Origin of the sequence: Enterobacter sp. J49 (assembly GCF_002148625.1) — a bacterium.
Classification (GTDB): Bacteria; Pseudomonadota; Gammaproteobacteria; order Enterobacterales; family Enterobacteriaceae; genus Enterobacter; species Enterobacter ludwigii.
Genome location: NZ_MWPY01000033.1, coordinates 227,226 through 339,051, shown reverse-complemented (window position 1 = coordinate 339,051; position 111,826 = coordinate 227,226). Strand labels below are relative to the sequence as shown.

117 protein-coding genes, 2 tRNA genes, 1 other RNA gene, 1 pseudogene and 1 other annotated feature (2 of these 122 only partly in view) are annotated in these 111,826 nt (G+C 54.4%); of the genes and pseudogenes, 57 read left to right on the top strand and 64 right to left on the bottom strand.

All coding sequences use genetic code 11. The annotated features are described in order from the left end of the window. A protein-coding gene (locus tag BJP35_RS14505; RefSeq protein ID WP_047744552.1) for an FUSC family protein crosses the window boundary here: on the top strand, positions 1-537 show its final stretch. The gene continues 1,497 nt to the left of window position 1, outside the view; only the last 537 of its 2,034 coding nucleotides appear in the window; its start codon lies off the left edge, out of view; the stop codon is at positions 535-537. On the opposite strand, the gene sodC is transcribed toward BJP35_RS14505, so the two are convergent. From sodC to BJP35_RS14490, 3 genes are all read right to left on the bottom strand, one after another. Then, positions 516-1,034 carry a superoxide dismutase [Cu-Zn] SodC gene (gene sodC, locus BJP35_RS14500; RefSeq protein ID WP_020884336.1) on the bottom strand — a complete coding sequence of 173 codons (519 nt, stop codon included), beginning with the start codon at positions 1,032-1,034 and terminating at the stop codon, positions 516-518. The genes BJP35_RS14505 and sodC overlap by 22 nt on opposite strands. Before the next feature lie 79 nt (positions 1,035-1,113). Beyond that, the gene (locus tag BJP35_RS14495; RefSeq protein ID WP_014169781.1) at positions 1,114-2,010 is read right to left on the bottom strand and encodes an aldo/keto reductase family oxidoreductase; all 897 of its coding nucleotides are present in this window, start codon (positions 2,008-2,010) and stop codon (positions 1,114-1,116) included. A gap of 48 nt (positions 2,011-2,058) precedes the next feature. Next, positions 2,059-2,298: a DUF1289 domain-containing protein gene (locus BJP35_RS14490; RefSeq protein ID WP_020884337.1), complete on the bottom strand. Its 240-nt coding sequence runs from the start codon at positions 2,296-2,298 to the stop codon at positions 2,059-2,061. A 149-nt stretch (positions 2,299-2,447) separates the two neighbouring features. Here BJP35_RS14490 and eptA point away from each other — a divergent pair, with 149 nt between their 5' ends. From eptA to rnt, 5 genes are all read left to right on the top strand, one after another. Continuing rightward, positions 2,448-4,073, top strand: coding sequence for a phosphoethanolamine transferase EptA (eptA, locus tag BJP35_RS14485; protein ID WP_047744551.1), 1,626 nt, complete (start codon positions 2,448-2,450; stop codon positions 4,071-4,073). Positions 4,074-4,114: 41 nt separating this feature from the next. Next, positions 4,115-4,714 carry a TetR/AcrR family transcriptional regulator gene (locus tag BJP35_RS14480; RefSeq protein WP_014169778.1) on the top strand — a complete coding sequence of 200 codons (600 nt, stop codon included), beginning with the start codon at positions 4,115-4,117 and terminating at the stop codon, positions 4,712-4,714. A gap of 53 nt (positions 4,715-4,767) precedes the next feature. Beyond that, the gene (locus BJP35_RS14475; RefSeq protein ID WP_020884339.1) at positions 4,768-5,865 is read left to right on the top strand and encodes an alkene reductase; all 1,098 of its coding nucleotides are present in this window, start codon (positions 4,768-4,770) and stop codon (positions 5,863-5,865) included. A gap of 100 nt (positions 5,866-5,965) precedes the next feature. Continuing rightward, positions 5,966-6,373, top strand: coding sequence for a lactoylglutathione lyase (gene gloA / locus BJP35_RS14470; RefSeq protein ID WP_020884340.1), 408 nt, complete (start codon positions 5,966-5,968; stop codon positions 6,371-6,373). A gap of 96 nt (positions 6,374-6,469) precedes the next feature. Next, positions 6,470-7,120 carry a ribonuclease T gene (gene rnt / locus BJP35_RS14465; protein WP_047744550.1) on the top strand — a complete coding sequence of 217 codons (651 nt, stop codon included), beginning with the start codon at positions 6,470-6,472 and terminating at the stop codon, positions 7,118-7,120. A 45-nt stretch (positions 7,121-7,165) separates the two neighbouring features. On the opposite strand, the gene grxD is transcribed toward rnt, so the two are convergent. Further along, positions 7,166-7,513 carry a monothiol glutaredoxin 4 gene (gene grxD / locus BJP35_RS14460; RefSeq protein WP_003832760.1) on the bottom strand — a complete coding sequence of 116 codons (348 nt, stop codon included), beginning with the start codon at positions 7,511-7,513 and terminating at the stop codon, positions 7,166-7,168. Positions 7,514-7,852: 339 nt separating this feature from the next. Here grxD and BJP35_RS14455 point away from each other — a divergent pair, with 339 nt between their 5' ends. Next, a complete protein-coding gene (locus tag BJP35_RS14455) occupies positions 7,853-8,626 on the top strand; it encodes a C40 family peptidase (RefSeq protein WP_014169773.1) in 774 nt (257 codons plus the stop codon). Positions 8,627-8,748: 122 nt separating this feature from the next. Further along, complete coding sequence (sodB, locus tag BJP35_RS14450) at positions 8,749-9,330, top strand: superoxide dismutase [Fe] (RefSeq protein WP_086463349.1); 582 nt, start codon at positions 8,749-8,751, stop codon at positions 9,328-9,330. Positions 9,331-9,368: 38 nt separating this feature from the next. Here sodB and BJP35_RS14445 read toward each other — a convergent pair whose 3' ends face one another. Continuing rightward, positions 9,369-10,535 carry an MFS transporter gene (locus BJP35_RS14445; protein WP_014169771.1) on the bottom strand — a complete coding sequence of 389 codons (1,167 nt, stop codon included), beginning with the start codon at positions 10,533-10,535 and terminating at the stop codon, positions 9,369-9,371. Between the two features lie 163 nt (positions 10,536-10,698). Beyond that, a complete protein-coding gene (locus tag BJP35_RS14440) occupies positions 10,699-10,788 on the bottom strand; it encodes a YnhF family membrane protein (protein WP_032670423.1) in 90 nt (29 codons plus the stop codon). 297 nt (positions 10,789-11,085) lie between these two features. Between BJP35_RS14440 and purR the strand changes: the two genes are divergently transcribed. Continuing rightward, a complete protein-coding gene (purR, locus tag BJP35_RS14430) occupies positions 11,086-12,111 on the top strand; it encodes an HTH-type transcriptional repressor PurR (RefSeq protein WP_014169769.1) in 1,026 nt (341 codons plus the stop codon). A gap of 16 nt (positions 12,112-12,127) precedes the next feature. On the opposite strand, the gene punR is transcribed toward purR, so the two are convergent. Continuing rightward, a complete protein-coding gene (gene punR / locus BJP35_RS14425; protein ID WP_025204357.1) occupies positions 12,128-13,039 on the bottom strand; it encodes a DNA-binding transcriptional activator PunR in 912 nt (303 codons plus the stop codon). A 115-nt stretch (positions 13,040-13,154) separates the two neighbouring features. Between punR and punC the strand changes: the two genes are divergently transcribed. Further along, positions 13,155-14,354: a purine nucleoside transporter PunC gene (gene punC, locus BJP35_RS14420; RefSeq protein ID WP_047744548.1), complete on the top strand. Its 1,200-nt coding sequence runs from the start codon at positions 13,155-13,157 to the stop codon at positions 14,352-14,354. A 299-nt stretch (positions 14,355-14,653) separates the two neighbouring features. Further along, positions 14,654-15,802, top strand: a complete 1,149-nt coding sequence (gene cfa / locus BJP35_RS14415) for a cyclopropane fatty acyl phospholipid synthase (RefSeq protein ID WP_014169766.1) — start codon at positions 14,654-14,656, stop codon at positions 15,800-15,802. Between the two features lie 28 nt (positions 15,803-15,830). On the opposite strand, the gene BJP35_RS14410 is transcribed toward cfa, so the two are convergent. Beyond that, positions 15,831-16,472, bottom strand: coding sequence for a riboflavin synthase (locus BJP35_RS14410; protein WP_020884345.1), 642 nt, complete (start codon positions 16,470-16,472; stop codon positions 15,831-15,833). A 225-nt stretch (positions 16,473-16,697) separates the two neighbouring features. Between BJP35_RS14410 and mdtK the strand changes: the two genes are divergently transcribed. The 4 genes from mdtK to BJP35_RS14390 all read left to right on the top strand — a co-directional run bounded on the left by mdtK (position 16,698) and on the right by BJP35_RS14390 (position 20,096). Next, positions 16,698-18,071, top strand: coding sequence for an MdtK family multidrug efflux MATE transporter (gene mdtK / locus BJP35_RS14405; protein ID WP_014169764.1), 1,374 nt, complete (start codon positions 16,698-16,700; stop codon positions 18,069-18,071). Between the two features lie 153 nt (positions 18,072-18,224). Continuing rightward, positions 18,225-18,301: transfer RNA gene (locus BJP35_RS14400), tRNA-Val, on the top strand. Between the two features lie 4 nt (positions 18,302-18,305). Then, a tRNA-Val gene (locus tag BJP35_RS14395) sits at positions 18,306-18,382 on the top strand. Positions 18,383-18,500: 118 nt separating this feature from the next. Then, positions 18,501-20,096, top strand: a complete 1,596-nt coding sequence (locus BJP35_RS14390; protein ID WP_063156073.1) for an FAD-NAD(P)-binding protein — start codon at positions 18,501-18,503, stop codon at positions 20,094-20,096. Between the two features lie 28 nt (positions 20,097-20,124). Here the strand turns inward: BJP35_RS14390 and BJP35_RS14385 are convergent, their stop codons facing one another. Both BJP35_RS14385 and BJP35_RS14380 read right to left on the bottom strand, forming a co-directional pair. Next, positions 20,125-20,760, bottom strand: a complete 636-nt coding sequence (locus BJP35_RS14385; protein WP_014169762.1) for a carbonic anhydrase — start codon at positions 20,758-20,760, stop codon at positions 20,125-20,127. Between the two features lie 72 nt (positions 20,761-20,832). Further along, a complete protein-coding gene (locus BJP35_RS14380; RefSeq protein WP_086463348.1) occupies positions 20,833-21,615 on the bottom strand; it encodes an MBL fold metallo-hydrolase in 783 nt (260 codons plus the stop codon). 125 nt (positions 21,616-21,740) lie between these two features. On the opposite strand from BJP35_RS14380, the gene BJP35_RS14375 reads away from it, so the two are divergent. Then, on the top strand, positions 21,741-21,881 hold the full coding sequence (locus BJP35_RS14375) for a hypothetical protein (RefSeq protein ID WP_020884349.1): 141 nt from the start codon (positions 21,741-21,743) through the stop codon (positions 21,879-21,881). A 35-nt stretch (positions 21,882-21,916) separates the two neighbouring features. On the opposite strand, the gene BJP35_RS14370 is transcribed toward BJP35_RS14375, so the two are convergent. From BJP35_RS14370 to BJP35_RS24450, 4 genes are all read right to left on the bottom strand, one after another. Next, positions 21,917-22,396 carry a heme-binding protein gene (locus BJP35_RS14370; RefSeq protein ID WP_020884350.1) on the bottom strand — a complete coding sequence of 160 codons (480 nt, stop codon included), beginning with the start codon at positions 22,394-22,396 and terminating at the stop codon, positions 21,917-21,919. A gap of 89 nt (positions 22,397-22,485) precedes the next feature. Then, entirely contained in the window at positions 22,486-23,097 is a 612-nt protein-coding gene (locus BJP35_RS14365; protein WP_086463347.1) for a response regulator transcription factor, read from the bottom strand. Beyond that, complete coding sequence (locus tag BJP35_RS14360; RefSeq protein WP_063925048.1) at positions 23,090-24,415, bottom strand: sensor histidine kinase; 1,326 nt, start codon at positions 24,413-24,415, stop codon at positions 23,090-23,092. The genes BJP35_RS14365 and BJP35_RS14360 overlap by 8 nt, the downstream gene beginning before the upstream one ends. A 107-nt stretch (positions 24,416-24,522) precedes the next feature. Beyond that, positions 24,523-24,690: a hypothetical protein gene (locus BJP35_RS24450; protein ID WP_014169756.1), complete on the bottom strand. Its 168-nt coding sequence runs from the start codon at positions 24,688-24,690 to the stop codon at positions 24,523-24,525. A 244-nt stretch (positions 24,691-24,934) separates the two neighbouring features. Here BJP35_RS24450 and BJP35_RS14355 point away from each other — a divergent pair, with 244 nt between their 5' ends. Genes BJP35_RS14355 through BJP35_RS14340 form a run of 4 tightly spaced genes read left to right on the top strand, consistent with a single transcriptional unit; the run spans position 24,935 to position 27,998 of the window. Beyond that, positions 24,935-25,765: an ABC transporter substrate-binding protein gene (locus BJP35_RS14355; RefSeq protein WP_047744544.1), complete on the top strand. Its 831-nt coding sequence runs from the start codon at positions 24,935-24,937 to the stop codon at positions 25,763-25,765. Between the two features lies 1 nt (position 25,766). Further along, positions 25,767-26,582: an amino acid ABC transporter ATP-binding protein gene (locus BJP35_RS14350; protein WP_047744542.1), complete on the top strand. Its 816-nt coding sequence runs from the start codon at positions 25,767-25,769 to the stop codon at positions 26,580-26,582. Beyond that, complete coding sequence (locus tag BJP35_RS14345; RefSeq protein ID WP_032681174.1) at positions 26,582-27,328, top strand: amino acid ABC transporter permease; 747 nt, start codon at positions 26,582-26,584, stop codon at positions 27,326-27,328. The genes BJP35_RS14350 and BJP35_RS14345 overlap by 1 nt, the downstream gene beginning before the upstream one ends. Next, on the top strand, positions 27,312-27,998 hold the full coding sequence (locus BJP35_RS14340; protein WP_047744540.1) for an amino acid ABC transporter permease: 687 nt from the start codon (positions 27,312-27,314) through the stop codon (positions 27,996-27,998). Before BJP35_RS14345 ends, BJP35_RS14340 begins: the two co-directional genes overlap by 17 nt. On the opposite strand, the gene fumD is transcribed toward BJP35_RS14340, so the two are convergent. From fumD to BJP35_RS14320, 4 genes are all read right to left on the bottom strand, one after another. Continuing rightward, the gene (fumD, locus tag BJP35_RS14335; RefSeq protein ID WP_014831602.1) at positions 27,979-28,188 is read right to left on the bottom strand and encodes a fumarate hydratase FumD; all 210 of its coding nucleotides are present in this window, start codon (positions 28,186-28,188) and stop codon (positions 27,979-27,981) included. The two genes, BJP35_RS14340 and fumD, sit on opposite strands and share 20 nt — an antisense overlap. A 108-nt stretch (positions 28,189-28,296) precedes the next feature. After that, a complete protein-coding gene (locus tag BJP35_RS14330; protein ID WP_014169750.1) occupies positions 28,297-29,109 on the bottom strand; it encodes a MetQ/NlpA family ABC transporter substrate-binding protein in 813 nt (270 codons plus the stop codon). A gap of 28 nt (positions 29,110-29,137) precedes the next feature. Further along, positions 29,138-29,806, bottom strand: coding sequence for a methionine ABC transporter permease (locus BJP35_RS14325; protein ID WP_025204366.1), 669 nt, complete (start codon positions 29,804-29,806; stop codon positions 29,138-29,140). Next, positions 29,799-30,821, bottom strand: coding sequence for a methionine ABC transporter ATP-binding protein (locus BJP35_RS14320; protein ID WP_047744538.1), 1,023 nt, complete (start codon positions 30,819-30,821; stop codon positions 29,799-29,801). The genes BJP35_RS14325 and BJP35_RS14320 overlap by 8 nt, the downstream gene beginning before the upstream one ends. A 399-nt stretch (positions 30,822-31,220) precedes the next feature. On the opposite strand from BJP35_RS14320, the gene BJP35_RS14315 reads away from it, so the two are divergent. From BJP35_RS14315 to lpp, 4 genes are all read left to right on the top strand, one after another. Beyond that, positions 31,221-32,591, top strand: coding sequence for a cystathionine beta-synthase (locus BJP35_RS14315; RefSeq protein WP_047744536.1), 1,371 nt, complete (start codon positions 31,221-31,223; stop codon positions 32,589-32,591). An 11-nt stretch (positions 32,592-32,602) separates the two neighbouring features. After that, entirely contained in the window at positions 32,603-33,748 is a 1,146-nt protein-coding gene (locus BJP35_RS14310; protein WP_041162559.1) for a PLP-dependent aspartate aminotransferase family protein, read from the top strand. A gap of 377 nt (positions 33,749-34,125) precedes the next feature. Next, complete coding sequence (gene pykF / locus BJP35_RS14300; protein ID WP_014169744.1) at positions 34,126-35,538, top strand: pyruvate kinase PykF; 1,413 nt, start codon at positions 34,126-34,128, stop codon at positions 35,536-35,538. Between the two features lie 310 nt (positions 35,539-35,848). After that, complete coding sequence (gene lpp, locus BJP35_RS14295; protein WP_001082307.1) at positions 35,849-36,085, top strand: murein lipoprotein Lpp; 237 nt, start codon at positions 35,849-35,851, stop codon at positions 36,083-36,085. Between the two features lie 60 nt (positions 36,086-36,145). Here lpp and BJP35_RS14290 read toward each other — a convergent pair whose 3' ends face one another. From BJP35_RS14290 to BJP35_RS24640, 9 genes are all read right to left on the bottom strand, one after another. Continuing rightward, the gene (locus BJP35_RS14290; protein ID WP_014169743.1) at positions 36,146-37,159 is read right to left on the bottom strand and encodes a L,D-transpeptidase family protein; all 1,014 of its coding nucleotides are present in this window, start codon (positions 37,157-37,159) and stop codon (positions 36,146-36,148) included. 97 nt (positions 37,160-37,256) lie between these two features. Then, the gene (gene sufE, locus BJP35_RS14285; RefSeq protein WP_032681178.1) at positions 37,257-37,673 is read right to left on the bottom strand and encodes a cysteine desulfuration protein SufE; all 417 of its coding nucleotides are present in this window, start codon (positions 37,671-37,673) and stop codon (positions 37,257-37,259) included. Positions 37,674-37,687: 14 nt separating this feature from the next. Continuing rightward, positions 37,688-38,908 carry a cysteine desulfurase SufS gene (gene sufS, locus BJP35_RS14280; RefSeq protein ID WP_032681180.1) on the bottom strand — a complete coding sequence of 407 codons (1,221 nt, stop codon included), beginning with the start codon at positions 38,906-38,908 and terminating at the stop codon, positions 37,688-37,690. Beyond that, positions 38,905-40,176 carry a Fe-S cluster assembly protein SufD gene (gene sufD, locus BJP35_RS14275; RefSeq protein WP_040017285.1) on the bottom strand — a complete coding sequence of 424 codons (1,272 nt, stop codon included), beginning with the start codon at positions 40,174-40,176 and terminating at the stop codon, positions 38,905-38,907. Before sufD ends, sufS begins: the two co-directional genes overlap by 4 nt. After that, positions 40,151-40,897 carry a Fe-S cluster assembly ATPase SufC gene (gene sufC / locus BJP35_RS14270; protein ID WP_020884365.1) on the bottom strand — a complete coding sequence of 249 codons (747 nt, stop codon included), beginning with the start codon at positions 40,895-40,897 and terminating at the stop codon, positions 40,151-40,153. The genes sufD and sufC overlap by 26 nt, the downstream gene beginning before the upstream one ends. Before the next feature lie 9 nt (positions 40,898-40,906). Beyond that, positions 40,907-42,397, bottom strand: coding sequence for a Fe-S cluster assembly protein SufB (gene sufB, locus BJP35_RS14265; RefSeq protein WP_032681183.1), 1,491 nt, complete (start codon positions 42,395-42,397; stop codon positions 40,907-40,909). Positions 42,398-42,405: 8 nt separating this feature from the next. Beyond that, positions 42,406-42,774: a Fe-S cluster assembly scaffold SufA gene (sufA, locus tag BJP35_RS14260; RefSeq protein ID WP_008500631.1), complete on the bottom strand. Its 369-nt coding sequence runs from the start codon at positions 42,772-42,774 to the stop codon at positions 42,406-42,408. Between the two features lie 525 nt (positions 42,775-43,299). Continuing rightward, positions 43,300-43,713 (bottom strand): hypothetical protein, encoded by a 414-nt coding sequence (locus BJP35_RS14255; protein ID WP_086463346.1) that lies wholly within the window; start codon positions 43,711-43,713, stop codon positions 43,300-43,302. A gap of 42 nt (positions 43,714-43,755) precedes the next feature. After that, on the bottom strand, positions 43,756-43,884 hold the full coding sequence (locus BJP35_RS24640) for a hypothetical protein (protein WP_256971776.1): 129 nt from the start codon (positions 43,882-43,884) through the stop codon (positions 43,756-43,758). An 83-nt stretch (positions 43,885-43,967) separates the two neighbouring features. Here BJP35_RS24640 and BJP35_RS14250 point away from each other — a divergent pair, with 83 nt between their 5' ends. Beyond that, positions 43,968-44,279 carry a hypothetical protein gene (locus tag BJP35_RS14250; RefSeq protein ID WP_143349637.1) on the top strand — a complete coding sequence of 104 codons (312 nt, stop codon included), beginning with the start codon at positions 43,968-43,970 and terminating at the stop codon, positions 44,277-44,279. A 355-nt stretch (positions 44,280-44,634) separates the two neighbouring features. On the opposite strand, the gene BJP35_RS14245 is transcribed toward BJP35_RS14250, so the two are convergent. Together BJP35_RS14245 and BJP35_RS14240 are read right to left on the bottom strand one after the other, a co-directional pair. Beyond that, positions 44,635-45,141: a YbjP/YqhG family protein gene (locus BJP35_RS14245; protein WP_052686773.1), complete on the bottom strand. Its 507-nt coding sequence runs from the start codon at positions 45,139-45,141 to the stop codon at positions 44,635-44,637. Beyond that, positions 45,141-45,509, bottom strand: a complete 369-nt coding sequence (locus BJP35_RS14240) for a hypothetical protein (RefSeq protein WP_086463344.1) — start codon at positions 45,507-45,509, stop codon at positions 45,141-45,143. Before BJP35_RS14240 ends, BJP35_RS14245 begins: the two co-directional genes overlap by 1 nt. A gap of 182 nt (positions 45,510-45,691) precedes the next feature. Here BJP35_RS14240 and BJP35_RS24635 point away from each other — a divergent pair. Further along, positions 45,692-45,865 (top strand): annotated as a pseudogene (locus tag BJP35_RS24635) (site-specific integrase); the annotation flags it as partial. A gap of 102 nt (positions 45,866-45,967) precedes the next feature. Here the strand turns inward: BJP35_RS24635 and BJP35_RS14230 are convergent. Then, on the bottom strand, positions 45,968-46,696 hold the full coding sequence (locus tag BJP35_RS14230; RefSeq protein WP_020884367.1) for a MerR family transcriptional regulator: 729 nt from the start codon (positions 46,694-46,696) through the stop codon (positions 45,968-45,970). Positions 46,697-46,884: 188 nt separating this feature from the next. Further along, complete coding sequence (locus BJP35_RS14225; protein ID WP_014169734.1) at positions 46,885-48,105, bottom strand: diguanylate phosphodiesterase; 1,221 nt, start codon at positions 48,103-48,105, stop codon at positions 46,885-46,887. A 341-nt stretch (positions 48,106-48,446) separates the two neighbouring features. On the opposite strand from BJP35_RS14225, the gene ycgZ reads away from it, so the two are divergent. From ycgZ to fdhF, 4 genes are all read left to right on the top strand, one after another. Continuing rightward, complete coding sequence (gene ycgZ / locus BJP35_RS14220) at positions 48,447-48,686, top strand: regulatory protein YcgZ (protein ID WP_020884368.1); 240 nt, start codon at positions 48,447-48,449, stop codon at positions 48,684-48,686. A 4-nt stretch (positions 48,687-48,690) separates the two neighbouring features. Further along, complete coding sequence (locus BJP35_RS14215) at positions 48,691-49,011, top strand: hypothetical protein (RefSeq protein WP_020884369.1); 321 nt, start codon at positions 48,691-48,693, stop codon at positions 49,009-49,011. 29 nt (positions 49,012-49,040) lie between these two features. Beyond that, positions 49,041-49,319, top strand: coding sequence for a biofilm development regulator YmgB/AriR family protein (locus BJP35_RS14210; protein WP_014169732.1), 279 nt, complete (start codon positions 49,041-49,043; stop codon positions 49,317-49,319). A 192-nt stretch (positions 49,320-49,511) separates the two neighbouring features. Continuing rightward, positions 49,512-51,662 carry a formate dehydrogenase subunit alpha gene (gene fdhF, locus BJP35_RS14205; RefSeq protein ID WP_020884370.1) on the top strand — a complete coding sequence of 717 codons (2,151 nt, stop codon included), beginning with the start codon at positions 49,512-49,514 and terminating at the stop codon, positions 51,660-51,662. Between the two features lie 37 nt (positions 51,663-51,699). On the opposite strand, the gene fliB is transcribed toward fdhF, so the two are convergent. The 7 genes from fliB to BJP35_RS14170 all read right to left on the bottom strand — a co-directional run bounded on the left by fliB (position 51,700) and on the right by BJP35_RS14170 (position 59,045). Further along, positions 51,700-52,917 (bottom strand): flagellin lysine-N-methylase, encoded by a 1,218-nt coding sequence (fliB, locus tag BJP35_RS14200; protein ID WP_047357325.1) that lies wholly within the window; start codon positions 52,915-52,917, stop codon positions 51,700-51,702. 110 nt (positions 52,918-53,027) lie between these two features. Further along, positions 53,028-53,690 (bottom strand): LuxR C-terminal-related transcriptional regulator, encoded by a 663-nt coding sequence (locus BJP35_RS14195; RefSeq protein ID WP_086463342.1) that lies wholly within the window; start codon positions 53,688-53,690, stop codon positions 53,028-53,030. 47 nt (positions 53,691-53,737) lie between these two features. Then, complete coding sequence (locus BJP35_RS14190; protein ID WP_080472759.1) at positions 53,738-54,253, bottom strand: fimbrial protein; 516 nt, start codon at positions 54,251-54,253, stop codon at positions 53,738-53,740. A gap of 8 nt (positions 54,254-54,261) precedes the next feature. Then, complete coding sequence (locus BJP35_RS14185) at positions 54,262-55,209, bottom strand: fimbrial protein (protein WP_063925057.1); 948 nt, start codon at positions 55,207-55,209, stop codon at positions 54,262-54,264. 2 nt (positions 55,210-55,211) lie between these two features. Beyond that, positions 55,212-57,737 (bottom strand): fimbria/pilus outer membrane usher protein, encoded by a 2,526-nt coding sequence (locus BJP35_RS14180; RefSeq protein WP_086463341.1) that lies wholly within the window; start codon positions 57,735-57,737, stop codon positions 55,212-55,214. A gap of 44 nt (positions 57,738-57,781) precedes the next feature. Next, complete coding sequence (locus tag BJP35_RS14175; protein ID WP_063925059.1) at positions 57,782-58,459, bottom strand: molecular chaperone; 678 nt, start codon at positions 58,457-58,459, stop codon at positions 57,782-57,784. A gap of 55 nt (positions 58,460-58,514) precedes the next feature. Continuing rightward, the gene (locus BJP35_RS14170; protein WP_020884377.1) at positions 58,515-59,045 is read right to left on the bottom strand and encodes a fimbrial protein; all 531 of its coding nucleotides are present in this window, start codon (positions 59,043-59,045) and stop codon (positions 58,515-58,517) included. A 451-nt stretch (positions 59,046-59,496) separates the two neighbouring features. Between BJP35_RS14170 and BJP35_RS14165 the strand changes: the two genes are divergently transcribed. Together BJP35_RS14165 and BJP35_RS14160 are read left to right on the top strand one after the other, a co-directional pair. After that, complete coding sequence (locus BJP35_RS14165; protein WP_025204381.1) at positions 59,497-60,156, top strand: winged helix-turn-helix transcriptional regulator; 660 nt, start codon at positions 59,497-59,499, stop codon at positions 60,154-60,156. A 67-nt stretch (positions 60,157-60,223) separates the two neighbouring features. Beyond that, entirely contained in the window at positions 60,224-60,853 is a 630-nt protein-coding gene (locus tag BJP35_RS14160) for a winged helix-turn-helix transcriptional regulator (RefSeq protein WP_014169722.1), read from the top strand. A gap of 51 nt (positions 60,854-60,904) precedes the next feature. Here the strand turns inward: BJP35_RS14160 and BJP35_RS14155 are convergent, their stop codons facing one another. The 3 genes from BJP35_RS14155 to BJP35_RS14145 all read right to left on the bottom strand — a co-directional run bounded on the left by BJP35_RS14155 (position 60,905) and on the right by BJP35_RS14145 (position 64,648). Further along, positions 60,905-61,099 carry a YdiH family protein gene (locus BJP35_RS14155; RefSeq protein WP_003857766.1) on the bottom strand — a complete coding sequence of 65 codons (195 nt, stop codon included), beginning with the start codon at positions 61,097-61,099 and terminating at the stop codon, positions 60,905-60,907. A gap of 85 nt (positions 61,100-61,184) precedes the next feature. After that, on the bottom strand, positions 61,185-61,595 hold the full coding sequence (gene menI, locus BJP35_RS14150) for a 1,4-dihydroxy-2-naphthoyl-CoA hydrolase (RefSeq protein WP_020884381.1): 411 nt from the start codon (positions 61,593-61,595) through the stop codon (positions 61,185-61,187). Continuing rightward, positions 61,592-64,648 carry an FAD-binding and (Fe-S)-binding domain-containing protein gene (locus tag BJP35_RS14145; RefSeq protein ID WP_086463340.1) on the bottom strand — a complete coding sequence of 1,019 codons (3,057 nt, stop codon included), beginning with the start codon at positions 64,646-64,648 and terminating at the stop codon, positions 61,592-61,594. Before BJP35_RS14145 ends, menI begins: the two co-directional genes overlap by 4 nt. 197 nt (positions 64,649-64,845) lie before the next feature. Here BJP35_RS14145 and ydiK point away from each other — a divergent pair, with 197 nt between their 5' ends. Both ydiK and rprA read left to right on the top strand, forming a co-directional pair. Next, positions 64,846-65,961: an AI-2E family transporter YdiK gene (ydiK, locus tag BJP35_RS14140; RefSeq protein ID WP_020884383.1), complete on the top strand. Its 1,116-nt coding sequence runs from the start codon at positions 64,846-64,848 to the stop codon at positions 65,959-65,961. Positions 65,962-66,169: 208 nt separating this feature from the next. Continuing rightward, an RNA gene (rprA, locus tag BJP35_RS14135) (antisense sRNA RprA) lies at positions 66,170-66,277 on the top strand. Between the two features lie 5 nt (positions 66,278-66,282). On the opposite strand, the gene BJP35_RS14130 is transcribed toward rprA, so the two are convergent. The 3 genes from BJP35_RS14130 to ppsA form a co-directional block, all read right to left on the bottom strand. Next, on the bottom strand, positions 66,283-68,658 hold the full coding sequence (locus tag BJP35_RS14130; protein ID WP_086463339.1) for a glycoside hydrolase family 3 N-terminal domain-containing protein: 2,376 nt from the start codon (positions 68,656-68,658) through the stop codon (positions 66,283-66,285). Positions 68,659-68,661: 3 nt separating this feature from the next. Next, positions 68,662-70,062, bottom strand: a complete 1,401-nt coding sequence (locus BJP35_RS14125; protein WP_086463338.1) for an MFS transporter — start codon at positions 70,060-70,062, stop codon at positions 68,662-68,664. 232 nt (positions 70,063-70,294) lie between these two features. Beyond that, a complete protein-coding gene (ppsA, locus tag BJP35_RS14120; protein ID WP_020884386.1) occupies positions 70,295-72,673 on the bottom strand; it encodes a phosphoenolpyruvate synthase in 2,379 nt (792 codons plus the stop codon). Positions 72,674-73,008: 335 nt separating this feature from the next. On the opposite strand from ppsA, the gene ppsR reads away from it, so the two are divergent. From ppsR to BJP35_RS14080, 8 genes are all read left to right on the top strand, one after another. Further along, on the top strand, positions 73,009-73,842 hold the full coding sequence (gene ppsR, locus BJP35_RS14115) for a posphoenolpyruvate synthetase regulatory kinase/phosphorylase PpsR (protein WP_020884387.1): 834 nt from the start codon (positions 73,009-73,011) through the stop codon (positions 73,840-73,842). A 152-nt stretch (positions 73,843-73,994) separates the two neighbouring features. Beyond that, entirely contained in the window at positions 73,995-75,041 is a 1,047-nt protein-coding gene (gene aroH / locus BJP35_RS14110; RefSeq protein WP_025204385.1) for a 3-deoxy-7-phosphoheptulonate synthase AroH, read from the top strand. Positions 75,042-75,207: 166 nt separating this feature from the next. Continuing rightward, the gene (hemP, locus tag BJP35_RS14105; RefSeq protein ID WP_020884389.1) at positions 75,208-75,396 is read left to right on the top strand and encodes a hemin uptake protein HemP; all 189 of its coding nucleotides are present in this window, start codon (positions 75,208-75,210) and stop codon (positions 75,394-75,396) included. 76 nt (positions 75,397-75,472) lie between these two features. Continuing rightward, entirely contained in the window at positions 75,473-77,458 is a 1,986-nt protein-coding gene (locus BJP35_RS14100) for a TonB-dependent hemoglobin/transferrin/lactoferrin family receptor (protein WP_047744514.1), read from the top strand. 47 nt (positions 77,459-77,505) lie between these two features. Continuing rightward, the gene (locus BJP35_RS14095) at positions 77,506-78,534 is read left to right on the top strand and encodes a hemin-degrading factor (RefSeq protein WP_044867859.1); all 1,029 of its coding nucleotides are present in this window, start codon (positions 77,506-77,508) and stop codon (positions 78,532-78,534) included. Then, on the top strand, positions 78,531-79,352 hold the full coding sequence (locus BJP35_RS14090) for a hemin ABC transporter substrate-binding protein (RefSeq protein ID WP_047744511.1): 822 nt from the start codon (positions 78,531-78,533) through the stop codon (positions 79,350-79,352). Before BJP35_RS14095 ends, BJP35_RS14090 begins: the two co-directional genes overlap by 4 nt. Next, on the top strand, positions 79,352-80,344 hold the full coding sequence (locus BJP35_RS14085) for an iron ABC transporter permease (RefSeq protein WP_047744509.1): 993 nt from the start codon (positions 79,352-79,354) through the stop codon (positions 80,342-80,344). Before BJP35_RS14090 ends, BJP35_RS14085 begins: the two co-directional genes overlap by 1 nt. After that, positions 80,337-81,116, top strand: a complete 780-nt coding sequence (locus tag BJP35_RS14080) for a heme ABC transporter ATP-binding protein (RefSeq protein ID WP_047744507.1) — start codon at positions 80,337-80,339, stop codon at positions 81,114-81,116. The genes BJP35_RS14085 and BJP35_RS14080 overlap by 8 nt, the downstream gene beginning before the upstream one ends. Here BJP35_RS14080 and BJP35_RS14075 read toward each other — a convergent pair. After that, entirely contained in the window at positions 81,083-82,006 is a 924-nt protein-coding gene (locus BJP35_RS14075; RefSeq protein ID WP_020884395.1) for a LysR family transcriptional regulator, read from the bottom strand. The genes BJP35_RS14080 and BJP35_RS14075 overlap by 34 nt on opposite strands. 140 nt (positions 82,007-82,146) lie before the next feature. Between BJP35_RS14075 and BJP35_RS14070 the strand changes: the two genes are divergently transcribed. From BJP35_RS14070 to BJP35_RS14050, 5 genes are read left to right on the top strand one after another with little or no spacing between them, the layout of a single operon-like run. After that, a complete protein-coding gene (locus tag BJP35_RS14070; protein WP_032677981.1) occupies positions 82,147-82,854 on the top strand; it encodes a CoA transferase subunit A in 708 nt (235 codons plus the stop codon). Positions 82,855-82,856: 2 nt separating this feature from the next. Further along, positions 82,857-83,513, top strand: a complete 657-nt coding sequence (locus BJP35_RS14065; protein ID WP_014169704.1) for a CoA transferase subunit B — start codon at positions 82,857-82,859, stop codon at positions 83,511-83,513. A 9-nt stretch (positions 83,514-83,522) separates the two neighbouring features. Beyond that, positions 83,523-84,704, top strand: a complete 1,182-nt coding sequence (locus BJP35_RS14060; RefSeq protein ID WP_047744505.1) for an acetyl-CoA C-acetyltransferase — start codon at positions 83,523-83,525, stop codon at positions 84,702-84,704. A 53-nt stretch (positions 84,705-84,757) separates the two neighbouring features. Further along, a complete protein-coding gene (locus tag BJP35_RS14055; protein ID WP_202815532.1) occupies positions 84,758-86,152 on the top strand; it encodes a GntP family permease in 1,395 nt (464 codons plus the stop codon). A 10-nt stretch (positions 86,153-86,162) separates the two neighbouring features. Continuing rightward, positions 86,163-86,933, top strand: a complete 771-nt coding sequence (locus BJP35_RS14050; protein WP_047744503.1) for a 3-hydroxybutyrate dehydrogenase — start codon at positions 86,163-86,165, stop codon at positions 86,931-86,933. A gap of 59 nt (positions 86,934-86,992) precedes the next feature. On the opposite strand, the gene selO is transcribed toward BJP35_RS14050, so the two are convergent. The 14 genes from selO to thrS all read right to left on the bottom strand — a co-directional run bounded on the left by selO (position 86,993) and on the right by thrS (position 99,640). Further along, a complete protein-coding gene (gene selO / locus BJP35_RS14045) occupies positions 86,993-88,435 on the bottom strand; it encodes a protein adenylyltransferase SelO (RefSeq protein WP_047744502.1) in 1,443 nt (480 codons plus the stop codon). Positions 88,436-88,499: 64 nt separating this feature from the next. Then, positions 88,500-89,210 (bottom strand): EAL domain-containing protein, encoded by a 711-nt coding sequence (locus BJP35_RS14040; RefSeq protein WP_020884402.1) that lies wholly within the window; start codon positions 89,208-89,210, stop codon positions 88,500-88,502. 294 nt (positions 89,211-89,504) lie between these two features. Then, complete coding sequence (locus BJP35_RS14035) at positions 89,505-89,969, bottom strand: NlpC/P60 family protein (RefSeq protein WP_008500650.1); 465 nt, start codon at positions 89,967-89,969, stop codon at positions 89,505-89,507. Between the two features lie 74 nt (positions 89,970-90,043). Next, on the bottom strand, positions 90,044-90,799 hold the full coding sequence (gene btuD, locus BJP35_RS14030; RefSeq protein ID WP_086463337.1) for a vitamin B12 ABC transporter ATP-binding protein BtuD: 756 nt from the start codon (positions 90,797-90,799) through the stop codon (positions 90,044-90,046). Continuing rightward, positions 90,799-91,350 (bottom strand): glutathione peroxidase, encoded by a 552-nt coding sequence (locus tag BJP35_RS14025; RefSeq protein WP_014169696.1) that lies wholly within the window; start codon positions 91,348-91,350, stop codon positions 90,799-90,801. Before BJP35_RS14025 ends, btuD begins: the two co-directional genes overlap by 1 nt. Before the next feature lie 33 nt (positions 91,351-91,383). Continuing rightward, on the bottom strand, positions 91,384-92,364 hold the full coding sequence (gene btuC / locus BJP35_RS14020; protein WP_047744498.1) for a vitamin B12 ABC transporter permease BtuC: 981 nt from the start codon (positions 92,362-92,364) through the stop codon (positions 91,384-91,386). A gap of 103 nt (positions 92,365-92,467) precedes the next feature. Continuing rightward, positions 92,468-92,767 carry an integration host factor subunit alpha gene (ihfA, locus tag BJP35_RS14015; protein WP_003857805.1) on the bottom strand — a complete coding sequence of 100 codons (300 nt, stop codon included), beginning with the start codon at positions 92,765-92,767 and terminating at the stop codon, positions 92,468-92,470. A gap of 4 nt (positions 92,768-92,771) precedes the next feature. Further along, on the bottom strand, positions 92,772-95,159 hold the full coding sequence (pheT, locus tag BJP35_RS14010) for a phenylalanine--tRNA ligase subunit beta (protein WP_047744496.1): 2,388 nt from the start codon (positions 95,157-95,159) through the stop codon (positions 92,772-92,774). A gap of 15 nt (positions 95,160-95,174) precedes the next feature. Further along, a complete protein-coding gene (gene pheS / locus BJP35_RS14005; protein WP_020884406.1) occupies positions 95,175-96,158 on the bottom strand; it encodes a phenylalanine--tRNA ligase subunit alpha in 984 nt (327 codons plus the stop codon). Between the two features lie 62 nt (positions 96,159-96,220). Continuing rightward, positions 96,221-96,345 (bottom strand) — a sequence feature (Phe leader region). After that, positions 96,296-96,340, bottom strand: a complete 45-nt coding sequence (pheM, locus tag BJP35_RS24290) for a pheST operon leader peptide PheM (protein ID WP_001386830.1) — start codon at positions 96,338-96,340, stop codon at positions 96,296-96,298. Its footprint overlaps the feature before it by 45 nt. 118 nt (positions 96,346-96,463) lie before the next feature. Then, entirely contained in the window at positions 96,464-96,820 is a 357-nt protein-coding gene (gene rplT / locus BJP35_RS14000) for a 50S ribosomal protein L20 (protein ID WP_000124850.1), read from the bottom strand. Between the two features lie 50 nt (positions 96,821-96,870). Then, entirely contained in the window at positions 96,871-97,068 is a 198-nt protein-coding gene (gene rpmI / locus BJP35_RS13995; protein WP_003030583.1) for a 50S ribosomal protein L35, read from the bottom strand. A gap of 97 nt (positions 97,069-97,165) precedes the next feature. Next, positions 97,166-97,708, bottom strand: a complete 543-nt coding sequence (gene infC, locus BJP35_RS13990; protein ID WP_023616141.1) for a translation initiation factor IF-3 — start codon at positions 97,706-97,708, stop codon at positions 97,166-97,168. A gap of 3 nt (positions 97,709-97,711) precedes the next feature. After that, the gene (gene thrS / locus BJP35_RS13985) at positions 97,712-99,640 is read right to left on the bottom strand and encodes a threonine--tRNA ligase (protein ID WP_014169692.1); all 1,929 of its coding nucleotides are present in this window, start codon (positions 99,638-99,640) and stop codon (positions 97,712-97,714) included. A gap of 143 nt (positions 99,641-99,783) precedes the next feature. Between thrS and yncL the strand changes: the two genes are divergently transcribed. After that, positions 99,784-100,056 (top strand): stress response membrane protein YncL, encoded by a 273-nt coding sequence (yncL, locus tag BJP35_RS24785; RefSeq protein WP_081146660.1) that lies wholly within the window; start codon positions 99,784-99,786, stop codon positions 100,054-100,056. Positions 100,057-100,155: 99 nt separating this feature from the next. Next, positions 100,156-100,263, top strand: coding sequence for a small membrane protein YniD (yniD, locus tag BJP35_RS13975; protein WP_008500658.1), 108 nt, complete (start codon positions 100,156-100,158; stop codon positions 100,261-100,263). A gap of 213 nt (positions 100,264-100,476) precedes the next feature. Here yniD and BJP35_RS13970 read toward each other — a convergent pair whose 3' ends face one another. Both BJP35_RS13970 and BJP35_RS13965 read right to left on the bottom strand, forming a co-directional pair. Further along, positions 100,477-100,710 carry a hypothetical protein gene (locus tag BJP35_RS13970; protein WP_020884407.1) on the bottom strand — a complete coding sequence of 78 codons (234 nt, stop codon included), beginning with the start codon at positions 100,708-100,710 and terminating at the stop codon, positions 100,477-100,479. Positions 100,711-100,982: 272 nt separating this feature from the next. Then, positions 100,983-101,741, bottom strand: a complete 759-nt coding sequence (locus tag BJP35_RS13965; protein ID WP_025204400.1) for a YdiY family protein — start codon at positions 101,739-101,741, stop codon at positions 100,983-100,985. Between the two features lie 295 nt (positions 101,742-102,036). Between BJP35_RS13965 and pfkB the strand changes: the two genes are divergently transcribed. The 3 genes from pfkB (at position 102,037) to BJP35_RS13950 (ending at position 104,331) form a co-directional block, all read left to right on the top strand. Continuing rightward, entirely contained in the window at positions 102,037-102,969 is a 933-nt protein-coding gene (pfkB, locus tag BJP35_RS13960) for a 6-phosphofructokinase II (protein ID WP_047744493.1), read from the top strand. 105 nt (positions 102,970-103,074) lie between these two features. After that, positions 103,075-103,365 (top strand): type V toxin-antitoxin system endoribonuclease antitoxin GhoS, encoded by a 291-nt coding sequence (gene ghoS / locus BJP35_RS13955; RefSeq protein WP_032681208.1) that lies wholly within the window; start codon positions 103,075-103,077, stop codon positions 103,363-103,365. Between the two features lie 105 nt (positions 103,366-103,470). Continuing rightward, positions 103,471-104,331 carry a fructosamine kinase family protein gene (locus BJP35_RS13950; RefSeq protein WP_014169687.1) on the top strand — a complete coding sequence of 287 codons (861 nt, stop codon included), beginning with the start codon at positions 103,471-103,473 and terminating at the stop codon, positions 104,329-104,331. A gap of 36 nt (positions 104,332-104,367) precedes the next feature. Here the strand turns inward: BJP35_RS13950 and BJP35_RS13945 are convergent, their stop codons facing one another. Further along, entirely contained in the window at positions 104,368-104,904 is a 537-nt protein-coding gene (locus tag BJP35_RS13945) for a YniB family protein (protein ID WP_014169686.1), read from the bottom strand. A 148-nt stretch (positions 104,905-105,052) separates the two neighbouring features. Between BJP35_RS13945 and hxpB the strand changes: the two genes are divergently transcribed. The 4 genes from hxpB (at position 105,053) to BJP35_RS13925 (ending at position 108,818) form a co-directional block, all read left to right on the top strand. Then, complete coding sequence (gene hxpB, locus BJP35_RS13940; protein WP_025204401.1) at positions 105,053-105,724, top strand: hexitol phosphatase HxpB; 672 nt, start codon at positions 105,053-105,055, stop codon at positions 105,722-105,724. A gap of 129 nt (positions 105,725-105,853) precedes the next feature. Beyond that, positions 105,854-106,615 (top strand): 2-dehydro-3-deoxy-D-gluconate 5-dehydrogenase KduD, encoded by a 762-nt coding sequence (gene kduD, locus BJP35_RS13935; protein WP_014169683.1) that lies wholly within the window; start codon positions 105,854-105,856, stop codon positions 106,613-106,615. Positions 106,616-106,708: 93 nt separating this feature from the next. Beyond that, a complete protein-coding gene (locus BJP35_RS13930; protein WP_032681210.1) occupies positions 106,709-107,299 on the top strand; it encodes a metal-dependent hydrolase in 591 nt (196 codons plus the stop codon). A 127-nt stretch (positions 107,300-107,426) separates the two neighbouring features. Beyond that, a complete protein-coding gene (locus tag BJP35_RS13925) occupies positions 107,427-108,818 on the top strand; it encodes an L-cystine transporter (protein ID WP_014169681.1) in 1,392 nt (463 codons plus the stop codon). Positions 108,819-108,869: 51 nt separating this feature from the next. Here the strand turns inward: BJP35_RS13925 and cedA are convergent, their stop codons facing one another. Beyond that, complete coding sequence (gene cedA, locus BJP35_RS13920; protein WP_071605472.1) at positions 108,870-109,124, bottom strand: cell division activator CedA; 255 nt, start codon at positions 109,122-109,124, stop codon at positions 108,870-108,872. 187 nt (positions 109,125-109,311) lie between these two features. Between cedA and katE the strand changes: the two genes are divergently transcribed. Next, positions 109,312-111,561 (top strand): catalase HPII, encoded by a 2,250-nt coding sequence (katE, locus tag BJP35_RS13915; protein ID WP_014169679.1) that lies wholly within the window; start codon positions 109,312-109,314, stop codon positions 111,559-111,561. Between the two features lie 85 nt (positions 111,562-111,646). Here the strand turns inward: katE and chbG are convergent, their stop codons facing one another. Further along, positions 111,647-111,826: the final stretch of a chitin disaccharide deacetylase gene (chbG, locus tag BJP35_RS13910; protein ID WP_032677967.1), read on the bottom strand. 579 nt of this gene lie beyond the right edge of the window; the window shows 180 of its 759 coding nt (coding positions 580-759); the start codon falls outside the window, past its right edge; it ends in the stop codon at positions 111,647-111,649.

Below are 111,826 nucleotides of genomic sequence, written 5' to 3'. Positions count from 1 at the left end.
GGCGTTGGGCTGGCGTGGCTGGCATTTGCGGTGTTACGTCCGGGTTCAGATGCGCGCAAGAGTCGCCGGCATATCCGCGAGTTACGCAGAGGTTTTGTCGACCAGTTGAGTCGAAAACCGCATTTACGTGAAAGTGAGTATGAATCGCTGGTCTATCATTATGTCAGCCAGCTCAATAACAGCCAGGACTCCCTTTCGCGCCGCTGGCTGTTGCGCTGGGGCGTGGTGCTGTTGAACTGCTCTCACGTGGTCTGGCAACTTAGGGCATGGGAAACACGGTCCGACCCGCTGTCGCAGGTTCGTGATGTCTGCATCACCCTGCTACGCGATGTCATGAGCGAACGCGGTGTCCAGCAGCGTCCACTGGAAACCACGCTTGCCGAACTTCAGCGAATTTGCGATACCCTTGCGCACCACCACTCGCCTGCAGCACGAGAATTAGCCTCGATAATCTGGCGCCTGCACTGCTCGCTGTCGCAGCTGGAACAGGCACCGGCTCCGGGTACAATTGGGGATCACATCACCCCGCAGGCATAGCGAGCCCCGCCACCGCCAAGCGGTTTTGGCTGATCGGACATATTGTCGCCGCCGACATGGATCATCAGCGCCTTGCCTTTCACTTCATCCAGCTTTTTCAGCCGCGGCGCGACGACGGGATCCGTGGCTTTGCCGTCGTTATTCACCACCAGCACCGGCAAATCGCCCAGATGTCCCATACCGTCAGGACCTTCATGTTTACCGGTATGTTGTGGGTCGAGGTGGCCGCCTGCCGCCTCCGCAGCCGAGGCTTTACCCTCTTTTAATGCGGGCTGACAGCTACCGTTGGCATGGACATGGAAACCATGTTCGCCAGGAGGAAGGGCTTTGAGATTGGGCGCGAATTCCAGTCCCTTGTCGGTTTCAGTGATTTTCACCGTGCCGATGGACTGACCTACACCCTGAGAGGTGACGAGATTCATTTCCACTTCATCACTGGCCGCCTGCGCACCTGCACAGACCACCAGCGTGACGAGAGCCAGAGTAAAACGCTTCATATGACCTCCACGGGTTGTTTTTTGCCCCTTAAGTTTATACCAGGGGCAAAGATTTCACCGGAAAGTCACGTTTTACCGGTTACGGGACGTCGTAACCCAGCGCCGCTTTGCGGATGCGGAACCACTGCTGACGGGTCATCTGCAACTCTTCCGCGGCAATGGCGGCGCGTACGCGTTCAATTTTGCCCGAGCCAATGATTGGCAGTGGTTTTGACGGCAGACGCAGGATCCACGCGTACACCACCTGTTCGATGCTTCCGGCATTCAGTTCGCGGGCAATGGTCTCAAGCTCAGTGCGCAGCGGCTGGAATTCATCATCATTAAACAGACGTCCGCCGCCCAGACACGACCACGCCATCGGTCGGATACGCAATTGCTGAAGCTGATCGAGCGTGCCATCCAGCAGCAGCGGCTGATGAACCGGAGAAATTTCAACCTGGTTGGTGGCCAGGGTAAACGGCAGACGAGACTGCAGCAGCGCAAACTGTGCAGGGGTAAAGTTTGATACGCCGAAATGACGCACTTTGCCGCTTTGATGCAGATTCAGAAACGCTTCGGCCACCTCATCGGCATCCATCAACGGATCGGGGCGGTGGATCAGCAACAGATCGATATGATCGGTCGCCAGGTTAACCAGCGACTGTTCGGCGCTCTTAATGATATGCGCGCTGTCGGTAATGTAATGGCCGAGGGCATGCTCCGGTTTTGCCGTCGTGGCAATCCCGCATTTGGTGACGATCTCCATGCGTTCGCGTAACGCAGGAACCAGTTTGAGTGCCTCGCCGAACGCGGCTTCACACTGATAGCCACCGTAAATATCAGCGTGATCGACCGTGGTGATCCCTAAGTCGAGATGCTCTTCAATAAAGCTTGCCAGCTGGAGGGGGGACATATTCCAGTCCATCAGGCGCCAGTAGCCCATCACAAAGCGGGAGAATTCTGGCCCCTGGGGGGCAAGGGTAATTCGCTGAACCATAACATTTTCCTCAAGGACGTGATGTCATGAGTATACGCAATTACCGTGTTAAAACAGTGAAGGTTGCTGGGGTTCTTCGGTGTCACCGGCTTTGTTTGCGCGTATTTTGCGCAGAAGTCGCTGTCGACAGAGACGGAGCACCTCCTGTTTCTGCGTGTCGCTGAAGTGTTGCCAGTTAAAACGCTCATCGCGCGTGCGCATGCAGCCACGGCAATATCCGCGTTCATCCACCTGACAAATACCCCGGCACGGGCTCTGGATGGGGAAAAACTCCAGTTGCTCTGCCACACTCACCTCCCGATAACGACTATCACCTACAGTGAAGACGCTAAACGTCCCGCGTGCAAGGGCTTTACCACAGTTTTGTGGCATTAAGGTTTCACTAATCTTCGTTCTCTATACTCGCCCCATCATTAAAATTGCAGGTTTTCTGATCGATGTGGCCAATCAAAAAGTTACAATGTAACGATATAAAATTTACTCTGGGCTGTGCACTTTTCTTTACCGTATTAAACGCGCTGTTTATTCAGCGTAGCTGGGCAATTATCGCGCCCGCGCATATCCATGACGTCCTCTTTGCCGCGTCCGTTCCACTGGTGCTGTTTTGCGGCTGGGTCATTGTTTTTAGTCTGCTTAATATCCCGTTTATCCGTAAGCCGCTGCTGATTGTCTTGACCGTCGGATGCGCCGCCGCGACCTACTTTATGTATACCTACGGCGCGGTTATCGATCAGAACATGATTGTTAACGTGTTCGAAACCAACTCTCAGGAAGCCACCGCCCTGGTGACGCCGCAGATGATCCTGTGGATTGTCGTTGCCGGTCTTGTTCCGTCCGTGGTGCTGGCCATGATCCGCATTCGCACCGGGAAATGGTGGTACGCCCTGCTGACCCGTTTTGCCGCAATGCTCGGCGCCCTGCTGGTTATCATCCTCATCGCCGCCCTGTTTTATAAAGACTACGCGTCGCTGTTTCGCAATAACAAAAGCATCGTCAAAATGGTGACCCCCGCTAACTATGTCAGCGCAATGGTCAAATACAGCAAAATGCGCTGGTTTGCAGGCGATCAAACGCTGGTCCGGATCGGTGAAGATGCCCATAAAGGGCCGCTGATTGCAGGCCAACAAAAGAAAACCGTTCTGGTGCTGGTCATCGGCGAAGCGTCACGCGCCGCGAACTACTCGTTGAATGGCTACGGGCGTGAAACAAACCCCGAGCTGAAAAAGCAGGATGTGATTAACTTCCCGCAGGCCTCCTCCTGCGGCACCGAAACAGCCGTTTCCGTGCCCTGCATGTTCTCCGGTATGACGCGCAGTAAATACGATGCCGACCTGGCCCATCACCAGGAAGGGTTGCTGGACGTGCTCGCCCATGCGGGGATCAATATGCTGTGGCGTGACAATGATGGCGGTTGTAAAGGCGCCTGCGATCGCGTTCCCCATACCGACATGACCCAGTGGAAACTCGATCAGTTCTGCAAAGACAACTCCTGCATTGACGATGTGAACTTCACCCGTCTGGACAATGTCCTGGATGGCCTGAAGCAGGACTCCGTACTGGTCATCCACCTGATGGGCAGCCACGGCCCGGCATACTATCGCCGTTATCCGGATAATTTCCGCAAATTTACGCCAACCTGCGATACCAATGAAATTCAGGATTGCGATCACCAGGCGCTGATGAATACCTATGACAATACCATCCTGTATACCGACAGCATGGTCAGCAAAACCATCGATGCCCTGAAAGCGCGTCAGGCGAGCATGAATACCGCCCTGATTTACCTTTCGGATCACGGGGAGTCGCTGGGCGAAAGCGGGATTTATCTGCACGGCACGCCGTATCTGCTGGCACCAGAGCAACAAACGCACATACCGTTTATGTTCTGGTTATCACCAGACTATGCGAAAAATTTCGGCGTCAACGCGCAGTGTTTACGTGACCATGCAGCAAAAAATGCGGTTTCGCAGGACAATTTGTTCTCTACCGTATTGGGTATGATGGACATTAAATCAAAGGTTTATCAACAACAGCTGGATATTCTGAACGCATGTCGCCACTGAACACGCTTGCAATAGACCGAACGGTCTATTAGAGTGCGGCCATGAGCAGAAATACAGAACACGATACCCGAGAACATTTACTGGCGACCGGCGAGCGACTTTGCATGCATCGCGGGTTCACCGGTATGGGGTTGAGCGAGTTATTAAAAACCGCTGAGGTACCGAAGGGGTCGTTTTATCACTACTTCCGGTCCAAAGAGGCGTTTGGCGTGGCAATGCTGGAGCGGCACTATGCCAGCTACCATCAGCGCCTGGCAGCGCACTTTGCCACGGGCGAAGGTAATTATCGCGATCGTGTTCTGCACTTCTATCAGGAAACGCTGAACCAGTTCTGTCAGCAGGGCATCATCAGCGGTTGCCTGACGGTAAAACTTTCTGCCGAAGTGTGCGATCTTTCAGAAGATATGCGCACAGCAATGGATAAAGGGGCCCGCGGGGTTATCGCCCTCATGGCACAGGCGCTGGAGAAAGGCCGCGATGAAAAAACGCTGACTTTTCCCGGCGAACCTTTAACCCAGGCGCAGGTTTTATACGCCCTCTGGTTAGGCGCGAACCTGCAGGCCAAGATTTCACGCAGTGCGGTGCCGCTTGAAAGCGCACTGGCACATGTAAAAAGCAGCATTACTACGCCTCGCGTATAGCAGGCGTTTTTATTTACGCAATTACTAGACGACTGGTCTACTCAGGAGCCTTTATGTCCGCTGAAAAATTATTTACCCCCTTGAAAGTGGGTGCCGTTACCGCGCCAAACCGTGTGTTCATGGCCCCGCTTACCCGTCTGCGCAGCATTGAGCCGGGTGATATCCCTACCCCGTTGATGGGTGAATATTACCGTCAGCGCGCAAGCTCTGGCCTGATCATCACCGAGGCCACTCAGATTTCTGCTCAGGCTAAGGGTTACGCTGGCGCACCAGGTCTGCACAGCCCGGAACAGATTGCCGCGTGGAAAAAAATCACGGCTGGCGTTCACGCTGAAGAGGGTCGTATTGCCGTCCAGCTGTGGCATACCGGTCGTATCTCTCACAGCAGCATCCAGCCTGGCGGTCAGGCACCGGTTTCCGCCTCTGCCCTGAGCGCGAACACCCGCACCTCGCTGCGTGATGAAAACGGCAATGCGATCCGCGTTGATACGTCTATGCCGCGCGCTCTTGAACTGGACGAGATCCCGGGAATTGTTAACGATTTCCGCCAGGCCGTGGCGAATGCGCGTGAAGCCGGGTTCGACCTGGTTGAACTGCACTCCGCGCATGGCTATCTGCTGCACCAGTTCCTGTCACCGTCCTCTAACCATCGTACCGACCAGTACGGCGGCAGCGTCGAAAACCGTGCGCGCCTGGTGCTGGAAGTGGTGGATGCCGTATGTCAGGAGTGGAGCCCGGACCGCATTGGTATCCGCGTTTCCCCGATTGGTTCTTTCCAGAACGTTGATAACGGCCCGGACGAAGAAGCGGATGCCCTTTATCTGATTGAAGAGCTGGCAAAACGGGGTATCGCGTATCTGCATATGTCCGAGCCAGACTGGGCCGGTGGTCAGCCTTACACTGAAGCCTTCCGTCAGAAAGTACGCGAACGCTTCCACGGTGTGATCATCGGTGCAGGTGCATATACCCCTGAGAAAGCTGAAGATCTGATTAGCAAAGGTTTGATCGACGCCGTTGCATTTGGTCGCGATTTTATCGCTAACCCTGATCTGGTCGCCCGTCTGCAGCAGAAAGCCGCGCTGAACCCTCAGCGTCCGGAAAGCTTCTACGGCGGCGGCGCTGAAGGTTATACCGACTACCCTACCCTGTAATCTCTTCATTGCTCATTGATAGCGGCGACCTTTCGCCGCTATACTAAAACATCGTTTCTGTTCAAATAGATATTCTATTCCATTGGTTAATGAGGAAATTATGCGCCTACTTCACACCATGCTGCGCGTTGGCGATCTGCAACGTTCTGTCGATTTCTACACTAACGTACTGGGTATGAAACTGCTGCGCACCAGCGAAAACCCGGAATATAAATACTCGCTGGCGTTTGTGGGTTACGGCCCGGAAACGGACGAAGCGGTCATCGAACTGACCTACAACTGGGGCGTGGACAGCTATGAGCTGGGCACCGCTTATGGTCATATCGCGCTGGAAGTGGACAACGCAGCCGAAGCCTGTGAACGTATTCGCAGCAACGGCGGTAACGTGACGCGTGAAGCTGGCCCGGTCAAAGGCGGCACCACGGTGATCGCGTTTGTTGAAGATCCGGACGGCTACAAAATCGAGCTGATTGAAGCCAAAGACGCTGGTCGCGGTCTGGGCAACTGATCCCGCAGGGCGCAACATGCGCCCGTACTTTTACTGCATCCCCATCCAAAATTTGCCATAATGCGCACTGCTTTTTTCCCCATGTAAGAGACCCTGATGTCCGATAACGCTCAATTTAGCGGTCTGTGCGACCGTTTTCGTGGTTTTTATCCTGTTGTGATCGATGTTGAAACAGCCGGATTTAACGCTAAAACCGATGCGCTGCTTGAAATTGCCGCCATCACGCTGAAGATGGATGAACAGGGATGGCTTACACCGGACACCACGCTGCATTTCCACGTTGAACCGTTTGAAGGGGCCAACTTACAGCCCGAGGCGCTGGCCTTTAACGGCATCGATCCGCATAACCCGCTGCGTGGTGCGGTAAGTGAATATGACGCGCTGCACGCCATTTTTAAAATGGTGCGTAAAGGTATGAAAGAGAGCAACTGCAGCCGCGCCATTATGGTGGCGCATAACGCCACGTTCGATCACACCTTTACCATGGCCGCTGCCGAGCGCGCGTCGCTCAAGCGTAACCCTTTCCACCCGTTTGTGACCTTCGATACCGCGGCACTGAGCGGTCTGGCGTTGGGACAAACGGTATTATCAAAGGCCTGTATTACGGCAGGCATTGAGTTTGACGGTACGCAGGCGCATTCCGCGCTTTATGACACCGAGCGGACGGCGGAGCTGTTTTGCGAAATTGTGAACCGCTGGAAGCGTCTGGGCGGCTGGCCACTGCTGATGGGTGACAGTGAAGAATAAAAAAAAGCGACCTCATGAGGTCGCTTTTTTGTCTTCGCAGATAACTTACTCCGCGTCTGGCTCTTCCGTTTTGTACTTCGCAGCCGTTTCTTTGATCAGCTGCTGCAGTTCACCGCGCTGATACATTTCGATCAGGATATCGCAACCGCCGACCAGCTCACCGTCTACCCACAGCTGTGGGAACGTCGGCCAGTTAGCGTATTTAGGCAGCTCAGCGCGGATGTCCGGGTTCTGCAGGATATCAACGTAAGCAAAACGCTCACCACAGGCAGACAGCGCCTGAACCGCTTGCGCGGAGAAGCCACAGCTTGGCAGCTTCGGAGAACCTTTCATATACAGCAGAATCGGGTTTTCAGCGATCTGGCGCTGGATTTTTTCAATAGTGGTGCTCATGTCTTGCTTCCTTTAACTTCTGTTACGGCATTCGTCTGTCATTGTAGCGGTTCAGACTGCCATCGGAAAATAACATTTTTGTCACGTCTTTCTTATTTTACCGCGAGTGATGAAAAGTTGCATTGCAAATGGTGTTTAACCCTGCGGCACTCAGGGTTTTGTTTAGGGAGTGAACAATAGTGCGACAGATTGATGAATTTTTTTGCACTTGCTAACGAAACAGGATTGTAGATTGAAAAATGCTATTAACTTATCGGGTTTTTATAGATTAGAATCGACGGGCTTTGTAAATCATTCGCAGGTATTATTGATGACCTGCATTTATCAGGGGACTGCCCAGTGGCGCGGATAAATAAAATCTCGATCACGCTCTGTGCTTTACTGTTTACAACACTCACTTTCACGCCAGTGGCGAACGCCTCTCAACAGGCGCGGCACTCTGCTGTACAAAAAACGCATCTGGCCAAAACCACAGACCGTAAGAAAAAAACCACCAGCAAGAACGACAAGAAAAAGACCACCACCCAGACTAAAAAGACCGCCTCCAGCAAGACGAAAACAAAACCTTCCCGCACTGCCCACGCAACCAAAAGCAAAGCCTCGCAAACTGCAGCTAATCTCGTGACGGAAAAATGCATCCCCCGCAAAGGTCATAAAGCGAAATGCACGAAGGTCACGAAAATAGCGGAAGTGCATAAGGTTCGCGTGCAGAAAGCGCAAAAAACGGCGTTGAATAAACTGATGGGGCAGATCGGCAAACCCTATCGCTGGGGCGGCAGCTCACCGCGTACCGGTTTCGACTGCAGCGGCCTCGTCTATTACGCCTACAAAGATCTGGTGAAGTTCCGAATTCCACGTACCGCCAATGAGATGTATCACCTGCGCGACGCGTCACCGGTCAACCGCGGTGAACTGGAGAATGGCGATCTCGTCTTCTTCCGCACTCAGGGGCGCGGCACGGCTGACCACGTTGGCGTATATGTAGGCAACGGGAAATTTATCCAGTCCCCACGTAGCGGCCAGGACATCCAGATAACCTCTCTCAGTGAAGACTACTGGGTACGTCACTATGTCGGCGCACGCCGCGTGATGACGCCAAAAACCATTCGCTAACCCCTGCCCTGCCACCGCCGTGGCAGGGTAAGTTCCTCTTTTGCATACCCTTTCAATTTGCTATTCTGTCCCTGTTGTCTGTGTGGTTATTGGCAACATAAAAAACAATAAGGAGAGAAGCAATGTCGTTCGAATTACCTGCACTACCATATGCAAAAGACGCCCTGGTCCCGCACATTTCTGCGGAAACCCTGGAGTATCACTACGGCAAACATCACCAGACGTACGTCACCAATCTGAACAACCTGATCAAGGGCACCGATTTTGAAGGCAAAACGCTGGAAGAGATCGTCCGCAGTTCAGAGGGCGGTGTCTTTAACAATGCCGCTCAGGTGTGGAACCACACCTTCTACTGGCACTGCCTGGCACCGAATGCAGGCGGCGAACCTACGGGTGAACTGGCTGGCGCGATTAACGCGGCATTTGGCAGCTTTGCTGATTTTAAAGCGAAGTTTACGGATGCTGCAGTCAAGAACTTCGGTTCTGGCTGGACGTGGCTGGTGAAAGATGCGGATGGCAAACTGGCTATCGTTTCCACCTCGAACGCGGGTACGCCACTGACCACCAGCGCAACGCCGCTGATGACCGTGGACGTCTGGGAACACGCTTATTACATTGATTACCGTAACGCGCGTCCGAACTACCTGGAGCACTTCTGGGCACTGGTTAACTGGGCGTTTGTGGCGAAGAACTTCGCCGCGTAAGAGACACGCAGAAGGGGTTGCCCTTCTGCGTTTTTTAATTATTCAGCAGCGCACGCTGCTTCCGGCTGTTTACGGCCAGACATCATCACTAACAGCAGGCCGAGTGCGGCAATTATCGCCCCCATCACCGGCACAAAGCTGTATCCCAGGCCGCCAGAAATGACGGCACCACCGGCAGCGGCACCGAGCGCATTGCCAAGGTTAAACGCGCCAATATTGACCGACGACGAGAGACCCGGTGCCTCATGGGCAACGCGCATCACGCGCATCTGCAGCGGCGGAACCACGGCAAAGGTCGCAGCCCCCCAGACAACCATCGCCATCGCCGCCCCGACTTCATTACGCGCCAGCCACGGAATGGCGATCATGATGACAATCAGCAGCGTTAAAAAGCCTTTCAGCGTCCCGCTCACGGAACGATCGGCGAATTTCCCGCCGAGATAGTTGCCTATAGAGAACCCGACACCAATCAGCACCAGCATCGCGGTCACAAAGAGAGGCGTCGCGTGGGTGATATCGTGCAACACCGGTGAAATATAGGTGTACAGGGTAAACATGGCGCCCGCCCCCAGTACGGTGGTCAACAGCGCGGAGAGCACCTGCGGGCGCATCAGTACCGACAGCTCTTTGCGGACGTCAGGACGTTCACCAGCGCTGCCTTTCGGCAAGGAGAAGTACAACGCCACCATGGCGATAACACCCAGCACGGCCGTCGCCAGGAACGACATGCGCCAGCCGATCGCCTCACCCAGCCAGGTTGCGGCAGGTACACCGCCAATGTTGGCAATCGTCAGACCCATAAACATGGTTGCCACGGCACTCGCCTGCTTGTGTTTTGGTACCACGCTTGCGGCCACAACCGATCCCAGCCCAAAGAACGCGCCGTGGTTAAGGCTGGTCAGAATGCGGGACAACATCAGGGTGGTGTAATCCGGAGCAATGGCGGAGAGCACGTTGCCCAGCGTAAATATCGCCATCAGGAAAATCAGCGCATTGCGGCGCGCGCGGTGTGAAAGCAGAAGCGTCATGAGCGGTGCCCCCACCATCACGCCAATGGCGTAGGCGCTGATGAGCATCCCGGCCGCCGGGATAGAAACATCCACGCCCCGGGCGATAACAGGCAGTAACCCCATCGGGGAGAATTCAGTGGTGCCAATCCCAAAAGCGCCAATCGCCAGGGCAAGCAGGGGAAAATTGATTTTCATGCGTCAACTCCGGATGCCGTGTCATGTCGTGACACAGAACAAAGAAGCCGAAAGCATGACATCAATCACAAAAAATGAGAAGTTAACAAATTGGCAAAAGATTTTTGCCGCAGGCGTAACAATCAGGAAAACTGAGAGGGAGAGAGCTCTCCCTCCGTGTAAATCAGTGCAATGCAGCCGTCAGACCCGCCGCAACAATCAGAGCCAGTACAATAACGGTGGTCACCAGCGAAAACTTCAGATCGTAGCTCATCAATTTTTCTCCTTTTAATCTCCCCACGAAAAGTGAGCCTGCTCATTTTTACACAGTTTAGTTCAAAAATCTTCCTGGATTTAAACTGATAACCACTTTAGCTCTTCCCCTTTTCATCAAGATAGGACAAAATTCCACGCTAAATTTATTAGCGTACCGGCCATTGACCCCCTCCTGACGTCCTGTGTCGTTTTCCCGGCGTGCCGCAATTCAAGATTGCGTGATAAGGGTGAGAGAAGGCAAACGTTTACCTTCAAGTTTTTCAGGAGTTTAGGATATGGTCTGGAGTGACATTTAATGGCAACAATTAAAGACGTAGCAAAACGCGCAAACGTTTCCACTACAACCGTATCACATGTAATTAACAAAACCCGCTTTGTGGCGGAAGAGACGCGCAACGCCGTCTGGGCGGCAATCAAAGAATTACACTATTCACCGAGTGCGGTGGCGCGCAGCCTCAAAGTTAATCACACCAAATCCATTGGTTTGCTGGCAACCAGCAGTGAAGCGGCCTATTTTGCCGAGATCATTGAAGCAGTCGAGAAAAACTGCTTCCAGAAAGGCTATACCCTGATTCTGGGCAACGCGTGGAACAGCATTGAAAAACAGCGCGCTTATCTCTCCATGATGGCGCAAAAGCGTGTGGATGGCCTGCTGGTGATGTGTTCAGAGTATCCGGAGTCTGTGCTTTCCATGCTGGAAGAGTACCGCCATATTCCTATGGTGGTCATGGACTGGGGCGAAGCACGTGCAGACTTCACCGACTCCGTCATCGATAACGCGTTTGAAGGCGGCTATATGGCAGGCCGTTATCTGATTGAACGCGGTCACCGCGAGATTGGTGTGATCCCGGGTCCACTGGAGCGCAACACCGGTGCCGGACGTCTGGCCGGGTTTATGAAAGCAATGGAAGAGGCGCTGATTACCGTGCCGGAAAACTGGATCGTGCAGGGTGACTTTGAACCTGAATCCGGTTATCGCGCAATGCAGCAGATTGTCTCCCAGTCGCATCGCCCGACAGCCGTTTTCTGTGGCGGTGACATTATGGCGATGGGTGCTCTCTGTGCCGCCGATGAACTGGGTTTGCGCGTGCCGCAGGACATTTCCGTGATCGGGTATGACAACGTGCGCAACGCGCGCTTCTTTACCCCGGCGCTGACCACCATCCACCAGCCAAAAGACTCGCTGGGTGAAACGGCCTTCAATATGCTGATGGACAGGATCGTCAACAAGCGTGAAGAGTCTCAGTCCATTGAAGTTCACCCGCGTCTTATCGAACGCCGTTCCGTTGCGGATGGTCCGTTCCGCGACTATCGTCGTTAATCTTTTACGGGGCCAGTTATACTGGCTCCCGTAGCCATTCCCGGTTAAGCGTCTCACTGTCTCCCAGGTAATCCAGCAGCCAGGCCATTGCGGGCGACACATCATTTTGTTGCCAGGTGAGGCAACAGGCCGCATCCGGAAAAGGATTTTCCAGCGTCAGTTCAACCCATTCACCGGTATCGATTCGGGGCCGTGCAAAATGGCCAGGGACCATGGCAACGCACAGCCCTGCGCTGAGGCATGTTGCTGAGGATTCCCAGTCCGGCGCAACCACCCGTCGCTGGTTATCCAGCAGCCAGGTAATGCGTTTGGGCAACGAACGCGAGGTATCTTCCAGCACCAGCGAGGGCCAGTTACGGAGCGTTTCGTCGCTGAGCGGCCCGTCCAGGTCAGCCAGCGGATGATCGCTTGCCACCACACATTTCCAGCTGAGCATGCCCATGTCGCGAAAGGCAAAGCGTCCCCCAACCGGGATCGCCTGCGTGGCACCGATCGCCATCTCTGCCCTGCCATCCGCCAGCGCATCCCAGACGCCGTTAAACACTTCCTGGGATACCCGCAATTCGACATCCGAGAAATGGCGATAGAAATCGACAATCATTTGCCGGGTACGTTCCGGTTTTACGATGTTATCCACGGCAATGGAAAGATGTCCTCGCCAGCCGTTAGCGATCTGCTGACACTGTTCGCGGGTGATCTGCATTTTTTTGATAACAGAACGCCCTTCTTTCAAAAACCATGCCCCGGCGGGCGTTAATTCCACATCACGGTGACGCCGTTCAAACAGCGGAACGGCCAGCCATTCCTCAAGCTGACGCACCGTATAGCTGATTGCTGAGGGGACGCGGTGCAACTCCTGCGCTGCACCGCTAAAGCTTCCGTTGCGCGCAACAGCATCGACCACTTCAAGAGAATAATCTGACCACATTTTCTGCCTGCAAAAATTTTGAATGCACTCGCCAAATATTAGCGTTTCACAAGCTGCTTTGCACTCCCTACACTCTGCGCAAACATAGACCTGCCTCCCTCAGGAGAAAAAAACAATGCAACCCAGGAAAGGATTTTTAGTCTGGCTCGGTGGTTTAAGCGTGCTGGGCTTTTTAGCCACTGATATGTACCTGCCCGCCTTCGCCGCAATGCAGGAAGATTTACAGACCCCGGCGGCAGCCATCAGCGCCAGCTTGAGCGTATTCCTCGCGGGCTTTGCCTTCGCGCAGCTGCTCTGGGGGCCGCTCTCTGACCGCTTTGGCCGTAAACCGGTGCTGTTGCTGGGGCTGGCTATCTTTGCCGTCGGCTGTCTGGGAATGTTATGGGTACGCGATGCAACCTGGCTGCTGGTGCTACGCTTCGTGCAGGCCGTTGGCGTCTGTGCTGCCGCGGTGACCTGGCAGGCGCTGGTCACCGACTACTATCCGGCCAACCGTACAAACCGCATTTTCGCCACCATTATGCCGCTGGTAGGGCTTTCGCCTGCCCTCGCCCCGCTGCTCGGGAGCTGGATCCTGGCGCATTTCGACTGGCAGGCCATTTTCGCTACGCTGTTTGCCATCACGCTGGTCCTGATGATCCCGGCATTCACACTCAAGGCGGCACATAAGAAAGAGACGCCTGCTGACACAACACCGGTGACCTTCACCTCTCTGCTGAGCACCAAAGCGTACCGCGGTAATGTCCTGATTTATGCCGCCTGCTCGGCGAGTTTCTTCGCGTGGCTGACCGGTTCGCCGTTCATTCTTCACGATATGGGTTACAGCCCGGCCGCCATCGGTCTGAGCTATGTCCCGCAGACCATCGCGTTTCTGGTCGGGGGCTATGGCTGTCGCGCGGCGCTGCAAAAATGGGAAGGTCAGCAGATGCTGCCCTGGCTGCTGGTGCTCTACGCGCTGAGCGTGATCGCCACCTGGGCTGTGGGCTTTATCCCGGGCGCAGGTCTGGCAGAAATTCTGATTCCATTCTGCGTGATGGCCGTGGCGAACGGTGCGATTTACCCTATCGTGGTAGCCCAGGCGTTACGTCCGTTCCCACAGGCAACAGGTCGTGCGGCCGCGCTTCAGAATACCCTGCAGCTGGGTCTGTGCTTCCTGGCAAGCCTGGTGGTCTCTACGCTGATTGCCACGCCGCTCCTGACCACCACCAGCGTCATGCTGGTTACGGTTGCGCTGGCCCTTCTGGGATACCGTATGCAGTCTGCGGCACAACGTGAGCAGGATGACCGCGCAGAGGTGAAAACCTCGCATGCATAATCGCGCCAGAAATTATGTTAAATATCAGTGATTAGGTTGCTAAGAATTTTCTATTGAATCACCAAATTTTGAGGCCTATACTAAATTTGGTTCGATTAAATACGATAAATATTAAGTGTTAACGGGAGCCGGAGCGCTCCCGTTTTACCATGGAAGGCATTTCGGCAAGGGTTATCTCCCTTCCTCTGTTCTACGTCGGATACTAGCCTCACGGGGAAATACCGTGAGATTTCTCACAAACCATAAAAAGCGTCTACGCTGTTTGAAGGTTCTGATCACAGTAAGGTGATGGAGAAGCTATGAGTTCATCGTGTATAGAAGAAGTCAGCGTTCCGGACGATAACTGGTCCCGGATCGTCAGTGAACTGTTAGGTCGTGCAGGCATCACTATTAATGGATCTTCGCCATCCGATCCACAGGTTAAGCATCCCGACTTTTTTAAACGCGTATTGCGGGAGGGATCGTTAGGCCTGGGGGAAAGTTATATGGACGGCTGGTGGGAGTGTGAACGGCTGGATATGTTTTTCTCCAGCGTGTTACGCGCCGGTCTGGAAAACCAGCTCCCCCGCAATCTGAAAGATACGTTACGTGTCGCCTCCGCCCGGCTGTTTAATCTGCAAAGCAAAAAACGGGCGTGGATCGTCGGCAAGGAGCATTACGACCTCGGTAATGACCTGTTCAGCCGCATGCTCGATCCTTTCATGCAATATTCCTGCGCCTACTGGAAAGAGGCCTCAACCCTTGAAGAAGCACAGCAGGCTAAGCTGCGTCTGATTTGTGAAAAACTGCAGCTACAGCCGGGCATGCGTGTGCTGGATATCGGTTGTGGATGGGGTGGTCTGGCCTATTTTATGGCGAAGCATTATGGTGCCAGCGTGGTCGGTGTGACCATTTCAGCTGAACAGCAAAAAATGGCACGGGAGCGCTGCCAGGGCCTTGATGTGGATATTCGCCTTCAGGATTATCGCGACCTGAACGAGCAGTTTGATCGCATAGTCTCCGTCGGCATGTTCGAACACGTGGGGCCGAAAAACTATGACACCTACTTCAGCGTGGTGGACCGTAACTTGAAACCTGACGGCATCTTCCTGCTGCACACCATTGGTTCTAAGCGCACCGACAATAACGTCGATCCGTGGATCAACAAATACATCTTTCCGAATGGCTGTTTGCCGTCCGTTCGCCAGATTGCTAACGCCAGTGAACCTCATTTCATTATGGAAGACTGGCATAACTTTGGCGCGGATTATGACACCACGTTGATGGCATGGCATTCACGTTTCCAGGAAGCCTGGCCAGAAATTGCGGACAACTATTCTGAACGGTTTAAACGGATGTTCAGCTATTATCTCAATGCCTGCGCAGGCGCCTTTCGCGCGCGTGATATTCAACTTTGGCAGGTTGTTTTCAGCCGAGGGATAGAACACGGTTTGCGGGTCGCACGCTAAAAAAAACCCCGGATATCCGGGGTTCATTTTATTCTTCTTCTGCGGTCTTTATTATTGCGGCTTCTTTTGCCGCCAACAGCCGCTCAACGGTATCCACAACCGCCTGAGTCTGCGGATCGATTTCGATATTAACCCGATGCCCCAGTTTTTTCGCCCCCAGGGTTGTACGCTGGAGAGTTTCAGGAATTAAATGCACGCAGAAACGGGTCGGCGTCACTTCCCCAACCGTCAGGCTAATCCCATCAATACCAATAAATCCTTTATACAGGATGTATTTCATTAATGAAGGATCCTGCACTTTAAACCAGATTTGACGGTTATTTTCCGAGGTGACAATCTTCGCCACTTCCGCGGTGGTCATAATATGGCCTGACATCAGATGGCCGCCAATCTCATCGCTGAACCTGGCCGCACGCTCTACGTTTACGGTATCCCCTACCACCAGCTCGCCCAGGTTGGTGATGCGCAGCGTCTCTTTCATTAAATCAAAGCTAATCTGGTTCCCGTTAATTTCGGTTACCGTCAGGCAACAGCCGTTATGTGCAATCGAGGCGCCAGTTTCAATGCCATCAAGCATATATTCCGGAAGCTCAACCACATGAGTTCGGAAATTAGGTTTTTCATCAATGGACACCACTTTGGCGGTGCCCTGCACAATACCAGTAAACATGCTTACAACTCCTGTTTTTTCCGGACGGTGGTGACACCGTTTAATCCCACCACAATAACAGTTGGAAAAACAGGTTGCCAGCGGAGCGCATTTTGTGGCGATTTTTTCACTAGATAAATAGCTAAACCCCGCTACAATAGCTGGCACCCCCCTGCATTTTCTTCTTGCTGCCAGTTACGGCGGCCTTTTTAGTCTCTCAAATAACTAGAATATAAAGGTGTTCACGTGCAGAAGTACATGAATGAAGCGCGCCAGTTATTGGCACTGGCTATACCAGTGATCATCGCGCAAGTGGCCCAGACCGCAATGGGATTTGTGGATACGGTAATGGCGGGTGGCTACAGCGCCACCGATATGGCCGCCGTGGCAATAGGCACCTCGATCTGGCTTCCGGCCATCCTGTTTGGCCACGGCCTGCTGCTCGCCCTCACCCCAGTTATCGCTCAGCTTAATGGCTCAGGGCGACGTGAACGTATTGCCCATCAGGTTCGACAGGGGTTCTGGCTGGCAGGGTTTGTCTCCGTGCTGATAATGGTTGTGCTGTGGAATGCCGGTCATATCATCCGCGCCATGCATAATATTGACCCGGCTCTGGCTGACAAAGCCGTCGGCTATCTGCGAGCCCTGCTGTGGGGTGCGCCTGGCTATCTGTTCTTCCAGGTCGCGCGTAACCAGTGTGAAGGCCTGGCGAAAACCAAGCCCGGAATGGTAATGGGCTTTATCGGCTTGCTGGTGAATATTCCGGTGAACTACATCTTCATCTATGGTCACTTCGGTATGCCGGAGCTCGGCGGCGTCGGCTGCGGCGTGGCGACGGCTGCCGTCTATTGGGTGATGTTCTTCAGTATGATCTCCTATGTGAAACGTGCCCGTTCAATGCGCGATATCCGCAATGAACGTTCGTTCAGCACGCCAGACTGGAACATCATGACGCGTCTGGTGCAGTTAGGCCTGCCGATTGCACTGGCGCTGTTCTTTGAAGTGACGCTGTTTGCCGTGGTCGCCCTGCTGGTTTCTCCGCTCGGCATTGTGAACGTAGCCGGTCACCAGATTGCGCTGAACTTCAGTTCCCTGATGTTCGTATTGCCGATGTCGCTGGCCGCAGCGGTGACCATTCGCGTGGGCTTTCGTCTGGGGCAAGGTTCGACGCTGGATGCGCAAACGGCGGCCCGCACGGGGCTTGGCGTCGGTGTCTGTATGGCCATCTGTACGGCACTGTTTACCATCACGCTGCGTGAGCAAATTGCCCTGCTTTACAACGACAACCCGGAAGTGGTGGCCCTGGCCTCCCACCTGATGCTGCTTGCCGCGGTGTACCAGATCTCCGACTCCATACAGGTGATTGGCAGCGGCGTACTGCGTGGGTATAAAGATACGCGTTCGATCTTCTTTATCACCTTCATCGCTTACTGGGTGCTGGGTCTGCCGTGTGGTTATATCCTGGCGCTTACCGACCTGGTGGTTGACCGCATGGGGCCGGCAGGATTCTGGATGGGCTTTATCATCGGCTTAACCTCTGCGGCAATTATGATGATGCTGCGCATGCGCTTCCTGCAACGCCAGTCATCCTCGGTAATATTGCAACGCGCTGCACGTTAAATACGCAGTAGCCGCCAGCTGGCGGCTACTTTCTCTTCACTTTGCGCGGTAATAAAGCAATCGCGTGAAATCAGAGAGAAAAATGCATTTTCCCTCTTGCCTCAACGATGCTGTGCCGCTAATATTCGTCCCCGTTGTCACCGACAACACGTTGCGTTCATAGCTCAGTTGGTTAGAGCACCACCTTGACATGGTGGGGGTCGTTGGTTCGAGTCCAATTGAACGCACCATTCTGCGTCCGTAGCTCAGTTGGTTAGAGCACCACCTTGACATGGTGGGGGTCGGTGGTTCGAGTCCACTCGGACGCACCATTTCAGTCCTGAAATGGTGCAAATCCTCTTCTTAATGCCTGATTTTTCTTAATACCCCCATTTCATCATTATTCTCCTGCTACGCTTTTCTTATGGAAAAAAAACAGGAAGACTGTCGATGAAGAAAATCGCCATTATCGGCTCCGGCCCTACAGGGATTTACACCTTTTATTCTCTTCTTAAGAACGCGTCGCCGCTCTCTGTCTCCGTTTTTGAACAGGCAGACGAAGCTGGCGTGGGAATGCCCTACAACGACGACGATAACTCTCGCCTGATGCTGGCCAACATTGCCAGCATTGAAATCCCGCCCCTTTTTATGACCTACCTCGACTGGCTTAAGCGCCAGAGTGAAGCCCATCTGGCGCGCTTTAAGGTTGATAAAGCCACCTTGCATGACAGACAGTTTTTGCCCCGTATTCTGCTGGGCGAGTATTTTCGCGACAGTTTCCTGACGATAGTCCAGGAAGCTAAGAGGCGGGGATTTCAGGTTGAGATCCACACGTCTGCCACCGTCACCGATGTTGCCCCGTCTTCCTCCGGCGTGACGCTTTCGGTCAATGACACGCCGTTTCCGGAACAATTCGATCTCGCCGTGATCGCCACCGGGCATGTCTGGCCAGAAGAAGAGGAAGCCACGCGCGCGTATTTCCCAAGCCCGTGGTCAGGGTTGATGGATGCCCGCATCCGCCCCTGCCGCGTCGGTATTATGGGAACATCCTTAAGCGGGCTGGACGCGGCGATGGCCGTGGTCATGCAGCACGGTGAGTTTCGCGACGGCACGTTCCTCCTCGATAAAGGAAGTGAAGCGTTAAAAATTGTACTCATGTCCAGGACCGGGATTCTGCCAGAGGCCGATTTTTACTGCCCTATTCCGTACGAACCGCTGTCGGTATTAACCGAATCGGTACTCGAAGCCGAAATCGCCAAAGGATCAGACGGTCTGCTTGACCGCATTTTCGCCCTGATGGTGAAAGAGCTTGAACTCGCCGACCCGGCCTGGTGTGAGAAAATATCGCTGCGCATGCAGACGGCGGACAGCCTTCGCGAAGCGTGGTTTGAGGATCGAAAACAGCACGGTCCGTTTACCTGGGCTGAAGAGAACCTGATTGAAGTCGAGCGGAACAAACGTGACCGGCGCACGGTGGCCTGGCGCTACACCGTGCTTCGGCTGCATGAAGTGGTTCAGGAGATGGTTCCTCATCTTACCGAGGAGGACGCTGAACGCTTTAAAAACGGGCTGGCGCGCGTCTTTATCGACAACTATGCCGCCATTCCCCCGCAGTCGATTCGCAGGCTTCTCGCGCTTCGTGAGGCCGGCATCATTAGCGTTGTGGCGCTGGGTGATGATTACACGCTGGATATTGGCAGCGCGCAGACGGTCATCACCACAAAAGAAACAACCTACCGTTTCGACGTCTTTATTGATGCCCGCGGGCAAAAGCCGCTTAAAACAAAAGATCTGCCCTTCCCGACGCTGCGCAAACAGCTACAGGCGACGGGCGATGAGATCCCGGATATTGGCGAGGATTACACGTTAAAAGCGCCGGAAACGCTTCGCGGACGCATTGCATTTGGCGCAATCCCGTGGCTGATGCACGATCACCCTTTTGTTCAGGGACTGGCGGAATGTGCAGAGATAGCAGAGGCGATGGCAAAAGCCGCAGAGAAAACCGCATCGGGTTCAAGAAGGAAATTACCGTACAGTGATGACTGACAGGGCATCCGTGCCCTGCAACGCGGGATTACTCGAAGTAAACCTGCGGGTTATCGGATAAAGAGACGAAGGTTTTCGTCTCTTTATCCAGTGCAAGAATTTTGCCGCTTTCAATGTCATACACCCAGCCGTGAAGACGGATGGCGTTGTTGCGCAGGCCCACCGCCACTGACGGGTGAGTCTTAATGTTGCTCAGCTGCGCAAACACGTTTTCCTGCACCATCGCATTCACTTTATCGATTGGCTTATCCCAGGTTTTCTTCTCAACCACCGCTTTTGCCGCATCGGAATAGCGTAACCAGTGAGAAACCGCCGGCATAGGTTCGAGGTCCGCATTGTCGGCAATGGCTTTCATCGCCCCACAGTTGGAGTGGCCGCAGATAACAATATCGGTCACGCCCAGCGCGACAACCGCGTATTCAATCGTTGCGGAGACACCGCCTGGCTCAGGGCCGAACGGTGGCACGATGTTGCCAGCATTACGAATGACAAAGAGTTGTCCTGGCTCTTGCTGAGTGACCAGTTCTGGGACCAGACGGCTGTCAGAGCATGAGATGAACAGCGCTTTGGGATTCTGGCTGGACGCTAAACTGCGGAAGAGCTCTTTACGTTGCGGGAAAATCTCTTTTTGAAAGCTGAGAAAACCTTCAATGATATGTTGCATAGCAATTTCTCTTTTATCTGTTTTAGTTTAGGTATGATCGGGATCACACAAGTAAAGTTTACCCACCGGACTTTACTTCAGACAAGCAATATATTTCTGGCCCGACCGCTGCACAATCTCATCCGCATTCGCCAGGATATTTTGCCCTTCAAAAGCGCCGTACAGGCGAGCGAATTTTTTCCCCACCAGCCGCCTGGTCACGTCTTCGACGCTGCGGGCGGGCAACGGCAGCATATTCGGATAGCTCCACATAAACGAGACGGCATCTTTGCCCGGCGTGACCTGTAGAATATCGCCTGCCAGCAAGACACCATCACCCTCCTGCCAGTGCAGCACCGTTCCGCCAGCGAAATGTCCTCCGAGACGTAATAACGTTACCGCGGGGAAAATGTCCAGCGTATCGCCCTGCCAGAAGTGGAGCATCGGACTGTCGCGCATAACCCACTCGCGATCGTTCGCGTGCAGGTAAACCGGCGCATCGAAAGCCCCGGCCCACTCCTGCATCGTGGTGTAGTAGTGAGGATGTGAAATCGCGATCGCGCTGATGCCGCCGAGCGCCGTGATGATGGTTCTGGTTGCCGGGTCGAGATTCGCAATGCAATCCCAAAGGATATTGCCGTGGGGGGTACGCAGAAGCAGCGCGCGCTGGTTGATGGCAAAAGCGGGCACCGTTTTGATACTGAGCAGCTGCGGCTCAAGCTGCTGCCATTTATTGCTGTGTGTGGCCGTCACCGTCGCAAAATCACTCCACGCCTGGCCGCTGGCCGGAACATACTGGCGTTCATCCTCGCACACAGGGCATCGCGCCGGCGTTGCGTCATAAGAGGTACCGCAGGTTTTACACAGTGTAATCATGAGCTCTCCTCAGCGATAAAGCACTGAGTATGGCAGGGATTATCGTTATGTGCTGCGCGGTACATTGCCGGCTCTTTTTGCCCTATACTGTGCCAGTATCAAAAACCGAACAAAGCAGGTGCCATATGGAAATTGATCTCGAAAACTTGGTCTTTAACGGGCTGGATGAAGCTGAAGAGCGTAACGCGGAACGTCTCGACGACGCTGATAAAAAAGCGCAGTCGATTATCGCCGATGACGACTGCGGTGATGCCTGCAAGATCTGATGATAAAGCACCGGAAAACCCGGTGCTTTTTTATATTATTTCTTCAGCCCGTCAATCGCCGCCTGCGCGCACGCTTCATCCAGATGACCACCCGGCGCACCGCCGATCCCTATTGCGCCGATCACCTCATCCCCCTCTTTCACCGGCAGACCACCGGCCAGCAGCAGGAAGCCCGGAATATCACGCATGTTTTGTGCGCCGGCATTGCTCTGCGCGGCTTCCATAACCTTGCCTGACGCATTTTTTGCACTCAGCGCGGTATAGGCTTTCATTTCGCTGGCTTTTACCGTGTGTGGCCCGGCATTGTCGGTACGCTGCACCGCTTTGACCACACCGGCGCGGTCCACCACGGTTACCGTCACCTGGTAGTTTTTCGCTACGCAGGCCTGAATGGCGGAGGTCGCCAGCGCGTTGGCCTGCGCCAGGGAGAGATTTTTCTGGTTCAATGCGTCGGCCTGTGCCGTCAGGCTTACGCTACCGGCGACAAGCGCGGCTGCCATCATTACTTTTTTCATCGCACGTCCTCGAATGATTGAATACCGTTCGATCGTACTCAGACGCGCGATGAAGCGTAATTCGGTTGATTACGCAATTATCCTGGTAGTTATACGGATTGTAATTTGTCGTAATCGCGGATTGCCTGCACCAGGCTGGTCACGCCAAGCTTGGCGAACGCCGCGGCCCGGTGCGCTTCAACCGTTCTGGGCGAGAGGTTCAGCTGCAGGGCCACCTCTTTATTGCTGCATCCTTCCATCAGCACCGCCAGCACCTCGTGCTCACGCGCCGTCAGTTGTTCGAAACGCGCTTTAATCCGCGACGTTTCTTGCCAGCGGGTCAGTCGTCTCTGGCTCTCTTCGAAGGCGAGCCCTACCGTTTCAATGAGCTTATCGGCATCCAGCGGCTTGGTGAAAAACTCAAAGACGCCATTGCGAAAGGCGCGGCGGCAGGCATCAACGGTGCCGTGTCCGGTCATGACGATAACCGGCAGCAGCGGCCAGGGCCATTTGCCCTCCTCCAGCCAGGTCAGCCCGCCTTTTCCCGGCATGCGCATATCCAGCAGCAGACAGCCGACGAGCGCCGCGCGCCCACCGTGCGCTGACGTAAACGCGTCAATGCTTTCAAACCCATTGACCTGCCAGCCCATTCCCGAGAGTAAGAAGGCCAGCGACTCACGGATGGATTCATCGTCATCAATCAGCCAGACTGTGTTATCCACGCGTATTTACCTCTCCACTCGCCAGTTGTAACCGGACCTGCGCCCCGCCCTGGGGCGCATTGCCCAGCGTGATTGTTCCATTCATGCGCGTCATCAACGACTCCGTTAACGTCATTCCCAGCCCTATTCCTTCCGTCCGTCCGCTGTAAAACGGCATAAAGGCGTTCTGCAAGGCCTCCGGGCTAAAGCCAGGTCCGCCATCAGTTATGGTGATATAAATCCAGTTTTCCCGTTTCTCGCTGGTTATTTTCACCCACCCTTGCGCGCACTCTTGCTGGGCCTGAATGGCATTACTGAGCAGATTATGCAGCACCTGTTCAAGCCAGAGTCGGTCTGCCAGAACCCGCGTGGCACCTGCCGCGAACGCATGGCTCACCGCGATATGCTCAGAGCGGCGTTCATGTTCCAGGAGATCGACCACCTGCTGCCAGCACGGTTTCAGGTCGATGTCGCGCAAGGTGACTTTTTCCTGAACCACATGTTCGCGAAAGCGGGTTAAGAGCGCGCTGATACGCTGGGTTTGTACCAGCGCGGCAGCCAGCGCCTGCGATACGGCCTGCGGATTCGCCTGCTGTTGCTGGCGCTGAGCACCCTGAATCCAGGTCTGAACAGCAGTCAGCGGCTGGTTAATCTCATGCACGATCCCAGCGGTGATCTCTCCCAGGGTGTTGAGCCTTGCATGCTGGTAATAGTGTGCGCGCTGTTCGGCGTGCTGGCGCTGCCGCCGTTGCCAGAGCAGCAGGCTGGCCGCGGCGATAAGCACTGCCCAGCCGAAGAACAGGAACGGATATACCCACCAGGAGACGGCCAGCCAGTGCGGCTTTGCCGTGGCCATAAGGGTAAAAGGTTGTGTGGGTTGCGTGAAGGTCCGCTGCCAGTGCCAGAAAGCCCCGGCAGGGGGCGCGTTATTTGCGTCATTGAAGCGAATGGCAAGTGCATCAAAGGTATGTTGGGTGCTGAGCAGCGGCGCAAGATCGATAAGTACGCGGATCTGACGCCAGGGATTATACAGCCAGTACTGACAATCGCGGGTCGATTCCACACGGGCGGCGTTCAGCGCACGGCCTGAGGTTTTCTCAAGGGCGAGGATGTGCGGGAATTTTTTGCGCAGGGCCGCGAGGTCTTCCTCGCCGTTGAGTAACGGCAAAACAGATTCATTTTGTGTCAGCACGGCGCTAAGGGTGGAATAGCGTGTCGAAAACTCACGATCGCGTTCCCAGAACTGGCGGCGGATCTGTTCGGCATAAAGCAAAACGCCGCTGATGAGGCACGCCAGCAGCCAGACAATAACCGTGCGCCTGAAAAGAGTGTTATTCATTCCGTTAACGGGTCAGGAGATTCATCCTGCCGACATTAGCAGTTAACCGTTGTCAGAACAAAATTTCGCACAGCTCATTCCAGTACATTTCGCGCGTGCGGCGCAGTTCAGCGTGACGTTTTATCATGGAACCACTCCGGATCAATGTTGGCAACGTCCACGCCATACAGGCTGGCGACAGGCAGTACGGACTCAAGAACACGTTGCGCGCTGTTCTCCGCATTCGCTGGTCGGGTCGCAAAAAACCGCCGTAACGTGTTTATCCACTTTTTCATCGTCTTTCCCCCTTTCGCTTCACTGGACCTAAGTTAAACACCCAACACCCGCACAGGGGAAATACCAAAATCCACTGTCGTTGTGCAGGATTTGCAAATAGCCCTCCATTCTTTTACTCGCCATTAACACCTTGTTCACTAATGCTTTTTTGCTTATAGCAAAGAACGATTTCTTATTTGGCGAGAGCTTTCGCTTATGGGAGCGTAACGGGGTAAAACAAAAACAACGGGATGAACAATCACTATGGCAGCAAACACGAAAGGGTTTAAAAAAAGGACACTGGTGCTGGGCTTACTGGCGGCAGGCGGTCTGTTCTCAATGCAGGTGCAGGCCGATCAACTGGCGGATATTAAAGCCGCAGGCGTGGTCAAAGTTGCCACCTTTGATGCCAATCCGCCGTTTGGCTCCATCGATGCAAAGACCCATGAGATTGTCGGCTACGACGTCGTTTTCGCCAGAGCGCTTGCCAGTGCACTTGGCGTGAAGCTTGAACTGGTTGCCACCAACCCGGCTAACCGCATTCCCCTCCTGCAGTCCGGTAAGGCGGATTTGATTGTGGCAGATATCACCATTACCCCGGAACGGGCGCAGGTGGTTGATTTCTCCCTTCCCTATTTCGTGACCGGCCAGCAGTTCCTGGTACCGGTAAAAGCTGCCGATACGCTTGAGGCCTATAGCCGGGCGCGCATTGGCGCGGTAAAAGGCACAACGGGTGAACAGGCGCTGCACCAGCGTTTCCCGCACGCCCGCGTGCTCTCTTATGACGATATTCCGCTGGCGCTGACGGCCCTGCGCAACGGTAACGTGCAGGCTATCACTCAGGACAGTACGATTCTGGCCGGTCTGCTGGCGCAGGCGCCGGACAAGGCGAACTTTAAAATCCTGCCCGATCTGCTCAGCAAAGAAGAGATTGGCGTGGGGGTAAAAAAAGGCGAAACCGCTCTGCTGAAAGCCGTCAACGACGAGCTTGTTAACCTTGAGAAGAACGGTCAGGCGGCAAAAATCTATGACGTCTGGTTCGGTCCGGATACCCCCTCCCCACAGCCTCGTGCCTTTAAAATAGAAGCTCAGTAATATGCTCTCAGCGCTTTTTTCACACTCCGCGGCCGGTGCCGCGGATTTTTCACATCTGGAACACGCCAGCGTCGAGTTTCGCGATGTGCAGAAACATTACGGTAACCATCAGGTCTTAAAGGGCATTAACCTCACCATCACGCCAGGTGAAGTGGTGGCCATTCTCGGGCCTTCGGGTTCCGGTAAATCCACCCTGATCCGGCTTATCAATCAGCTTGAAACCCTGAGCGGTGGCGAGATCCTGATCGATAACAAACCCACCAGACGGCTCTCCGGTACCGCGCTGCGTCAGTTGCGCAGCCGCGTCGGGTTTGTGTTTCAGCAGTTCAATCTTTACGCCCACCTCACCGCCAGTCAAAACATCACGCTGGCGCTGGAGCATGTTCACGGCTGGAAGGCCCAGCCAGCTCAGGCGCGGGCGCTGGCACTGCTGGAAAAGGTGGGGATGCTGGAAAAAGCACACCATTTCCCTGCCGAACTTTCCGGCGGTCAGCAACAGCGCGTGGCGATTGCCCGCGCGCTGGCCTCTTCACCGCAAATCATTCTGTTCGATGAGCCAACCTCCGCGCTTGACCCGGAGATGATTGGCGAAGTGCTGTTCGTGATGAAGGCGCTTGCGCACAGCGGGATCACCATGATTGTGGTGACGCATGAGATGCAATTTGCCCGGGAAATTGCCGACCGGATTGTGTTTATCGACGCCGGGCACGTTCTTGAAACCGCGCCACCGGAGCAATTTTTCAGGCAACCGTCGCACCCACGCGCTCAGCGATTCCTGCAAAAAGTCCTGAACCCGCTGCATCAGGAGCATCTCTAATGCCCACACTTGACTGGCAGGGCGTGCTGACCGGACAGCCCCTGCAGTGGATCGTATCCGGATTTCTCACCACCCTGTGGGTGACGCTCGCGGGGATGCTGCTGGCAACCCTGCTCGCGCTGCTTTTTCTGCTTCTTCGCCTGACGGGTGGACGTGTCGGGAACGCGGTCGTCAGTAGCTGGGTGTCGCTGTTTCGCAATACGCCGCTGCTGGTGCAACTGCTGTTCTGGTATTTCGCCGCCTGGAACGGGTTACCGCAGGCGTTCCGGGATGCCGTGAATGCGGATCACCGCTGGTCCGTTTTGCCCGGTGACGTCTGGTGGTTTACCCCCGAGTTTTTATGCTCTGCATGGGGGTTAGGCGTATTCACCTCGGCTTTCTTGATTGAGGAAGTGGCATCGGGACTACGTTCAGTCCCTGCCGGGCAACGGGAAGCGGCGCTCGCACAGGGATTTTCCGCGTGGCGCTTGTTTCGTTACATCCTTCTGCCGCAAGGGCTGGCCAACGCCTGGCAACCCGTTGTCGGGCAGTATCTCAATCTGATGAAACTCTCATCGCTCGCCAGCGGCATTGGCTTTGCCGAATTGACCTATCAGGTGAGACAGATTGAAAGCTACAACGCCCATGCGCTGGAGGCGTTTACCGTCGGCACCGTCCTGTACCTGCTTACCGGTATGCTGATGGGGGCGGTGCTGGTGCGCCTCGGCCCAATCTCAGGGAGGGGAAACCATGCTTGCCGGACTTAATGTCATTACCGATAACCTGGATTACCTGCTCTGGGGACGTGCGGCAGTTGGGGAGCCTGGCGGGGTCTTGCTCTCATTGCTGATGGCGCTGGGCGCGGCGGCTCTCGCCCTGCCCGGTGGAATTGCTCTCGCGTGCCTGGCCTGGCGTTTTACGGGGCTTGTGCGCAAGGCGCTCTTTGTATGGGCGGAATTAATTCGCGGGATCCCGCTAATCTTTGTGATTTTCTGGATGTGGTATCTGCTGCCGCTCATCACCGGCGGCGATCTCCCGGGGGCGCTCACCGTCACGCTGGCCCTGGCCTGGTTTACCGCGGCCTCGGTTATGCATTCAGTACTGGCCGGACTCAGCGCCTTACCGTCAGGGCAGTACGAGGCCGCCCTGTCTCAGGGTTTCAGTACCCGGCAAACGCTGTCGCGCGTGCTGCTGCCGCAGGCGATGCGCAATATTCTGCCGTCACTGGTGGGGATTTTTATCAGCCTGCTGAAGGATACGTCGCTGGCGTTTATTGTGAATGTCCCTGAGCTCACCACGGTGGCCGGCCAGGTGAACAACCGGGTGCAAATTTACCCGGCAGCCATTTTTATCTTTACGGGTGTGGTCTATTACCTGCTCTGCTGCTCCCTTGAGCAGCTTGCGAAACGCTGGCGCTTCAACCGGCCAGCGCTTTGACCACGGTTTCCATTGCCTGGGTGGTTAACTCGCTACGTTTTACGCGCTGGTTCGCCAGCGCCGTACGCAGCACCCCCGCAATGACAATATGCTTCGGCTCCTGCCCCAAATCACGCATCTCCAGAACGACCTTCCCGACCACCCGACACATCTCCTGATACAGCGCTTCGTCTTTGGTCACATTACCCATCGTCATCACTCCATTGCCCTAAACTCTCAGCTTAAATGATTCATCGCCCGGATACAAAAAAGAAGCCCGGCGAGAGTCCCGCCGGGCTTCATTCGTAAAATCAATAAATTAGTTGTTTACCGGGATCACTGCGCCTTTGTATTTGGTGCGGATCCAGTCCTGGATCGCTTTGGAGTGCAGAACGTTCACCAGCGCGACGATATCTTTCTTCTTCTCGTCACCACGATGAACGGTAATGATGTTGGCATATGGGTTATTTTCACCACTCTCTACCGCAATCGGGTCATGTACAGGATCAAGGCCCGCATCAATCGCGTAGTTGGCGTTAATCACGACCGCGTCACCTTCGTCGTTGTTGTACATCTGTGGCAGCAGAGAGGCTTCCACGTTAGGCGTAAACTGCAGTTTTTTCGGGTTTTCCACGATATCGCTGATACGCGCGGTCACTTTGTCGATGCCCGGCTTCAGTTTGATCACCCCCTCTTTTTCGAAGATAGAGAGAATACGGCCCTCTTCAGATACAGCATCACGCATGATGATTTTGCCGCCCTGCGGCAGATCTTTCAGGGATTTGTATTTTTTGGAGTAGATCCCGATTGGCTCGATGTGGATCGCGCCCGCGCTGACAAAATCATAATCCTTATCACCGGCGTGATCTTTCAGCACGCTGTTCAGGTAAGGAATATGCTGGAAATAGTTAGCGTCAATATCATGACCCGCCAGCGCGGTGTTGGGCAGAATGTAGTCCTGGAAAGGTTTGATCTCCAGATCGATACCCTGCTTCGCCAGGATAGGCTTCGCCTGCTCCAGAATTTCGGCGTGCGGCGTGTTGGATGCCCCCACGGTCAGGGTATCAGCCCAGGTGGCAAAGCTCAGGGCGCTCAGGGTTGCTGCGGCGATCAGTGTCAGTGTTTTTTTCATGATGATGGTTCCTGTGTGTTATTAGAGATTATCGTTTATCTAACAGTGAGGTCAGGACGTCGCCGCAGAACTGGATAATGAAAACGATGATCAGAATGGTCACCGTCGCCACCAGCGTGACGTCGCCATGGTTGCGCTGGAATCCTTCCAGATAAGCCAGATTTCCCAAACCGCCTGCGCCAATCACCCCCGCCATGGCGCTGTAACTCACCAGCGCAATCAGCGTTACCGTAATACCTGATACCAGTGCAGGTGATGACTCCGGCAGTAAAACCCGAAACACCAGGGTGCTCAGTCGTGCGCCCATTGAGCGCGTGGCCTCAATAACCCCCTTGTCCACTTCACGCAGGGCAATTTCGACCAGGCGTGCGTAGAACGGTGCCGCACCGACAATCAGAGCCGGCAGCGCCGCGTTGGCGCCAAGAATGGTGCCGACAAGGGTTTTCGTGAACGGGATCAACAGCACAATCAGAATGATGAACGGGATAGAACGAAACACGTTCACCACAATTGAAATCACGCTGTAGACCGCGCGGTTGTGGAACAACCCGCCGCGCGCGGTTAGAAACAACGCCAGGCCAAGGACGATCCCAAGAACAAAGGTTGCCACGCCGGAAAGCGCAGTCATGTACAGCGTTTCCAGCGTCGCCGCCCAGAGTTGCTCCCACTTCAGATGAGGAAAAAGCGTCTCAGCCATGTTTAATTACCTCGCCTTCAATATCGCTGTGCTTCAGGTCGGCGAGGATATTGCTCAGTTGTTCATCCGATGCCACGACGTGTACCCAGAGTTGCCCAAATACGCCGTGGGCCGTTTGGGTCATTTTTCCGTGCAGAATGTTAAACGGCAGGCCGTAGCGCAGAGTCAGCTCGCCCACGATCGGCTTATGGGTGCTGTGGCCCGTAAAGGTCAACCTGATGACGCTACCTTCAAGATCAGCTGCCAGCTCCGTATTAAACGTCTCTTCCTCGGCATACTGGCTCACCTGGCGGACGAACTGCTGAGTGATAGGCTGCTGCGGACGGGTAAAGACGCTCAGCACCTCCCCCTCTTCCACCACTTTGCCGTTCTCCATCACCGCCACGCGGTCGCAAATTTTGCGCACCACGTGCATCTCGTGCGTGATCAGCACAATGGTCAGCCTGAAGCGGCGGTTAATGTCCAGCAGCAGATCGAGGATCTGATCGGTGGTCTGCGGGTCGAGGGCTGACGTGGCTTCATCGCAAAGCAATACGTCGGGGTTATTGGCCAATGCACGCGCAATCCCCACACGCTGTTTTTGCCCGCCACTCAGCTGCGAGGGATAGGCGTTCTCGCGTCCCTTCAGCCCAACGAGATCGACCAGTTCGGCCACGCGGGCCTTAATGTCGGCTTTTGGCACACCGGCGATTTGCATTGAGAACGCAATATTCTCACTCACCGTGCGCGACCAAAGCAGATTGAAGTGCTGGAAGACCATGCTGATCTTCAGACGTGCCTGGCGCAGTGCTTCGCCCTTTGCGGCAGAAATGTCCTGTCCGTTGATGGTCACACTGCCGCGAGTGGGTTTTTCCAGTCCATTCAGCAAACGAATAAGAGTACTTTTACCCGCGCCGCTGTAACCGATAATGCCGTATATCTGCCCCTGCTCTATCGTCAAATTGACGTTATCAACGGCTGTGAGTGCAACCTTCCCGTTGTCAAAAACCTTCGAAATATTGCTGAGTACAATCATTCTTATGTGTAATCCGTCCCGCGCATGGCGGTTTAGCAGTATGGATGTCCAAATGATAGTAAACAGGCGTTATCACCTTTTAAATGAACAAAAAGGAATTTGTTATAACTTGCAGGAATAAATAGCGGTTTTCGCGCCGGCAGGCATTTAGACCAATTTCAGAAATGATTATCTGGTATGTGCATATCAGCGGGTCATCACCTGATGAAAACGGTTAATTTTGCAGCATTTTTGACTGATATAGCCATCCTCACATCCAGAGCACTTTACGTCTTACTATCCCTCCATCCAAAAACGGCATTTATATTCTTTTCTGTTCTAAAACGGAGTGAAGGATTCTTTAAGGGGTTAATTTCCCCGCCCTATCATCCTGTCATGACCTCCTGAAAGGAAAACACCATGACGATTTACCACTCCGTCACCGAACTGATTGGCCACACCCCGCTTATCCAGCTGCATAAGCTTGATACCGGTCTCTGCTCGTTGTTTTTGAAGCTGGAAAACCAGAACCCGGGCGGTTCGATTAAAGACCGCGTTGCACTGTCGATGATTAACGAAGCGGAGCGCAACGGCCAGCTCCAGCCAGGCGGTACCATCATTGAGGCGACGGCGGGAAATACCGGTCTTGGCCTGGCCTTGATCGCCGCGCAGAAAGGCTATTCGCTGATCCTGGTGGTGCCAGACAAAATGAGCCGCGAGAAGATTTTCCACCTGCGGGCACTGGGGGCTCAGGTGGTACTGACCCGCTCCGATGTCAATAAGGGCCACCCTGCCTACTATCAGGATTACGCGCAACGTCTGGCGAATGAACTGCCGGGGGCGTATTACATCGATCAGTTTAATAACGAAGCCAATCCGCTGGCGCACCGCACCACCACCGCGCCTGAACTGTATGAACAGCTTGACGGTAAGATTGACGCCATCGTCGTCGGCGTGGGGTCTGGCGGGACGCTGGGTGGGCTACAGGCGTGGTTCGCTGAGCACTCACCGCAGACTGAATTTGTGCTGGCCGACCCGGCCGGTTCGGTCCTGGCCGATCAGGTAGAAACGGGACGCTATCAGGATGCGGGCTCGTGGCTGGTTGAGGGGATTGGTGAAGACTTTATTCCTCCGCTGGCACACATCGAAGGGGTGAATCGAGCCTGGCGCATCACCGATCGCGAGGCTTTCACCACCGCCCGCGAGCTGCTGAAAACGGAAGGCATCCTGGCAGGCTCCTCCAGCGGCACCCTGCTGGCGGCTGCGCTGAAATATTGCCAGGCACAGACCACCCCGAAACGGGTTGTGACCTTCGCCTGTGACAGTGGCAACAAATATCTCTCAAAGATGTTCAACGATGACTGGATGCGCCAGCAGGGTTTGATCTCCCGGCCGCCGGCTGGCGATCTCTCCGACTACATTGCCCTGCGCCACGATGAAGGCGCAACCGTCATCGCCGCGCCGGATGACACCCTCTCCACCGTACTGGCGCGGATGCGTTTGTATGACATCTCCCAGCTGCCGGTCCTGGAGAACGGTCAGGTCGTGGGCATCATCGACGAGTGGGATCTTCTGCGCCATATCGGTGGCGATGGCGACCGCTTCTCGCTTCCCGTGACCGCGGCAATGACCCGTCAGGTGGAGTTCCTCGATAAAAATGCCCCGGAAAGCGCCCTGAACGCCATTTTCGATCGCGGTCTGGTGGCGGTCATTAATGACAATGACCGCTTCCTGGGCCTGATTACGCGCAGCGATGTTCTTACCGCCTGGCGCAACCGTCTTCAGCAATAAAGGAATACATGATGAAAAATCTGGCAACCCTGAGCGTACACAGCGGTGAGTTTAACGATCGGCATGGCGCGGTCATGCCCCCAATTTACGCCACCTCCACGTTTGCGCAACCGTCACCCGGCGAGCACACCGGCTATGAATATTCGCGCAGCGGCAATCCGACCCGCCATGCGCTGGAAACCGCCATCGCCGAACTGGAAGGCGGGACCCGCGGCTATGCCTTCGCTTCCGGCCTCGCCGCCATCTCTACCGTGCTTGAACTGCTGGATAAAGACAGCCATATCGTCGCCATTGACGATGTCTACGGCGGGACCTGGCGCCTGATTGAAAATGTGCGTAAACGTAGCACCGGCCTGCAGGTGAGCTGGGTCAAGCCGGACGATTTGGCCGGTCTTGAAGCCGCCATCCGGCCGGATACGCGAATGGTATGGGTTGAAACGCCAACCAATCCGTTGCTTAAACTGGCGGATCTGGCGGCTATCGCCGACATCGCCCGTCGTCATCACGTCATCAGCGTGGCCGATAATACCTTCGCGTCGCCCGTCATCCATCGCCCGCTGGAAACGGGTTTCGACATCGTCGTGCACTCTGCCACCAAATACCTGAATGGTCACTCGGACGTGGTCGCCGGACTGGCGGTTGTGGGAAATAACGCCGCGCTGGCGGACAAGCTTGCCTACCTGCAGAACGCGGTCGGCGGTGTACTGGATCCGTTTAGCAGCTTCCTGACGCTGCGCGGTATTCGTACGCTGTCGCTGCGGGTAGAAAAGCACAGCACCAACGCGCTGGCCATTGCGCAATGGCTGGAGCAACAGCCGCAGGTCGAAAAGGTATTTTATCCGGGGCTGGAATCACACCCGCAATATTCGCTTGCCCGCACGCAGATGGCGCTGCCGGGCGGCATGATTTCTCTGGTGGTGAAAGGCGATGCGCAACGGGCCACAGAGGTGATCCGCTCACTGAAATTATTCACCCTCGCCGAAAGCCTGGGTGGCGTGGAAAGTCTGGTCAGCCAGCCTTACAGCATGACTCACGCTTCGATTCCGCTTGAGCAGCGGCTGGCCAACGGCATCGTACCGCAGCTGATTCGCCTGTCCGTGGGCATTGAAGATGCCAAAGACCTGATTGCCGACCTCAGCCAGGCGCTGAAAAACTAAGCAAAATGCGGCAGGTCACGCACCTGCCGCGATAAGATGTCATCTAACCTTAACGCCTTGATAACAATCTCATGTGGATCTGCACAGATTATTTTTGAAACGCTGTTTTCATTTTCCTTTTATCTTAAAATCAGCGTATAATGCGCGCCTAATCCCTGGTGAATGGTTTCAGCGCTTGGAATACAAAAAACAACGTACAACTACTCCTCTCCTTCGTTGGGCTGTCACTCAGGCACACTTTCTTCTGCACGCTCATTTGATGTCTCCTATCCTTAGTGCGTGTCATATACTCTTTTGCAACACAGGTTTGACTCCGCGGCGGTGCGCCCCCGGAGCGAGATTTCCATATCCTTCCCAACTTAAAGACTAAGACTGTCATGAAAAAGACGAAAATTGTTTGTACTATCGGCCCGAAAACCGAATCTGAAGAGATGCTGAGCAAAATGCTGGACGCCGGCATGAACGTTATGCGTCTGAACTTCTCCCACGGTGACTATGCTGAACACGGTCAGCGTATCCAGAACTTGCGCAACGTGATGAGCAAGACCGGTAAAAAAGCAGCCATCCTGCTGGATACCAAAGGTCCAGAAATCCGCACCATCAAACTGGAAGGCGGTAACGACGTCTCTCTGAAAGCGGGCCAGACCTTCACCTTCACCACTGACAAGACTGTTGTCGGTAACAACGAAATCGTTGCGGTCACCTATGAAGGTTTCACCAGCGACCTGTCCGTTGGCAACACCGTGCTGGTAGACGATGGCCTGATCGGCATGGAAGTGACCGCCATCGAAGGTAACAAGGTTATCTGTAAAGTGCTGAACAACGGCGACCTGGGTGAAAACAAAGGCGTTAACCTGCCAGGCGTTTCCATTGCGCTGCCAGCCCTGGCTGAAAAAGACAAACAAGACCTGATCTTCGGTTGCGAGCAAGGCGTCGACTTCGTTGCGGCATCCTTCATCCGTAAACGTTCCGACGTGGTTGAAATCCGTGAGCACCTGAAAGCGCACGGCGGCGAGAAGATCCAGATCATCTCCAAAATCGAAAACCAGGAAGGCCTGAACAACTTCGACGAAATCCTCGAAGCATCAGACGGCATCATGGTTGCACGTGGTGACCTGGGTGTTGAAATCCCGGTTGAAGAAGTTATCTTCGCGCAGAAGATGATGATCGAGAAGTGTGTTCGCGCGCGTAAAGTGGTTATCACCGCAACGCAGATGCTGGACTCCATGATAAAAAACCCACGCCCAACCCGCGCAGAAGCTGGCGACGTGGCTAACGCCATCCTCGACGGTACCGATGCAGTCATGCTGTCCGGCGAATCCGCGAAAGGTAAATACCCGCTGGAAGCCGTTGGCATCATGGCGACCATTTGCGAACGTACTGACCGCGTGATGACCAGCCGTCTGGACTTCAACAATGACAGCCGCAAACTGCGTATTACCGAAGCAGTCTGCCGCGGTGCGGTAGAAACCGCTGAGAAACTGGAAGCGCCTCTGATTGTGGTTGCCACCCAGGGCGGTAAATCTGCTCGCGCAGTCCGTAAATACTTCCCGGACGCGACGATCCTGGCGCTGACCACCAACGAAACCACTGCCCGTCAGCTGGTGCTGAGCAAAGGCGTGGTTGCGCATCTGGTGAAAGAAATCGCGTCTACCGACGATTTCTACATTCAGGGTAAAGCGCTGGCGCTGGAAAGCGGCCTGGCACAGAAAGGCGACGTTGTGGTCATGGTTTCTGGTGCGCTGGTACCAAGCGGAACCACCAACACAGCATCTGTTCACGTGCTGTAATAATTCCCGAACGAATTAATTTTCATAAAAAGCGTCCTCCGGGACGCTTTTTTTATTTCATGCATTAGCCAAAGTCATTCAAAAAGCAAATCGGGTTTCTCTATTTAATTGCGAATTATCTAAGATGAATCCGATGAAAAATGCCTTTTTTTACAGAGCTTTTTGCCAAAAAAGGGCCGATTCGATGCTTCTTTGAGCGAACGATCAAAAATAGGCGTATTCCCATCAAAAAAATATTCTCAACCTAAAAAACTTTGTGTAATACTTGTAACGCTACATGGAGATTAACTCAATCTAGAGGGTATTAATAATGAATCGTACTAAACTGGTACTGGGCGCGGTAATCCTGGGTTCTACTCTGCTGGCTGGTTGCTCCAGCAACGCTAAAATCGATCAGCTGTCTTCTGACGTTCAGACTCTGAACGCTAAAGTTGACCAGCTGAGCAACGACGTGAACGCAATGCGTTCCGACGTTCAGGCTGCTAAAGACGACGCAGCTCGCGCTAACCAGCGTCTGGACAACCAGGCTACTAAATACCGTAAGTAATAGTACCTGTTAATAAAATGGCGCACATTGTGCGCCATTTTTTTTGTCTGCGTCAAACCCCTACTGCGTCACCTTCTCACCGTCATTTTCCGCGACTACAGCGGATGTCCGACTGTTCTGTACTGACAACACGTTCTGACGCGCTGACGCGCCGTTATCGGCCGACACGGCTACCGGGATCCCCGCGCGGCGTGACAAGGCTTTATCGATAAGCGCTTTATCACTTCCTGACTGCGAGACAAACGTCGCAAAGTCTGCGGAATGCGAAATGGGTGTCATCTGGGGGTTTTCACCCTCAACCTGCGCCAGCGGACGATGCACTTCAATATAGCGTTTACCGTCAGGCTCAACGGAGAACTTCACCGGCTCATTAATGATTTGCACCCGCGTGCCGACCCGCACCTGCTCAAACAGCGCTTTGATATCCGGCGCGTTCATGCGCATACAGCCAGAGCTGACCCGCAGGCCGACGCTGTCCGGCGCACTGGTGCCGTGGATCAGGTATTCCCCGTGACCCACGCCTAAACGCAATGCAAAGCGTCCTAGCGGGTTATTTGGCCCGGCCGGGACCACGGGCGGCAATTTGATGCCCTGCTCCAGAGAGCGCGCTCTGATGCCCGGTGTTGGGGTCCAGGTAGGATTAGGGATCTTCTGGCTGACCCGGGTGGTGGTGACCGGCGTTTCAAGTCCCAGTTGCCCAATGCCGAGCGGGAAAACCTGAACGATGTTTTCGCCCGGCGGGAAGTAGTAAAGCCGCAGCTCCGCCAGATTCACGACAATCCCCTCACGGGGCGTGTCGGGCAACAGCATCTGCGAAGGGATCGTGATCACCGTCCCCGGCGCAGGGTTTACCGGCGCAATAGTATTATTGGCTTCAAGGATAAGCTGTGCTGCAGTATTAAACCGGCGAGCGATGGTCTGAAGTTTATTATCCCCTTCCTGTATCGTGTAGGTTTGATTTTGCCCAATCAGACGGCTGCCTGCGGGCGGCAACGGGTAATCCATCGCGCGGGCCGAATTAAGAGCACCGAGCGAACCCAGGAGTAATAGAGTTATTAGAGACGCGCGCTTCATGCTGAGATTCCTTATTCACTGGCCGGATGCCAGAAAGCTGAAAAACCAGCGAGGCGGGAACCACCTCGCGAAACAGAATGAATGCTGTTCTGTAAGTCTAGCTAAGGATTGCAGCTTTGGCGCGGATGGCGCGAATCATCGCTTCCAGCCCCTGGGAACGGGACGGGGTGAGGTGTTGGGTCAGGGCCATTTTTTCAAACCACGGGCGGACATCAAAAGCGACAATATCCTGCGCTGACATCTGGTGATAGAGAATAAATACCACCGCAATAAGCCCTTTCACAATAGCGGCATCGCTGTCGCCCTGTAATTCGATCACGCCGTCGCGCGTCTGATCCATCACAATCCAGACCTGGCTCTGACAGCCCTGAATAATATTTTCCGGGTTGTGTGCCTCTTCGCTGAGCGGTGGTAAACGCTGGCCCAGTTCAATGATATAGAGGTACTTCTCTTCCCAGTTTGCGCAACGCCCGAAGTTACGCAGTAATTTTTCTTTATCCGGCAAATCTGCCATCTTTCGCCTCTCCGTTAGCCCAGCAACTGGTGAATACGTTTAAGCCCCGCCACCAGTCTGTCGACCTCTTCCGTTGTGTTGTACATCACCAGCGATGCGCGGCACATCGCCGGCACCTGGTAAAACGCCATCAACGGCATAGCACAGTGGTGTCCGGTACGCACGGCCACGCCGTAGTTATCGAGGAAACTGCCCACATCGTATGCATGGTGTTTACCCAGATTGAACGCAATCACCCCCTGGCGGTCCGCCGGGCCATACAGGGTCAGCGCCGGTACGCTGGCAAGCTCCTGCAGCGCGTAGTGCATCAGCAGTTGTTCGTACTCCTGAATCGCGTCAAGGCCAACAGACGTGACATAGGCGATGGCCGCCCCCAGCCCGATAATCCCGCCGGTATTCGGCGTGCCAGCTTCAAAGCGCCACGGTGCGCGTGCATAGGTGGTCCCCTCTGAGAGACTGACGGTCGCGATCATCGAGCCGCCCCCTTCCCACGGTGGCATCGCCTGCAAAATATCTTCTTTCACGTACAGCACGCCAATCCCGGTCGGCCCATAGAGCTTGTGCCCGGAGAAGACGTAGAAATCGCAGTCCAGCGCCTGGACGTCGACCGCGTGGTGCATGACCGCCTGCGCACCATCAATCAGCACCTTCGCGCCAGCCTGGTGGGCTTTCTCAATAATCGCTGCCACCGGGTTCTCGGTTCCCAGCACGTTAGAAACCTGGGTCACGGCCACCAGCCGCGTACGCGCATCCAGCAACGCGTCAAGTTGCTCAAGCTGCAGGGTGCCATCAACGTTCAATGGGATCACCCTCAGTTGCGCACCGACACGCTCACAGAGCATCTGCCACGGCACGATATTGGCATGGTGCTCCATCTGGGTGATGATGATGTTATCCCCCGCGTGGACCTGCGCGTTGCCCCAGCTGTTGGCAACAAGGTTGATCCCCTCGGTGGTACCACGCACAAACACCAGTTCCTCTGGCGAGCGTGCATTGAGGAAAGCGGCGATTTGGGTACGCACATTTTCCATACGCTGGGTCGCCTCCGCACTCAGGGTGTGGATCCCCCGGTGCACGGCAGCATAACCGTGGCGGTAGAATTCCGCTTCCGCTTCGATCACCTGATTCGGTTTCTGCGCGCTGGCCGCACTGTCCAGATACGCCAGGGGCAGACCGTTCACTTCACGGGTCAGAACCGGAAAATCTGCCCGTACTTTCTCTACGGGAAAACTCATGCTTCGCCTCCAGGCAGACGCTGCCCGATACGGGCCAACACCTGCTGTTTTAACAGGCCATCGTGCAGCGCTTCCGTCAGTTCAGCGGCAAACGCATAGATAATCATTTGCTGCGCCGCCTGCTGGTCGATACCGCGGGAGCGTAAATAGAACATCTGTTCGTCATCAATTCGCCCGACCGTCGCGCCATGGCTGCACTTCACGTCATCAGCATAGATTTCAAGCTGTGGTTTGGTGTCCACTTCCGCCAGGCGTCCTAACAGCAGGTTGTTGTTGGTCATCTGCCCGTCGGTTTTAATCGCGTGCTGCGCCACGTTAATCAGGCCGTTAAACACCGCCCGCCCTTTGTCGCTGACAATGGTTTTGTGCAGCTGGCGACTGTTACAGTAGCCTTTGTTATGCTCAAGCCAGGTGCGTGTATCGCACACTTGCGTTTTAACCGGCATCGCCAGGCTGTTGATGCGAAGCGTTGTATTCTCGCCGTTAAGCTGCGTGCTGGTGTTGTGGCGCAGTACTGCGCCGCCCAGCAAAAAGCTGTGGCTGTATGCCGCGGCATCTTGTCCAAGCAGCATGTCGTTATGCGCAAAGTGGTGGCTCTGCGGGTTTTCAAACGCCAGTTTGATATGGTGAAGCTGGGCATTGGCGGCAACATGCATTGTCAAACGCGCCCCGGTAAAGTGCCGGGCCTCGTTGAGGCTGACGTAATGCTCAATCACCGTGGCCTCCGCCCCTTCCGCCAGCTCAAGGTGGTGGCGATAGTGAGCAGTGTTGATCTCGTCGCCGTCTGCTCCCTGAGTGATGTGCATCAGCAGCAGCGGTTTTACCGGACGCTGGTTACGCTTAACGCGAATATGCGTCACGCTCCGCGCCAGGCTCTCGGTGAGGTGCAGGAAGACCTCGGGCTGTACCGGGGTGCTCAGGCTCTGACGGTCATCGTTAATGGCAATCTCAAACCCGCTGTCCTGGGTGCTGTCACTCAGCTCAGGGCGGAACTGACCATCGACGAAGACCAGACGCACGGCATCCACGGTCAATGCCAGGGCATCGCGCTGCGCCGGGCTGATGTCTGCCAGGCGGGTGACAAACTCCCCGTTCAGCAGGCCATCAAGCGGCGTGTATTTCCAGTTCTCCTGCTTGCGTGACGGCAAACCGAGACGCAGCATCTGCTGCAGGTGCTGTTGCGCCTGTTCCGAGCGCGTATTGCCCTGCGCTTCAAACAGACGGTGCCACTGCTGGAGCGCATTACTGCTGTTCGGTAAGCCAGCCATAACCCTGCTCCTCCAGTTGTTTAACCAGCGTGAAATCACCGGATTTCACAATACGCCCCTGGTAAAGCACATGGACGTAATCCGGCTTGATGTAATCCAGAATACGCTGGTAGTGAGTGACGATGATGAACGCGCGTTTGCCGTCGCGCAGGGAGTTCACCCCATCGGCCACAATCTTCAGGGCATCAATATCCAGACCGGAGTCGGTCTCATCCAGAATACACAGTTCAGGCTCAAGGACCGCCATCTGCAGAATGTCGTTACGCTTTTTTTCACCGCCTGAAAAACCGACGTTGACCGAGCGGGTCAGCAGGTCTTCCGGCATTTTCAGCAACTTAATCTTCTCTTCCATCAGGTCCTGGAAATCAAAGCGGTCCAGCGCCTCCAGTCCGCGATATTTACGTACCGCGTTCAGCGCCGTTTGCAGAAAGAACTGGTTACTCACCCCCGGGATCTCCACCGGATACTGGAAGGCCATAAAGATACCTTCACCGGCCCGCTCTTCCACCGACATCTCCAGCAAATCTTTGCCGTTAAACTCGACCGACCCGTGGGTCACTTCGTAATCTTCGCGTCCTGCCAGCGTTGCGGAGAGCGTACTTTTCCCGGAGCCATTGGGCCCCATAATGGCGTGGACTTCACCCGGTTTGACATCAAAATTGAGACCACGCAGGATCTCTTTGTCTTCCACGCTAACCTGTAAATCTTTAATACTTAACATGTGCTTTCCTTAACCGACGCTGTGTTCAAGACTAATGGCGAGGAGTTTCTGGGCTTCAACGGCAAATTCCAGCGGCAGTTCAGAGAACACATCCTTACAGAAGCCGTTCACAATCATTGAGATGGCATCCTCCTCACTGATCCCGCGCTGCAGGCAGTAGAAGAGCTGATCTTCCCCAATACGTGACGTCGTCGCCTCGTGCTCAAGCTGGGCGGTATTGTTACGGCATTCAACGTACGGGAAGGTGTGTGCCCCGCAGTCTGCGCCAATTAACATTGAGTCACACTGGGTAAAGTTTCGGGCATTGGTGGCCGTCGGCATGATTTTGACCAGCCCACGATAGCTGTTCTGACTGTGCCCGGCGGAGATGCCTTTGGAAATAATGGTCGACCGGGTGTTTTTACCGATGTGGATCATCTTGGTACCCGTATCTGCCTGCTGATGGCCGCTGGTCAGCGCCACGGAGTAGAACTCACCGATCGAGTTATCCCCACGCAGAATACAGCTCGGGTATTTCCAGGTGATCGCAGAGCCGGTTTCCGACTGGGTCCAGGACATTTTGCTGTTTTCGCCTTCGCACAGCGCACGCTTGGTCACGAAGTTCAGAATACCGCCGGTGTTGCCATCGCCCGGGAACCAGTTCTGCACCGTGGAGTATTTTACCTCGGCATCTTTATGGATGATGACTTCAACCACCGCGGCGTGAAGCTGGTAGCTGTCACGGACCGGTGCGGAGCAGCCTTCAATGTAACTGACGTAGCTGCCTTCATCGGCCACCAGAATGGTGCGTTCGAACTGACCGGTTTTTTCCGCGTTGATGCGGAAATAGGTCGACAACTCCATCGGGCAGCGAACGCCTTTTGGCACATAGATAAAGGTGCCATCAGACGCTACCGCCGCGTTTAGCGCGGCAAAAAAGTTATCGTTACTCGGCACCACGGTGCCGATGTACTTTTTCACCAGCTCAGGGTGCTCGTGAATCGCTTCGCCGAAGGAGCAGAAAATAATCCCCTGCTCTGCCAGTTTTTCACGGTAGGTTGTCGCCACTGAGACGGAGTCAAAAATGGCGTCCACCGCCACCTCTTTCCCTTCGCGAACGGGCACACCCAGCTGGTTAAACGCCTCTTCCACTTCTTTGCTCAGGAAGCTGTTGTCCGCACCGGTTTGCTGCACCGCGCCAGGCTGTGAGGCGCAGGTGTCGTCGCAACTCCCGCAGGATGGCGCAGAGTAGTAGCTGTAATCCTGATAGTTCAGCTTGTCATAATGCGCTTTCAGCCAGTGAGGTTCTTCCATTTCCAGCCAGGCCCGGAAGGCGCTCAGACGAAACGCCAGCATCCACTCAGGTTCATTACGCTTGGCCGAGATCGCCCGGACGACATCTTCATTGATGCCTTTCGCCAGTTCATCGGTCTGCAGCTGGGTAAAGAACCCCTCTTTATAATTGAGGTGGCCGCCACTCCAGGTGTTAACATCACTCGTTGCTTCAGTATTACGAGACATAGTACCGCCTATACCCCAAAGCTTTCGCCGCACCCACATTCGTTCTGGGCTTTCGGGTTATGAAATTTGAATAACTGGTTTAAACCTTCACGTACGTAGTCCACTTCCGTGCCGTCAATAAACGGCATGGCCTGCAGGGCGACATACAATTTTGCGCCGTCAGTTTCGAATACCAGATCATCCTTCTCGGGTTCTGTGACGGTATCGAGCACGTAACCGAATCCTGCGCAGCCGGTCTGTTTCACCCCCAGGCGCACGCCGAGGATCTCTGGCTTTTTCGCCACCAGTTCGTGAATATGTGCCGCCGCCGCTGGCGTGAGCGTTAAGCCACGCCAGGCGAAGTCGGCAGGATTGAAGGTTTCTGAATGCAGTTCCATAGGTCCACCTCATCTAATAAGCCCCAGGGCATAACACCATGTTAGTGATAACGATTATCACTTCAACCCTCTGTCAGCAGGGGCATTGGGCTAAATCGCCCTTTTTGCATACTTTTATTAAGCATAGACCCTGTCAGCGGATGCGGGCGGGATGGATTTAATTGTTCAATACTTTGAAAAATAATGGGTTATCGAATCAGAAAAGCGGAGTAAAGGGGAAAAGTAAAATATGCATCGGAAATGCCTATTTTTAAGATAGATTTTTTATATTCAGCCAAAACAGGTGATTACATAAAAATCAGCAAGTTACTTTTTTGATGCATTAGACAATATCAGCCCTTAATGAACATTTAATCGCCCCTTAATGCGCCCCAAATCCATTCCCTCCCAAAAATTGCCCCCAAATTCAACCTGTTTTGCCTTCCATGGCATGTATTCCCGTTCATCATTTTCATCAGGCGGCTGAGCCGGTTTCGGTGGCCGCGTCTGCACCAGTACCACTGCTATTTCCTCCCAAAAATTTTTTTATTCCGTTCGTTGTCTGCTGCACAACTTTTTTCCCTCAGCGGTTCGTAACCAGTCCGGCACCTGAGCAAAATTTGCCGCTATCAGCGCCATATTTGCAGTGCATACTGACTCAGAGATCGCCATTGTCACCAGCTGCATAGGGTTTTGCTGCTGCTCCTGCGTGGCAGCTAACGCCGCCTCTTGTTGCTGTACCTGCTGGCGCGGCGGGTAGCCGTTCGGCGTCATATAGTTTTCTACGCGTGCGTCAATTGCCGCATAAGGATTTTGTTGCTGTAGTGGTGGTGCGTATTGCTGCATCAGCTGCGCTTTCACTGATTCAAGGTACTGATTGAGGCCATTATTGAATGCTCCAGCATCGAAGCCGCATGACGGATTGCCGCTGAAATTAAAGCCACCATAAAAACCATTCATTTTCGCAACCTGTTAAAAAAGCGGCCCCGCAGGGGCCGGCTATTAGTTAACTTTGTTGTTTGTATTGGTGTTGGTCGGGTTCGCAGTAAACGTGCCCGCACCAATATTGATCGCCTGGTTTGTCGCTCGGATGTTCTGATCGCGGCTGCGCCAGAGATCGAACAAGGGCATATTGCGCTTGCTGCTCCTGCTGTGTGTATTTCCACGCGCTTCTCCGCCTGCAGTTGTTCTTCTATGTCGCTCCACTGGTATTTATGGCTTTCGCCCCAGCAATATCTGCAGTTGACGCGCCGGTACTGACTCAGGGCGTTAGGATCGGCGTTAATGATTGCGGTGAGCTGCGTTATCAGATCGTCCAGTTCGACGGCGTAGCGTTTTTGCCACTAGTTTCGCAGCGCGTGAAGGTAGCGTGTCACCCTGTCATTTCTAAGCATGCGGGAGGCGTTCGAGTACGCGGAATTTCAGGTGCCGGTGTAGCCGGCCAGGTGGTACGCATCGACGCGGGATTTTCCCTGCGCGACATGATCCGCAAAAATCGCCTGCTGTTCTGTCAGCCCGTAAAATAGAAAATATTTTTCTTCATACTCGCCTCCTGATTTAACGACAGGCCTGATAAGGGATTAGAAAAGATGGTCTTTGCTGAAAGAATCGTGGGGATGTGGTGCCGGGTGCCACTCGGTGAGCCTTTGGACAGCCTCCACGACCTGTGGCTTGTTTGCGTATTCTGCTGCATCGCCTCACCGCTTAGGGGGGATTCACCACGAAAGCGATTACACAAATTAAAGTGTTTATGACAATTTACAATGATGGCCTGCGCGTAAACATTGTTCGTCCGGCGCCTTATGAATAGTGGATTTAAGAAAACCAGTTTGGTAGATCTTCTTCAAAAAACCCCGGCAGGTGCCAGGGCTTGTACTATTATTATAGGCCGCCTTCTGCTGCGTTCTTCGCTCGGATGAGCGCTCCGGTGTTAAATATCGGATGTTCGAAGTTATTGGTTACATCACGAACGCGGTAAATTTTCCATGAATCACCTTCACGACGAAGGAATACCTCCAGATGAATGCTCTTTCCGTTATCCACCCCCTCCATGACCTGGACCACTTCACCACTTAAAAACGGCCTAGCGTTTTCTACTCGTAACGCAGATAACCATTCACGAGAGTAATCTTGCGTATACGTGAAATAGTCAGACTCAATTAATTCCTGCTCTGGAATATCCTCAATGCTATTAATGCGAGAAAGAGTATCATCGGAAACGTATTTACGTAGTTCCTCAAGAGGGTAAGGCTTGGCTTCATCGCTACCGAATGCAAAAAGATAGGATTTATAGAATGATTCGGTAAGGTCTTGCGCCCGCCGCTCTTGATTGGTAGCCGAACTACATCCAACCAGCAAAATGACGACTGATAAAAAAATCTGTTTCATTAATGCATCCTGTAAATTTTGAATGATGGCTGCATCTTGCGATACCCAGGCCCCGGATACATGCTCTTTTGAACGAAGTCAGAAATCCATTGTGTGCCGTCATACATAGTCATATGGCCTATGCAATTTCCACCTTGATAAGGTTGTATCACGGCGACATCACCAGAAATTAAAGTAGAACCGGGTGGCACTTCACTGAATCCCGCCCGCAATAATTCTGCCCCATAATCCTTTGCATAAACTGTGTTCGGAACCTTAACGCCTCCAGCCAAAATAGCCAGACGGGTAAACTTAGCGCATTCACTATGAGAACGCCCCAGTGCATGTGTGCGTAAATACGATACTGCAGCTTCTTTATTCCAACTCATTCTTAGTTCCTTTAAGCAAATAAGAACGGAATTATTACTATAACCACTCGTAAAATGTGGGATTAAAGATGCTGATTTTTAGATAAAAAACCGATGTTCTGACAGGGGTACTGGTGCTAAGCACCCTCGCGAATACCCCTGTCGGATCGGGGGAAAGCAAAAACCCCGCATTGGCGGGGTTCTCGTTTATTGCAAGCCAAATGGGGCATGAAGATGCACGCATGGCTTATGAGGTATATTCGAAATGGATCGGAGAAATGAACCAGAATCAGGTTGGAATGCTAAACAACAATATGCCAACTGCTAAGCCCCCATCACACCCCCAGGGAAAGAAAAGGCTGAGAAAAGTTCTTTAAAAATAAATAGCCTGCGCTCACATAAATAACGCCAATTTTTAAGATAGATTTTATCCAGGGAAACGACGAGCAAAAAAAAAAGGCCTTCAAGGCCTGCGGAAATTAATGATGAAAGGAGACAACAAAACCCTGTTCACGCCAGTGGTCAAGCAGTTCCTGCTGACGCGGCGTCGGCGCTTTACCGGTCCAGACGAAAATTCTTTGCCCAGGAAAAAGCTCCGGACGAGGGGAATCAATCGGGTCGGCCAGCACGTCAATATGCCACCCCTTTTGTGCCAGACGCGCAGCCTCAAGCCACAGGTGGGTCCGGTCATCGCACTCCCAGCCAATAAGCAGAGCATCTTTACCGGCTTTCTTACGTGACTCCGCCAGGCTTGCGACAGCAAACTCTATCAGCACACCGTCAAGCAGGCTCGCCATATGTCGCACCGTATTTTGATCCTGATTCATTCGCTGACGAACGGGAGAAATAATATTATCGATAAGCGCATCCATCGCGTGATCGCGGCGGAATTCGCCTATTTTGGCGCGCAGCTTTGCCGGGCTGGCATAACGCAAAACCGTCATCATCTCTTCCTGGATTGATGCCCAGTTACCCTGAGTCATCACTTCTTTGTTTTCCAGCAAGCCTTTGACTTTGCCGACCGAAACGCCGCTTTTCATCAGGCGTTTGATCTCTTCAATACGCAGGATATCTTCATCGTCAAACTGACGATGGCCCCCTTCGCTTCGCTGCGGCTTCAACAATCCATAACGGCGCTGCCAGGCACGCAGCGTAACGGGGTTGATACCGCATCGTTCGGCCACTTCGCCGATACTGTAATAGGCCATTAACTCCCTCACGCTTAGAACTTCCATACCCAACCAGACCAACCTTATCAGATTGTACAAACCATTTGTATAACTAAGGCCTCTTTTTGAGCGGGTGAAGGGTATACAAGTTCCTTCACCCGTTAATGTATTGTTGTACAAATTTTGCCGCGCGTACAGTCAAGCTTGCAGGTTTATGTACAGCTTTCTCAAAATTCAAACTTCTTCTCTGGCCACGCGATCGCCGGAATTCCCCCGTGACGCGGGCTGGCAAACAGATGCCCCTGGAACTGGGAAATGCCTGCAGACTCCAGCCACATCCACTCTTCAGGCTTCTCAACGCCGACGGCACAGAACTGGATCTCCAGCGAGGAACAGCAGGTGATAATCGCCTGAATGATGGCCTGCCGCGGGCCGCTTTTGTGCACATTCGCGACCAGATCGCGGTTAATCTTAATTCTGTCAGGCTGGAATTGCGCCAGTAACTGCAGACCGGCAAAACCGGCACCAAAGTGATCGATGGTTACGCTGATACCGGCACTTTTTAGCTGCCTGACCGAATGGGTAAACTCTTCAAAACGGGAAATCGCTTCGCTCTCGGTGAATTCCACCACAATCTGCTCCGGCACAAAGCCATTCGCGTCAATGGCCGTCAGCAGGAAATCCACGGCGCCAGGCACGTTGACCAGCGTCATGGGCAGCAGGTTAATGGATAATGTCTGATCCTGTAATCCCAGAGCGCTCGCCATGGAGAGCGCAACCTGCTTGCTTTTCAAATCAGAGGCGTACACCTCTTCACGAGGAATTTGGGCAAAATAGGTTCCGGGCGATTCACCGGTGGGCGTGCGGATCAAGGCCTCCCAGGAGACGACCTGCTGCATAAACGGATCCACGATAGGCTGGAACGCAAAGCTGCAATCCGCGCCTTTAGCCACCACCTCCGGTTGCGCCGATAAAGGCGTCTCTTCCGGGATAAAATCCCAGGCATCTGCAGGGGGCAGTTCAAAGTAGTTGGCTTTTTCCGTGGCCTCCACGAAAGTGCGGAAAAACTGCAGGGCGCGATCGCTATATGTCAGCTGATACCTGCTGGTGCCTTTGTCGAGAACCTGCTGAAGCACCTCTTCCCTGTCGAACTGACGCAAGTCAAAAAGCTCCATGCCAACCTTGCCGAAGCGTCGGGAGGGGCCGTGATCGCGCATCAGCTCCACCACGTTATGGTGGCGCGTGTCCTGGCAAATCTGCTCGTAAATGGATGAAACGTTTTCCGCAGGGCCTTCGAGCAACTGAAAAAAATGCGTGCCGTTAAACAGCAAGATCCCCGTGACATTGGATTGCCGGTTTTTACTATTTGCAGCAGCTACCATGTTTTCCAGCGCTTTCACTGGAACGTCCTCGCAGATATGACTGCGGTATATGATGGTTGTAAGCATGCTTATCCTGAAGGGGGTTAGGGGTTGGCCACAAAAACACGTCGGTAAACATCTGTTATAGCATATTAATTACGTGACAAATAATTTACATCTCAATCATTTACGGCACCTAATGCATCCGTTTCCTGCGTTGTACAACTTATCCATCACCGTGCGTATTGTACAATATATTCTGTAACGGAAATGCTTCATTTTTATGACCCAACCGCCTGATAAACATAGAATTTATAAAATATATCACAATTATTTTAAAAAATTGTACATTTTCTATGTACAGATTTGGAAATTGTGTATACCTTAAATGTAACGTTAGTGATTACATTTTTTTACAGGAGCGAAACATGCAGCAGAAGGACTATGTCGCAGATTCAGCAGCAGCGATCGCGCACTACTTCGAGAAGGCCGCGCTTCCTACCCAACAGGAGACGCTTGGTCAGGTCGTGGTTGAGATTCTTAGCGACGGGCGAAATCTGAATCGCAAATCGCTCTGTACCAAACTCTTAAGCCGCCTCGAAAAGGCCGATGGGCCTGAAGAGGAACAGCATTACCACATGCTGCTTGGTCTGCTTTTCGAACGGTAATGTTATGAACAGCAGTGATGCAGACCGACTGATTGACCAGCTTATCGGTGAAGCCGTTCTTTCTCTTTTGAAAGAGCGAGGCCCCGTCACAACCGAAGCTCTGGTCCAGCGTCTGCGTGATATGAAAGCGCATGAAAAGGATCCCCAGCGGCGGGAGACACTTGCGATGGTGATTGCCGACATCGGTTCAAACAACATCGCCCTGAAACGTCGCAGAACCGCGCAAGGACGAACCGATAGAGAGGGATCTCTCAACGTTAAAAGAGACAATGTAGTGCCGTTATTTGGAAATGGAAAACCGTCCGATCCCAGGAAAATACATTGACTGCAATTTTACAGCTACGGTGAGAACAAATGAGACAAAATATTCAGCTTCAACCCGAATACCATTCCGCTTTTTTAGAAAGCGCGCTGTCGGAATATTTCCGTCACGCAGGCGATCGTTTTGCTGAAGAGTCCGCTGTTTTTTCTACTGCAGTACGCTGTGTTCTGGCTTCTGAAGGACACCTGTCCAATAAAGCGATCATTCTGTGGCTGATCCAGACGCTGGAATCCACAAACGACGTTGTGCAGGCAGATGTCATTCGTAAAACCCTGGAAATCGTTGTGGGTCACACCATGGACGATCTCTAAAAACCCTCCCCTCTGTGAAGGCTAACGTGTCATCGTCAAAACTGACGATCGGGCTGACGATGACACGTTCCCTCCTCGTATAACACCCTGTAAAACCTACAAAGTAAATGTGGCATGGTTCCTGCTTACTCCCGTTTACGGGACTGGGCTATCCAGTCAACTTTGCTTCATTTCTTAACAGGTCTGTTATTGATGAAAAAAATCGCCAGCGTCTGCCCCTACTGTGGTGCAGGCTGCAAATTAAACCTTGTCGTCGAAAATAACCGTATCCTCCGTGCCGAAGCGGCCGAAGGCGTAACAAACCAGGGCACCCTGTGCCTGAAAGGCTTTTATGGCTGGGACTTCCTGAACGATACGCGTCTGCTTACCCCCCGTCTGACTCAGCCCATGATCCGCTACCACAAGGGAGAGGCTTTTACCCCCGTCACCTGGGAAGAGGCTATCCGCTATACCGCCCATAAACTCAGGAGCATAAAAGAGCAGTATGGCCCACGGTCCATCATGACCACCGGTTCCTCCCGGGGAACAGGGAATGAAACGAACTATGTGATGCAAAAATTTGCCCGTGCGGTGCTGAATACCAACAACGTGGACTGCTGCGCGCGCGTCTGTCACGGCCCTTCTGTTGCCGGGTTACAGGAAACTCTCGGCAACGGTGCAATGAGCAATTCCATTAACGATATTGAAAACTCAAAATGCCTGCTGGTGTTTGGCTATAACTGCGCCGATTCGCACCCCATCGTCGCCCGTCGGGTCTTAAAAGCCCGCGAAAATGGCGCGAAAATCATCGTCTGCGATCCCCGTCGCATTGAAACCGCACGCATTGCCGACCAGCACCTGCAGCTGAAAAACGGCAGCAACATGGCGCTGGTCAATGCGTTTGGCTATGTCCTTCTGGAAGAGGAGCTGTACGACAAAAACTACGTCGCGCGCTTCACCGAAGGGCTTGACGCTTATCGGGAAACGGTCAAAGACTACGCGCCCGAAAACGTCGAACATCTCACCGGCATTCCAGCCCGGGATGTGCGTCAGGCGATGCGGACGTTCGCGGCTGCGCCTTCCGCCACCGTCATGTGGGGCATGGGCGTAACGCAGTTTGGTCAGGCTGTAGACGTGGTCAAAGGTCTCTCCAGCCTGGCACTGCTGACCGGAAATCTTGGTCGACCTGCTGTCGGCGTTGGGCCAGTACGTGGTCAAAACAACGTTCAGGGCGCGTGTGATATGGGCGTTCTGCCCAATATGTTCCCGGGGTATCAGGACGTTACGAACCCGGCGGTCCGGCAGAAATTCGCCGCTGCCTGGGGAATCGATGTCGGGATTATGGACAAAGAGGTTGGAACGCGTATCACCGAAGTCCCTCACCTTGCGCTGGAAGGCAAGGTAAAAGCCTATTACATCATGGGCGAGGATCCGCTGCAGACTGAAGCCGATCTGGGGCTGGTGCGCCGCGGTTTTGAAGCACTCGATTTCGTGGTGGTTCAGGACATCTTTATGACGAAAACGGCGGAAGTGGCGGATGTTCTGTTACCTGCCACATCGTGGGGAGAACACGGTGGCGTCTTTACCTGTGCCGACCGTGGTTTCCAGCGTTTCGGTAAAGCCATTGAGGCCAGCGGCAACGTGAAACGTGACTGGGAGATCATCAGCCTGCTTGCTACCGAAATGGGCTATCCGATGCATTACGCATCCAACCAGCAGATCTGGGACGAGATGCGCGAGCTCTGTCCGCTGTTCTATGGCGTGACATACGAAAAAATGGGTGAAATGGGCCATGTGCAATGGCCGTGTCCAACGCTCGATCACCCGGGGACGCCGTATCTCTATAAAGATAACCAGTTCGATACGCCGAGCGGCAAAGGCCAGCTTTTTGCGGCAGCCTGGCGCGCGCCTGCCGAGATCCCGGACGAAACGTATCCGCTGGTGCTCTGCACCGTGCGTGAGGTCGGCCACTACTCCTGCCGTTCAATGACCGGCAATTGCGCCGCGCTGCAAAGCCTTGCCGACGAACCAGGCCGTGTACAAATGAACCCCCTTGATGCGGACAACCTGGGCATTAAAGACGGACAGCTGGTGTGGGTGCATTCCCGTCGGGGCAAAGTCATTACCCGTGCCAGCATCAGCGAGCGCATCAACGCCGGTGCGGTTTATATGACCTACCAGTGGTGGATTGGTGCCTGTAACGAACTGACGCAGGATAACCTTGACCCGGTCTCCAAAACCCCAGAAACCAAGTATTGTGCGGTTAAGCTTGAGGCGATTGAAGACCAACGCTGGGCGGAAGACTTTGCGGCGTCGTCTTATCAGACCATGAAGACGCGGTTAATCACGGCAGTAAACGTCTGAGGAAAAAGAGGCTCGCCACGGCGAGCCTCGTTATACGTTAGCCAATGAGCAGCAGGCACGAGAGGTCGTCCCCACCGTTAATCTTATCGATAGCAAAATCCATACGGGCATCAATGGTCTGATTGTGCAGGGTCTTTTCTGAGAAGCTGGCGATGGTTTTCATGACCATCTGCTGGTCCAGTTGTTCATCCATTGATTTGACGCTCAGGAAAACTTTCAGGTAGAAAAAGTCCAGAACGATGCGATAAAACTGACGCATAATGGTGGCGGTATTCTTACCCGGGAAATAGCCGCTGTAGAGTTTGTACAACAGATAGTTGCGTAATACGTACGGCTCTGACAGACAGGATTCCTGGCAAAGTTTCCCCCACTGCTGGTTAATCGCGTCGAATTTCTGCGCCAGCCTGGCGGGATCGCTGTCATGGCTGAAATTCAAAAAGTCAGCAATTTGCCGATGCCCTTCGTTGATATACCCATCCCGTGCAGAATCTCGCGCCACGTTCGTGCCGAGGATCGACAACGCCAGATATTTCATCGCATTTGATCGCCCGACATTGCTTTCAGAGAGCAGCGATTTACCGCTCTGCAACGCTTCCAGCAAGGCTTCGTAAAAGCGTTCAACCTGCTCATACTGATTGTGCAAATCGAAGTTCACATGCTGTAAGGTCAGGATCAACTGAGCCAGCGCCATCAAATTTTCTTCAACATTCCTCGCTGGCGACTGGATTATTTTCCACGCAAGGAGATGAATGACCTGGCTGCTTTGAGGCATAGACTGGCGCTGACCAATCAGATTGGTTTTATAAACGGCCAGCAGTTCATCCTGCTCCTGCAATAACATCGCGTCGGGGTCGAAGAGAACCCGCCTGACCACTTCCGGACATGAAAGGGTCATGCTGTGGCGAGTTTCATCCAGATAGCGGGTTGAGCTTCGGGGATAAGTACTGCAGGTGTGCGATAAGGCACTTTCACCTAAATCACGGTGTACCATACAAAGCTTATTTTCATCGATAAACGGACACTCCCCTTTTTCATCCAGTTTAATACGGGAATAATTTACTTTGCCTTTACGCTGCAGAATCAGATTGTCTTTGGCTATTGCAGCGATACCAGGATGCGTTGATGAAAGATATTTTTGATGTGTTTTTTTATCAATGGAAATTGTCCAGCCGCGGCAGCAGGAAATTAAACATTCCGGGCCCACACACTTGAACCTGGTCACAAAAATCGGTTTCAGGGTTTTATGAATTTGCATCGCTAATTAATCGTTATATAAAACGTAAAAATAACATGCTGCAGATGCAACTCTAAAGTTTCATAACCGAACACTTGTTTCCGTTATTCCTGTCATCAATAAAAGTGCCTTTACGCCTCCAGACAGGGGCGGTCCTGTAAACCCTGTCTCACAGAATCACGAAAAATATTGGGGGTGCCGTTTTTCTTCACCATCCTGTTGAGCAGCGCGATAAGCTCATAATCACTTCGCAGGTTAAATTTTTGCATGATCATGTACTTGTGTGCAAAAACGGTCTTATAGCTGATCTGTAACGCGTCTGCCGTCTGCATAACGGATAAGCCTTTATACAGGTTCATGACGATGCGTATTTGCTGCGGTGATAATATTTTATGCTCGCAATCGAAACAGGACGTTTTCTGCAGCACATGCCCCTTCAACTGCGTTTTACGCCACGCGCACCATACCGTCTCGCCAATCATGTCAAGAGAGGCCCTGCGGGAGATGAAAATAATATCCTGATAACAGGATTGCGACGCCGTAGACCGTTGCTCATCGTCAACCCAGCCGATCACAATGCCTTTTTGCCGTGACTGTAATTCCGGAAAACAGGTCAGGGTTTCCCCCTGGCATAAAGAGAGGACAATAATATCCGCCGTGCTGACGTTATGCGGCGTCATTTCATAATCAAAGTGAATACAGTCATTAAAATTACGCCAAAAGAAATCCATAAAAAAATACTGCAGACCAGACTGAAATAACGAATCCGTCTCGCTAATTAAAATATTCAACATAGGCTACACCGACGGGAAGCAAAAATGCGCGTGAAATCCCGCGCGACTTAATTGTATTGCAGCGTAATGACCACCACTGCGCTGAGGGTGCCGGGCGCCGCCCTGCCTCCGGTGGATATAACCGCAGCCTGCATCGCCATCTTCGCCGTCCGGTCTGAGGCAACATATTCCGTCATGCTGGAGCCGTTCCCTTTCAGTATGCCACTTCCGGCCTCGCGCATTGCTATCGCCACGTGGGTGGCCGTACCGCGGTTAATGTAATAGTCGGCGCCGGCAACAGGGTCGGGTGTACCCGTAAAGGTAGCGGTGACGCTACGCGTCCCCACCGGACATTGGGTAAATAACAGATCAAACGTAACCGGGTCTGATGATGATCCTGGCGTCACCATATTACTCGCCTGGATATTGCCCAGATTAATATCGAGATTCGTATTGCCGTTATTAAACAGGCAGGGTGAGGCCACGATATTTCCGGAGACCCCGATATTTACGCTGTCTGCACATAGCGCTTTGCCGCACAGTAAACCCGACACAAGCAACGCCGTGGGAATTATTTTCATCATCTCACCGGTTATTGATAGGTTATCGTAAGCGTGGCTGACGCATTTGCCGAGCCTGATTCCACGGTGGTTAACGTCTGGTAATAGCGCGCGGTTAACGGGAGCGTCTCCTGTCCTCCCGCAGACTGTTTTAATAACAGTCGACCGTTCATCACCAAAGGAGAACCGTTATAAAGTAGCTGAACCCCTACCCCTTTTGCCGTACCGGCATTCCCCTGACCGGTTAATGCCATGACGCTGGTATTGGCGCTGTCCGGATTTTGCATACCGCTGAGTGACACACTGATATTGGTGCCGGCACTGCAGGTTAACCCCAGATTTTGCGTATTTTGGGCGCCGGATGGCGTGGTTCCAATAACGGAGCCAAACGATGAGGCCGGAATATCGCCTATCGGGAACGTCAACTGCGCCGTCGTTATCGTGCATGCCAGCGCATTAATTGTGCCGTCAGTTAACTGGACCGTCAGACCGTCACGATAAACACCGTCACTTCCCTGAAGCGCCACGGTTCCGATAACGCCCGGCGTTAAAGCGCCCGACGTTACCGGGCCGGTCACCACCAGCTCAACTTTTCCACCAAACCAATCCACATACGACGTCACCGCGTTATACGAAAACGTGTAAGCCGGGTTTTCAAAATAATTCCCCGAGGAAAAGCGAATACCAATACCGCTGACATTGGTGGCATAAACATGGTTACCGTAGCTGCTCAGGTTCCCAATGTTATATCGCATACTGAATCCCAGCATCAGCGGGTTAGAACATCCCGTTAAATAGGTTCCCGTTGATGAGGCGGCGCGAGAAAAAATAATGGTGCCCACGGGGGCATCACGCTGCACGTTAATCGTGCCCACAGATATCGTCGATATTTGCGGCGTGATGGTTGTACAGGTGCCGGCACGGGCGCTATTCCACCCGCTCAGTAAACAGAGCAGGATCAGAGATAAAGCAAATTTCATTTTTAACCTTCCTGGCGGCAAAGCGCGTTAACGTCGGTTATTCCGCCGTAGGTGGGATGTGCAGGCAGGCTAAACTGCGCGCGGCACTGCTGACCGGGTTGATTTCCCCAGGTTGCCACGATTTCTCCCTGTCCGGGCAGTCCCGTTAAATAGACCTGACCACGGTCGCCCACAATAAAGCTGCTGTTGCTGTCGCCTTTGAGCGTGACGACCGCACCAAACGGAACGGCATACTGTCCGTCGGACAGGGTCATTAGCACCCGGCGCCCGATTTTAGACTTATAATCGGCTTCCACTATCGCCCCGCGGGTCGGTGTTACGGTGCGCGTATTAATCTCAAGTTCCAGGTCATCCGGCATAGTTTCCGGCTCAAGAGTGATGTCGTTTTTTCGGTATACCGACAGATTGTTAACCACTGTATACCCGCGGAAATCCGTACGAACCCCGGGTTGATTGCGAATATCGACACCGTTTGCACCCGGCGCTTTCACCAGGATATTGGTTTCACCGAGCGGCTGCGAAAGCGTGATGCCGTCACGGTGAGCAATGACGCCCCCCTGCAACCCGTAATTCAGGCGCTCGTTGTGTTTGTCGTAGCTGTAGCCCGCGACAATTTCGCCATAGGTGCCTTTATAGTCGCCGTTCAGGTTGCCGGTATTTCCCGTGCCCTGTGTGCCATGACCTTGCTGCACGTTCCAGTTCAGGGCGCTGTTTTCCAGAGACACGCCGTTCAGCCCGACCACGTGCGTCGTGCCGTTGTGCTTACTGGCGTTCATGCCATAGTTAGCCCAGGTACGCGGCAAGAATTTGTCCAACGGTACGCTGACGTTAAAGGCCAGCAACCGATCGTGGTCCGCGTTTTGCGCGCTCCCGCGTCCATTCTTGCTGTAGGTCCAGGTCAAACCGTAACTGACGTTGTTCCAGTCATTGTTGTAGCCCACGCTCCAGGAGGCCATCGCCTGACCAGAATTCCAGTAATCCTCGCGTGCGGCGCTGAGCGTCAGTGAACCCAGTGCGCCGCCCAGCGTCTGGCTCATGGTCAGTTCAGCACGGTTACGCCGCCGGTCCTGCAGGGCACTGCTGTCGCCGTAGGAATCCAGCACGTCCTGCATCCCGTAATAGCCACGGGTTGAATATCGGTATCCCGCAATTGAAAAGTTTGTCCCGGTCTTCGCCATATTTTTGCTGTAACGCGCGCGCAAGGACTGACCGGATGTTTTGTCGGTGTTATTCGGCGTTGACCAGGCCTGGGTCACGTCGGCAGAGATCGCGCCGATATCCCCCATGTTTTTACCGATGCCAAACGCCACTGAACGGTATTTATCAGACCCCTGCATCCCACCGTAAAGGGTGATGCCGTGCTGAATCCCATAAATACCGGTGATTTGACCAAAGGACGTTTTCTCCACGCGGCTGTTGTAGGCGCGATACTGCCCGGCCGTCACCGCATACTTCAGTCGTCCTTCCCGCTGCAGGACCGGCAGCGAGGCATAAGGCAGCGTGAAATGCTGCTCACTTCCGTCAGCCTCTTTGATGGTCACATCCAGATCGCCTGCGCCGCCGGTGGGATACATGTCCGAGATTTCAAACGCGCCTGGCGCCACGTAGCTCTGATAAATTTGATAACCATTCTGGCGGACCACCACCTGCGCATTGGTTCGCGCGATGCCGCGGACCACGGGCGCATAGCCTTTAAGAGAGTCCGGCAGCATGTCATCATCCGAGGCCAGCTGACCGCCGCGAAATGGCATACTGTCGAAAACATCCGCCGGTGCGGTACTGTCCCCGATAATCAGCTGTGCTTTCAGCGGAATGACGGCGCGCTGCGCATAGGTATACACGTTGTCCCACCGATCCTCACCGGTGGAATCCCGTGACCAGGTGGTGTAATTACGTAAGCGCCACGGCCCGATATTGACCCCGGGGCGCAGGTTGGCGTACTGGCTATCATTCTGGCTGCCGCGAGTGTTCTTCGCCCACGCGTTTGCGCCGCTCAGACTGTAATTAAGCATGGCGGCATTAATCCCCTCATCCCACATCTCTGGCGGAACCGCGTCCCTGGCTGGCAGGTCGATGGCGGCCTGAGGAATGCTGATCACCAGCCGCTGTGCGCCAAACTGAAAATCGCTGCTGGCCTGCGGGATCGCCTGAAGGTTTGCGCATTCACCGTTGTTCGCCGCCAGCTGCGGGAAAAGCGTGGTTCTTACGCCCCACTGTTTTAACTGGTCAAGACTCAGGCACGGTCGGAGGACGTCATTGCCCTTTTCGTCTTTTACTGCAGTAAAGGTGATATCGCGGGTCGCCATTAGCTGGTCATCAAGAACAATATCGACGTGATAGGTGCCGGGTGCCTGCGATCCGGATTCAAATGCCGATAAATCCGTTCTCCCCCTTCCTGGATTATCAAGTTCAACCAGTTCGGCATTAAATGTCTCACCGGCAAAAAGCGCCTGCGATGAACCTGCAAGTATTAATCCGATCACTGTCGCCAGGGGTGCAGGTCGAGCCCGAAAATAATGTATTGCCATCGCTTTGAACTCATTTATGACAGGCAATGCCCGCATTTCACCGGTTATAAGGTTGCCTGATGCGCGCCCCCAGGGCTGCCGAAGTCATTAATCACTTTAAACGTCAGTACGCTGCTGCTGGCCCCTTGCGGTAACGTGAAACGGACTGAGCCACCGGGTAAGACATACGACACGTCATCGATTTTTTTACCCCCAAGGGTGATTTCATTAAAATTGATGACATACGCGGTCGGGTTATTAACCTGAAGTTCATTCCCGGTTCTGCGCCAGCGTAATTGACTGGCCTGTTCGTCAGGCGTGGACGCGTGCAGCTCAGCGGGCCGATAAATCAGTTTGATGCGCGTTTTAACCGCAATTTGTAATGCGTTCATCTGCGTTGAGGCAGACGGAATCGCTTTAATATTCAGCCAGAATAAACTTTCCCGATCCTGAGGCAGTGCCCCCGTCATCACGATGCGCTCAACGTTTTTTTGCCCGCCATCAAGACGATACAAAGGCGGCGTAATAATAAAAGGCACCTTGCCTGACGCCCCTTCCGGCACGTCGATCCATGACTGAATTAAATACGGCGTACCATCAGGGTTATTCACACTGAGTGACGTTTCCTTTTTAGCGCCATCAAAAATAATGCGCGTACCACCAATAATGACGCCGGCATGAGCCGTTGACAGCATCAGAGATAACAACGCTGTTGCCAGTAAAGGGGTTCTGAAAAAATACATTCTGTTCCTCATAAAATTGGGGGCCGGGGCGACCCCCGACGTTCAGGCAAAAGAGCTAGTTATAAACCACCGAGAAGTTGGCGACAGAATTCGCCGGGCCTGCCGTGACGCTGGCCGTGGTCGAAATATACTGGGCATAGAAATTGAGCGTATTGTCTGCGGAGCTGCTGAGCATGTAGGTGTAACCATTGCTGCCATGCAGAGGCAGGTCGGCTTTATCCGCGGTCATCAGGTTGATCGCCACGCCCGTTGCGGCACCCGCCACGGAGGTGTCAATCGCCAGAAGATTACTATTAGACGCATCCGGAGTACCGTCAAAGCGCACTTTGGCGTTCGTGACCGAGACCGGACAATTTTTCAAAATAATATCGAATTTCGTTGCCGCGGTTCTCGCCCCCGTCGCGGTAAACTCTGTTTTATAATAATCCCCAAGTACAACCACCTGGTTCTGCGATGCCACATCAACATCACAGGCAGAATCCAGAATATTTCCGTTAAAATTAACGGTACCTGCAGCGGCAAACGCATTGGCCATTGTCAGTACGGAACCTGCTGCGATCGTTGCCAGAAGAAGTGTTTTTTTCATCATGCTATATCCTGTATTACTTTATTTATTATTAACATTCAGACAAAAAGACGCGTCGGTTTTTTCACCCGCTTAATGTTTTGCCTTTTACAGACAGCAGCGAAAAAAATGAAATAACTTTATTTCATTAAACGTCTGAAGACGCATATGACTTGCTGTCGATGAAATAAAATTTATACAACTCCGTTGACGTCGACAATCATTTTCGGAGTCTTTCCGTAGACCCGTAATTAACAAAAATAAAACATTGTAAATAAGGAATGCCTTATGCATATAACAGGCAGTCTATTAATAGACCGGAGTGTTAAGATCATTAAATTCAAAATGTTAGTCAGGATAATATTGAAAGTCTACTTTTAGACCTGTGCTGCATATTCCCGTAGTCGCTGTTTTTTAAGATAATTCTCTACGCCGGTCACCCATGATCGCAATGAAAGCAGTGGAGCACCTTATGAACACGCGAATGACAGCGGTCCTCACCGATGTAAAATCTACCGTACTGGATTTAAAGCCGTATGCCCATATTGATAAGTTAATCAGTACTGTGCTGCCTTTTACGGAAAGGCATATTCTCGCGAAAGGCGAAATTATCCAGTATCACAATAATGATGTTCGCCTCTGTTTTTTGCTGTTACACGGCAGCGTTGCGCTGCATCGTCGTGGCGATGGTATTGTTTTAAACTCAGAATCCTCACCTTTTATTCTGGGTGTCAGCAGCCAGTTCTCCTCTGAACATCTGTACGTCAGAGCGCTTGAAACCTCAGAAATAGCGCATGTCTCTCTGGATAATTTTAATAAGATCGTGGCGGAAAAAAACTTATGGGAACATTTTTCAAAGTTACTCATCTATACCGCCTCCCGGGTATACGAGCACTGCGCACAAATATCGCAGATGTCAGCCTATGACATTATCCGGTTTCAGCTGGTCGAACTGATGCAGGAGCCAGATGCCGTACGGAAAAACATCACGGCGGCAGCGTATATCAAGAGTCGAACCTACCTTTCACGCAGTGGGATTATGCGTATTCTCGCGGAACTGCGTACCGGAAAGTACATCACGATGGAGCGTGGCGTGCTGCTGGAAATCCGTCATTTACCACGTAAATACTGATTGGCCTCGTGTTTACGATAAGGAGTAACGCTATAATCAGGGGGGTTATCGCTACGGGTTATAGGTTATGTCCTCTACTGAAAAAACGCATCGTGGTTCTCCTTACGCGCGAGAACTGATTTCATTCCTGCAACCCTACTGTACCACGCGCAATGTCGCTCCCGGCGAACAGCTGGATCTCCAGGTTAATGGCCAGAGCGTGTGCTATTTGATCCTCGAAGGCACCGTTGCTATCTACCGCAGAAGCGACAACATGATGCTCACTACCGCACGTAGCCCGGCGCTTTTTGGCCTCGCCAATCTGACAGACATCTACTTCAATGATTATCTGAAAACCGTGACCCCCTGCCTGACGGGTATGCTTACCACCGCTCAGGTGGAAGCCGTTATCAAAGAGAATGGGTTATGGGGGTTGTTGTCTAAGCACCTGATGTTTGTTTATAACCGGCTATACAATAATGTGATGCCTCAGGGCGCGCCCACGGCCTATGAGATGATTCGCCAGCAATTGATAAAGCTGATGGATGAAGATGAGAGTTATCGCAACGCCATCACCGCAGAGCGGTATATTCGCGAAAAAACCCAGCTGTCGCGCAGTGGGGTAATGCGTATTCTGGCGGATTTGAAAACAGGCGGGTTCATTGAGATAGAAGATGGCAGGCTCGTTAAAATCAATAAACTGCCTGCCCGGTACTGAACGTCAGATACAAAAAAGACCGCTGACGCGGCCTTTTTTTTACTGTCACGATCAATGGACGTGAACGCCCAACCGCCAGGCAAAGTAGATCTCTTCTTTAAGCTCATTTGAAGAGAGCGCCAGCAAATCTGTGAACTCCAGTTCAAGCTGTTTCAGCTTTTTCAGGTACTGCGCCGGAGACAGGTTGCTTTTATCACGACGTAAATATTCAATTGCCAGCTGTGTTGGGGTTATTTCAGTATCCATGATGTCCTCGCTTATGTACAAAACCTGACCAGTATATCACAAGAGGCTGGCTAGTTTTTGACCAAAGGCAAAACATCTGAAAACTTTACACGACCGCCGTCGTCAGTCGCGACGAGCAGCAGAGCCGATCCTGCTCGTCAAGAATGTCAATCTGCCACACCTGATGGCGGCTACCGGCGTGTAGCGCGCGACAAACGCCGCGCACCCGTCCACTTCGCACCGAGCGAATATGGTTCGCGTTCACCTCAAGCCCGACGACCTTTTGCTCCCCTTCGGTGCAAAGATAACCCGCCACGGACCCCAGGGTTTCGGCCAGCACGACGGATGCGCCGCCGTGCAATAAACCAAACGGCTGATGCGTGCGATGATCGACAGGCATCGTGGCCTCCAGTTCATCCTCGCCAATACGCGTGAACTGAATGTCCAGCAGCCCTACCATATTCCCCTCGCCCATGGCATTCAGCGCCTGCAGTGTCACGGCTCGTTTCCAGATCATCCAATTATCTCCAGTAAGGCCTGTAATGGGTGACGCACCCCGTTCCCTTCAACCCGTTTCACCTGGCTTCGGCAGGAGTAGCCCGTGGCCAGACAGCGGTTCCTCGGCAAACGCTGCATCGCCTGATGCCACGACAACTCATAGATACCGAGCGAGTTCTCGTGGTTTTTCACTTCGTGCCCGTAGGTACCTGCCATGCCGCAGCAGCCCACGTTGACGCTCTCAAGCTTCGCCCCGAAGCGGGCAAAGATAGAAGCCCACTGCGCCGGGGCGCCCGGCAGTGCCGTCACTTCCGTGCAGTGGCCGAACAGATACCACGATTCACCGCTCACATCCTTCACGGTCGCCTGTTGCAGCGCCGCCGGCAGCCACTCGTGCACCAGCATGACGTGGAAATCACCACGTTGCTCCCCCAGCGTCTGCTTATACTCATCGCGGTAGCAGAGCACCAGCGCCGGATCGACACCGACCATCGGCATCCCTAGCTGCGCCACCCGGTTGAGGAAGTCAGCGGTTTTCCGCGCCGTTTTCGCAAAACGGGTAAGGAAACCTTTAATGTGCTGCGCTTTGCCGTTTGGTGAGAACGGCAGTACCACCGGCTGATAGCCCAGTTTTTCTACCAAACGGATAAAATCGGCCACCACCTGGGCATCGTAGTAGCTGGTAAACGGATCCTGCACCACCAGCACCACATTGGCTTTCTGCTCAGGGGTCAGCGCCTCAAGCTGCTCCAGCGTCATGTTCGCCGAGCGGTGCCCCACGAGCTGACGCTGTAGCGAAGGGACTGACAGCAGCGGCAGGTCCACCATCCCGATATGTTTTTCGGAAAGCTTTCGCACCAGCGGCTGATTGATGAAGAAGTTAAAGGTCTTCGGCGCACGCGCCATCAGCGGGGCATAGCTCTCCACCGTCGCCACCAGATGGTCACGCATTGGACGCAGATAGCGGGTATGGTAAAGCTGCAGGAACCGTGAGCGAAACTCCGGCACATCAATCTTGATCGGACACTGGGTTGAGCAGGCTTTACAGGCCAGGCAGCCGGACATGGCCTCCTTCACCTCGTGGGAGAAATCATACTCGCCTTTGTTCGCATGCCAGCTGTTGCGGGTACGTTCAATCAGCGAGCGCAGACTGGCGCGTTTTTCCGGTAATTCCTGTTCCAGCTTCAGCGGATCAACCCCGCGGTCGGCCAGCAGACGCAGCCATTCGCGGACCAGCGTCGCGCGGCCTTTGGGCGAGTGAATGCGGTTACTGGTAATTTTCATCGACGGACACATTGGGCTTTTCACGTCGAAGTTGAAACAAAGACCGTTACCGTTACACTCCATTGCACCACGCCAGGAGGCGCGCACCGCAATCGGGATTTGTCTGTCATAGGTGCCGCGCTTGACGGCATCCACCTGCAGCATTGGGGCATCGACGCCCTCTGGCGGGCAAATTTTACCCGGGTTGAGACGGTTATCCGGATCGAATGCCGCTTTGACCTTACGCAGTTCAGCGTAGAGCGTTTCACCGAAGAACGCCGGGCTGTACTCCGCGCGGAACCCTTTCCCGTGTTCTCCCCAGAGCAGGCCGCCATATTTCGCGGTCAACGCCACCACATCGTCGGAGATCTGTTTCATCAGGATCTCCTGCTGCGGATCGCACATGTCCAGCGCCGGACGCACGTGCAGCACCCCGGCATCCACGTGGCCGAACATGCCATAGCTCAGACCGTGGCTGTCCAGCAGGGCGCGGAATTCAACGATGTAATCCGCCAGATGCTCAGGCGGGACGCAGGTGTCTTCAGCAAAGGGAATCGGTTTGGCAGCCCCCTTCGCGTTGCCCAGCAGCCCCACCGCTTTTTTACGCATCGCGTAAATACGCTCAATGCCGGAGAGTTCGCTGCAAAGCTGCCAGCCAATCACCCCACCTTCGCCTGCTGCAATCAGTTCGTCCAGCCGCTGACAGAGCGTGGTGACCTGGCTTTCAATCAGCGCTTCGTCATCGCCGGCAAATTCAACGATGTTGAGACCCAACATCTCTTTATCAGGTACATCGGTGATAAGCTCACTCACCGAGTGCCAGACGATGTCTTCCCGAGCCAGATTAAGCACTTTAGAGTCGACGGTTTCCACCGACAGCGCCCGCGCGTCAACCATAAAGGGTGCATTTCGCAGGGCAGAATCGAAGGAGTTGTATTTGACGTTCACCAGCCGACGCACTTTCGGCAGCGGCGTAATGTCCAGCCGCGCCTCGGTAATAAATGCCAGCGTCCCTTCGGAGCCGGTCAGCACGCGGGTTAAATCAAACTGCGTCAGGTCATCGTTAAAGACATGACGCAGATCGTAGCCGGTTAAGAAGCGGTTCAGTTTAGGGAATTTGTCGAGGATCAGCTGGCGGTTATCGCGACAGCGCTCAAGCACGGTGCGGTAAATCCGCCCGTTGGCCGTGTTGTCTTTACCCAGCGTTTCCGCCAGTTCTACCGGCATCGGCTGGGTATCCAGGATATCGCCGCCCAGCAGCACCGCACGCACGCCAAGAACGTGATCGGAGGTTTTACCGTAGACCAGCGACCCCTGCCCGGAGGCATCGGTGTTAATCATCCCACCGATTGTCGCACGGTTGCTGGTAGAGAGCTCGGGGGCAAAGAAGTAACCATAAGGCTTGAGGTACTGGTTAAGCTGATCTTTGATGACGCCCGCTTCGACACGCACCCATCCTTCTTCGGGATTGATCTCAATGATGCGGTTCATATAGCGCGACATATCAATGATGATGCCCTGGTTCAGCGCCTGACCATTGGTGCCGGTGCCGCCGCCGCGTGGCGTGAACACCAGCGAGGTAAATCGCTCCTGCGTTGCCAGTCGCGCAATAAGCGCCACATCGGCCGTTGAACGGGGAAACACGACTGCATCGGGAAGAAGCTGGTAGATACTGTTGTCGGTCGCCATTGTCAGCCTGTCGGCATAATGTGTGGCGGTATCCCCTGTAAAACCCTGTTGCTCCAGTGCCTGCAAAAAATTAAGCACCAGCTGAACGACGCCAGGTGCCTGAGAAATCTGTGGGATCATTACTGTCGACCCTAATTAGAGGTGTGAAATCGTTTGCGTGTATCGTAAAAGTTTTATCACATTTTTTTCTTATACGCTCTGCAGAATTACAGGCAGAATTCGCCTGTCAAAAATCGCTGAAATCATTAATGATTAGAGAATCGCGGTTTTCCGTTCCCGCCAGCCACGCTGGTGTTCAATTAAGGAAAGTTTCATTTATGGTCAATCTTCGCCAGCCCAGGGATGTTGCGCAAATTTTGCTGTCGGTGCTGTTCCTGGCCCTCATGATTATTGCGTGTTTGTGGATCGTTCAACCCTTCATTCTCGGCTTCGCCTGGGCTGCAACCGTTGTGGTTGCCACCTGGCCTTTACTGTTACGGTTGCAGAAACTGCTCTTCGGACGTCGTGGGCTGGCGGTCCTGGTGATGACGTTGCTGTTGTTCCTGCTGTTCATTATTCCCGTTGCGCTGCTGGTCAACAGCCTTGTCGACTCCAGCGGCCCGGTGATTCGCGCCGTGACCAGTGGCGATCTGACGCCGCCGGATCTCGCCTGGCTTAACAGCATTCCGGTTGTTGGCGCAAAACTTTACAGCGGCTGGCATGGCCTGCTGGAGATGGGTGGCAGCGCGCTGATGGCGAAAGTGCGCCCGTATATTGGCACCACCACCACCTGGTTTGTGGGTCAGGCGGCGCACATTGGCCGCTTTATGATGCACTGTACGCTGATGCTGGTCTTTAGCGCCCTGCTGTACTGGCGCGGTGAGCAGGTGGCTTTGGGCGTTCGTCATTTTGCCACTCGCCTGGCGGGCAAACGGGGTGATGCCGCGGTTCTGCTGGCGGCGCAGGCCGTGCGCGCGGTTGCGCTTGGCGTCGTGGTAACGGCGCTGGTTCAGGCGGTGCTGGGCGGTATTGGTCTTGCGATTTCTGGCGTGCCATACGCCACCGTCTTCACCGTGGTCATGCTGATGACCTGCCTTGCGCAACTGGGTCCGTTGCTGGTGCTGGTACCCAGCATTATCTGGCTGTACTGGACCGGTGATACCACGTGGGGCACCGTTCTGCTGGTCTGGAGCTGCGTGGTCGGCACCATGGATAACGTTATTCGTCCCATCCTTATTCGCATGGGCGCAGACCTGCCGCTGATCCTTATTCTCTCAGGCGTAATTGGTGGATTGATTGCTTTTGGGATGATTGGTCTGTTTATTGGTCCGGTGCTTCTGGCCGTGACCTGGCGTCTGTTCTCCGCCTGGGTGCACGAAATCCCGCCTCCGGGAACGGACCCGGACGTGATTTTGAGCGAACTGGAAGAGCTGGAAGATAAGAACAAGCAGTAATGGACAGGCCGGGTAACGCAGTCGCGTACCCGGCCTACATATTCCCCTTTAATACTTAAACGTTGCTAAAGTATTTATTCGTTGCGCACTGGTCAGACCCGCTATTACGGCTCTAAGTCCCCTATTAACCTCAAGAAATCTTTACGTCTCTTTAACTATTGAGACGAATCTGATCGACGCTAAAAGCTGACATGCCTACTATTAGGACACGGTTATAAATCAACACCTTGATTTATAAGCATGGAAATCCCCTGAGTGAAACAACGAATTGCTGTGTGTAGTCTTTGCCCATCTCCCACGATGGGCTTTTTTTTATCCTGATTACGCGCGGCTGACGTCACAGGTGCTGAGCATCCGCCATTCCGTTGACAATACACGGGTTTCCCCGGTCACATTGACCGTCACCACCTCGCGAATATCCGCCGACGATGCACCAATCTGCAGCTCAAATTCACCCGGCTCGACGATCCGTTTGCCGTCACGACGGGTAAAGTTGAACATCTCAACGGGCAACGTAAAGGTGAGCGTGGCGGTTTCACCCGGTGAGAGCGTGACGCGCTGGAACGCCTTCAACTCCTGCAGGGGCCGCACCTGCGTGGCGACGTTATCCCGGACATAGACCTGTACCACCTCGCTGCCGCTGCGCTCACCGCTATTGGTGATATCCAGGCTTACGACCACCTCGCCATCGATCGGAACGCGGGGTTCAGCCACGCGCGCCGCTCCCCAGCTAAACTGCGTCCAGCCGAGACCGAAGCCAAAGGTATAGCGGGAGCCAAAATGGAAAGCGAACGGTGTGCCGCCACTTTTGAGCTTGTGGTTGTAGTAATAGGGCATTGCTCCCGCGCTTTTCGGCACGCTGACCACCAGACGTCCCTGCGGTTCAGCACGGCCCGTTAATACATCCGCAATCGCCCAGCCGCCCTCCTGCCCTGGTGCCCAGGCCATCATCAGCGCGGCGACGTTATCTTCCAGCCCCTGAAGGTTGTAAGGCCTCCCGCCGGTCATGACCACGATAACCGGCTTGCCGGTTGCCACCAGCGCAGCCAGCAATTGTTGCTGTACGCCCGGCAGATTCAGAGAGTCGGTATCAGAGCCCTCCCCGACGGTTCCGCTCTGGAACAGCCCGGCGAGATCGCCAACGCAGGCCACCACCACGTCACTCTCCTGTGCGGCTTTTACGGCTTCAGGGATCAGGTCGGTACGCTGCGAGACCGGAGATTGCTGCATGGGTTTACCGCCGCTGTCACCCGGAAACACCGGCGCACCCGCCATCCGTTTTTCGATAATGTGACAGCCTTTGGCATAACGTACCTGCGAGGCCCCCAGATACTGCTCAAGCGCCGCGCGCGGTGTCGTGACCTGCGAGGTCTCTTCCACCATGTCGCTAATAATTAGGTGCACCGGAAAACTGTAACCGCTGAGGAGCGCCAGCGGATCGTCTGCCGTTGGCCCGACGACCGCCACGCGAGGGTTGCCGCCGAGGGGCAAAATGCCGTTATTCTCAAGCAGCGTCAGCGAACGGGTCGCCACTTCCCTTGCAACCTGACGCGTTGCCTCATTTTGCAAATCGATGCCCTCTTCATCGGCATACGGTTTTTCAAACAAGCCAAGACGGAATTTTTCGGTCAGGACGCGTGCCACTATTTCATCGACTTTCGCCATGGAAATCAGTCCGCGCTCAACGGCTTGTGCCAGATGACGCGCGCAGTCATCTTTTGGTAGTTCGACATCCAGCCCGGCATTGAAGGCCAGCGCTGCAGATTCGGCGGCATCGTGCGAGATGCCATGATGCTGGTGCAGCAGGCTCACGCCGCCGTAGTCCGCAACGATGATCCCATCGAACCCCCACTGTTCACGCAGCACGGTTGTCATCAGGAAGTGGTCGCTGTGTCCGGGCTGGTTATCGATATCGTGATAGGCAGGCATCACCGAACCGGCATTGGCCAGCTTCACTGCCATCTCAAACGGCAGCAGGAAGGTGTCGTTCAGTTCGCTAAAGCCCAGATGCACCGGCGCGTGGTTGCGTGCCCCTTCGCTGAAGGAGTGGCCCACATAATGTTTGAGCGTTGCCAGAAGATCGCGCTTATCGCCCTGCAAACCCTTCACGTATGCCGTAGCCATCACCCCCACCAGCCACGGGTCTTCTCCGAAGGTCTCTTCGGTGCGTCCCCAGCGAACGTCGCGAGAGACATCCAGCACCGGGGCCAGCCCCTGCTGGCAGCCAACAGAGCGTGCTTCTTTGCCAATCTGTTCTGCCGCACGCTGCACCAGCTGCGGATCCCAGGTCGAACCGTAGTTCAGCGACGACGGGAACAGCGTGGCATCTTTGCACAACAGCCCCACCAGGCACTCTTCATGGAACAGCGCCGGAATACCGAGGCGCGTCTCTTCCATCATCATGCGCTGCAGGCGGTTAGCGGCACGCACGCCTGTTTTCGCATCAACGATATGGGTGCCCAGTGGACGCGTAATCTGTCCCACACCCAGTTTCAGCCGTTCGCTAAGCGCAGCCTGTTCGCTCACGCCCGCGAATTCATCGCTCAGATCGCTGCGTTCGCGGTGGTTACCGTTTTCATCGAGGATCAACCAGTAGGCATGCATCTGGGCGAACTTCTCTTCCGGGGTCATGCGTGCCAGTAGGTCGGCGACGCGTTCATGTACGGGACGTCCCGCGTCCTTATAAATCGCTGTCATGTGTTACTCCTGTATTGCGGAATGGGTGGCCGGGGTGAGTTGTCCTGTCTCGTCTCGCACCTCGCGTTTGCTGGCCAGCTCGCGGGCGATGGAATTGACGAGCTTGCTGTTGAGTTTGTAAATGGTCAGCAGCGCGACCATACAGAGGAACAGCACGCAGGGGATGAGGGTGAAGAGCGCATTAATGGTAGAGAGCACGTGCGGTGCCTGGGTTGCCTGACCGGGCGCATAATCCACCATCCCGAGAACCCAACCGACCACCGCCCCGCCCAGCGCCAGACCAAATTTGATGGCAAACAGCGCGGTAGAAAAGACCAGACCATCCAGACGACGGCCGCTGCGATGCTCCTCATAATCGACCACATCAGAGAACATGGTCCACTGCAGCGGCGTGGTCAGGTTCTGAATAAAGCTAAAGATAATGTTGAGGCCAAAAATCAGCCAGATCTGCGAAGGCGGCAGGAAGAAAATCAGCGCGCCGAAAATCACGAAGGAAATAATGGTCCACTGATAGGCGCGGACGCGGTCAAATTTCCCCAACAGACGTTCAGATAATAATGCTCCCGTTAAGGACGCCACCATCCCGGAAACAATAAAGGCAAATACCAGCTCCGGGCGCAGAAGCACATATTTCACGTAATACATGGTGGCAGAACCACGCGTCACCACTGCGGTTAACAGCAAAATATTAAACAGGAAAACAATTCGCCACTGGCTATTTCCGGCCAGCAGTTTTAAATCACCGATCATCGAACCCGAGGTGTCATTGCGCGGGGAATAACGCTCGCGGGTCATCAGGAAACAGCAGAAGAAGAGAATAATACCCAGCAGGCCCATCATGCTCATGGCATAGAAATAGCCTTTCTGAACGTTGCCCTGGCCTAACAGCGAGACCAGCGGTAAGGCGATCACCGTCACAATCAACCCGCCGATGAACGACAGGCCGAAGCGCCACGACTGTAGCGAGTGACGCTCACGCGGATCCAGCGTCAGCGCCCCGGGCATGGCGCAGTACGGGACGTTAATCGCGGAATAAATAAGGCTTAAGATGGCGTAAGTAACGCAGGCATAGACGATTTTCGCCGTCGGCCCGACGTCCGGTACATAGAAGGTGATAAGGCAGCTTACGCCAAATGGGATGGCAAACCACAGCAGCCAGGGACGAAAGCGACCGTGCCGCGTCTGGGTGCGGTCGACCAGCGCGCCGATGCAAGGGTCGACAAAAGCATCCACCACGCGCACCACTAAAAACATGGTACCCATGATGGCCGCAGGCAAACCGAAAACATCCGTATAGAAATAGGCGAGAAATAAGGTTGCCGTTTGCCAGACCAGAGCACTGGCCATATCACCTAAGCCATAACCCATTTTATCTTTGGTACGCAATACAGAGGAGATTGTCATTGTTATTTGCCTTTTTATCAGGTTAAAACGTATTTCAACCAGTTGCGCATCAGCGAGGGAAATGCGCGGTAAGGCTCAAGTATTAGCAACGCTTTGCGCGCTAACAATTGTCTAAATTAACAGACAAATTATGATATTTGGTTTTTTACTTTATTTGTGATGGGGAGCAAATAAGGCATGAAATAAAAAAAGGCGAGGAATATATCCTCGCCTTTTTCTGGTGCTAATGGCGTTACTTGTTGAGTTCGGCCAGGCTCAGCCAGGTTTGCACCACGGTGTCCGGGTTCAGGGACAGGCTGTCAATCCCCTCTTCCATCAGCCATGCGGCAAAGTCTTCATGGTCAGACGGACCCTGACCGCAAATCCCGACATATTTACCCTGTTTTTTCGCGGCGCGGATGGACATCGACAGCAGCGCTTTCACCGCCTCGTTACGCTCATCAAACAGTTCAGAAACCACGCCGGAGTCACGGTCAAGACCGAGCGTCAGCTGCGTCATGTCGTTCGAGCCGATAGAGAAGCCGTCGAAGTACTCCAGGAACTGCTCAGCCAGCAGGGCGTTGGACGGAATTTCACACATCATGATAATCTTCAGCCCGTTTTCGCCGCGCTTCAGACCCTGACGTGCCAGCTCCTCCACCACCGCTTTCGCCTGATCCACGGTACGCACGAACGGGATCATGATCTCAACGTTGGTCAGTCCCATGTCGTTGCGCACGCGCTTCACGGCGTCACATTCCAGCGCGAAGCAGGCACGGAAGCTGTCAGAAACATAACGTCCGGCGCCACGGAAGCCGAGCATTGGGTTCTCTTCTTCTGGCTCGTAACGCTCACCCCCCACCAGATTCGCGTATTCGTTTGACTTAAAGTCGGACAGACGCACGATCACGCGCTTCGGATAAAACGCCGCGCCCAGCGTGGCGATCCCCTCGGTCAGACGACCGACGTAGAACTCTTTTGGCGAGTCGTAACCTTTCATCATCTCGCGGATTTCGTTCTGCAGCTTCGCGTCCTGGTCGTCAAACTCCAGCAGCGCGCGCGGGTGAACGCCAATCATACGGTTGATGATAAATTCCAGACGCGCCAGGCCAACGCCTTCGTTCGGCAGGCAGGCAAAGTCAAACGCACGATCCGGGTTACCAACGTTCATCATGATCTTCAGCGGCAGATCCGGCATGGTATCGACGCTTGAACTCTTCACGCTGAAGTCGAGAATATCGGCATACACGTAACCGGTATCGCCTTCCGCACAGGAGACGGTCACTTTCTGATCGTCCTTCATGCGCTCGGTCGCGTCACCGCAACCGACAACGGCAGGGATCCCCAGCTCACGGGCGATGATTGCCGCGTGGCAGGTACGGCCACCGCGGTTGGTGACGATGGCCGCCGCTTTCTTCATGATCGGTTCCCAGTCCGGGTCGGTCATGTCGGTCACCAGCACATCGCCTGGCTGAATGCGGTTCATCTCGCTGATGTCATGGATCACTTTGACAGGACCGGCACCGATGCGATGGCCAATCGCGCGGCCTTCCGCCACGATTTTGCCCTGTGCGTGCAGGGTATAACGCTCCATCACCTGACCGCGGGAGCGGACAGTTTCCGGACGCGCCTGCACGATAAACAGCTTGCCGGTGTTGCCATCTTTGGCCCATTCGATATCCATCGGACGGCCGTAGTGTTTTTCGATCTGTACCGCCTGTTTCGCCAGCTCCTGTACTTCTGCATCGGTCAGTGAGAAACGGTCACGCATTTCCTGCGGTACGTCTTCAATCTTAACCTGCTTGCCATGCTCCTGCGTCGGGGCATAGATCATGCGGATTTTTTTCGAGCCCATCGTGCGGCGAACAACCGCCGGACGGTTTGCGGCCAGCGTCGGCTTATGAACGTAGAATTCGTCAGGGTTCACCGCGCCCTGTACTACCATCTCACCCAGACCCCACGCCGAGGTGATGAACACCACCTGGTCGAAGCCGGATTCGGTGTCGATGGAGAACATCACGCCGGAAGAGCCCACGTCGGAGCGCACCATGCGCTGTACGCCAGCAGAAAGCGCCACGCCGCGATGGTCATAGCCCTGGTGCACGCGGTAAGAGATGGCGCGGTCATTGAACAGGGACGCGAAGACGTGTTTCACCGCCACCAGCACGGCGTCATAACCCTGGACGTTAAGGAAGGTTTCCTGCTGTCCGGCGAATGACGCATCGGGCATATCTTCCGCGGTGGCAGAAGAACGCACGGCAAACGACGCCTGGGCATCATCTGCTGAGAGCTGGTTATAGGCTTCGTGAATGGCTTTTTCCAGTTCCGGCTGGAAAGGTGTGTCGATAATCCACTGGCGGATTTGGGCACCGGCTTTCGCAAGCTCGGTCACATCATCAATATCCGTTTTATCCAGCAGGTCATAAATGCGCTGGTTTACACCGCTCTGGTCTAAAAACAGGTTAAAGGCATCGGCGGTTGTGGCAAACCCGTTCGGTACGGAGACACCCATACCCGACAGGTTTGTAATCATTTCACCCAGGGAGGCATTTTTGCCCCCAACTCTGTCTACATCATTCATGCCGAGTTGGTTATACCAAAGCACCAGCGGTGACGAGCCATTGTTGGACATCGAAACAATCCTTTTGTGATATTTGATCGGAGTAAGAAACACCTGACTACGTATTTATACTGGCATAATTATTTCCGCTAAAAAAACGGTGAATCGTGTAAGCAATTTAAATTTTCAACTTTTCGGATACTTTCCCACCATCCGCTAACCCGATGATTCCTATATATTCAGCCAAAAACCCTAAAAACAAAGTCGCTAATTGAAAAATGAAATCCACTTTTCAGGAAAATCAAAAACACCGTTTCATTTATAATTAGGATAAGTTCTTTGCTGTGTAATTTACTTTTTTAATTTATGCTTTCAGACAATTACGTACGATATTCAGGGTGGGTAAAATGGATAATGCTGTCGATCGCCACGTTTTTTATATTTCTGATGGTACGGCGATTACCGCCGAAGTGCTGGGACATGCGGTGATGTCGCAGTTCCCCGTTTCGATTAACAGCATCACGCTGCCGTTTGTGGAAAATGAGAGCCGTGCAAAGGCGGTGAAGGACCAGATTGACGCCATCTTCCAGCAGACGGGGGTCCGCCCGCTGGTCTTCTACTCCATCGTGATCCCTGAAATTCGCGCGATTATTTTGCAAAGTGAAGGGTTCTGTCAGGATATCGTCCAGGCGCTGGTGGCCCCGCTGCAGAGCGAACTGAAACTCGACCCGACGCCTATCGCCCACCGAACGCACGGGCTGAACCCCGGCAACCTGACCAAATACGATGCGCGTATCGCCGCCATTGATTACACCCTGGCGCACGACGACGGTATTTCGCTGCGTAACCTCGATCAGGCGCAGGTGATACTGCTTGGCGTCTCGCGTTGCGGGAAAACCCCGACCAGCCTTTACCTGGCGATGCAGTTCGGTATCCGCGCCGCCAACTACCCCTTTATTGCTGACGACATGGACAATCTGGTGCTGCCGGCCGCCCTTAAGCCGCTCCAGCACAAGCTGTTTGGCCTGACCATCAACCCGGAACGGCTGGCGGCAATACGTGAAGAACGCCGTGAGAACAGCCGCTACGCCTCAATGCGCCAGTGTCGAATGGAGGTTTCCGAGGTGGAAGCGCTGTACCGCAAAAACCAGATCCCGTGGCTAAACAGCACTAACTATTCGGTAGAAGAGATCGCCACCAAAATCCTCGATATCATGGGGCTCAACCGTCGCATGTACTAACATGCTAGTACAATAACTCAGAATCGGGTATCATCACCACATCCTCGGCGCGCAGACGCGCCGAACTTGAATTCAGCAGGGATTGGTTTAAGGTGATGCCCATCACTTCCCGGTAGTCTGCCGATGAAGCAAAAATTTTTCTGAGACATTTCATGAATAAAACCGATGAACTCCGCACTGCGCGCATTGACAGCCTGGTCACACCGGCTGAACTGGCACAGCGGCATCCTGTTTCCGCGGGTGTAGCGGAACATGTCACGGCATCCCGCCGTCGCATTGAAAAAATCCTTAATGGCGAAGACAAACGTCTTCTGGTGGTGATTGGCCCTTGCTCCATCCACGATCTGGATGCCGCAATGGATTACGCAAAACGGCTTCAGGGACTGCGGGACAAGTACCAGCATCGCCTTGAAATTGTCATGCGCACCTACTTTGAAAAACCGCGCACCGTCGTGGGCTGGAAAGGGCTGATTTCCGACCCGGACCTGAACGGCAGTTACCGTGTTAATTATGGTATTGAGCTGGCGCGTAAACTGCTTTTGCAGGTCAATGAGCTGGGCGTACCGACGGCCACCGAGTTTCTCGATATGGTGACCGGACAGTTTATCGCCGATCTCATCAGCTGGGGCGCTATCGGTGCGCGCACCACGGAAAGCCAGATCCACCGTGAGATGGCCTCTGCCCTCTCCTGCCCGGTTGGTTTTAAAAACGGTACCGATGGCAACACGCGAATTGCCGTTGACGCGATCCGCGCATCGCGTGCCAGCCATATGTTCCTGTCGCCGGATAAGCGCGGTCAGATGACCATTTATCAGACCAGCGGCAACCCATACGGGCATATCATCATGCGTGGCGGGAAAAAGCCTAATTACCACGCGCAAGATATTGCTGCGGCGTGTGAAACGCTGGCCGAGTTCGACCTGCCGGAACACCTGGTGGTGGATTTCAGCCACGGCAATTGCCAGAAACAGCATCGCCGCCAGTTGGATGTGTGTGATGAGATCTGCCAGCAGATCGTCAGCGGTTCAACCGCCATCGCGGGCATTATGGCCGAAAGTTTTATCCGGGAAGGCACGCAAAAAATCGTAGCCGGACAGCCAATGGTTTACGGCCAGTCCATCACCGACCCGTGCCTGAGCTGGGAAGACAGCGAACTGCTGCTGGAGAAACTGGCGGCAGCGGTCGATTCACGTTTTTAGTCCTTGCCTTTTACCCTCTCCTGCGGGAGAGGGTCTACGTATGCGCACGGCCACATCCGCTTCTGTTTTGATCCCATCACAGTTTTTTTACAAAAACGCTTGCCGTGAATTTTCACTTTGTTGATAATGATTATCATTGTTACATTGATTGTTATTTATAAACATTATGTCACGTACGGATAACAACGCGGCAACGCCCGAAAACACACACACAGCACCTGCCCCAGCGCGCACCGATCGTCGGATCGACAGTAAAAGCCTGCTGGGGGACGAGGGACGCGTGATCATCGAGCATGACGGCCAGCTTTATCTGTTGCGCCAGACCCATGCCGGGAAGCTGATCCTCACCAAATAAATACCACAATACCTTCGCCAGCCACCCAGGTGATCCCCAGGCAGCCAGCGCTTTCGATTCTTTATGGAGAGTTGCTATGCCACACCTGCATTCCGCATTTTTGCGCCCGTCCTGTCTTGCGCTATCCATTGTCAGCGCCCTGCCGGGCGTCGCGTTTGCGGCCACAGATGACATGACCGTTATCGCCACCGGCAACGCCCGCAGCGCCTTCGAAGCCCCGATGATGGTCAGCGTGATTGACACCGCAGCCCCGGAAAATCAGACCGCCAGCTCCGCCGCCGACCTGCTACGCTACGTCCCAGGCCTGATGCTTGACGGCACCGGGCGCACCAACGGTCAGGACGTCAACCTGCGCGGTTACGACCGCCGCGGCGTGCTGGTGCTGGTGGATGGCGTGCGCCAGGGGACCGATACTGGCCACCTGAACAGCACGTTCCTCGACCCGGCCCTGATTAAACGTATCGAAGTGGTTCGCGGCCCGTCAGCCTTACTGTACGGCAGCGGCGCGCTGGGGGGCGTGATCGCGTATGACACCGCCGATGCAAATGACCTGCTGGAACCGGGAAAAAACAGTGGCTTCCGCGTGTTTGGTACGGGCGCGACGGGCGATCACAGTCTGGGCATGGGAGCCAGCGCTTACGGGCGTACCGAAACCCTGGACGGACTGGTTGCCTGGTCGAGCCGCGATCGCGGCGATCTGCGCCAGAGCGACGGTGGAACAGCGCCGAATGACGAATCCATCAACAACATGCTGGCAAAAGGCCGCTGGGCCATCGACCCGGCCCAGACGCTGAGCGGATCCCTGCGCTATTACAATAACGCGGCGCAGGAGCCAAAAAACCCGCAAACCCCCGCCGCAGACGCCAGCAGCAATCCCATGACCGATCGCTCCACCATTCAGCGAGACGCTCAGCTGGGCTATCACCTGGCTCCCCAGGGCAACGACTGGCTGAATGCCGATGCGAAACTCTACTGGTCTGAAGCGCGTATTAACGCCCAGAACCTTGACGGCACCGGCGAGTTTCGCAAGCAGACCACCAAAGGTGGCAAAGTGGAAAACCGCACCCGTCTGTTCAGCGACACGTTTGCCTCACATCTTCTGACCTATGGCGGCGAATACTACCGTCAGGAGCAACATCCGGGGGGCACCACCACCGGCTTCCCGGAGGCTAAAATCGATTTCAGCTCCGGCTGGCTGCAGGACGAGATCACCCTGCGCGACCTGCCGGTCACGCTTCTCGGCGGTACCCGTTACGATAATTACCGCGGGAGCAGCGAAGGATACGATGATGTGAACGCGGACAGATGGTCCTCCCGTGCCGGACTGACCGTCAGCCCGACCGACTGGCTGATGCTGTTCGGCTCTTACGCACAGGCCTTCCGTGCGCCGACCATGGGTGAAATGTATAACGACGCTAAACACTTCTCCATCGGCCGCTTTTACACTAACTACTGGGTACCGAACCCTAACCTGCGTCCGGAAACCAATGAAACGCAGGAGTTTGGCTTCGGACTGCGCTTTGACGACGTCATGCTTGCTAACGATGCGCTGGAATTCAAGGCCAGCTACTTCGACACCAAAGCCAAAGACTACATCTCCACCAGCGTCGATTTTGCGGCTGCGACCACCATGTCCATGAACGTTCCCCACGCCAAAATCTGGGGCTGGGACGTGATGGCGAAATACACGGCCGACCTGTTCAACCTCGACGTCGCCTACAACCGCACCCGGGGAAAAGATACCGATACGGGCGAGTATATCTCCAGCATCAACCCGGATACCGTCACCAGCAAGCTGGATATCCCGGTGGCGCAAAGCGGTTTCTCCGTCGGCTGGATCGGCACCTTCGTCGATCGCTCAACCCATATCAGCAGTAGTTACAGCGAACAGCCTGGCTATGCGGTTAACGATTTCTACGTAAGCTATAAAGGCCAGGAGCAGCTCAAAGGGGTAACCACGACGCTGGTGCTGGGTAACGCGTTCGACAAGGCATACTGGTCTCCTCAGGGCATTCCTCAGGACGGACGCAACGGTAAGATTTTTGTGAGTTACCAGTGGTAATCCCCACGCCCCGGCCTGCCGGGGCCCTAATTCGAAAGGAAGAGACAATGAATCACTACACACGCTGGCTTGCGCTGAAAGAAGAAAATCCGGGTCAATACGCACGTGACATCGCAGGCTTAATGAACATCAGCGAAGCAGAGCTGACCTTCGCCCGCGTGGGCCACGACGCCTGGCGCCTGCACGGCGACATCCGCGAAATCATCGGCGCGCTGGAAGCCGTGGGCGAGACCAAATGCATCTGTCGTAACGACTATGCAGTTCACGAGCAGGTGGGCGCGTTTACGCATCAACACCTTGGCGGCCACGCCGGGCTGGTACTGAATCCGCGGGCGCTGGATCTGCGTCTGTTTCTCAACCAGTGGGCGAGCGCGTTCCACATCAGTGAAACCACCGCCCGCGGTGAGCGTCAGAGCATTCAGTTCTTCGACCTTCAGGGCGATGCCCTGCTGAAAGTTTACACGACCGATAACACCGATATTTCTGCCTGGGGCGACCTGCTTACGCGCTTTATCTTTGCCGATAATCCGCCACTGGCGCTGAAGCATGCCGATGTCCCTGCCCACAACGAAAAGGCTGATGCCGCCCTCGTTGATCAGGAGTGGCGCGCCATGACCGACGTGCATCAGTTCTTCGGCCTGCTGAAGCGCCACAATCTGAGCCGTCAGCAGGCGTTTCGTCTGGTGGGCGACGATCTGGCCTGCAGGGTAGACAACACCGCTCTGGCACAGCTGCTGGAAACGGTCCGCCTGGAGGGGAATGAAATGATGATCTTCGTCGGCAACCGCGGCTGCGTGCAGATCTTTACCGGCGTGGTGGAAAACGTCGTCCCGATGAAAGGCTGGCTCAACATTTTCAACCCAACCTTTACCCTGCATCTGCGGGATACGTCCATCGCCGAAACATGGGTGACGCGTAAACCCACCGCTGACGGGCACGTCACCAGCCTGGAGCTCTTCGCCGCCGACGGGACGCAAATCGCTCAGCTGTACGGTCAACGCAGCGAAGGTGAACCAGAGCAGCGTCAGTGGCGCAGCCAGGTCGACGCCCTGACCCGAAAAGGGCTGGCCGCATGAAAAAATGGCTCGCCCTGCTCTGCGCCCTGCCGCTGGTGACGTTCGCGGCCACACCGCAGAAAATTGTCGCCCTGGGGGGTGACGTGACTGAGATTGTTTATGCCCTTGGCGCGGGATCGTCACTGGTTGCCCGCGACAGCACCAGCCAGTGGCCGCAGGCGGCGAACGCCCTGCCCGACGTCGGCTATTTGCGCCAGCTTAACGCGGAGGGGATCTTATCCATGCGCCCGACGCTGGTGCTGGCCAGTGCTCAGGCGCAGCCCTCGCTGACGTTAAAACAGGTCGAGCAAAGTCAGGTCAGTGTCGTCACCGTTCCCGGCAGTCATGACCTGAGCGTGATTGACGAAAAGGTGCGAGTCATTGCCGAAGCGACGCATCGCGAAGCACAGGGGGACGCATTGCGCGCTACGCTGCGCCAGGCGCTGGCAGCCCTGCCCACCTCGCCACTCGACAAACGGGTGCTGTATATCCTCAACCACGGCGGGATGACCGCGATGGCTGCCGGACAACAGACCGCCGCGGATGCAGCCATTCGCGCAGCGGGTTTGCAAAACGCGATGCAGGGTTTTACCCGTTATCAGCCGCTGTCCCAGGAAGGCGTGATTGCCAGCCAGCCTGACCTTGTCGTGATTTCGCAGGATGGCGTAAAGGCATTGGGCGGCGAAGCGAATGTGTGGACACTTCCCGGCCTGGCGCAAACGCCGGCGGGACGGAACAGGCAGGTGCTGGCTATCGACGATATGGCACTGCTGGGCTTTAGCGTGCGCACGCCGCAGGCCATACAGCAATTGCGCACCCGGGCGGAGCAACTGCCCTGATGTCCCGACGGATCGCATTGTCGCTGTGGATGCTGGCCGCCATCCTGACGATCATGACGCTGGCGGCTTCCGGGGCTGGCGCACTGCATCTGCCGGTCAGTCTGCTGTGGCGAGGAAGTGATGAAACCCTGCGTCAGATCTGGCTGACCATTCGTCTCCCCCGGGTCCTGCTGGCGCTGGTCACCGGCGGCTCGCTGGCGCTGGCAGGCTGCGTTATGCAGGGGCTTTTTCGTAATCCGCTGGCGGATCCGGGGCTGCTTGGGATCAGCAGCGGCGCGGCGCTGGCCGTGGCGCTGTGGGTGGTCATTCCCCTCTCGCTCCCCGCGCTGATAATGCTTTACGCTCCCATGATCGCGGCATTTGGGGGTGCGCTGGCGGCCACTTTGGTCATTTTCGTCCTAAGCCAGCAGCGTAACAGCACACTTTCACGTCTGTTACTGGTAGGCATTGCCCTCAATGCCCTGTGCGGTGCGGCAGTCGGCGTGCTGTCATGGCTCAGCAATGATGCCCAGCTTCGCCAGCTCTCCCTCTGGGGCATGGGCAGCCTGGGTCAGGCGCAGTGGTCTACGCTGCTGGCCGTCACCTCGCTGATGGTGCCAGGCGTTCTGATTATCTGGCGTCTTGCCTGCGCGCTCAATTTACTGCAGCTGGGTGAAGAAGAAGCGCACTACCTTGGCGTGGCGGTGGCGACGGTACAGCGGATCCTGTTGCTGTGCAGCGCCTTACTGGTTGCCGCCGCGGTTGCCGTCAGCGGGGTGATTGGTTTTGTCGGTCTGGTGGTGCCGCACCTGATACGGATGTGGCTGGGATCCGATCACCGGGCCGTGATCCCCGGCTCCGTACTGGCCGGGGCGTCGCTGCTGCTGGTTGCCGATACGGTGGCGCGCACGCTGGCCGCGCCGGCAGAAATGCCGGTCGGTTTACTGACCAGTCTCTTCGGCGCGCCGTGGTTCCTGTGGCTCATTTTTCGTCGTGGAGGCGCACATGGCTGAACGCTACTGCGCGGCACGCCTTGTTTATCAGGTCGGGCAACGGACGCTTATCAACGACGTGTCGCTGGCGTTATCTCCGGGGGAAATGGTGGCGTTGATTGGGCCTAACGGTGCCGGAAAATCGACGTTACTGCGCCTGCTCACGGGCTATCTCACGCCTTCAGGTGGGCAATGCAGCCTGGCGGGTACGCCGCTTGAGGTGTGGCACCCGCAAAAGCTCTCACGCCGCCGGGCAGTGATGCGCCAGAATACGCAGCTCGGTTTCGACTGGCCGGTCGACGCGGTGGTGGGTATGGGCCGCGCGCCCTGGACGCGCTACCCTGAAGCCCCGGTTGTCGAAGCCGTAATGGCAATAACGGGCTGCCTGCCCCTCGCAGACCGACACTTTTCGGCCCTCTCCGGTGGCGAGCAACAACGGATCCAGCTCGCCCGCGCCCTGGCGCAGCTCTGGCATGACGGCGGTCCGCGCGGCTGGCTGTTTCTCGATGAACCCACTTCCGCGCTGGATCTTTACCACCAGCAGCATCTGCTGCGGTTGTTGAAATCCCTGACCCGTCAGGGCGATTTTCACGTGTGCGTGGTGCTGCACGACCTCAATCTGGCAGCGCTGTGGGCGGACCGGATCCTGCTGCTGCATAACGGCACGCTGGTTTCTCAGGGCACGCCGGAAACGGTTTTACAGGCCGACGCGCTGGCCCGGTGGTATGGCGCACAGGTATACGTTGGCCCACATCCGGTTCACGCCTCACCGCAGGTGTTTCTCGCCCCCTGACCGGGCTGATAAAAATCTTTCAGCGTCTCAAGCAGGGCATGCGCCGCTTTTGAAAGCTGCGTGTGCCCGGGGTGGATCACGCCGATGCATTTTTCAATCGGCGGGTTATCGAGTGGAATACAGACCGCGCCTAACGAGGTCATCTGCGCCTCGCACAGTGCCGGGACCGCACTGCCGCCCAGGCCGCTGGCGACCATTCTGCCCACCGTCACCAGCTGATGGCTCTCCAGCGCCACATCCAGTTTACGACCGCTGCGGGCCAGCTCTTCTTCCATCATCAGACGAACGGCCGAAGGTCGCTGCAGGGTAATGAAATCCAGCGTCAGTAGCGCTTCCCATGAAAGGCGTTTTTTGGCTGCCAGAGCGGATGATTTCGGCACAATGGCGACAAATCGATCGAGACCCAGCGGCGTAAAAAGCAGGTTATGAGTCGGCGCCGGTTCAAACGCGATCCCCATCTCGACCCGCCCTTCCCGCACCATTTCAATTACCTGCTCGTTGATAACATCGTGCACGGTGACGTTGATCCCGGCGTGGCGATCGCGAAATGCCTTGAGCACCTCCGGCAGGACATTCGCCGCAAATGACGGCATCGCCGCGACTGAGATTTTGCCGCGCTGCAGCGTAAAGCACTGATGCATGGCCTCTTCGGCGTTATCCCAGTCCGCCAGCAGCTGCCGCGCCATCGGTAAAAAGGTTTCCCCCTCCTGCGTCAGCGCCACCTTGCGGGTGCTGCGCTGCAACAGCGGTCCCCCCAGCGCCTCCTCCAGACCCTTGATCGTCAGGCTAAGCGCCGGCTGGGAAAGATTCAGCCGTTCACTGGCATGCGCGAAATTCAGAGTGTGAGCTACCGCTAAAAACGCGCGTAACTGTTTGACACTCATTCTCATTTTTCACCTTGTTAACTAATTGAAAAAATTTAGTTAACAGTAAATTAATAAAAAAACCAAATGAGTGGGTCACAAATTCAAAATTAACAAATGAGTCGCCGCCCCTAATGATACCGGCACGGATAACGGGAGGGATGATTATGGCGGGACTGGATAAGCGCGTCGGCAGCTATGCGCAGGCGCTGGACGGGCTGACGGACGGAATGACATTGCTGGCAGGCGGCTTCGGCCTGTGCGGCATTCCTGAGAACCTGATTGCCGAAGTCAGACGCCGTCAGGTGCAGGGGCTGACGGTGGTTTCAAACAACTGCGGCGTCGATGGTTTTGGTCTCGGGATACTCCTTGAAACGCGCCAGGTACGAAAAGTGGTGGCGTCGTACGTGGGCGAAAACGCGCTGTTCGAGCAACAGGTGTTGAGCGGCGAGCTGGAAGTGGAACTCACCCCACAGGGAACCCTGGCAGAAAAGGTTCGCGCTGGCGGAGCGGGTATTCCGGCGTTTTACACGGCCACCGGCTATGGCACCCCCGTGGCTGCTGGCAAGGAAGTTCGCCAGTTTGCCGGCAAGCATTATGTCCTCGAAGAGGCCATTACCGGCGATTTTGCGCTGATCAAGGGCTGGAAAGCGGACTGGTACGGCAACGTTATCTATCGCCATACCGCGCAAAACTTTAACCCGCTGATGGCCACCGCGGGCCGGATAACGGTGGTGGAAGTGGAAGAGATCGTCGCCCCGGGCGAACTGCCCCCGTCGGCCATTCATACCCCGGGGATCTACGTCGACAGGCTGATTGTCGGCCAGTTCGAGAAACGCATTGAACAGCGCACGCTGCGCGCAGAGGGAGTCTGAAGATGTTAACCCGTGAACAGATGGCCATGCGCGTCGCCCGAGAACTGCGCGACGGTTACTACGTCAACCTGGGGATAGGGATCCCGACCCTTGTGGCGAACTATATTCCGGCAGGAATGGACGTGATGCTCCAGTCTGAAAACGGCCTGCTGGGGATGGGAGCCTTTCCGGATGAGCAGAGCCTTGACGCCGACATGATTAACGCCGGTAAGCAGACCGTCACCGCGAGGATCGGTGCAGCCATTTTCGACTCGGCCCAGTCGTTCGCCATGATCCGGGGCGGTCATGTTGACCTGACCGTACTCGGGGCGTTCGAAGTGGATGTCGAAGGCAACATCGCCTCGTGGATGATCCCGGGCAAGATGGTGAAAGGGATGGGAGGCGCGATGGATCTGGTCGCCGGGGCGCAGAACATCATTGTGGTGATGACCCATGCCGCAAAAAACGGCGAGTCAAAACTGCTGCCACGCTGCACGCTGCCGTTGACCGGCGCTGGCTGCATCCGTCGGGTGTTAACCGACCTTGCGTTGCTGGAGATTGAAGACGGCGCGTTCATTCTGAGGGAATACGCCCCCGGCGTCAGTATTGACGACATCGTCAGTAAAACAGCCGGGAAAATCATCGTGGCGGACGACGTGCGCGAGATGCGCTTCAACTGAGGAGTGAACATGAATGAGGTCATGATTGTCGGGGCCACGCGAACCCCTGTAGGCAGTTTTCGCGGATCGCTCTCCTCCCTTTCCGCGGTTGAACTGGGTGCCGTAGCGGTTCGTCGCCTGCTTGAGAACAGCCGGCTGTGCGCAGATCAGGTAGACGAACTGATTTTCGGTCAGGTGCTGACGGCAGGGTGTGGACAAAACCCCGCCCGTCAGACCGCTCTCACGGCCGGATTGCCCGTCAGTACGCCCGCAACAACCGTCAATCTGGTATGCGGTGCCGGCTTAAAAGCGGTGCAGCTCGCCGCGCAGACTATCCGCTGCGGCGATGCCGACGTGGTTATCGCTGGCGGCCAGGAGAGCATGAGCAATGCCCCTTACCTGCTGGACGGTGCGCGGTCAGGGTTGCGTTTTGGTCATACAGGATTGCAGGACAGCATGATAACGGACGGCCTGTGGGACGCATTTAACGATTATCACATGGGCATCACCGCGGAAAACGTTGCCCGCCAGTATGGCATCTCCCGCGAGCAGCAGGACGCTTTTGCCGCCCGGTCGCAGCAAAAAGCGGCGTCGGCCATTGCGCGCGGTCTGTTTGACGCGGAGATGGCTCCGGTCACGGTGAGCGAGGGTAAAAAGCCGCCGCGCCTGGTCAGCAGTGATGAACAACCCCGGCCGGGAACCACCGCTGAGCAACTCGCTCAGCTGCGCCCTGCCTTTCGTCGTGAAGATGGAATGGTGACGGCGGGTAATGCCTCAACCCTGAACGATGGTGCCGCTGCGGTGCTGTTGATGAGCGGTGAAAAAGCGCGGGAAAGCGGATTACCGATCCTGGGACGGGTCGTGAGTTATGCCGTGACCGGCGTTGATCCATCGGTGATGGGCATCGGGCCGGTCAGCGCCTGCCAGACGGCTCTGGCCCGGGCAGGCTGGGCGTTGGATGAGGTGGACGTCATTGAAGCGAATGAAGCCTTTGCCGCGCAGGCGCTGGCCGTTGGCAAACTGCTCGGCTGGGATGAACGTAAGGTGAACGTTAACGGTGGTGCGATTGCGATTGGCCACCCCATCGGCGCCTCTGGCTGTCGGATCCTCGTCACGCTGCTGCATGAGATGCAACGCCGCGACGCGAAAAAAGGGCTCGTCACCCTGTGTGTGGGAGGTGGGCAAGGCATTGCATTAACCCTTGCGCGCTAACCGCGCCCGGACATCTCGTTGGTACCCGAATATAACAATGATAGTGAGGAGTCATAATGAGTGTGTTGATTGCCCTGGCGGCGCTGGCATTGCTGATGCTTGCGGCCTATCGCGGATACAGCGTTATTCTGTTTGCCCCCATCGCGGCGCTGGGTGCCGTGCTGCTGACCGATCCGGGGGCCGTCGGCCCGACGTTTACCGGTCTGTTTATGGAAAAGATGGTCGGCTTCGTCAAGCTCTACTTCCCGGTGTTCCTGCTGGGTGCCGTGTTTGGCAAGCTGATTGAGCTTTCCGGTTTCTCACGCGCTATCGTCGCTGCAGCGATCCAGATCCTCGGGCGCCGCCATGCGATTCCGGTCATTGTGCTGGTGTGTGCATTGTTAACGTACGGCGGCGTTTCGCTCTTCGTGGTGGCGTTTGCCGTCTATCCTTTTGCCGCCGAACTGTTCCGCCAGAGCGGCATCCCCAAACGTCTTATCCCGGCGACCGTCGCTCTGGGTGCGTTCTCGTTTACCATGGACGCCCTGCCCGGTACGCCGCAGATCCAGAACATTATCCCCACCAGCTTCTTTGGCACTAACGCCTGGGCTGCCCCGTGGCTTGGTCTTATTGGCTCGCTGTTTATCCTCTGTTTTGGCCTGCTCTGGCTGGAGCGTCAGCGGCGAAAGGCGCTCAACAACAATGAGGGCTACGGTTCCGATCTGAAAAATGAACCTGAAACGCCGGACAACATTAATCTGCCCCATCCGCTGATCGCCATTTCCCCTCTGCTGCTGGTAGGGATCCTCAACCTGCTGTTTACCCGCTGGATCCCTGGCTGGTACGGGACGCGCCATGAGCTTATCCTGCCCGGGCTGGCGAAGCCGATTGTCACCGAGGTCAGCAAAATCACCGCCATCTGGGCCGTGGAAGCGGCGCTGATCGCGGGTATTGTCATGGTACTGCTTTTTGGATTTCGCAATATCCGGGGACGGCTGGCAGAAGGCAGCCGGACGGCGGTCAGCGGCGCCATTCTGGCGGCAATGAATACCGCATCTGAATACGGTTTCGGGGCGGTGATCGCTGCGCTGCCCGGTTTTCTGGTCTTATCCAAAGCGCTCGCCGCTATCCCGAACCCGTTGCTCAACGAAGCCATCAGCGTGACCGTGCTTGCCGGGATCACCGGTTCGGCGTCGGGCGGGATGAGCATCGCCCTTGCGGCCATGGCCGATACGTTTGTCGCGGCCGCCCACGCAGCCAATATCCCTCTGGAGGTTCTCCACCGCGTGGCCTCGATGGCCAGCGGCGGCATGGATACGCTTCCCCATAACGGGGCCGTGATTACGTTGCTTGCCATTACGGGTCTGAGCCATCGTCAGGCGTATGGCGGCATTTTCGCTATCACCCTCATCAAAAGTCTGGCGGTGCTTTTTGTCATTGCCGTGTTCTATCTCACCGGCATTGTGTAAGGAGAATAAAATGAATCTGAACGGTAAAACCGCACTGGTGACCGGCTCGACCAGCGGTATTGGACTTGGGATCGCTGGCGTGCTGGCGAAGGCCGGCGCGCAGTTGATTCTTAACGGTTTCGGCGACAGTGAATCGGCAAGAGACGAAATCGCGAAACGGGGTAAAACGCCGGGCTATCACGATGCGGACCTGCGTGACGTCCAGCAGATTGAAGCCATGATGCACTACGCCGAAACCCGGTATGGCGGAGTCGATATTCTGATCAATAACGCCGGTATACAGCACGTCGCACCTGTTGATGCGTTCCCGGTGGAGAAATGGAACGACATTATCGCCATCAACCTCTCTTCCGTCTTTCACACCAGCCGGCTGGCGCTGCCTGCGATGCAGGCGAAAAACTGGGGACGCATCATTAATATCGCCTCCGTGCATGGGCTGGTCGCGTCGAAAGAGAAATCCGCCTATGTTGCCGCCAAGCATGGCGTGGTGGGCTTTACCAAATCCCTGGCGCTGGAGACCGCCCGCACCGGTATTACCGCCAATGCCATCTGCCCGGGCTGGGTGCTGACCCCGCTGGTGCAGCAGCAAATCGACAGACGTATTGCCGATGGCGTCGCACCGGATGTCGCTCGTGAGCAACTGCTGGCAGAGAAACAGCCCGCCGGTGAGTTTGTTACGCCGGAACAGCTAGGCGAGCTGTCGTTGTTTTTGTGCAGTGACAGCGCCGTACAGGTCCGCGGCGCCGCCTGGAATATGGATGGCGGATGGGTCGCACAGTGACCGCGGTATCGGCATAAAAAAACCTGGCACCGCAAGGTGTCAGGTTTTGTCCGCCCGGGCTAGCTTGAACAGCTCACTTCCAGGCGTTTTCCCCAGTCCGGTGGACGGCTGACATAGTCGTCATCACGGTCAGCAAACGGCGTACGCAGAGCCACATGCAGGCGATGTAGTTCGTCATACTCCCCCTGCTCTGCCTGTTCAATGGCCCGCTGCGCCAGCCAGTTGCGCAACACCATCGCCGGGTTCGCCGCGTTCATTTGCGCCTGCCGGGTTGCGTCGTCGACCTGCTCTTGCTGCAACCGCGCACGGTAAAGCGCAAACCAGTCGTCAAAGCCCTGCCTGTCAATGAACTCGTCGCGCAGCGGTGAGGCACTACTGTGTTGCTCAGTCTGGCTCAGCATCCGGAAGGTGCGGGTGTAATCGCTGCCTTCACGTTCCATGAGTGCAAACAGAGCGTTCAGGATGTCGTTATCGCCCCTCTCCTGCGTCACCAGCCCCAGCTTGTTGCGCATCAACGCGCCGTATTCGCGCAGTAAAATGTCCTGGTAGCTGTCGAGCGCATCATTCAGGGCATCAACGTCGATAAACGGCGACAGAGTTTGCGCAAGGCGCTGCAGGTTCCACAGGCCAACAGCCGGCTGATTGTCGAAACTGTAACGTCCCTGATAGTCAGAATGGTTGCAGATGTACCCCGGCTGATAGTCATCAAGGAAGCCAAACGGACCGTAATCAAAGGTCAACCCGAGAAGCGACATGTTGTCCGTGTTCATCACCCCATGGGCAAACCCGACCGTCTGCCAGCGGGCAATCATGGTTGCGGTAAGGGCTACCACATCGCGGAACCAGAGAATGTACTTATCGGCCTCGTCCTGGAAATGAGACCAGTGATGACGAATGGCATAATCCGCAAGCTGGCGGACTTTTTCCGGCTCACGACGATAATAAAAGTGTTCAAAGTGGCCAAAACGCAGATGGCTTTGCGCAACGCGCATGAGCATCGCCCCTTTTTCCATCGTTTCACGCGCCACCGGGGTGTCACTGGTTACAATCGACAGTGCGCGGGTGGTGGGGATCCCCAGCGCATGCATCGCTTCTGAGGCCAGACATTCGCGAATAGTCGAACGCAATACCGCGCGCCCGTCGCCCATTCGCGAGTAAGGGGTCAGACCGGCCCCCTTCAGGTGCCAGTCCACCGTCTCCCCGTTGGGCAGCCGTTGTTCGCCCAGCAGGATCCCCCGGCCATCGCCCAGTTGTCCTGCCCAGACGCCAAACTGATGTCCGCTATAGACCTGAGCCAGAGGCTGCATACCGGCAAGCAGCGTTTCGCCTCCCCAGACGCCAGCGCCGTCGGAGGGCTGAAACATCTCAGGTGGAACAGCCAGCTCATCTGCCAGCCGATCGTTATGCCAGATAAGACGGGAATTTTGTAACGGTGTGGGTTTGAGTGCGGTATAAAAACCCGGCAACTCGTCATGCCAGTGAGCAGTAAAAGACAGGGTCATAGGTCCTCCTGCTTTTAGTGTAGAGGGTTTACCCGGACTTAAACACGGGCGAAAGAGAGGGTTATCACTGAACGAGCGTGGTGACGTGCTCTGCAGAGACGGCCGGCCAGAGCGCCCCCTGCATTGCGCCAAAGTTAAAGGACAAGACGCGCTGCAATAAACCGTGGTCATCAATGCCGCCGACGAGCACGGACTGACAGTGAGGCGTTATTTGCCAGAGGATTGCGCGCATAAAAGGCTCAAAAGAGAGTTCAGAAGCACGCTGCTGGATAAATCCCTTGTCGAGAATGACCCGTTTAAACAATCCATCATAAACGGCTTTCAACGACGCTGCGCCTGCGCCAAAGTTTGCCAGCACCAGCGGAAAATGGATTGCCATTCTCGCCAGTTGCAGATCGTCCTTCCCGTTATTTAAACCTGGATAATTCTCATTAACAGTAAACTCAAGAAACGGATAACGCTCAAGTATTGAAACAGCGTTCCCATTACTTAATAAAAATTCAACAATTACAGGTGTAATATTGATCCATGCAATTAACTGATGCTGAATAAAAAACAGTTTACAGGTATCAAGCAATTGCAGTTTCTCGTTAAACAACGCTAACTCTTCTTCAGCAGAAAGCCGCGGGATAACGAGTTCGGTGGGGATCCGAACGTGGGTACCGACGCCAGTAAAGTTAACCAGAACCTCTAAACCTTTAAGCTCGCCGGCGCTATTACGGGCAGGCAGAAGCATCAGTTCAGACTGGTAAGCATTATCTAGCGTAATAATCATTGCACTCGCCCCGCATTAAAGATGAGAGAGGACATCCTGGAGCAATTGCCGACACAATTCCACTGTCTTGATTTTAATAAGATTAATTTCATTAGTTCCGTATTATTTTTCAGATTTATCCCTGAATCTAAAATAATCTTATCCTGGTTGCTCAGTAATAGCCAGTTTTAGATAAAACAGACACCTGAGGAGATAAGTCATTTTTCGTAAATTTAACTTTAAACCTCTTATTTGAGAAAAAATGGCATGATTTATTAGTTATCATGCCATCATAAGAGACTGCTCTTTGACAGACTAAATACGTCGTGCCTGCCAGAAGTTTTTACGCCAGTAAACATTATCGAGCGACGAGCGCATCACCCCACGACTGGTCGAGGCGTGAATAAACTGATTATCGGTATCATAAATACCGACGTGAAGCCCACTTTCACCCGAGCCGGTTTTGAAAAAAACCAGGTCGCCGGGCAGCAAATCATCTTTATCGATTTCCGTGCCAATTTCCGCCTGTTTGCGTGTTTCGCGCGGAAGCTGTAAATCAAACTTATCGCGAAACGTCATCAGAACAAAGCCAGAACAATCTACGCCCCCACGGCTCATGCCGCCATAACGATAGGGCGTGCCGCGCCAGTTGCTCAGCTGATCGTTAAGGCTGGCAATGACGGTAATAGAATCTGAAAGCCGCGGGTTAGGCGGCGGCGCACGATGGCTACTGCATCCCGCAAGAAATAACGCGGCCATCAGGAGAAACCAGAATCGCATTTTCAGACGAATCCTCTGCTTTTTTTGTTCTTTTCGTAATTTAGCGTGCAACGGCGTTAACAGGCAAGAAACGGTTACGCCTGCGCGGTAGAAATCAGCATCTTATGCCCTTCTATATCCAGCCTGCGGAAAGACATATTGTACGCGCGGGCAAGATTTGGCGGCGTCAATACCGCATCGCGCGTGCCGCTGGCAATCATCTTTCCTCGCGCCAACAGCCACACCCGGTGGGCGTGACGCAGCGTATGGTTCAGGTCATGACTGCTCATGACCACACCGATCCCTTTTCTGCTCAGGGAGCTTAACAGGGTGTCCAGCGCGGCCTGCTGCGCCACATCCAGACCGCTCATCGGTTCATCCAGAAGCAGCAGTCTGCCATGTGGATTGCCGGCCGGGTGAATCTGCAAAATGACGGCCGCCAGACGTACGCGCTGCCACTCGCCCCCCGAAAGCTGGCTGGCATGCCGGGACAGTTTATCTTCTAGCCCTAATCCCGCCGCCACCTCAGTGAGCAGCGACGTATGCTGTTTATCGTGCAGATGCAGCATCAGGTAGTGCCAGACGGGCATCGCAAAGGGCGGGACCTGCTGCTGCACCAGATAGCTGCGCCTGTGCGCCAGTGAGACTGGCGACCAGTCAGCAAGGTTATGCTCCAGCAGGGTTATCTCCCCCGCGCCGGCGGTCAGCCTCGCCATGCGCGCCAGTAAGGTGCTCTTTCCTGCGCCGTTCGGCCCGACAAGATGCAGGATTTCGCCTGCATTGATGGCACCGGTTATCGGCTCCAGACGCCCCGTATCGGCGACGTCCGTGAGCTGCATCAGCAACGTCATTATTTCGCCAGCGCCAGCTTGATAGACTCCATCACAATCGGATCTTCAGGCGTCATGTCCGGTGAAAAACGCTGCACCACCTGTCCGTCACGACCAATAAGGAATTTTTCAAAATTCCACAGGATATCGTCCGGATAGAGCGGCGCGCGTCCTTTACTGGCCATGCGCTCATAAAAACCGCTGCCTTCCGGCGCAACGGCGGTCGGCGCGGCCGCCACCAGCTTCGCATACAGGGGATGGCGATGTTCACCGTTAACGTCGATTTTGCTGAACATCGGGAACGTCACACCGTAGGTGGTGCTGCAAAACGTTTTGATTTCGTCTTCGCTGCCCGGCTCCTGGCCCAGGAACTGGTTGCACGGGAAGCCCAGTACGGTGAAACCGTCTTTCTCCCAGGCTTTTTGAATGTTTTCCAGCTGCTCGTACTGCGGCGTCAGGCCACATTTGGAGGCCACATTCACGATGAGCAGCACGTTGCCTTTATAGCTTTCCAGCGTGGTTTTCTCACCCTCAATGGTGGTCACTTCGGTATTCAAAATATCAGACTGCATAGCATTCCCTCAGGTTATCTTACGGGTAGTGATTTAACGTCCGGATTTTAATAGTAGCCAGATAAATACCGGCGCGCCCAGCGTGGCGGTCACCACGCCTATTGGCAGCTCAGCGGCTGTCAGGGCGAGCCGGGCGATGATATCCGCCACCAGCAGCGTTACCGCCCCGGCAACCGCCGAGGCCGGCAGTAAGGTTCGATGGTCGGTTATCCCGCACAGACGCAGCATGTGCGGGATAACCAGCCCAATAAAGCCAATCGCCCCGGCCAGTGCCACGCTCACACCAACCAGCCAGCCAATGGCAATGACCAGCACGTTACGCCAGAAGCCTATTGGCATGCCAAGCTGGCGGGCCGAGGTTTCCCCCAGCGCGAGAATATTCAGCGGCTGTGCCTGCAGGTCCGCCCATAGCAAGACCGGTATCAGCAGGGCCATCAGCCAGCCCTGGCGCCAGTCTACGCCCCCGAAGCCGCCCATCATCCAGTACATCAACTGACGCAAGTCAAAGGACGTGGAGAAGTACACCGCCCAGGTCATCAGCGCGCTACAGATGATCCCCAGAGCCACCCCGGCAAGCAGCAGCCGACTGGTTGATAAGTGCCGTCTGGCAAAGCGCAAAAGAATTACCGTTATCAGCAACGCGCCGATAATGGCGCTGAGGCTAATTCCCCATGAGGAGAGTTCCCCCCCGCCCAACATCACCGCCGCCACCAGCCCTACGCCCGCGCCATTCGACACGCCGAGCAGCCCGGGCTCCGCCAGCGGGTTATCAAATAATGCCTGCATAATGGTGCCGCACAGTGCCAGCGCGGCGCCCACCAGGATCACCGCCAGCGTGCGCGGCAGACGGATTTGCCAGACGAAAAGCTGCCCCTCAGGCTCAAACCAGTGTTCAGGCCCTATCCACTGTTCCCCGGCGCACAGGCTAACGCCTGCGGTAACAATGAGCAGCAGCACGAGCAAAAGCAGGTGTCGTTGATTTAAACGGTGCTGGCGATGGGCATAATCAAGCATGGATATGGTTTTAGTAGCGTGTGATGTAATTGATTTTACGGCGGGTTTGCCAGAGAGCGCAAAGAAAAAAGGCCGCGTGAGCGGCCTTTTTAGTTAGTTCTTATTACTCTGCTTTGGGCGTTGCGTTTTCGACACGGCTTTTTAACTTCTGGCCGGGTCTGAAGGTCACCACGCGGCGGGCTGTAATCGGAATATCTTCCCCCGTCTTCGGGTTACGGCCCGGACGTTGGTTTTTGTCACGCAAATCAAAATTGCCAAAACCGGAGAGTTTTACCTGCTCACCATTTTCCAGAGCACGACGGATCTCTTCGAAAAACAGCTCTACCAGCTCTTTGGCATCTCGTTTGCTAAGCCCAAGCTTATCAAACAGATATTCTGACATTTCAGCTTTTGTAAGCGCCATAGGTTCAATCCCTCAATGATGCCTGGAATCGCTCTTTTAATGCCTCTACACATTTGGCGACGGTAGCGGCAATCTCCTCTTCTTCGAGTGTACGGCTGGTATCCTGAAGGATAAGGCTAATAGCGAGGCTCTTGAAACCTTCTGCTACGCCCTTGCCGCGGTACACGTCAAATAAGTTTACGCCAACTACCTGATTTACGCCAACTTTCTTACATTCGGCCAAAATATCTGCTGCGGGCACATTTTCCGCGACCACAACCGCGATATCACGGCGGTTTGCCGGGAAGCGTGAGACGTCGCGGGCCTGAGGAATGACGCGGTCTGCAACCGGGCTCCATTCCAGCTCGAACACGATGGTACGGCCGTTCAGGTCCAGCTTGCGCTCCAGCTCAGGATGAACAACGCCAATGAAACCAATGCGTTTGCCGTCTAAATAGATAGCCGCGCTCTGGCCTGGATGCAGCGCAGGGATCGCTTCTGCACGGAATTCAATTTCAGATAATTTACCGGTCAGATCGAGAATTGCTTCCAGATCTCCCTTCATATCGTAGAAATCAACCGTGCCTTTTGCCAGGTCCCAGTGCTCTTCGTAACGGTTACCGCTGATGGCACCAGCCAGCATGAGATCCTGACGGATGCCTAAATTTGCCTGATTATCCGGTACAAAGCGTAAACCACTTTCGAAAATTCGCACGCGGTTTTGCTGACGATTCTGGTTGTAAACGATAGTCCCCAGCAGACCGGTCCACAGGGACAGACGCATCGCGGACATTTCGCTGGAGATTGGGCTTGGCAGGATCAGCGCTTCCTGGCCCGGATGGATCATCTGCTGCAGTTTTGGATCAACAAAGCTGTAGGTGATCACTTCCTGATAGCCTTTGTCGTTCAGCATGGTTTTCACACGCTTAAGAGACAAATCTGCTTCACGGTGGCTTCCCATCACCAGACCCGCCTGAACAGGCTCATCCGGAATGTTGTTGTAGCCGTATACGCGAGCCACTTCTTCCACCAGATCTTCTTCGATCTCCATGTCGAAACGCCAGGATGGCGCAACGGCTTTCCACTCGTCCTGCCCTTCGGTCACATCACAACCCAGGCGGCGAAGGATATCGCTGACCTGTGCGTCAGCAACATGGTGACCAATCAGACGATCCAGTTTGCTACGACGCAGGGTAATGGTCGCACGCTTCGGCAACGTCGCTTCGTGGGTGACGTCGATAACCGGGCCCGCTTCACCGCCGCAGATGTCGATCAGCAGACGCGTCGCACGCTCCATCGCTTTATGCTGCAGTGACGGATCGACGCCACGCTCATAACGGTGAGAGGCATCGGTATGCAGGCCGTGACGACGTGCGCGACCGGTGATAGAGAGCGGGCTGAAAAACGCACATTCCAGCAGAACGTTTTGCGTTTCATCGTTTACACCGGAGTGTTCGCCACCGAAGATACCGCCCATCGCCAGCGCTTTAACGTGGTCCGCGATCACCAGCGTATCAGCATTCAGTTTTGCTTCGGTGCCGTCAAGCAGAACCAGGGTTTCGCCCTCTTTCGCCATACGCACCACAATACCGCCGTCGATACGATCTTTATCGAACGCGTGCATCGGCTGACCCAGCTCCAGCAGAACATAGTTGGTCACGTCAACGACGGCGTCGATAGAACGAATACCACAGCGACGCAGCTTCTCTTTCATCCACAGCGGGGTTGGCGCTTTTACGTTGATGCCTTTCACCACGCGACCAAGGTAGCGTGGGCACGCATCAGCGGCTTCAACCTGAATCGGCAGTGTGTCACTGATGGTAGCGTCAACCGGTACGATTTCCGGTACGTTCAGTTCAGTCTGGTTCAGCACGGCCACATCGCGGGCCACGCCGATAATGCCTAAGCAGTCCGCACGGTTTGGCGTCACGCTGATTTCAATGGTGTTGTCATCAAGTTTCAGGTATTCGCGAATGTCGGTACCAATAGGCGCATCAAGCGGCAGCTCAATGATGCCATTGTGATCGTCGGAAATACCCAGCTCAGAGAACGAACACAGCATGCCTTCAGACGGCTCACCGCGCAGTTTCGCTGCTTTAATTTTAAAATCGCCCGGCAGTACAGCCCCCACGGTCGCCACGGCCACTTTCAGGCCCTGACGGCAGTTTGGCGCGCCGCAGACGATATCCAGCAGGCGATCGCCGCCTACGTTAACTTTTGTCACACGCAGCTTGTCAGCGTTAGGGTGCTGACCGCACTCAACCACTTCGCCCACAACGACGCCATTGAAAGCGCCAGAAACCGGCTCAACACCGTCAACTTCCAGACCCGCCATGGTGATCTGGTTGGAAAGCGCTTCGCTATCAAGCGTGGTGTTCACCCATTCGCGTAACCACAGTTCACTGAATTTCATTGTTCTGTCCTGCCCTTATTTAAACTGTTTGAGGAAACGCAGATCGTTTTCGAAGAATGCACGCAAATCGGTCACGCCATAGCGCAGCATTGTCAGACGCTCCATGCCCATACCGAACGCAAAGCCGGAGTAGACTTCTGGATCGATACCCACGTTGCGCAGAACGTTTGGATGCACCATGCCGCAGCCCAGCACTTCCAGCCATTTGCCGTTTTTACCCATCACGTCAACTTCCGCAGACGGTTCAGTGAACGGGAAGTAGGACGGACGGAAACGAACCTGCAGGTCTTCCTCAAAGAAGTTGTTCAGGAAATCGTGCAGCGTACCTTTCAGGTTGGTAAAGCTGATGTTCTTATCAACAATCAGGCCTTCCATCTGATGGAACATCGGGGTATGGGTCTGATCGTAGTCGTTACGGTACACGCGGCCCGGTGCGATGATGCGGATCGGGGGTTCCTGTTCCTTCATGGTACGGATCTGAACGCCCGAGGTCTGAGTACGCAGCAGACGGGTGGCGTCGAACCAGAAAGTGTCGTGGTCAGCACGTGCCGGATGATGGCCTGGAATGTTGAGGGCGTCGAAGTTGTGGTAATCATCTTCGATTTCCGGGCCAGTCGCCACGGTAAAGCCGAGCTCACCGAAGAAACTTTCAATGCGATCAATGGTGCGGGTAACCGGATGCAGGCCACCGTTTTCAATACGGCGACCCGGCAGGGAGACATCGATAGTTTCTGCCGCCAGACGCGCATTCAGCACCGCGCTTTCCAGCTCAGCTTTGCGCGCGTTCAGTGCCTGTTGCACCTGCTCTTTGGCTTCGTTAATGACCGCACCCGCTGCCGGGCGTTCCTCTGGCGGCAGTTCACGCAGGGTTGTCATTTGAAGGGTCAAATGCCCTTTCTTACCGAGATATTCGACGCGGACATTGTCTAACGCGGCAACATCTGAGGCCTGATTAATGGCGGCTGTTGCACTGGCAACCAGCTCTGCGAGATGTGACATGATTTTCCTCATTATGTCGGTGCAGACACCGATTTGGTGGAGTTATTCTCTCGAATTTAGACACAAAAAAAGCCTCCATCAGGAGGCTTATCTGGCGCTGTTTTTCGTTTCATCTTTCACGCGCTAGCCTCCTGAATTCAGGTGCTAAAGTAAAAGAAGAAGCGGAAAATAGCAGCATTCATGCTTGCGTTACCTTGTGTGGTAAAAAACCGTTAAGACCTTATTGAAAAGGTTGCACGGGTAAAAGTCAATGTTCTGATGGTGTTAAATGAAAAGAGGGAGCGAAGCCCCCTCTTTCAACTGGCTTATGCCAGTGCTGCTTTCGCTTTTTCGACCAGAGCGGTGAACGCTACTTTGTCGAATACTGCGATGTCAGCCAGGATCTTACGGTCGATTTCAACAGAGGCTTTTTTCAGGCCGTTGATGAATTTGCTGTAAGAAATACCGTTCTGACGTGCTGCTGCGTTGATACGCGCAATCCACAGTTGACGGAACTGACGCTTACGTTGACGACGGTCACGGTAAGCGTACTGACCTGCTTTGATAACAGCCTGGAAGGCAACGCGGTATACGCGTGAACGCGCACCGTAGTAGCCTTTAGCTTGTTTCAAAATTTTCTTGTGACGTGCACGTGCAATTACACCACGTTTTACGCGAGCCATATGTGCTCTCCTGTATCTATATTCTTAGTAAAAAATTAAACGTTAACGGCTTATGCGTACGGCAGGCACGCGATAACCAGACCCAGATCGCCTTTAGAAACAAGGCCTTTTGGACGCAGGTGACGTTTACGCTTAGTAGATTTTTTGGTCAGAATATGACGCAGGTTTGCGTGCTTACGCTTAAATCCACCACCACCGGTTTTTTTGAAGCGCTTAGCAGCACCGCGTACGGTCTTAATTTTTGGCATCTTAATTACTTCCACTTCGCATTGTTAAATAAACGAAACATAGGCGAACAAAACCTATGAGACCCGAAGGCTCCACAGGTTTTGCTGCTTGAAGGCCTTACTGTTTCTTCTTAGGAGCGAGCACCATGATCATCTGGCGGCCTTCGATCTTCGTAGGGAAGGATTCGACTACTGCCAGTTCACTCAGATCGTCACGGACGCGGTTAAGCACTTCCATACCAATCTGTTGGTGGGCCATCTCACGACCGCGGAAACGCAGTGTGATCTTGGCCTTATCGCCATCTTCCAGAAAGCGAATCAGGCTGCGGAGTTTTACCTGATAATCGCCATCGTCGGTACCAGGACGGAATTTAATTTCCTTAACCTGGATAACTTTTTGCTTTTTCTTCTGTTCCTTAGAAGACTTACTCTTTTCATAAAGGAACTTGCCGTAGTCCATGATACGACAAACTGGCGGTTCGGCGTTAGGGCTGATTTCAACTAAATCTACTCCAGCTTCTTCAGCCTTTTCGATCGCTTCTCTCAGACTCACAATCCCCAGCTGCTCGCCTTCCAGACCTGTTAAGCGAACTTCCTGGGCGCGAATCTCGCCATTGATACGATTCGGACGTGCCGTTTGAACTCGTTTTCCGCCTTTAATACCTTATTCCTCCAGTTGTTGAAGACTGCGGCTGCGAATCTCTTGTTGCAGCTTCTCAATCACTTCACTTACGTCCAGGCTCCCCAGGTCTTTACCACGGCGGGTGCGAACGGCAACTTTGCCTGCTTCCACCTCTTTATCACCACAGACCAACATATACGGGACACGACGTAAAGTGTGCTCGCGGATTTTAAAGCCAATCTTCTCATTTCTCAAGTCTGCTTTTACGCGAATGCCCGCATTTTGTAGTTTCTGCGTCAATTCTTTAACGTATTCAGCCTGAGAATCGGTAATGTTCATCACCACGACCTGCACTGGCGCAAGCCAGGTTGGGAAGAAGCCGGCAAACTCTTCAGTCAGGATGCCGATGAAGCGCTCCAGAGAACCGAGGATTGCACGGTGAATCATAACCGGTACCTGACGTTCGTTGTCTTCGCCAACATAAGAGGCGCTTAAACGCTGCGGCAGGGAGAAGTCCAGCTGTACAGTACCGCACTGCCATGCGCGATCGAGGCAGTCATACAGGGTAAATTCAATTTTCGGACCGTAGAATGCGCCCTCGCCCAGCTGGTATTCGAACGGAATGCCGTTCTCTTCCAGCGCCACGGCGAGATCCGCTTCTGCGCGATCCCAGGTCTCATCGCTACCGATACGTTTTTCCGGACGCGTTGAGAGTTTGACAACGATCTTCTCGAAGCCAAAGGTGCTGTACATATCGTAGACCATACGAATACAGGCGTTAACTTCATCACGAACCTGATCTTCAGTACAGAAGATATGCGCATCATCCTGAGTAAAGCCACGAACACGCATCAGACCGTGCAATGCACCTGATGGCTCGTTACGGTGGCAGCTACCGAACTCTGCCATACGCAGCGGCAGATCGCGGTAGGATTTCAGACCCTGGTTGAAGATCTGAACGTGGCCAGGGCAGTTCATTGGCTTGATGCAGTATTCACGGTTCTCAGAAGAGGTGGTGAACATCGCATCTTTGTAGTTGTCCCAGTGGCCGGTTTTTTCCCACAGCACACGGTCCATCATGAACGGGCCTTTCACTTCCTGATACTGGTACTCTTTCAGCTTGGAGCGTACGAACGTTTCCAGCTCACGGAAGATAGTCCAGCCGTCATTGTGCCAGAACACCATACCCGGCGCTTCTTCCTGCATGTGGTACAGGTCAAGCTGCTTACCGATTTTACGGTGGTCACGTTTAGCCGCCTCTTCCAGGCGCTGCAGGTAGGCGTTAAGGGCTTTTTTATCGGCCCACGCGGTACCATAGATACGCTGCAACATCTTGTTGTTGCTATCGCCACGCCAGTAGGCGCCCGCGATTTTCATCAGCTTAAAGTGATGACAGAAGCGCATGTTCGGCACGTGCGGTCCACGGCACATGTCGACGTATTCTTCGTGATGGTACAATCCAGGCTTGTCATCATGAGAGATGTTTTCATCAAGAATAGAGACTTTATAGCTCTCGCCACGCTTCACGAAGGTTTCACGCGCTTCGTGCCAGCTGACTTTCTTCTTAATGACGTCATAGTTAGTTTCGGCGAGCTCGTGCATACGTTTTTCGAGCGCGTCGATATCTTCCTGAGTCAGGGTATGGTCAAGATCAACGTCATAGTAGAAACCGTTGTCGATAACCGGACCGATCGCCATTTTGGTGTTCGGCCAAAGCTGTTTGATCGCATGACCTAACAGGTGCGCGCAGGAGTGACGAATGATCTCCAGACCTTCTTCGTCTTTCGCTGTGATGATAGACAGCTGCGCATCGCTTTCAATCAGGTCAGATGCATCAACCAGCTCACCATTAACACGGCCAGCGATGGTTGCTTTCGCGAGTCCAGGACCAATGTCCAGGGCAACATCCATTGGGCTTACAGCGTGGTCGTAATGGCGTTGGCTGCCATCAGGAAGAGTAATTACAGGCATTTTATATCCTTATTTGCAGTGATGCCCCACACATAAGAGCATATACAAAGAAAATAATCGTGATTTGACAATAGATTACGACACCATCTGACCAACAATCGTCAAATTGGCTCGCGATCATTCACCCACCGAAAATCAGATAAATGCGGATTTACGGCAAGCCCTGCAATGGTAACACTAACAAAAGAGAGATTGCACCCTTTGCGGGCAGATTGCTGCGCTGGCACTTTCGCATGAATTTACAGGGCGCATATCTCCGGTGCTCGCATTCCAGAGATGCTAGGCTACTCTTGAACAAGTCTTTAAACCCAAAGGTGCATACCATGAACGTATCAAGTAGAACGGTTGTGATATTGAACATCCTTTCAGCCACCGGTTTATTGTTGATTCTTGCAGAACGATTCCACTGGTTCTAACCGAACCGGAAGCAGGCATAACCTGATTCACCACTGGAGAAGGGGCATTTCCCCGCCCTGTTTGGTAGACTGTTCGCATCAACTTACAAGGATCAGGTTATGCCAACAAAACGATTTGCCGTAAAACACTGGAAAATGGTACTGGTGCTGATTGCCATCTGCGGCGCTATGCTGCTTCTGCGTTGGGCGGCAATGATTTGGGGCTGAACGTGAATATAAATAACTGCGCAGGGAATAACGTCGTTATCCGTAATACCCTTTTGCGGATATTCATCTTGCGGGTATTCATCGCCAGGACGAAATACGGACGATAGGTTTACGTCAAATAGGTTTGCAGCGAAAAAACCGGTACCACAAAATCCGGTTTTTTTGGCGCGTTGAATTAGCGTTTAAACGTCAATAACAACACGGCAAAACCCATCAGGACCATTCACCTGCAACCAGTTTATGGACGTCAAAAGCATCATTCATAGACTGACCGGTGGACTGAGAGGCTGGCGCGATGTTAGACCCGGCTTCAACGTCAGCGGCTTTCGCAATGCCGATTTGGCTGTGAGTGTCACTGGCTGTCGGGGTGGTTTCATCAGCAGCAAATACGCCAAAAGACAGTGCGGAAAGCACCATCGCTGCTGCGGCAGTTTTGATTTTTTTCATAATGTATTTTCTCTTTCTACATTTAATACTAATAATGCTAAATACCTTAAGGCCGAATTCAGCCCGTGCTAAGAGTGTAGATCCAGATCACACTTTTGCCTAGCCTGTTACGTTATCAATTCGTGTCAAATAAGCCGCAAATTAATGAAAATGCATTATGAAGAAATGATGGAGATATCAGCAGACCAGATATTTCAAAACAGTGTTTAATATAAAACAGCACAGTTTCAAAAAATAAAAAACGGGCCGATAGCGTAATCGGCCCGAGAATATTACATTTTATAACCCAGTGAAACCGTGGTTCTGCGGTCGGTATGATCCGGAGCAGAATCAGGAGGAGAAGAGTTCCAGGTGACGTTGTAGGCCACTTTCAGGCCAAAGTGTTCGTTGATAGCCACGTTCAGCGCTGTTTCTGAGTTCAGCGTCGTATCGTCGGCACCAAACACAGACACCCCCTGGGTAAATTTGGTGTTGTCAGTCATCTGCCAGGCATAGGTGCCGGAAGCGTAACCGAGCGGTTGAGTTTTGGTTTCGCCGTCGGTGTACTCGTCGTAGCGCACACCTGGACCGAATTCAAAACGTAAACTGTGTACCGGACCGTTCAGGAACTGACGACCGTAACCGGCAGTGAACACATCACGCTGGCGATAGCCGTTGTAACGGTCAGTTAACCAGCTGGCCTGACCAAACAGGTAGTCAAAGTCGGTCATGTTGTAACGGCTACGTCCGCCAACCGCATATTTCTCGGAAGAGCGTTCGTCATTCGCGGAGGTGTTACTGGCATTTCCCCACAGAGACCAGGCGGTGGTATTACCGTACCAGGTCAGCGTACTGTCCGCCGTGAGAGAGGAGCTTTTCGTGTTACCGGATTGTGCAAGATAGCCAGCGTTCAGGTTACCTTCAAACGGTTTTTGCGCGGTGGCTGGATCGTCCATGACAGTAAAAACGGAATCATCTGCGGTCGCGTTCATTGCAGCAAACACGCCACCCGCCAGCATCAGTGCAGCGGGTACTGTCTTCAAAAGCTTCATTTTATTAAGGAGTCCGTACAACAAAAAAAGAGACCACACGGTCCCGGAAACTTTCTTGAGGATCAATGACAAGGCGTCCAGAGAAAGGTAACAAATTATAAAAAGCCGCAAATAACATAGCAATGATTTCTTATTTCATTTTTTGAATAAGAACGATCTCAAAAAGCGTTTTATTTTATATAAGCCGCCGCAGACTTTATGTCAGTATTCATATTTAAAATCATACTGTTATTTACATTGCCTTCCTGACAAATGGTGCCAGACTAAAAGGAACCCACGCTAAAAGGAGGTAATGATGGTTTCTATCTACACCCTGACGCTCTCCCCTTCCCTCGACTCCGCCACCCTGACGCCCCAGATTTACCCGGAAGGTAAATTGCGCTGCAGCGCCCCGGTGTTTGAGCCCGGCGGCGGCGGTATCAATGTGGCGCGAGCCATAACGCACCTCGGTGGAAAGGCGACAGCAATTTTCCCTGTAGGCGGCGCGACCGGTGAGCACCTGGTCTCTCTGCTGGCCGATGAACAGGTGGCCTCGCAGACCGTCGAGTCCAAAGACTGGACGCGGCAAAACCTGCATGTGCACGTGGAGTCCAGTGGCGAGCAATACCGTTTCGTCATGCCGGGTGCAAAACTCAGTGAAGATGAGTTTCGTCAGCTTGAAGAGAAGGTGCTGGCCATTGAGAGCGGTGCTCTGCTGGTGATAAGCGGCAGCCTGCCGCCCGGTGTCAGCACGGAAAAACTGACGGCGCTGATTCGGGCCGCGCAGCAACGCAGTATCCGCTGCATTGTCGACAGTAGCGGCGAGGCGCTGCAGGCAGCCCTGACGCCGGGCAATCTTGAGCTGGTTAAACCCAACCAGAAAGAGTTAAGCGCGCTGGTGAACCGCGAGCTGAACCAGCCGGACGATGTCCTCACCGCCGCGCAGGAGCTGGTTCACAGCGGCAAAGCGCGACGGGTCGTGGTCTCCCTTGGCCCGCAGGGTGCCCTGGCCGTGGACGAAACGGGGTCCGTTCAGGTTGTTCCGCCGCCGATGAAAAGCCAGAGTACCGTGGGCGCAGGTGATAGCATGGTTGGAGCGATGACCCTGAAACTGGCTCAGGGTGCTTCGCTACTGGAGATGACACGCTACGGCGTCGCAGCGGGTAGCGCTGCCACCATCAACCAGGGCACACGTCTCTGTTCGCTTAGCGACACGCAAAAAATCGTCGATTACCTGTCCCGAAATTAATCCCCCTTTTCCCCTTCTCTGTGAAGGGGAAATACGCGGCATAGTCGCCAAACGCAGCCTATCGACTATGCTAAGAAAACTTCCAAGATAACAATGAGGTGAATTATGAGCAGTGGTGACATCACCCGCTACGTCGTTACCATCAACATTCATCAAGCGTCGCTGACTGAGCTTAATGAGCTCAACAACGCCTTTACCCGGGCCAATTTCCTGCTCACACTCACGGATGACGAGGGCAATATCCATGATTTAGGCACCCTGACGTTTGGCCTGATCAGCGCCCTGAGTAAAGAAGAGGTTCACGCTCTGGCGGCCAGTCTGGTCGAAAGCGTGACCGACAAAACGGCAGAAATTGATCTTGATACCTGGGAAAACTGGCAGAAAAAAGAACAATAAGTGCCCTGCATGAATTTAAACCGCTCAGGTGTGCGTTAGTTCGTATTTTTTTACCGCAATTATGCGCTAACTTTATGATCTGGCAGACAACATGGGAGAGACAACATGTGGCAGGCTATCAGTCATCTTTTAAGTGAGCAACTGGGTGAAGGTGAAATTGAACTGCGGAACGAACTGCCAGGCGGAGAAATCCACGCCGCATGGCACTTACGCTACGCCGGGCGCGATCTCTTTGTTAAATGCGATGAGCGAGAGCTGCTTCCGATTTTCACCGCCGAAGCCGACCAGCTGGAATTGTTGTCGCGCAGTAAAACGGTGACGGTCCCACAGGTCTGGGCCGTGGGCAGCGACCGCGACTACAGTTTTCTGGTCATGGAATTTCTTCCTGCCCGCCCGTTAGACGCCCATAACGCCTTCATTCTCGGCCAACAGTTAGCGCGACTGCATCAATGGAGCGACCAGCCGCAGTTTGGTCTCGATTTTGACAACGACCTCTCCACCACCCCACAACCCAATGCCTGGCAACGACGCTGGTCGACATTCTTTGCTGAGCAACGCATTGGCTGGCAGCTGGAACTGGCTGCGGAGAAAGGTCTGGAGTTTGGCAATATCGATGCCATCGTCGAACATATTCAGCAGCGTCTGGCATCCCACCAGCCTCAGCCGTCTCTGCTGCACGGCGATTTGTGGTCAGATAACTGCGCGCTGGGTCCTGACGGCCCCTATATCTTCGACCCGGCCTGTTACTGGGGCGACAGGGAGTGTGACCTGGCGATGCTGCCACTGCACCCTGAGCAACCGCCGCAAATTTACGACGGGTACCAGTCCGTGCTGCCTCTGCCGCAGGGTTTTCTTGAGCGCCAGCCGGTGTATCAGCTCTACACACTGATGAACCGCGCTATTCTGTTTGGCGGAGAGCATCTGGTCAATGCCCAGAGGGCACTTGAACGTGTGCTTGCCGCATAATGGCGGGACGGGTGGCTATGTCGCCACCCTTATCGGTTACAGGAATCCCAACAGCGAAAAGAAAAAGTACCCCGCCACGATGATAATGACTGGCAGGATATACAGCGGGAAAATTTGCAGGAAAATGGTGTGACGCGGCACAACAATGCGGGACTCAATCTGCTCGCGGCTCATCCCTTCCGGGCCTTTCGCCTGTTCGAGAATCATCTGGTCTTCCACACCTTCGCGTAAAAAGCGCGTCTGACGGCTCATGCGTGCGCCAGAGGCCTGCAACGCCATACCAATAAAGATCAGCGCGTAGATCACCCAAAACCCGAGATTCAACTGCTGATGAAAATTCGGCGTCGGCGAATTGAACCAAAAGACATTCAGAAACGGCGTGTTAAAACGCATCATTTCAATCATGACATGAGCAAAATCAAGCATTACCGCATTAATACCTGGCTGTTTTTCACTGTGATCGTACATAAATTTGAGCACAGAGATCAGCGTCGAAATGACGGCTGGAATAAAAATTACCCAGCCAGCAATACGTTTTAAGACAGCAATGCGTCCAGCTTGTTGATACGTCATCAGTTCCCCTTCATAAAGACGCGTTATTTCTGCCTAAGTCTACCTGCTGACCATCATTTTCGCCCGCTCTTTAAAGGCAATATGCTAAATTGCAGAGTGCACTTAGCATTTATCGTCTGTCGTACACCCTGGATAAGGAGACGTTGTGATGTCGACACCGCGCCAGATTCTTGCCGCAATTTTTGACATGGATGGATTACTGATCGATTCCGAACCGTTGTGGGATCGCGCCGAACTGGACGTTATCGCCAGCCTGGGCGTTGATATCAGCCGCCGTAATGAACTTCCGGATACGCTTGGTCTGCGCATCGATATGGTGGTGGACCTGTGGTATGCCCAGCAGCCGTGGGTAGGACCCGATCGCGACGAAGTGACCGCGCGCATTATCAGCCGCGCCATCTCACTGGTGGAAGAGAGCAAGCCCCTGCTGCCCGGGGTGCGTGAAGCCGTCGCGCTGTGTAAAGCGCAGGGGTTGAAAGTCGGCCTGGCGTCAGCTTCACCGCTGCATATGCTGGAAAAAGTGCTGACCATGTTTGAGCTGCGCGACAGCTTCGACGCGCTGGCCTCAGCGGAAACGTTGCCATACAGCAAGCCGCACCCGCAGGTCTATCTCGACTGCGCCGCTAAACTCGGTCTTGATCCTCTCTGCTGCGTCGCGCTGGAAGATTCCGTTAACGGAATGGTGGCCTCGAAGGCAGCGCGCATGCGCTCGATTGTTGTTCCCGCGGAGGAAGGCCGACACGATCCCCGTTTTGCCCTTGCCGACGTGAAGCTGAACTCACTGGTTGAGCTGACGGCGCAGCACCTGCGCGGCGAGTAACCCCCCCTTTCAGGCAGCGTCAGGCTGCCTGCTTTAAAAACAAAACATCGTTTCATTTTGTTTGCTTTTCTTATCCCCCGCTTCTATCCTTACCGTCAGAATGACAATAACCTTACTTCTGAGGCGCGTATGATACTGGATAACTTCACTCTGTCTGGAAAAGTGGCCATCGTCACCGGATGCGATACCGGTCTGGGACAAGCCATGGCCATTGCGCTGGCGCAGGCGGGATGCGACATCGTGGGTGTTAACCGCAAAGCGCCGGAGGAAACGGCTGCCTGCATTAGCGCACTCGGAAGGCGGTTCAGGGCGATTCGGGCCGACCTCAGTCAGCAGGAGAGTCTTCAGAACGTTGTTGACAGCGCGGTTGCTGAGATGGGGCGAGTCGATATTCTGGTGAACAATGCCGGGACCATACGCCGTGAAGATGCTCTCGCGTTCAGCGAAAAGGACTGGGACGACGTCATCAACCTGAATCTGAAATCGCTTTTTTTCCTCTCCCAGGCCGTGGCTAAACAGTTTATTGCGCAGGGACAGGGCGGGAAAATCATTAATATCGCCTCGATGCTCTCATTCCAGGGCGGCATCCGCGTGCCCTCTTACACCGCGTCCAAAAGCGGCGTGTTGGGGATCACGCGTCTGCTGGCGAATGAATGGGCGACACACGGCATCAATGTTAACGCCATCGCGCCGGGCTATATGGCGACCAACAACACTCAGCAACTGCGAGATGACCAGCAGCGCAGCCAGGAGATCCTCGACCGGATACCTGCCGGGCGCTGGGGAGTACCGGAAGACCTGCAGGGACCGGTGGTCTTTTTAGCCTCCGCCGCCTCGGATTACGTGAACGGTCATACGTTAGCCGTCGACGGGGGCTGGCTGGCGCGCTAGGCGCGTTTGTGACATACAGTTACACCGTCACCTCTTTCGTCTACTGTATAAAAACCCTATACTGTATGAATTGACAGTTTTGTGGGTTTTATCATGACGGCGGAAGGCCATCTGCTTTTTTCCATTGCGTGCGCAGTTTTTGCCAAAAACGCTGAACTTACCCCTGTGCTCGCACAGGGGGACTGGTGGCATATTGTCCCGTCCGCCGTGCTGACCTGTCTGCTGCCCGATATCGACCATCCAAAGTCATTCCTGGGACAGCGGCTAAAGTGGATATCAAAACCCATCGCCCGCGCGTTTGGTCACCGTGGGTTTACCCACAGCCTGCTGGCCGTATTCGGCCTGCTCACCCTTTTCTATTTAAAAGTCCCTGATAGCTGGATAGTGCCCGCCGATGCTATCCAGGGAATGGTGCTGGGTTATTTAAGCCATATCCTTGCCGATATGCTGACGCCTGCGGGCGTGCCGCTGCTCTGGCCATGCCGCTGGCGTTTCCGTTTGCCCATTCTTGCGCCGCAGAAAGGTAATCAGCTTGAGCGTGTGTTGTGTATGGCGCTCTTTGCCTACGCCGTCTGGATGCCGCAAACCTTGCCCGAAAACAGTGCAGTGCGCTGGTCGTCCCAGATGATCAATTCGCTGCAATTTCAGTTTAATCGGTTCATTAATCACCAGATTGAACACTAAGCACACAAATTATTTCCATTTGTCATAACCCATTCCATTTGGATATAAGCGCCACATCACACTTCTGATAATCTTGCGCCAACAGGATCGGTAAAAACCGACCGTATAATAAATCAGGAGAACGGGGATGAATTTTCCACTCATCGCGAACATTGTGGTGTTCGTTGTATTGCTATTGCTTCTCGCGCAGGCGCGCCACAAACAGTGGAGCCTCGCGAAGAAAGTGCTGGTTGGTCTGGCCATGGGTGTCGTGTTTGGTCTGGCGTTGCAGGCTATTTACGGCTCCGATAATCCAGTTCTGAAAGATTCTATTCAGTGGTTCAACATCGTCGGTAACGGCTATGTCCAGCTGCTGCAGATGATCGTTATGCCGCTGGTGTTTGCCTCTATTCTGAGCGCCGTTGCCCGTCTGCATAACGCCACCCAGTTGGGTAAAATCAGCTTCCTGACCATCGGTACGCTGCTGTTTACCACGCTGATTGCAGCTCTGGTCGGTGTGCTGGTCACCAACCTGTTCGGGCTGACCGCTGAAGGTCTGGTCCAGGGTACGGCTGAAACGGCGCGTCTTACCGCGATTCAGACCAACTACGTGGGTAAAGTCGCTGACCTGACGGTGCCACAGATGGTGCTCTCTTTCGTGCCGAAGAACCCGTTTGCTGACCTGACCGGTGCCAGCCCAACCTCCATTATCAGCGTGGTGATCTTTGCGGCCTTCCTCGGTGTGGCGGCGCTGAAGCTGCTGAAAGACGACGCGCCGAAAGGCGAGCGCGTGCTGGTGGCTATCGATACCTTGCAAAGCTGGGTAATGAAGCTGGTCCGTCTGGTGATGCAGTTGACCCCTTACGGTGTTCTGGCGCTGATGACCAAAGTGGTTGCCGGCTCTAACCTGCAGGACATCATTAAGCTGGGTAGCTTCGTCGTCGCCTCTTATCTGGGTCTGGGCATTATGTTCGTGGTGCACGGTATCCTGCTGGGCGTCAATGGCGTTAGCCCGCTGAAATACTTCCGTAAAGTGTGGCCGGTACTGACCTTTGCGTTTACCAGCCGTTCCAGCGCCGCGTCTATTCCGCTGAACGTTGAAGCGCAGACCCGTCGTCTGGGCGTACCGGAATCTATTGCCAGCTTCTCTGCCTCCTTTGGTGCCACCATTGGTCAGAACGGTTGCGCAGGTCTCTACCCTGCAATGCTGGCGGTAATGGTTGCTCCGACCGTGGGTATCAACCCACTGGATCCCGTTTGGATTGCCACGCTGGTCGGGATTGTTACCATCAGCTCCGCAGGCGTTGCGGGTGTTGGCGGTGGCGCAACCTTCGCCGCGCTGATTGTCCTGCCGGCCCTGGGTCTGCCGGTGACGCTGGTTGCCCTGCTGATCTCCGTTGAGCCGCTGATCGATATGGGTCGTACTGCGCTGAACGTGAGCGGTTCCATGACCGCCGGTACGTTGACCAGCCAGTGGCTGAAGCAGACCGATAAAACCATTCTGGAAAGTGAAGACGACGCTGAACTGGCGCACCGTTAATCACGGATGGATAAATGAAAAAAACCGCCTGATGGCGGTTTTTTTTGGCTGTTATTCTTCAATCTCTTCATCCTGGCGGACCTGGTTCGCCCATCGCTGGGCCGACTCCGGCCCCGAAAACGCGGGCGAACGGCGGAAGTGTTCTCCCATCAGAACAAACGCTACGTATTTACCGCGCAGTTGCCAGACATCACGAAAACCATCCACCTTCAGGGCGTGTTCGGGCGGCGCGGGTTCGACGCGGGGCACGTAGCTAATGACAGGGCGGTTTTGTTGACGAAAAGGTTTCATAAGCGACGGGTTCACTAAAGCACATTCTGGAAGCAGGAAAATTCTATGATAGCCGATCCTCCCCCCACACGTCGCGCCCTGCATCGCTCTGATAGCGCATTCCTTAACCAGGTCATCTGAAAACTCTTAGTTCGCCCGCCCTTTCGCCACATTGTTCTATAGTTAACAAGGTTTTTAGCAATGGATAAAGGAGAAGCGTGCAATGTCGAACAAAGATAAAACACATCAATCACCCATTCATGGCACTGAAGAATCTCAACCAGGCATGGACTCTCTGGCCCCAGCGGACGGCTCTCACCGCCCGTCCCCCGGCCCTTCCGCACCTGGCGAACAGCCTACCGCGCCGGGAAGTATGAAATCCCCGGATACCGGAAACGAGAAGCTGAAATCCCTTGAGTCCCACCGTAAAGGCGGCGAAGGTTTTGCACTTACCACCAACCAGGGCGTGCGCATTGCTGACGATCAGAACTCGCTGCGTGCGGGAACACGCGGACCGACCCTGCTGGAAGACTTTATTCTGCGGGAAAAAATCACCCATTTTGACCATGAACGTATACCTGAGCGCATCGTTCACGCGCGTGGCTCCGCGGCACACGGCTACTTCCAGCCCTACAAAAGCCTCAAAGAGATAACCAAAGCGGATTTCCTTTCCGATCCGGACAAAATAACACCGGTCTTTGTCCGCTTTTCAACCGTGCAGGGCGGCGCGGGTTCGGCAGATACCGTGCGTGATATCCGCGGCTTCGCCACCAAATTTTATACCGAAGAGGGTATTTTCGATCTCGTCGGCAATAACACCCCGGTGTTTTTCATTCAGGATGCGCATAAATTTCCTGACTTTGTCCATGCGGTAAAACCGGAGCCCCACTGGGCCATACCGCAGGGACAAAGTGCGCATGACACCTTCTGGGATTATGTCTCACTGCAACCAGAAACGTTACACAACGTGATGTGGGCGATGTCAGACCGGGGCATTCCGCGCAGCTACCGCACGATGGAAGGGTTTGGTATTCATACCTTCAGGATGATCAACGCGGACGGGAAAGCCACATTCGTACGCTTCCACTGGAAGCCTGTGGCGGGCAAAGCCTCGCTGGTGTGGGATGAAGCCCAGAAGCTGACCGGGCGCGATCCGGACTTCCACCGTCGTGAGCTGTGGGAGTCGATTGAAGCCGGTGACTTCCCGGAATATGAACTGGGGTTACAGCTGATCCCGGAAGAGGATGAGTTTAACTTCGATTTCGACCTTCTCGACCCGACAAAGCTGATCCCAGAGGAGCTGGTGCCGGTTCAGCTGGTGGGTAAAATGGTGCTCAACCGTAACCCGGACAATTTCTTTGCCGAAAATGAGCAGGTCGCGTTCCACCCGGGGCATATCGTTCCGGGGCTGGATTTCACGAACGATCCCCTCCTGCAGGGGCGATTGTTCTCCTATACCGATACGCAGATCAGTCGCCTTGGCGGGCCCAACTTCCACGAAATTCCGATTAACCGTCCAACCTGCCCGTACCACAATTTCCAGCGCGACGGGATGCATCGCCAGGATATCGATACCAATCCGGCTAACTATGAGCCGAACTCCATCAACGATAACTGGCCGCGCGAAACGCCGCCGGGACCGAAACGCGGTGGTTTTGAGTCATACCAGGAGCGCATCGATGGCAATAAAATCCGCGAGCGTAGCCCGTCATTCGGCGAGTATTACGCCCAACCTCGCCTGTTCTGGAACAGCCAGACGCCGATCGAGCAACAGCACATTATCGGCGGCTTTAGCTTTGAACTGAGCAAAGTGGTGCGGACTTACATCCGCGAGCGCGTGGTCGATCAGCTCGCCCATATCGATATTCAGCTTGCCCAGAGCGTGGCGGATAACCTTGGCATTACGCTGACGGATGAGCAACGCAATGCGGCCCCACCGAAAGACGTTAACGGCCTGAAGAAAGATCCGTCCCTGAGTCTGTATGCGGTGCCGGGTGGCTCGATAAAGGGCCGGGTAGTGGCCATTCTGCTGAATGACAACACCCGTGCCAGCGACGTGCTGGGGATTATGCAGGCGCTGAAAACCAAAGGCGTTCACGCCAAACTGCTCTATTCCCGCATGGGGGAAGTGACCGCCGACGACGGTTCAGTGCTGCCGGTTGCGGCCACCTTTGCCGGAGCACCATCGCTCACCGTTGATGCGGTGATTGTGCCGTGCGGCGACATCGACAGTCTGCTGAACAATGGCGATGCGATTTATTATCTGCTGGAAGCCTATAAGCACCTGAAGCCGATCGCCCTGTCCGGCGATGCGCGACAGTTTAAAGCGCACCTGAAGGTGGCTGAGCAAGGTGAAGATGGTATTGTCGAAGGCGATAACGTCGATGATGCGTTTATGACGAAGCTGTTCGATCTGCTCGCAGCGCACCGTGTGTGGTCACGCAGCAGTAAGATTGATCGGATACCAGCATAAGAAAAGCCGGGTCTGGCTTTGCCCGACCCGGCGCTGATTGACATCGTTTACTCAGCCCGGCAGGCACCGCGCCTCCGGGCTATTTTCATACATCCTCAAAGGTGCCCAGACGGTACCCACGCTCGGCAATGGCGTATTTCAGCGATGCCGACGTCAGCACATCCAGTTCCGCCAGTCGCGGCCAGCAGTAGGCACTTTTACGCACAATGTTATCGACAAACGCAGGGTGTGCCATCACTTCCAGCGACCGTTCCCCGCGCGCGGC

Excerpts from the sequence above, each read along its gene's own strand:
- BJP35_RS14355 (WP_047744544.1), top strand. The coding sequence starts at position 24,935 with ATGGCAGCAAACACGAAAGGGTTTAAAAAAAGGACACTGGTGCTGGGC.
- BJP35_RS13945 (WP_014169686.1), bottom strand. The coding sequence starts at position 104,904 with ATGACGTATCAACAAGCTGGACGCATTGCTGTCTTAAAACGTATTGCT.
- fliB (WP_047357325.1), bottom strand. The coding sequence starts at position 52,917 with ATGCAAATTCATAAAACCCTGAAACCGATTTTTGTGACCAGGTTCAAG.
- BJP35_RS14315 (WP_047744536.1), top strand. The coding sequence starts at position 31,221 with ATGACGATTTACCACTCCGTCACCGAACTGATTGGCCACACCCCGCTT.
- BJP35_RS14090 (WP_047744511.1), top strand. The coding sequence starts at position 78,531 with ATGAAAAAATGGCTCGCCCTGCTCTGCGCCCTGCCGCTGGTGACGTTC.
- thrS (WP_014169692.1), bottom strand. The coding sequence starts at position 99,640 with ATGCCTGTAATTACTCTTCCTGATGGCAGCCAACGCCATTACGACCAC.
- sodC (WP_020884336.1), bottom strand. The coding sequence starts at position 1,034 with ATGAAGCGTTTTACTCTGGCTCTCGTCACGCTGGTGGTCTGTGCAGGT.
- BJP35_RS14340 (WP_047744540.1), top strand. The coding sequence starts at position 27,312 with ATGCTTGCCGGACTTAATGTCATTACCGATAACCTGGATTACCTGCTC.
- BJP35_RS14190 (WP_080472759.1), bottom strand. The coding sequence starts at position 54,253 with ATGATGAAAATAATTCCCACGGCGTTGCTTGTGTCGGGTTTACTGTGC.
- purR (WP_014169769.1), top strand. The coding sequence starts at position 11,086 with ATGGCAACAATTAAAGACGTAGCAAAACGCGCAAACGTTTCCACTACA.
- BJP35_RS14160 (WP_014169722.1), top strand. The coding sequence starts at position 60,224 with ATGTCCTCTACTGAAAAAACGCATCGTGGTTCTCCTTACGCGCGAGAA.
- cfa (WP_014169766.1), top strand. The coding sequence starts at position 14,654 with ATGAGTTCATCGTGTATAGAAGAAGTCAGCGTTCCGGACGATAACTGG.
- sufE (WP_032681178.1), bottom strand. The coding sequence starts at position 37,673 with ATGGCAGATTTGCCGGATAAAGAAAAATTACTGCGTAACTTCGGGCGT.
- ppsA (WP_020884386.1), bottom strand. The coding sequence starts at position 72,673 with ATGTCCAACAATGGCTCGTCACCGCTGGTGCTTTGGTATAACCAACTC.
- BJP35_RS14215 (WP_020884369.1), top strand. The coding sequence starts at position 48,691 with ATGAACAGCAGTGATGCAGACCGACTGATTGACCAGCTTATCGGTGAA.
- BJP35_RS14480 (WP_014169778.1), top strand. The coding sequence starts at position 4,115 with ATGAGCAGAAATACAGAACACGATACCCGAGAACATTTACTGGCGACC.
- BJP35_RS14050 (WP_047744503.1), top strand. The coding sequence starts at position 86,163 with ATGAATCTGAACGGTAAAACCGCACTGGTGACCGGCTCGACCAGCGGT.
- BJP35_RS14245 (WP_052686773.1), bottom strand. The coding sequence starts at position 45,141 with ATGAAACAGATTTTTTTATCAGTCGTCATTTTGCTGGTTGGATGTAGT.
- BJP35_RS14255 (WP_086463346.1), bottom strand. The coding sequence starts at position 43,713 with ATGAATGGTTTTTATGGTGGCTTTAATTTCAGCGGCAATCCGTCATGC.
- BJP35_RS14095 (WP_044867859.1), top strand. The coding sequence starts at position 77,506 with ATGAATCACTACACACGCTGGCTTGCGCTGAAAGAAGAAAATCCGGGT.
- BJP35_RS14175 (WP_063925059.1), bottom strand. The coding sequence starts at position 58,459 with ATGTATTTTTTCAGAACCCCTTTACTGGCAACAGCGTTGTTATCTCTG.
- BJP35_RS14230 (WP_020884367.1), bottom strand. The coding sequence starts at position 46,696 with ATGGCCTATTACAGTATCGGCGAAGTGGCCGAACGATGCGGTATCAAC.
- sufC (WP_020884365.1), bottom strand. The coding sequence starts at position 40,897 with ATGTTAAGTATTAAAGATTTACAGGTTAGCGTGGAAGACAAAGAGATC.
- BJP35_RS14145 (WP_086463340.1), bottom strand. The coding sequence starts at position 64,648 with ATGATCCCACAGATTTCTCAGGCACCTGGCGTCGTTCAGCTGGTGCTT.
- punC (WP_047744548.1), top strand. The coding sequence starts at position 13,155 with ATGCAACCCAGGAAAGGATTTTTAGTCTGGCTCGGTGGTTTAAGCGTG.
- BJP35_RS14380 (WP_086463348.1), bottom strand. The coding sequence starts at position 21,615 with ATGATTACACTGTGTAAAACCTGCGGTACCTCTTATGACGCAACGCCG.
- BJP35_RS13950 (WP_014169687.1), top strand. The coding sequence starts at position 103,471 with ATGTGGCAGGCTATCAGTCATCTTTTAAGTGAGCAACTGGGTGAAGGT.
- sufA (WP_008500631.1), bottom strand. The coding sequence starts at position 42,774 with ATGGAACTGCATTCAGAAACCTTCAATCCTGCCGACTTCGCCTGGCGT.
- btuC (WP_047744498.1), bottom strand. The coding sequence starts at position 92,364 with ATGCTTGATTATGCCCATCGCCAGCACCGTTTAAATCAACGACACCTG.
- menI (WP_020884381.1), bottom strand. The coding sequence starts at position 61,595 with ATGATCTGGAAACGAGCCGTGACACTGCAGGCGCTGAATGCCATGGGC.
- BJP35_RS14210 (WP_014169732.1), top strand. The coding sequence starts at position 49,041 with ATGAGACAAAATATTCAGCTTCAACCCGAATACCATTCCGCTTTTTTA.
- sufS (WP_032681180.1), bottom strand. The coding sequence starts at position 38,908 with ATGAGTTTTCCCGTAGAGAAAGTACGGGCAGATTTTCCGGTTCTGACC.
- BJP35_RS14475 (WP_020884339.1), top strand. The coding sequence starts at position 4,768 with ATGTCCGCTGAAAAATTATTTACCCCCTTGAAAGTGGGTGCCGTTACC.
- sufB (WP_032681183.1), bottom strand. The coding sequence starts at position 42,397 with ATGTCTCGTAATACTGAAGCAACGAGTGATGTTAACACCTGGAGTGGC.
- BJP35_RS14445 (WP_014169771.1), bottom strand. The coding sequence starts at position 10,535 with ATGAAAATCAATTTTCCCCTGCTTGCCCTGGCGATTGGCGCTTTTGGG.
- hxpB (WP_025204401.1), top strand. The coding sequence starts at position 105,053 with ATGTCGACACCGCGCCAGATTCTTGCCGCAATTTTTGACATGGATGGA.
- BJP35_RS14350 (WP_047744542.1), top strand. The coding sequence starts at position 25,767 with ATGCTCTCAGCGCTTTTTTCACACTCCGCGGCCGGTGCCGCGGATTTT.
- BJP35_RS13965 (WP_025204400.1), bottom strand. The coding sequence starts at position 101,741 with ATGAAGCTTTTGAAGACAGTACCCGCTGCACTGATGCTGGCGGGTGGC.
- BJP35_RS14440 (WP_032670423.1), bottom strand. The coding sequence starts at position 10,788 with ATGAGCTACGATCTGAAGTTTTCGCTGGTGACCACCGTTATTGTACTG.
- BJP35_RS14060 (WP_047744505.1), top strand. The coding sequence starts at position 83,523 with ATGAATGAGGTCATGATTGTCGGGGCCACGCGAACCCCTGTAGGCAGT.
- BJP35_RS14085 (WP_047744509.1), top strand. The coding sequence starts at position 79,352 with ATGTCCCGACGGATCGCATTGTCGCTGTGGATGCTGGCCGCCATCCTG.
- ghoS (WP_032681208.1), top strand. The coding sequence starts at position 103,075 with ATGAGCAGTGGTGACATCACCCGCTACGTCGTTACCATCAACATTCAT.
- BJP35_RS14075 (WP_020884395.1), bottom strand. The coding sequence starts at position 82,006 with ATGAGAATGAGTGTCAAACAGTTACGCGCGTTTTTAGCGGTAGCTCAC.
- yniD (WP_008500658.1), top strand. The coding sequence starts at position 100,156 with ATGCCAACAAAACGATTTGCCGTAAAACACTGGAAAATGGTACTGGTG.
- gloA (WP_020884340.1), top strand. The coding sequence starts at position 5,966 with ATGCGCCTACTTCACACCATGCTGCGCGTTGGCGATCTGCAACGTTCT.
- sodB (WP_086463349.1), top strand. The coding sequence starts at position 8,749 with ATGTCGTTCGAATTACCTGCACTACCATATGCAAAAGACGCCCTGGTC.
- BJP35_RS14330 (WP_014169750.1), bottom strand. The coding sequence starts at position 29,109 with ATGAAAAAAACACTGACACTGATCGCCGCAGCAACCCTGAGCGCCCTG.
- pheT (WP_047744496.1), bottom strand. The coding sequence starts at position 95,159 with ATGAAATTCAGTGAACTGTGGTTACGCGAATGGGTGAACACCACGCTT.
- ycgZ (WP_020884368.1), top strand. The coding sequence starts at position 48,447 with ATGCAGCAGAAGGACTATGTCGCAGATTCAGCAGCAGCGATCGCGCAC.
- BJP35_RS13970 (WP_020884407.1), bottom strand. The coding sequence starts at position 100,710 with ATGAAAAAAATCAAAACTGCCGCAGCAGCGATGGTGCTTTCCGCACTG.
- BJP35_RS14025 (WP_014169696.1), bottom strand. The coding sequence starts at position 91,350 with ATGCAGTCTGATATTTTGAATACCGAAGTGACCACCATTGAGGGTGAG.
- punR (WP_025204357.1), bottom strand. The coding sequence starts at position 13,039 with ATGTGGTCAGATTATTCTCTTGAAGTGGTCGATGCTGTTGCGCGCAAC.
- BJP35_RS14130 (WP_086463339.1), bottom strand. The coding sequence starts at position 68,658 with ATGACAGCGATTTATAAGGACGCGGGACGTCCCGTACATGAACGCGTC.
- BJP35_RS14125 (WP_086463338.1), bottom strand. The coding sequence starts at position 70,062 with ATGACAATCTCCTCTGTATTGCGTACCAAAGATAAAATGGGTTATGGC.
- BJP35_RS14240 (WP_086463344.1), bottom strand. The coding sequence starts at position 45,509 with ATGAGTTGGAATAAAGAAGCTGCAGTATCGTATTTACGCACACATGCA.
- BJP35_RS14165 (WP_025204381.1), top strand. The coding sequence starts at position 59,497 with ATGAACACGCGAATGACAGCGGTCCTCACCGATGTAAAATCTACCGTA.
- BJP35_RS14070 (WP_032677981.1), top strand. The coding sequence starts at position 82,147 with ATGGCGGGACTGGATAAGCGCGTCGGCAGCTATGCGCAGGCGCTGGAC.
- BJP35_RS14390 (WP_063156073.1), top strand. The coding sequence starts at position 18,501 with ATGAAGAAAATCGCCATTATCGGCTCCGGCCCTACAGGGATTTACACC.
- BJP35_RS24640 (WP_256971776.1), bottom strand. The coding sequence starts at position 43,884 with ATGCCCTTGTTCGATCTCTGGCGCAGCCGCGATCAGAACATCCGAGCG.
- BJP35_RS14320 (WP_047744538.1), bottom strand. The coding sequence starts at position 30,821 with ATGATTGTACTCAGCAATATTTCGAAGGTTTTTGACAACGGGAAGGTT.
- eptA (WP_047744551.1), top strand. The coding sequence starts at position 2,448 with ATGTGGCCAATCAAAAAGTTACAATGTAACGATATAAAATTTACTCTG.
- aroH (WP_025204385.1), top strand. The coding sequence starts at position 73,995 with ATGAATAAAACCGATGAACTCCGCACTGCGCGCATTGACAGCCTGGTC.
- BJP35_RS14065 (WP_014169704.1), top strand. The coding sequence starts at position 82,857 with ATGTTAACCCGTGAACAGATGGCCATGCGCGTCGCCCGAGAACTGCGC.
- BJP35_RS14495 (WP_014169781.1), bottom strand. The coding sequence starts at position 2,010 with ATGGTTCAGCGAATTACCCTTGCCCCCCAGGGGCCAGAATTCTCCCGC.
- pykF (WP_014169744.1), top strand. The coding sequence starts at position 34,126 with ATGAAAAAGACGAAAATTGTTTGTACTATCGGCCCGAAAACCGAATCT.
- BJP35_RS14225 (WP_014169734.1), bottom strand. The coding sequence starts at position 48,105 with ATGCTTACAACCATCATATACCGCAGTCATATCTGCGAGGACGTTCCA.
- fumD (WP_014831602.1), bottom strand. The coding sequence starts at position 28,188 with ATGGGTAATGTGACCAAAGACGAAGCGCTGTATCAGGAGATGTGTCGG.
- BJP35_RS14250 (WP_143349637.1), top strand. The coding sequence starts at position 43,968 with ATGGCTTTCGCCCCAGCAATATCTGCAGTTGACGCGCCGGTACTGACT.
- BJP35_RS14100 (WP_047744514.1), top strand. The coding sequence starts at position 75,473 with ATGCCACACCTGCATTCCGCATTTTTGCGCCCGTCCTGTCTTGCGCTA.
- BJP35_RS13925 (WP_014169681.1), top strand. The coding sequence starts at position 107,427 with ATGAATTTTCCACTCATCGCGAACATTGTGGTGTTCGTTGTATTGCTA.
- BJP35_RS14370 (WP_020884350.1), bottom strand. The coding sequence starts at position 22,396 with ATGAAAAAAGTAATGATGGCAGCCGCGCTTGTCGCCGGTAGCGTAAGC.
- btuD (WP_086463337.1), bottom strand. The coding sequence starts at position 90,799 with ATGACGTTGCTGATGCAGCTCACGGACGTCGCCGATACGGGGCGTCTG.
- BJP35_RS13930 (WP_032681210.1), top strand. The coding sequence starts at position 106,709 with ATGACGGCGGAAGGCCATCTGCTTTTTTCCATTGCGTGCGCAGTTTTT.
- BJP35_RS14375 (WP_020884349.1), top strand. The coding sequence starts at position 21,741 with ATGGAAATTGATCTCGAAAACTTGGTCTTTAACGGGCTGGATGAAGCT.
- BJP35_RS14410 (WP_020884345.1), bottom strand. The coding sequence starts at position 16,472 with ATGTTTACTGGTATTGTGCAGGGCACCGCCAAAGTGGTGTCCATTGAT.
- BJP35_RS14325 (WP_025204366.1), bottom strand. The coding sequence starts at position 29,806 with ATGGCTGAGACGCTTTTTCCTCATCTGAAGTGGGAGCAACTCTGGGCG.
- BJP35_RS14290 (WP_014169743.1), bottom strand. The coding sequence starts at position 37,159 with ATGAAGCGCGCGTCTCTAATAACTCTATTACTCCTGGGTTCGCTCGGT.
- BJP35_RS14310 (WP_041162559.1), top strand. The coding sequence starts at position 32,603 with ATGAAAAATCTGGCAACCCTGAGCGTACACAGCGGTGAGTTTAACGAT.
- rpmI (WP_003030583.1), bottom strand. The coding sequence starts at position 97,068 with ATGCCAAAAATTAAGACCGTACGCGGTGCTGCTAAGCGCTTCAAAAAA.
- ihfA (WP_003857805.1), bottom strand. The coding sequence starts at position 92,767 with ATGGCGCTTACAAAAGCTGAAATGTCAGAATATCTGTTTGATAAGCTT.
- sufD (WP_040017285.1), bottom strand. The coding sequence starts at position 40,176 with ATGGCTGGCTTACCGAACAGCAGTAATGCGCTCCAGCAGTGGCACCGT.
- grxD (WP_003832760.1), bottom strand. The coding sequence starts at position 7,513 with ATGAGCACCACTATTGAAAAAATCCAGCGCCAGATCGCTGAAAACCCG.
- BJP35_RS14185 (WP_063925057.1), bottom strand. The coding sequence starts at position 55,209 with ATGAAATTTGCTTTATCTCTGATCCTGCTCTGTTTACTGAGCGGGTGG.
- BJP35_RS14155 (WP_003857766.1), bottom strand. The coding sequence starts at position 61,099 with ATGGATACTGAAATAACCCCAACACAGCTGGCAATTGAATATTTACGT.
- BJP35_RS14080 (WP_047744507.1), top strand. The coding sequence starts at position 80,337 with ATGGCTGAACGCTACTGCGCGGCACGCCTTGTTTATCAGGTCGGGCAA.
- BJP35_RS14195 (WP_086463342.1), bottom strand. The coding sequence starts at position 53,690 with ATGTTGAATATTTTAATTAGCGAGACGGATTCGTTATTTCAGTCTGGT.
- BJP35_RS24450 (WP_014169756.1), bottom strand. The coding sequence starts at position 24,690 with ATGAAAAAGTGGATAAACACGTTACGGCGGTTTTTTGCGACCCGACCA.
- BJP35_RS14170 (WP_020884377.1), bottom strand. The coding sequence starts at position 59,045 with ATGAAAAAAACACTTCTTCTGGCAACGATCGCAGCAGGTTCCGTACTG.
- katE (WP_014169679.1), top strand. The coding sequence starts at position 109,312 with ATGTCGAACAAAGATAAAACACATCAATCACCCATTCATGGCACTGAA.
- pheS (WP_020884406.1), bottom strand. The coding sequence starts at position 96,158 with ATGTCACATCTCGCAGAGCTGGTTGCCAGTGCAACAGCCGCCATTAAT.
- ydiK (WP_020884383.1), top strand. The coding sequence starts at position 64,846 with ATGGTCAATCTTCGCCAGCCCAGGGATGTTGCGCAAATTTTGCTGTCG.
- BJP35_RS14180 (WP_086463341.1), bottom strand. The coding sequence starts at position 57,737 with ATGGCAATACATTATTTTCGGGCTCGACCTGCACCCCTGGCGACAGTG.
- kduD (WP_014169683.1), top strand. The coding sequence starts at position 105,854 with ATGATACTGGATAACTTCACTCTGTCTGGAAAAGTGGCCATCGTCACC.
- ppsR (WP_020884387.1), top strand. The coding sequence starts at position 73,009 with ATGGATAATGCTGTCGATCGCCACGTTTTTTATATTTCTGATGGTACG.
- rplT (WP_000124850.1), bottom strand. The coding sequence starts at position 96,820 with ATGGCTCGCGTAAAACGTGGTGTAATTGCACGTGCACGTCACAAGAAA.
- BJP35_RS14035 (WP_008500650.1), bottom strand. The coding sequence starts at position 89,969 with ATGCGATTCTGGTTTCTCCTGATGGCCGCGTTATTTCTTGCGGGATGC.
- pfkB (WP_047744493.1), top strand. The coding sequence starts at position 102,037 with ATGGTTTCTATCTACACCCTGACGCTCTCCCCTTCCCTCGACTCCGCC.
- lpp (WP_001082307.1), top strand. The coding sequence starts at position 35,849 with ATGAATCGTACTAAACTGGTACTGGGCGCGGTAATCCTGGGTTCTACT.
- yncL (WP_081146660.1), top strand. The coding sequence starts at position 99,784 with ATGCGGATTTACGGCAAGCCCTGCAATGGTAACACTAACAAAAGAGAG.
- fdhF (WP_020884370.1), top strand. The coding sequence starts at position 49,512 with ATGAAAAAAATCGCCAGCGTCTGCCCCTACTGTGGTGCAGGCTGCAAA.
- BJP35_RS14385 (WP_014169762.1), bottom strand. The coding sequence starts at position 20,760 with ATGCAACATATCATTGAAGGTTTTCTCAGCTTTCAAAAAGAGATTTTC.
- rnt (WP_047744550.1), top strand. The coding sequence starts at position 6,470 with ATGTCCGATAACGCTCAATTTAGCGGTCTGTGCGACCGTTTTCGTGGT.
- hemP (WP_020884389.1), top strand. The coding sequence starts at position 75,208 with ATGTCACGTACGGATAACAACGCGGCAACGCCCGAAAACACACACACA.
- BJP35_RS14040 (WP_020884402.1), bottom strand. The coding sequence starts at position 89,210 with ATGATTATTACGCTAGATAATGCTTACCAGTCTGAACTGATGCTTCTG.
- selO (WP_047744502.1), bottom strand. The coding sequence starts at position 88,435 with ATGACCCTGTCTTTTACTGCTCACTGGCATGACGAGTTGCCGGGTTTT.
- BJP35_RS14360 (WP_063925048.1), bottom strand. The coding sequence starts at position 24,415 with ATGAATAACACTCTTTTCAGGCGCACGGTTATTGTCTGGCTGCTGGCG.
- BJP35_RS14345 (WP_032681174.1), top strand. The coding sequence starts at position 26,582 with ATGCCCACACTTGACTGGCAGGGCGTGCTGACCGGACAGCCCCTGCAG.